The sequence below is a fragment of the Vibrio crassostreae 9ZC13 genome (assembly GCF_000272045.2).
GTDB lineage: Bacteria > Pseudomonadota > Gammaproteobacteria > Enterobacterales > Vibrionaceae > Vibrio > Vibrio crassostreae_C.
Map to the genome: position 1 here is coordinate 573918 of NZ_AJYZ02000041.1, position 103291 is coordinate 677208.

Genomic DNA, 103291 nt, shown 5'->3' on the forward strand with positions numbered 1-103291 from the left:
TCCTCAACAGTCGACATGGGAGATGGTAGCCAACACGCCACTTGAATGTCGCTTGGTCCACCCAATTCCAAACTTTGGTGATGCTGAGTTCTCATCTCGCGCGAGTAAAAAAATCATTTTGGACTTTGAGCTTAAAATGCGCCGTCCAATGGGTGCGACGCGCAATGTAAGCTTGATCTCTATGCCGCCACCTTGGCGTCCGGGTGAAAGTGCTGATCGTATGACAACCATTAAGTTCTTCCAGCAATTTGACGGCTATGTCGGCGGTCAAACAGCTTGGGGCATCTTGAGTGAGTTGGAGAAAGGGCGTTATCCGACATTCAGCTACCAAGAGTGGCAGAGCCGAGATCAACGTATCGAAGTGTCGTTGTCGTCGGTGTTGTTCCAAGAAAAATACAATGTGTTCAGTGACTGTGTTGCTAACCTGCTGCCTTACAGCTTTGAAGATATCTCTTTCACTATTTTGCATTACGACCGCAACAGCGACCAGCTGAACAAGTCGTCGCGCAAAAGGCTGAGCCAGATTGCCGATTACGTTCGCTATAACCAAGACATCGACCTTGTGCTGGTGGCAACGTACACCGACTCTGTCGACAGCAAAGGGATTAGCCAAAACCTTTCAGAGCGCAGAGCAGAATCGTTAAGAGAGTACTTCAAATCTCTAGGCCTGCCAGAAGATCGTATCCAAGTGCAAGGCTATGGCAAGCGTCGTCCGATTGCGGACAATAACTCGCCAATTGGTAAAGATAAGAACCGACGTGTTGTGATCTCTTTAGGTCGCACACAGGTTTAAGCTAAACAACAGCTTGTTTTGAAATGACAAAGCCCGTCTTGATGACGGGCTTTTTTATGTTTTAAATTTGGAGTCGTTGTTTTAACGGAACTTGTTTAATTCAAGCGGAAGCGGGCGATCATTTCACAGTTGGTCGCGGTATCGATCTTTTCCACCATAGAGGCAATTTTAGGGTTTGGGTGGCGTTTCATGAAATCGATCAGCGCTTTCTTACAGCAACCAATAGAATCGATAAAGCTTGAACATTGAGTATTAGGGCACTGAGGGATCAGTGTGAGTACCTTTTCGGAAGCCAGTTGAAGATACTTGAGCTCGTATTCAGTGTCGCCAGCCCAACGCCAGAATTGAGCAAGATTGTGGCAAGAAATCACCGAGATCAGTAAGCGTTCATCGGCTTGAATATCGGTGCGTTCTGTAATTTCTTCACTTAAGTTCAAAGCCTGCTGATAATGAAGAATACTTCGTACAGGATCGTCGAGCTGCAATGCAGTATCGGCAAGTAACGTGTGTTTTTCCCATTCGCTAATCATTGTATTACCTCACTAATCAATAGGTGGTTAATTTAAATGATAATCATTATCATGTAAAGTTTCATCAATGAGATTGTTAAGAATAATTGGTAAAGAATATCGATTATGGTGAGAGTGATAAAAAAGAAGCGAGCATAGTGCTCGCTTCGTTTTTCATTTCTTCAGGCGTTCAAACCCAACTTCTCAAAGAGGTTAAGGAATTAACCTTCTAGACCTGCGCTTGCTTGTTTGTTCTGAATCAGCTCAATCATGTAGCCATCAGGATCTTTAACGAACGCAATGTGTGTAGAGCCGCCTTTAACCGGACCCGCTTCTCGCGTTACGTTGCCGCCAGCTGCTTTAATCGCATCACACGTTGTGTAGATGTCATCAACACCGATAGCAACGTGACCAAAAGCAGAGCCAAGATCGTATTCCGTGGTGCCCCAGTTGTAAGTCAGCTCAATCACTGCGCCTTGAGATTCGTCGCCAAAGCCAACGAAAGCCAGTGTGTATTCGTACTCTTTGTTTTCGTTCTTACGTAATAGCTGCATGCCCATTACATTGGTGTAGAACTCGATAGACTTGTCTAGATCACCCACGCGTAGCATGGTGTGTAAAATACGACCGTTTGACATGATTTGCTCCTAGCGTTAACTATGTTTACGTTTTTTGTAATTCTGTTTTATGCCGCCAGAAAAGTGCGGCACGGTTTAGCTTCTTAGCTTCTTAGCTTCTTAGCTTCTTAGCTTCTTAGCTTCTTAGCTTCTTAGCTTTGGGCTAACAGCTTATGAGCTTAGACGTCTGTTTTTTCCTTGAACTCACACAAATCCTCAATGATACAGCTGCCACAGCGTGGTTTACGTGCGACACAGGTGTAACGTCCATGAAGAATGAGCCAATGGTGGACATCCAGTTTGAATTCTTTTGGGATAACTTTAAGTAGTTTTGCTTCGACATCGTCGACGGTTTTACCCATCGCTAGCTTAGTGCGGTTTGATACACGATAGATGTGAGTATCAACGGCAATGGTTGGCCAACCGAATGCGGTATTTAACACTACGTTTGCTGTTTTACGACCGACACCTGGAAGGGCTTCTAATGCAGCGCGATCTTCCGGTACTTCACCATTATGTAGGTCAAGCAGCATACGACACGTTTTGATGGTGTTTTCTGCTTTTGAGTTAAATAGGCCGATGGTCTTGATATACTCTTTTAAGCCATCAACACCTAGGTCGAAAATTGCTTGCGGAGTGTTGGCTAAAGGGTACAGCTTATCCGTCGCCTTGTTCACGCTGACATCGGTTGCTTGTGCAGACAATAGAACGGCAATCAGCAGCTCGAATGGGCTGTTCCAGTTAAGCTCAGTCTCTGGCTTTGGATTGTTTTCTCTTAAACGCTCAAGTATTTCTACTCGTTTTACATTGTTCATAGCGACATTACTTTCAAATAGTTAGGGCATGAAGCTTGGATTGCTTCTGCTTTATCATCGGTTACGCGCTCTTATGAGCGTCATTATTATATGTACTGTTTAGATCTGATTTCCCCCGCTGAGTGGTTGAGCTAACTCAGCGAGGTTTAAGCTAATTTAACTTATTAGGCATTGGTAACGCGAGCGCGTTCAATGACTGGTTTTTCTTGTTTTGGTTGTCTAGATTTTGCTTGGTTATCGATGATATTTTTCAAAGCAATTAAGAAACCAACACCAATGAAGGCACCCGGTGGAAGCAGGGCTAACAAGAAGCTGTTATCAAATTGGAATATCTGGATTCGTAACACCGAAGCCCAGTCACCAAGCAGCAGGTCTGCGCCATCAAATAGGGTCCCGTTACCAATAATCTCACGCATCGCACCTAACACGACCAATACTGATGTCATGCCTAGACCCATCCAGAAACCATCTTGAGCCGCTGGTAGCACTTCATTTTTTGAAGCGAAGGCTTCCGCACGACCAATGATGATGCAGTTGGTTACGATCAGCGGGATGAAGATACCCAAAGAGAGGTAAAGCCCATAGGCGTAAGCGTTCATCAGCAATTGAACACAGGTTACTAGCGAGGCAATGATCATTACGAATACTGGGATACGTACTTCTTTTGGCACATGATTACGAACCAAAGAAACAGAAACGTTTGAGCCGACCAGTACAAGCAAGGTAGCAATGCCTAGCCCAAGTGCGTTAGTGACTGTTGACGATACAGCCAGCAGCGGACATAACCCAAGAAGTTGCACTAGGGCAGGGTTATTGGCCCACATGCCATTTTTGATCAATGTTTTATGATCACTCATTATTCACCACCACAATTTAGAGGTTGAGCAAGCAATGCTTGGTTGTTTTGGTTAACGTACTGGACCGCTTGTTTGACTGACTTCACGACTGCTCTTGGCGTGATAGTAGCGCCAGTAAACTGGTCAAAATCACCACCGTCTTTACGAACCTTCCAACGGTCTAGATTAGAATCCGTCACTTGCTTACCTGCAAACGAAAGAATCCAATCACTCACACGCAGATCAATCTTATCACCCAAGCCCGGAGTCTCTTGGTGAGAAAGCACGCGAGTACCTAAAATAGTACCGTCAGTTTTCATTCCAACAATGACTTTAATCGCGCCATTGTAGCCGTCTGGTGCAATCGCTTCGATCGCAATCGCGCTTGGCTCACCATTAAGCTTAGCAATGTAAGCCGGCATCGCTTGCTCAGTACCAAGCTCTTCTGCTTGAACCAAAGTACAAGACGAAAACAGCTCGTTGTCGTGCTGATCGTGTGGGATCACTTGGTTAAGAACAGACAGTAACTGAGCCTGTTCTTGTTGTTTGATCTGATCTTTGGTCAGGTAGTGAGTTACCGCGACCAAACCCGTCGAAGCACACGCAAAAATCGCGAGTACAAGGCCGTTTTTCTTAATTGCATTTAGCATGGTATCCGCTCCCTTAGTGACCGTATGTGCGAGGTTTGGTGTAGTAGTCAATCAGTGGAACACACATGTTGGCTAACAATACAGCAAACGCCACGCCATCAGGGAAACCACCCCAACTGCGGATGATAAAGACTAAACCGCCGATCAGAGCGCCAAACACTAAGCGACCTTTGACTGTCGTGGATGCTGAAACTGGGTCGGTTGCAATAAAGAATGCACCAAGCATAGTCGCGCCAGACAGAAGGTGAATGGTTGGAGAAGCGGTTTCACCAGGAGTGAGCACTAAGAACACTAAGCTAAACAGAGTAAGACTGCCGATGAAAGCCACAGGGATATACCATTGAATAACACGTTGCTTAATCAGCACTAAACCGCCGATTAGGTAAGCAAGGTTTACCCACTCCCAGCCTACGCCAGCTAACCAACTAAATTGAGGTTGAGATAGTGCTTCTGAGGCAGTATTGCCTGCCGTTAATGCCGTTTTGAATGCATCAAGCGGCGTCGCCATTGTGGTGCCATCAATGCCAAGGCGTGCTTGTTGCAGAGACAAACCTTCGTTATTGAAGCCAGTAAAGATCATCAAGAATGAGTCAATAAAGCTTGTTGCTTCTGCTGTCAGGCTCGCGGGAGCATTCCAACTGGTCATTTGAACTGGGAATGAAATCAGCAAAACAACGTAAGCGACCATCGCAGGGTTAAATGGGTTCTGCCCTAGGCCGCCGTATAAGTGTTTCGCGATAATAATAGCGAAGAACATACCAATGACGAGGATCCACCACGGAGAGTGTGGGGGAATCGCGACACTCAGTAGCCAAGCGGTTACAACAGCACTGTAATCACGCAGTGCCATTACTGGCGGGCGTTTTCTCAATAGCATGACGGCTGCTTCAAAGGTTACAGCAAGTGCAATAGCAAATACTAACTGGATGAGGGTACCCCATCCAAAGAAGTAGGTTTGAGCTAGTAGACCTGGCAATGCACAAATAGCCACCCATTTCATTAGATCTGGGGTGCTTCTACGGCTATGCGCGTGCGGTGAGCTGGCGATAAAGAAGGCCACTACTCTTTCTCCTCATTGTTCTTTTTATCTAGCTCTTGCTGCGCCTTTCTTGCTTTAGCACGAGCAATTGCGGCAGCAACCGCTGCTTTTTTAGGATCGACTGGTTCTTGTTGAGTCTCAGTCTTAATGTCGGTCACAGGCTTAAGTGTTTCTTCTGTCTCGGACTGTTTCGCTTGCTGTGTTTTCTTCGCTTTAGCGCGAGCTATTGCACCGACTGCATCTTTCTTGGTATCGCCAGAGCTTTCAACCGGAGCTTCACTTTCGGTTAGAGTAGCTGACTCCGCTTGTTGAGCTTTCTTGGCTTTAGCGCGAGCGATGGCTGCAGCAACAGCGGCTTTCTTAGGGTCGCCAGAGCTTTCAACCGGAGCTTCACTTGCGGTTTGAGTAGCTGATTCTTCTTGTTGAGCTTTCTTCGCTTTAGCTCGAGCAATAGCAGCAGCGACGGCGTCTTTCTTAGCATCGCCAGAGCTTTCAGCCGGAGCTTCACTTGCGGTTTGAGTAGCTGATTCTGCTTGTTGAGCTTTCTTCGCTTTAGCTCGAGCGATAGCAGCAGCAACGGCGTCTTTCTTCGCGTCGCCAGAGCTTTCAGCTGGAGCTTCACTTTCGGTTTGAGTAGCTGACTCCGCTTGTTGTGCTTTCTTGGCTTTAGCGCGAGCAATAGCGGCAGCAACGGCGTCTTTCTTCGTATCGCCTGAGCTTTCTGCAGGAGTATCGGCTGCTGCTTGTTGTGCCTTGCGCTCTCTCGCTTGACGCTTGCGCTCTTCACGCAGTTTAGACATTTCAGAGTTGTCTGGTTCAGCGCCTTCCGCTTTTTGAGCTGCAGCTTGTTTCGCTTTTGCCTTCGCAATAGCGGCAGCAACCGCAGGTTTCACTGCTGGTTCTTCATTCGGAGCCTGATCCGCAGCGGCTTTTTGTGCTTTAACACGAGCAATCGCAGCAGCAATAGCATCATCACCGCCGGATGTTTTCATATCTTTACGGCGGTTATCTGCGGCTTTTTTAAAGCGGTTTTCACGTTCGGCTTTATCACGCTCCATACGAGCGTTCTTCTCTTCAAAACGAATCTTGGCGCGTTCTGCAGCAGCGGCTTCATCTTTTCGAGTTTTGATTTCAGCTTTTGCTTGGCGATAGTACTGAACAAGAGGGATTTCGCTTGGGCAGACAAATGCACATGCACCACATTCAATACAGTCTTTAATATTTAGCTCTTCACACTTATCCAACTCGTTGGCTTTGGCGTGCCATTGCAGTTGTTGAGGAAGTAGAGACGCAGGGCAAGCTTCAGCACATGCGCTGCAACGGATACATTCCATCTCGTAAGTGCTTGGTGAGATCTCACGACGCGTTGGCGCCAAAATACAGTTCGACGTTTTGGTGATTGGCACATTGGCATGCGGCAAGGTAAAGCCCATCATCGGGCCGCCCAAAATTAAACGCGGCAGTTTTTTATCTGCTTTGTAGCCAAACTCTTCAAGTAACTCATGTACTGGTGTGCCTAATAGCGCCCAAACGTTACGAGGTTGCTTAAAGGTTTTACCGGTTAATGTCACAACGCGGTTAACCACAGGTTCGCCGTCAATTACCGCTCGCTTAATCGAGTAAAGAGAGCCGACGTTCTGAACCAAAACACCAATGTCTGCAGGAATGCCGCCAGCTGGAACCTCTTTGTTGGTGAGGATCTTGATAAGTTGCTTCTCACCACCAGAAGGGTATTTGGTTGGGATAACGCGAATGACGATATCTTTGTCTTTCGCTGCAATCTCAAGTGCTTTTATCGCATCTGGTTTGTTGTCTTCAATGCCGATAACCGTCAGCTTTGGTTGAAGAATGTGTTCAACCACTTCGATGCCTTTTAATACTTCGTCGGCATGTTCTTGAAGCAACTTGTCATCAGAGGTGATGTAAGGTTCACATTCCGCAGCGTTGACGATCAAAATGTCGGTACGACCTAAGCCTGATTGAAGCTTCTTAGCCGTAGGGAAACCTGCGCCGCCCATGCCTGAAATACCAGCTTGGCGAATCACATCAAGCAGTTCGTCAGAAGTCTTTGTCGAAAAATCTTCAACTGGATTTTTTTCAATCCAAGTGTCTAGGCCATCAGGTTTAATAACCACGCATATTTCGCTCAAGCCTGAAGGGTGAGCGGTAGTTCGCGGTTCGATAGCGGTAATCACACCCGATGTTGGTGCGTGTACTGGCAAAGTAAAACCTGTGTCTAAGGCCGTAAGTTGCTGACCTTTTAACACAGTGTTGCCAGCAGCAACCAATAGGTTCCCCGGCTTACCGATGTGCTGTTTCACAGGAAGAACGATTTCTTCTGGAAGCCTTGCATGGACGATATCAGTAGTATTCGACTGTTTCTTGTTTTCAGCAGGGTGCACGCCACCAGGGAAGTTCCAAATAGAGCCCGTGCGAATTTGTTCAATTAAAGAGATCATACTAACCCTATGCTTTAGGCTCTGACGCAGTCGCATCAGTCGCTTGGTTAGTGATATCAGTAACAGGGATGATGTTCATCTGCCATTTCCAATTTTCAGTCGTTGTTGCCACTGGAATCATTTCAATACAGTCAGTAGGGCACGGTGCGACACATAGATCACAACCTGTACATTCATCTTTAATTACTGTGTGCAGTGCCTTGGTGCCACCAACAATGGCGTCAACAGGGCAGGCTTGAATACACTTGGTACAGCCGATACACATATCTTCGTGAATGAAGGCAACGGTTTTTACTTTGTTATCTAAGTCATGAGCGGAGTCTTCAACTTCTACGCCCATTAAATCTGCTAGCTTCTCAATGGTTGCTTGGCCGCCCGGAGGACATTTGTTGATCTTGTCTCCGTTAGCGATCGCCTCTGCGTATGGGCGACAGCCAGGGTAGCCACACTGGCCACATTGAGTTTGCGGTAAAATGGTGTCGATTTGATCGACGATAGGATCAGCTTCAACTTTAAAACGGATAGAAGCAAAGCCCAAAATAGCGCCAAAAACAGCGGCTAAAACGGCTAGCGCAATGATCGCAATTAAAATGGTACTCATGTTTATTTCACCAACCCAGTAAAGCCCATGAATGCCAGAGACATTAGGCCTGCTGTGATCATCGCAATCGATGCGCCTTTGAATGGCATTGGAACATCAGCAACCGCAATACGTTCACGCATTGCAGCAAATAAGATCAATACAAGAGAGAAACCCACCGCTGCGCCGAAACCATAGATGATCGACTGAATGAAGTTGTGGTTTTCATTGATGTTCAGAAGTGCCACACCTAATACAGCGCAGTTGGTGGTGATAAGAGGCAGGAAGATACCCAACAGGCGATATAGAGTTGGGCTGGTTTTGTGAACGACCATTTCCGTAAATTGAACAACTACCGCGATAACCAAGATGAAACTCATGGTACGCAGGTATTCAATACCCAGGGGGGTAAGGATGTAGGTTTCTACTAGGTATGCAGATACCGACGCTAACGTCAGAACGAAAGTCGTCGCGAGGCCCATGCCAATCGCAGTCTCCAGTTTCTTGGAGACTCCCATGAAAGGACATAGCCCTAAAAACTTCACTAGCACAAAGTTATTGACCAGCACAGTGCCAACCAACAACAAAAGGTATTCGGTCATAATGGATTAATTCTTGAGATTCCGATCCCGATATTATCCTGCTTTGCTTACCTAATAACAACCAAGGATCACTAGGGATTTAGACACTTGGTGAAAAAAACATCAGGTAATCGATTGATTATTAAAGTTACCGTAAGTATAGACGGCCAATTTTTACTTCGTGAGACAAGTTTGTAGGAGTAGTTGAATTGGATCTTTCATAAGATCATTCTTGAATTGAGCTCGATTTGCTTCCTAAGAATAGGGTCATATTTGTGGATTTTGGTGCTCAGAACTATCAAAAGAGAAGGAAAGCTGCGAGTCGAATACGTTCCCAAACCGCTAAAACGCAAAAAGCCGCATCGAGTGATGCGGCTTCTTTAAATTTGGCCCCCTTGTCGAGACTTGAACGCGGGCGGCTAGGTTTGTGACATTAACTTGGAACAAGTTAGTCGCAGTTATATACGAAAAAAGCCCAATCTTTCGATTGAGCTTTTTTCTGAATTTGGCTCCCCTTGCAAGACTTGAACTTGCGACATACGGATTAACAGTCCGCCGTTCTACCAACTGAACTAAAGGGGAATTGCTTGTTAGCGACGCGAATTCTAATAATAGTCCGAATTTCTGTCAATAAAAAATAGCAGAAAAAAATAATATAAAAAACTTTACTTTCTTGGACGCCTTACCGGATTTAGCTTTTCTTCAGTTATCCACCAAAATTGTGGATAAGTGTGTGCGTGATACTTTAATAACAATAATTGGGATAAATCTGAGAATGTAAAAATCCAAGATAAGATAATGTATTTAAAGGATTTTCATCAAAATATCACGATTGTATAACTTTTGGCGATTATAAAACATACAGTAAAACAAGTGCTATTTTTAGATTTTTTGGGGAAAAGTAGTGGATGAAAAATTGAGCAATTTAGCTGAAGAGATCTTGCAAGGGCACGGATAATACCAAGTTCTAAAAATAAAAGCTATCACTGATATCTAATCTTAAGATGCATTTCTCTAGATAATAGTTGCAACGACATAGCTCCTAGAGTGACAATGACCTGATTAAATACACAGTATGGAAATGGCGACCTATGAGTAAACTCTTTGACTTGGTATCGGACTATAGCCCGTCCGGTGACCAGCCGACAGCGATAACCAGATTACTAGATGGATTAGATTCTGGTTTGGCACATCAAACTCTATTAGGGGTAACGGGCTCTGGTAAAACCTTTACTCTTGCCAACGTCATTTCTCAATCTCAAAGACCAGCAATCTTGTTAGCGCCTAACAAAACGTTGGCAGCTCAACTTTATGGCGAGATGAAATCCTTCTTTCCGAATAACTCCGTTGAGTACTTTGTTTCTTACTACGATTATTACCAACCGGAAGCCTACGTTCCAACCACGGATACCTTTATCGAGAAAGATGCGTCGATAAATGCTCATATTGAGCAAATGAGACTTTCAGCTACCAAAGCTTTGTTAGAAAGAAAAGATGCCATTATTGTTGCTTCTGTATCGGCTATCTACGGTCTTGGTGATCCTAAGTCTTATTTGAAGATGATGCTGCACTTGAGTCGTGGTGAGGTGATGGATCAGCGAGACATCCTACGCCGCTTGGCTGAGCTGCAATATTCAAGAAACGATGTCGCATTTGAACGTGGTCAGTTCCGTGTTCGTGGTGAGGTGATTGATATCTTCCCAGCAGAATCTGACCAAGATGCGGTTCGAATTGAAATGTTCGATGACGAAGTGGACTGCATTAGTATTTTTGATCCTCTGACTGGTGCGGTGAAACAAAGAGACTTACCGCGTTTTACCGTTTATCCAAAAACTCACTATGTCACCCCAAGAGAGAAGATCCTTGAGGCGATTGAGAAAATTAAAGATGAGTTGCGCGATAGGGCTCAATACCTAAAAGACAACAACAAACTGTTAGAAGAACAGCGTATTTCTCAAAGAACTCAGTTTGATATCGAGATGATGACGGAGTTGGGTTTCTGTTCCGGTATCGAAAACTATTCACGATACTTGAGCGGCCGTGCGGAAGGGGAAGCGCCTCCAACGTTATTTGATTACCTGCCTGATGATGGTTTGCTGATCATCGATGAGTCACACGTAACTGTGCCGCAAATTGGCGCCATGTATAAAGGCGACCGCTCTCGTAAAGAGACTTTGGTTGAGTTTGGCTTTAGGTTGCCTTCTGCGTTGGATAACCGTCCGATGAAATTTGAAGAGTTCGAATCGATCGCGCCACAAACCATTTTTGTGTCGGCCACGCCGGGTAATTATGAGATTGAGAAATCAGATGGTGAGATTGCTGATCAAGTGGTGCGTCCTACTGGTCTGTTAGACCCAATCATCGAAGTAAGACCTGTCGCGACTCAGGTGGATGACTTGCTGTCTGAAATCAGAATCCGTTCAGTGAAAGAAGAGCGTGTGCTTGTCACGACGCTAACTAAACGAATGGCAGAAGACTTAACCGAATACCTTAGTGAGCATGGTGTTAAGGTTCGTTACTTGCATTCAGATATCGATACCGTTGAGCGTGTAGAGATCATTCGAGACCTACGTTTGGGCGAGTTCGACGTGTTAGTGGGCATTAACTTACTTCGTGAAGGTTTGGATATGCCGGAAGTATCGCTGGTGGCGATTCTTGATGCAGATAAAGAGGGCTTCTTGCGTTCTGAGCGTTCTCTGATCCAAACCATTGGTCGTGCAGCTCGTAACTTGGAAGGTAGAGCTATCTTGTATGGTGATTCAATCACCAAGTCGATGAGAAAAGCAATTGATGAGACTGATCGCCGTAGAGAAAAACAACAAGCTTACAACGAAGAGCAAGGTATTACGCCACAAGCGCTTAAACGTAATATCAAAGATATTATGGAGTTGGGTGATCTAACCAAGTCGAAGCAGCAGCGCCAATCGAAGCAAGTTCCTCTATCTAAGGTTGCAGAGCCTTCTGAAAGTTATGCAGTACTTACACCGCAACAGCTTGATAAAGAGATCAGCAAGCTAGAAACTGCGATGTATCAGCATGCTCAGAACCTAGAATTTGAATTGGCCGCACAGAAGCGTGATGAAATTGAGCAGCTAAGAAAGCAGTTTATTACCAACAGCTAATCTCACTTTTCATTCGAAGAATTGTTCCCCTCAATACAAGAATTGAGAGTGTTTCAGGCAAAAAAACAGCCAGTAGTAAATGTTCTACTGGCTTACGTTTGTGAACACTCGGTCCACTAACAACGTCAGTTGGCTAGGTGACCCGAAGGTCATTTATACAGTTGCATCGTTCGTGCCAGATAGATAAAACATTGATTATTTGAAGTAAGTAAAAAAACACACTACAAATATTGTGGCTAATTTGCATAATGCAAAGCGGAATGCGACTATAATAAGAAATGCAAATTATAAATGGCTAGGATATGCAATCAAAAACGCTAGATAACAAATCGAAGTATTTGTTGATGGTCGAGGATACCGCTTCGGTAGCAGCTTTATATCGCTCGTATCTTACACCGCTCGAAATTGATATTAACATTGTCGGCACTGGCCGCGATGCAATCGAGAGTTTGAATCATCGAATCCCAGACCTTATTTTATTAGATCTACGTCTGCCTGACATGACGGGTATGGACGTGCTATTTGCTGTAAAACAAAAATACCCTGAAGTTCCGGTTATCTTCATGACGGCTCACGGTTCTATCGATACCGCCGTAGAAGCCATGCGTCATGGTTCTCAAGATTTCCTTATCAAGCCGTGTGAAGCCGACCGACTCCGTATTACGGTGAACAACGCGATCCGCAAAGCCACCAAACTTAAAAATAGCTCGGAACACCCGGGAAACCAAAATTACCAAGGTTTTATTGGTAGCAGCCAAACCATGCAGCAGGTTTACCGAACTATCGACTCTGCAGCATCGAGTAAGGCGAGCATTTTCATTACAGGTGAAAGTGGTACCGGTAAAGAGGTGTGTGCAGAAGCTATTCATGCGGCGAGTAAGCGTGGTGACAAGCCTTTCATCGCGATTAACTGTGCGGCTATCCCTAAAGATCTGATTGAAAGTGAGCTATTTGGCCACGTTAAAGGCGCCTTTACCGGTGCTGCAACCGATCGCCAAGGTGCCGCTGAACTCGCTGATGGCGGTACACTATTCCTTGATGAATTGTGCGAAATGGACTTAGAGCTACAAACTAAGCTGCTGCGCTTTATCCAAACCGGTACTTTCCAAAAAGTGGGCTCTTCGAAGATGAAGAGTGTCGACGTTCGTTTTGTGTGTGCGACCAACCGTGACCCTTGGAAAGAAGTACAAGAAGGTCGCTTTAGAGAAGATTTATACTATCGTTTATACGTGATTCCACTGCACTTACCGCCGTTGCGTGAGCGTGGTGAAGATGTCATCGAGATTGCGTACTCGCTGCTAGGCTACATGTCGGTCGAGGAGGGGAAGGCGTTTGTGCGTTTTGCTCAAGAAGTGCTTGATCGCTTTAATCAATATGAGTGGCCGGGTAACGTTCGTCAGCTACAAAACGTATTACGGAACGTGGTGGTATTGAATAACGGCAAAGAGATTACTCTCAACATGCTTCCACCACCATTGAACCAACCGATTGAAAACAGCCTGCGCTTGAAAGAAAAGCAGAACGAAGACATCACGGTAAAAGATATTTTCCCATTGTGGATCACTGAGAAGACGGCTATCGAACAGGCCATAAAAGCGTGTGACGGCAACATTCCCCGCGCGGCCGGTTTCTTAGATGTCAGTCCATCGACGATATACCGTAAGTTGCAAACGTGGAATGCGAAGCAGTAATCACCAAACAATAAGAAAATCATAATGACGAAAGTATTAAATCAGCAAAAAGTTGATGAGCTCGCCGGTGAAATAGGACAAGAGAATGTACCAGTTTTGCTGGAAATCTTCTTAGGTGAGTTGAAAGGCTACTACGAACATCTAGAGATAAATAAAGCGTCGGATACCTCTAAGTACTTGGCTGATATAAGCCATGCACTTAAGAGCAGCGCAGCAAGTTTTGGCGCAGACTCTTTGTGTAGTTTTGCGATTAGCTTAGACGCAAAAGTGAAGCAAGCATTGCCTGTAACCGAGATTGATTTCCAAGATATGCAAGAGCTACTGTTATCAACGTACACTGAATATCAGCAATTGATGACGGATCTCTAAAGCGGCTAGTTATTAAACAGACTAAAAAAGGAGCATGATGCTCCTTTTTTGTTTTTACTGGTCTCTATCGTCTAGCCTAAGCTACAAGCATTAAGCCAGTTGATCCCTAATCGCTTGTTGGAGTTTTAAACGGTCGTGTCGCCAATCTCGGTTAGGAGAGGCAAGATCAGTGGTCACACAATTCCATTGCCCTTCCAATTCAGGGTGTGGTTCATTGCCCAGTACAATGTCTATCTTTCTTGCCTTACAGGTACGTTCACACCACTCCAATTGTTCTTGAAGCGTCATTTTTCCTGCAGGGCCGTGTTCTGGCGAAAGGTTTTCAACAAAGATAACTTTTGCCTTGGTATTTTCCGCGATTGCTTTGCCAATTTCTGGCAGTAGCAGCGGGGGCATCACACTGGTTAAAAAGCTTCCTGGTCCAAGGACAATGCAGTCTGCTTGCTCAACGGCAGCAACGGCTTCTTTGGTTGCTGGCACTTCTGGAGACAAGTCCATCATGCGCAGCTTTTCCGTCATGTCATCAACGTTGGTTTCGCCGGTAACCCAGCGGCCGTCCATTGATAGAGCCGTGAGGTCTGAAGGATGCTCAGTCATCGGCACGATATTGACATCGACCTTGAGCATATTTCGAATTAGGTTAATTGCTTCCAATGGGCGAACGGAAAGGTTGTCTAGCGCCGTTAGCATTAGGTTACCCAAGTTATGACCGTCTAGCTCACCTTGACCACGAAAGCGGTATTCGAACATCATCGAACTGATTGAAGGCTCTGTGATTAATTGGTTGATACAGTTGCGTGTATCTCCCCATGCGATGCCACCTTGGCAATCTCTAATACGTCCGGTGGAACCGCCGTTATCTGTCGTTGCAACAATGCCAGTTGCGTTGTTACCAAAGTCTTTTAATGCAGCTAACATGCGACCTAAGCCATGGCCACCGCCGATTGCTACGACTTTCTTTGAAGAGTAAATATTCATTTATTGTTCTTGTTAGGTTATTACCAACTATAATTTAGGTTAAATGCTTCTCGCTATATACTCAACAAGAGTTATTTTGAGCGTTTGATACGTTTTTTTTGCCGATGTGACCCGTTTTTTACCATCAGAGCTAGATTCACGTACAAATATTAAGTATTTTATTACTCAGCTACTGCGCGTGTGAATATAACGCTCAGTTGCCATAACTCCGAGCTCTCGCATGCTAAGTCGCACAGTGGTATTTGCTGTACCGATACGCATCAAGAGCCAGTGACATGTTGTCACAAGGGCTTAATTGGAAATGATTATGCCTCCCGTGTTTGGAAAGGTGTTCCGTGGCGCAACAATTCGAAGATAGATTCCATCGCAAGTTTTATTACTTGCGCTTGTCGGTTACAGACGTCTGTAACTTTAAATGTACTTACTGCTTACCAGATGGTTACAAACCGTCAGGGCAAAAAAACTCGTCTTTTTTAAGTGTTCCCGAGATCAAACGCGTTGTTAAAGCGTTTGCAGATTGTGGTACCTCAAAGATCCGCATTACAGGCGGAGAGCCGAGTCTGCGTAAAGACTTTCCCGAAATCATACATACCGTTGCTTCTACTCCAGGCATCGAAAAAGTAGCCACCACAACGAATGGCTACCGCATGGAGAAACAAGTAGGGCAATGGCGTGATGCTGGTTTAACCCATATAAACGTGAGCGTGGATAGTTTAGATTCGCGCATGTTCCATCAGATCACTGGTGAGAATAAGTTTACTGAGGTTATGCGAGGCATTGATAAAGCGTTTGAGGTTGGCTTTGAACAAGTCAAAGTCAACGTCGTATTAATGAAAGACCTCAATAGTCAGGAATTACCAGCCTTCCTTAATTGGATCAAAGACAAACCTATTCAATTACGTTTTATCGAGCTGATGAAAACCGGCGAGATGGACGAGTTGTTCGATAAACACCATGTGTCTGGCGTTGCGATCCGCAACCAGCTTATTGCTAATGGTTGGCTGTTAAAAGTCAAAGCTGTTAACGATGGCCCAGCACAAGTGTTTGTCCACCCAGACTACAAGGGTGAAATTGGTTTGATCATGCCTTACGAGAAAGATTTTTGTGAGAGTTGTAACCGACTGCGTGTTTCTGCGACCGGTAAACTTCACTTATGTCTGTTTGGCGACCATGGTGTTGAACTGAGAGATCTGATTCAAGAAGATCAACAAGAGCAAGAACTCATTGATCGAATTCAGGCTCAGCTTCAAACCAAGTCCGTTAGCCACTTCTTACACGATGGCAACAGCGGCATGACTCCAAACTTGGCGTCAATCGGCGGTTAACCCGCTACACACTCTAAAGCATTTTATCGCTCAGCTTCTTCAGGCTGGGCGAATCAGTCTAATGAAAAATTTATATAGGTGAACAAATGGGTCACGCAGAAAGCAAATTCCAAGCAGCAAACATCGCAGTACTAACGGTTTCAGATACTCGTACAGAAGAAAACGACACTTCAGGCGGTTACCTAGCAGAGCATGCTAAAGAAGCTGGCCACAATGTGGTTGATAAGCAAATCGTTATCGATGACATGTACAAGATCCGTGCGATCGTATCTAAATGGATCGCTGATGAAAGCGTACAAGCTATCATGATCACGGGTGGTACTGGTTTCACTTCTCGTGACAGCACGCCTGAAGCGCTTAAGCCACTGTTCGACAAAGAAGTAGAAGGCTTTGGTGAGCTATTCCGTCAAGTATCTTACGAAGAGATCGGTACTTCGACAATTCAATCTCGTGCGATTGCGGGTTTTGCTAACCACACGGTTATCTTTGCGATGCCAGGTTCTACAGGCGCTTGCCGCACCGGTTGGACTAAGATCATCAAGCAACAGATGGATGCTAGCCACCGTCCTTGTAACTTCATGCCACACCTTTCTGTATAAGGCGGTTTGAGTATGAGCAAATTTACACACATTAACGCGTCTGGCGAAGCAAACATGGTCGATGTATCGGCTAAAGCGGAAACAGTACGTGAAGCGAGAGCGGAAGCCTTCGTTCAAATGTCGGCAGAAACGCTAGAGCTGATTGTCTCTGGTAGCCACCATAAAGGTGATGTTTTCGCAACGGCACGTATTGCGGGTATTCAAGCGGCGAAGAAGACGTGGGATCTGATTCCCCTGTGTCACCCTCTGCTATTAACTAAAGTAGAAGTGCAGCTTGAAGCTATTGAGTCTGAAAACAAGGTTCGCATCGAATCTGTTTGTAAGCTTGCGGGTAAGACGGGCGTAGAGATGGAAGCGCTAACGGCTGCTTCTGTGGCTGCGTTAACGATTTACGATATGTGTAAAGCTGTTCAGAAAGACATTGTTATCGAAAACGTGCGCCTGCTAGAGAAGACAGGTGGTAAATCTGGTCACTTTAAGGTGGAGTCATGATTACAGTACTTTTCTTTGCTCAAACTCGTGAACTTGTTGGTGTGGACAGCGTTGAAGTTGATGCACAATTTAAGACGATTGAAGCGATTCGTAGTCATCTTGTGACACAAGAAGGCAAATGGGATATCGCATTGGAAGAGGGGAAGCTTCTGGCTGCACTTAACCAATCAATCGTACCTCTGACAGCTGAAGTGAAAGACGGCGACGAAGTGGCTTTCTTCCCACCAGTGACTGGAGGCTAAGCATGGATCCAAGAGTATTAGTGACAGCTGAGGACTTCTCGGTAGGCGACGAATACGACTACTTGGCTCAAGGTACAGCTGCCGGAGCGATTGTGACGTTCGTTGGTAAAGTTCGCGACATGAACCTTGGCGACAATGTGATTGGTTTGTCTCTGGAGCACTATCCGGGTATGACAGAAAAATCACTGAGCGAGATCTGTGACCAAGCTGAGGCTCGCTGGCCTATTCAGAAGATGCGTGTTATCCACCGTGTAGGTGACTTAGATATCGGCGACCAGATTGTTTACGTTGGTGTATCCAGTGCACACCGTGGTGCTGCATTTGAAGCCTGTGAATTCGTTATGGACTTCCTGAAAACCAAGGCTCCCTTTTGGAAAAAGGAACGCACGACCGAAACGACGCGTTGGGTTGATTCTCGTGATTCAGACACGAAAGCAGCGGAACGCTGGGAGAAGTAATTTCTCTTAAAGTGATGTTGCTTCAGCATTTACTCATTTGTATATGAGACAGTCAAAAACCGACCACTTAGGTCGGTTTTTTTGTACCTGCTATAAATCTATTTATAGATAATCATTGATTTGACAAATGATAATTCATTGTGGTTGCATATAAATTCAGCGCGTAATTTTGTCTTAATTGGTGCATTGGATAACCCGGTTTGGTGCAGAGCATTATGCTGTCTTGTATAAAGTGATTATCCTCACAAATAGTGTAGACGGTTTAGGTGATATGTGATGTGCAATTAGATTTCATGTGGCATTAATGTTAATTTGCGCTCAGTGTTCTAGCATAAGATGCTAAAAAAAAGTATCAACACAGATACATCAACACTAAAGGCTGTTTTTTAATTAATCCCTCTACGCAAGTCACTACTGATTTGGGGTTTTTTAGATATTTACACTGATACCTTAAGTATTTCGGAGAATTATCCGATTTTTTGCGACTTGTTTGTGGCAAATTACTTCAATGGTTGATAGTGTGTGCCTCAATCTTTGTAAGGTTTTAGATTTTTATGCTTAAATTTTGAGCTAAATAAATCTAAATCACTGCCGTTCAGTGAACCAAGCAAAGAAGTCATGGATGCAATACATAAAACTTGGAGTTTATTAAATGTACAAGAATAAAATCACTCAGGCCCTTCTTCTAGGTGCTGGTTTGGCAGTGGCTGCCTCTTCTACTCTTTCTATCGCTGCTGAAGTTCCAGCAGGCACAGAACTGGCAAAAGTTCAGGAACTTGTTCGCGGTAACGGTACTGAAGTTGCAACTATCGACCCACACAAATCTCAAGGTGTACCAGAATCTCACGTAATTCGTGATCTTCTAGAAGGTCTAGTGAACCAAGACGGCGACGGCAACACTATCCCTGGTGTTGCGGAAAGCTGGGAAACGACAGACAACAAAACATTCACTTTCCACCTACGCAAAGACGCAAAATGGTCTAACGGCGATCCTGTAACAGCTCAAGATTTTGTATACAGCTGGCAACGTGCAGTTGATCCTGCAACGGCTTCTCCATACGCTTGGTACATGGAATACACCAAGATGGCGAATGCGAAAGATATCGTAGCGGGTAAGAAAGACAAGAGTGAACTAGGCGTTAAAGCAGTGGATGCAAACACTCTAGTTGTTGAATTAGAAACAGCGGTACCATACTTCGTAATGATGATGGGCCACACAACAATGAAGCCAGTACACCAGGCAACTGTTGAAAAATACGGTGACCAGTGGACTAAGCCAGAGCACTTTGTTGGCAACGGTGCATTCTCTGTTGATAAATGGGTTGTTAACGAGCGTCTAGTACTCAAGCGTAACGAACAGTACTGGGACAACGATAAAACAGTTCTTAACAAAGTAACGTTCCTACCAATCGAAAACCAAGTAGCGGAAATGAACCGTTTCCTATCTGGTGAAATCGATTTCACAAACGAACTTCCAACTGAGCACTTCAAGCGTCTTCAAAAAGAGTACGCAGAAGATGTATCTGTAGCGGGTAACCTATGTACTTACTACTACATCTTCAATACGAAGAAAGCACCATTTGATGATGTTCGTGTTCGTCAAGCAATCTCTTACGCGATCGACCGTGATATCGTAACAGGTGCAATCCTAGCGCAAGGTCAAAAACCTGCTTACTTCCTAACGCCTGAAATCACTGCTGGCTTCAACCCTGAGCTACCTGCTTACGGTAAGATGTCTCAAAAAGAGCGTAACGCAGAAGCAGAGCGTCTTCTTGCAGAGGCGGGCTACGGTAAAGACAACCCACTTAAATTCAACCTACTTTACAACACTTCAGAGAACCACAAGAAGATTGCTGTAGCACTAGGTTCAATGTGGAAGAAAACACTAGGTCTTTCAGTAACACTTGAAAACCAAGAGTGGAAAACATACCTATCTTCTAAAGACTCTGGTGACTTCGAAGTTGCACGTGCCGGTTGGTGTGGTGACTACAACGAAGCGTCTTCTTTCCTAACACTAATGAAGAGTAACAACACTACTGGTGGTGTTCACTACGATAGCGCGGCTTACGATCAAATCATCGACAAAGCACTTAACTCTACTTCAGAAGAAGAGCGCGAAGCACTTTACCTAGAAGCTGAGAAGTTGATGGCTAACGATATGCCAATCGCTCCTATCTACCAATACGTGAAATCTCGTCTACTTAACCCGCATGTCGGTGGCTTCCCAATCAACAACGCGGAAGACAAGATCTTCTCGAAAGACCTATACATCAAAGCTCAATAATCAGCTTCGATTCAAAAGTTAATATAAATATAACGATACAGGCACTACATGCGCAGGGCGCGCATGTAGCGTCTTTCTAATTTTAATTGTCACAGACTGAAAGAGTGAGTTTATGCTTAAATTCATTATGAAACGGATATTTGAAGCGATTCCAACCATGTTGGTGTTGATCACTATATCTTTCTTTCTTATGCGTTTCGCACCGGGTAACCCGTTTTCAAGCGAGCGTCCATTACCGCCAGAAGTTATGGCTAACATCGAAGCTAAATACGGCTTGGATAAACCAGTATTTGAACAATACACCACGTATTTGACAAATATCTTACAAGGTGACTTCGGTCCCTCTTTTAAATACCAAGATTACACAGTAAATGAGCTGATCGCGGTTGCACTTCCAGTATCTGCGAAGGTAGGTTTCGTTGCCTTTATCTTCACACTATTGATGGGGGTCACCGTCGGGACGATTGCCGCCTTGAAGCACAATACCTGGGTCGACTACACCATAATGTCGACCGCCATGCTCGGGGTGGTGATGCCATCCTTCGTGTTGGCACCGGCGCTTATTTACCTTTTCTCCCTGCACTGGAACATATTCCCAGCAGGTGGTTGGCATGGCGGTACATTTATGTACATCGTGCTGCCTGTTATCGCGATGTCTCTTCTTTACGTAGCAACCTTTGCTCGTATTACTCGCGGTAGCATGATTGAAACGCTAAACAGTAACTTTATCCGAACTGCGCGTGCAAAAGGTCTAAGCTACCGTTATATCATTCTAAAACATGCACTTAAGCCAGCAATGCTACCTGTTGTTTCTTACATGGGACCTGCGTTCGTAGGTATCATCACAGGTTCAGTTGTTGTTGAAACCATCTTCGGCCTACCAGGTATCGGTAAGCTGTTTGTTAACGCCGCGTTTAACCGTGACTACTCGCTAGTAATGGGTGTAACCATCTTGATTGGTTTCCTATTCATCTTGTTCAACGCAATCGTTGATATTTTGCTAGCGCTTATTGACCCGAAAATTCGCTACTAACAGGGACGCATGGTTATGTTGAAGAAAAAAGAAAATTTAGAAGCGATCGAAAAGTTCTCTGAGAGCTTAGAGATTGAAGGTCGTAGTTTGTGGCAGGACGCGCGCATTCGTTTCATGCGAAACAAAGCTGCGATGGTGAGTCTGTTCATTCTTACGCTTATGGTACTGGCAGTTATCTTCTTACCAATGCTGGCTCAGTACACTTATGATGATACTGACTGGTACGCAATGCACGTTGGTCCGAATGCGGATCACTGGTTTGGTACCGATAGCTTAGGCCGTGATTTGTACGTTCGTACTCTTGTCGGTGGCCGCATCTCATTGATGGTTGGTGTGATGGGTGCCTTCGTAGCGGTACTGATTGGTACGCTTTACGGTGCAGCTTCAGGCTTCATCGGCGGTCGTACTGACCGAGTGATGATGCGTATCCTAGAGATCTTGTACGCAGTACCATTCATGTTCCTAGTAATCGTACTGGTAACGTTCTTTGGTCGTAACATCGTCCTAATCTTCGTTGCTATTGGTGCGATTGCTTGGCTAGATATGGCGCGTATTGTACGTGGTCAAACGTTGAGCCTACGTAGTAAAGAGTTCATTGAAGCTGCACACGTATGTGGTGTAAGCAAATGGAAGATCATTACACGTCACATCGTACCGAACGTACTGGGTATCGTAGCGGTTTATTCTACGCTGCTTATTCCAAGCATGATCCTTACAGAATCATTCTTATCTTTCCTTGGTCTTGGTGTTCAAGAGCCTATGACAAGCTGGGGCGCATTGCTTCAAGAAGGTTCGCAAACAATGGAAGTTGCAATCTGGCAATTGACATTCCCTGCGGCATTCATGGTAGTTACGCTGTTCTGCTTTAACTACGTAGGTGATGGTCTGCGCGACGCGCTTGATCCAAAAGACAGATAACGAAATAGCAATTAAAAGCTATAAAAGATTAAGGAAGCAATAATGAGCTTATTAGATGTCAAAGATCTGCGCGTCGAATTTACCACGCAAGATGGTATCGTAACCGCAGTAAACGACTTGAACTTCTCACTTAACCAAGGCGAAACGCTAGGTATTGTTGGTGAGTCGGGTTCAGGTAAATCACAAACGGTATTTGCACTGATGGGGCTGCTGGCTAAGAACGGCATCATCTCAGGCAGTGCAAAGTTTGAAGGCAATGAAATTCTCAACCTGCCTGAAAAAGCACTGAACAAGGTTCGTGCTGAACAGATCGCAATGATCTTCCAAGATCCAATGACGTCACTGAACCCTTACATGAAAGTAAGTGATCAGTTGATGGAAGTACTTATGCTGCACAAAGGCATGGGTAAAGCAGAGGCGTTTGAAGAATCAGTACGCATGCTTGAAGCGGTTAAAATCCCTGAAGCACGTAAGCGTATCACCATGTACCCGCACGAATTTTCTGGCGGTATGCGTCAGCGTGTGATGATCGCAATGGCACTGCTGTGTCGTCCTAAATTACTTATCGCTGATGAACCAACAACGGCACTGGATGTAACCATTCAAGCGCAAATCATGGAATTGCTGAACGAACTTAAAGATGAGTTCAATACGGCAATCATCATGATCACCCATGACTTGGGTGTTGTTGCTGGCTCATGTGACAAAGTACTTGTGATGTACGCGGGTCGTACAATGGAGTACGGCACGGTTGATGAAATCTTCTACGAGCCAAGCCACCCATATGCGGAAGGCCTGCTTAAAGCGATTCCTCGTTTGGATACCGAAGGTGAAATTCTACCGACGATTCCAGGTAACCCACCTAACTTACTTCGCCTACCAACAGGTTGTCCTTACCAAGACCGTTGTCACCGTGTAATGGACCGTTGTAAGCAAGAAGCACCGATTTTGCAGCCATTTGCTAAAGACCGTCAGCGTGCTTGTTTTTCAGATTGGGAGACTTGGACAAAATGAGTAAAGAATTACTATTAGATATTAAAGACCTGAAAGTTCACTTTAGCATTGCAGCTAAGTCTGCTTGGCCTTGGGCAAAACCATCAAACCTTAAAGCGGTTGATGGGGTTGATGTTCACCTTTACGAAGGAGAGACTCTGGGTGTAGTAGGTGAGTCTGGTTGTGGTAAGTCGACTTTTGCCCGTGCGATTATCGGCTTGGTTGAAGCGACTGAAGGTCAAGTGATGTGGTTAGGTCAAGACCTAACTAAGATGCAGGAAGTGAAGCGTCGTGAGACTCGTAAAGAGATTCAGATGATCTTCCAAGACCCGCTAGCATCGCTTAACCCACGTATGTCAGTAGGCGATATTATTGCTGAGCCTCTAGAGACTTTCTTCCCTGAACTTTCTAAACAAGAAGTGAAGGACAGAGTTAAAGAGATGATGGCAAAGGTTGGTCTACTACCCAACGTAATCAACCGTTACCCTCATGAATTCTCTGGTGGTCAGTGTCAGCGTATTGGTATTGCACGTGCGCTTATCTTGAAACCTAAGATGATCATCTGTGATGAACCTGTTTCTGCACTGGATGTATCTATCCAAGCTCAAGTAGTTAACCTTCTGAAGGAGCTACAAAAAGAGCTAGGTTTGTCTTTGGTATTCATCGCGCACGATTTGTCGGTTGTTAAACACATCTCTGATCGCGTATTGGTGATGTACCTAGGTAATGCGGTAGAACTTGGCGAATCAGATGCATTGTTCTCTGATCCTAAGCACCCATACACCAAAGCGTTGATGTCTGCAGTTCCAATTCCAGACCCACGCTTAGAGCGCAGCAAAACCATTCAGATGTTGGAAGGTGATCTCCCATCGCCAATCAATCCGCCATCAGGTTGTGTGTTCCGTACTCGTTGCCCACAAGCAACAGAGGCGTGTGCGCAAACTAAGCCAACGATTCAAGGCGATGACGTTCACGCAGTATCTTGCTTGCACGTACAAGTCTAGAGCCTATTTAAAACGGTTCAGCCTGTGACAGGCTTAAGCGCGACTAGTTATTAGAGTCGCGCTTTTTTTGTCTTAGGCTTATTGGTTCGCTCAACAAGCTTCATCAAAATATTCGAACAACTAAGCCAACTTCTTCTAGTTTTGAAAAAGTTGGCTTTTTTTATACTAGAGAAAAGTTTCGATGACAGAGGTTTGGATATGGGTAAGTTAGTTGAAGGTGTTTGGCACGATGTGTGGTACGACACCAAAGAAAGCGGTGGTAAGTTTGTTCGTGAAGATGCGGGCTTTCGTCACTGGATAGAGAACAAACCGGGCGCGCAGTTTGAGCCTGAAAGCGGCCGTTATCACTTATACGTATCATTGGCTTGCCCTTGGGCGCACCGAACCCTTATCTTCCGTGAGCTGAAAGACCTAACCGATCACATTGACGTGACGGTTGTTTGCCCAGACATGATGAGTGAAGGTTGGCAAATGGGGTTACCTGAGCCTCTATTCGGTCATACCCGAATGCATCAAATTTACACTCAAGCCAAACCGGATTACTCGGGCAGAGTAACGGTGCCTGTGTTGTGGGATAAGAAAACCAACACAATTGTGAGCAACGAGTCGTCTGAAATCATCCGCATGTTCAATTCAGAATTTAATGAGTTAACAGGCAACACCGATGATTACTACCCGTGGGAGTTGTCCAAGAAGATTGATGAGTGGAATGATTATATCTACCCAAACATCAACAACGGCGTTTATCGTACTGGCTTTGCGACAACACAAGAAGCCTACGAAGAAGCTTATGACGCCTTGTTTGAAGCCCTAGACAAAGTAGACGCTCACCTTAGCGAACATCGCTATTTAGCGGGTAACGAGATTACAGAAGCGGATTGGCGCTTGTTCACGACCTTGGTTCGATTCGATGCTGTGTATGTGGGTCACTTCAAGTGTAACAAGCAACGAATTGCGGATTACAAACATATCCAAGGTTATCTAAAAGAGCTCTATCAAATAGAGGGTATTAAAGAGACGACGGATTTCTACCACATCAAGCGCCACTACTATTACAGCCATACGGGCATCAACCCGACTCAAGTGGTGCCTAAAGGGCCTGATCTGGATTTAGATTCGCCTCACGGACGTGGTTAGAATCATTAATTAATCCGCTTTTCTTCAGGCGTAAAAAAACCCTAGATAAACATCTAGGGTTTTTGCTTTCTGAAAAAGAAAATTAGTTAACTACTTTTTCTTCAGCTTGCGCAGCTTGGTCTGCTTGGATAGCCGTTAGAGCTACTGTGTAAACGATATCGTCTACTAGAGCGCCACGAGACAAGTCATTTACTGGCTTGCGCATACCTTGAAGCATTGGACCGATAGATACTAGATCTGCTGAACGCTGTACAGCTTTGTAAGTCGTGTTACCCGTGTTTAAGTCTGGGAATACGAATACTGTCGCTTTACCTGCAACTGGAGAGTTAGGCGCTTTAGAAGCGGCTACGTTTTCCATGATTGCTGCATCGTACTGTAGAGGACCGTCGATCACTAGATCAGGACGCTTCTCTTGAGCAAGTTTCGTTGCTTCACGTACTTTATCTACGTCTGCACCCTTACCAGATTCACCAGTAGAGTAAGAGATCATAGCAACGCGTGGGTCGATACCGAATGCCGCAGCAGAATCTGCAGATTGGATAGCGATTTCAGCAAGCTGTTCAGCTGTTGGATCTGGGTTGATCGCACAGTCACCGTATACAAGAACTTGATCAGGCAGAAGCATGAAGAAGATCGAAGATACGATAGAAGCATCAGGAGCAGTCTTGATGATCTGGAACGGAGGAACGATAGTGTTCGCCGTTGTGTGAACAGCACCAGAAACTAGGCCGTCAACTTCGCCAGCTTCAAGCATCATAGTACCTAGGAATACTGAATCTTCTAGCTTCTCACGAGCAACAACTTCAGTCATACCTTTAGCGCCACGAAGTTCTACTAGACGAGCTACGTAGTTTTCGCGAACTGATGCAGAATCGATGATCTCAACGCCAGCGCCAAGCTCAACACCTTGCTGCGCTGCAACGCGACGGATTTCTTCAGGGTTACCTAGAAGTACACACGTTGCGATACCGCGCTCAGCACAGATAGCCGCAGCTTTAACTGTACGTGGCTCATCACCTTCAGGAAGAACGATGCGCTTAGCCGCTTTACGAGCAAATTCAGTTAGCTGGTAACGGAATGCTGGTGGGCTTAGACGACGGATGCCTTGAGTACCTTCAGATAGAGAATCAATCCAAGGGCCATCAATGTGGCTTGCAACGTGATCGTTAACGAACTCGATACGCTCTTTATCGTCTGCAGGAACTTCTAGGTTGAAGCTCTGTAGGTTTAGAGATGTCTGCCAAGTGTTACCTTGAGCCTTGAAGATCGGTAGACCTGAAGCGAATGCTGGTGCACAAAGGTTAGCAATGCTTTCTGGAATGTCGTAACCGCCAGTAAGCAGGATTGCGCCAATCTCAACACCGTTTTTCGCAGCAAGAGCCGCAGCAACGATAACGTCAGGACGGTCTGCAGAAGTTACTAGCAGTGAGCCTGGTTTGAAGTGCTCAATCATGTGCGGTAGAGAACGTGCACAGAAAGTGATGCTCTTAATACGACGAGTTGAGATTTCACCTTCGTTAACGATTTCAGCGTTAAGGTGCTTAGCCATATCAACCGCACGAGTTGCGATTAGATCGATGCTCCATGGCACGCAGCCAAGAACACGGATAGGGCTAGAGTTGAAGATTTGCATTACTTCAAGGTTCGCTTGCTGAGCGCTGTCTGCATCATCAAAGATTTCAGATAGGTCAGGGCGAGTACGGCCAGCCTCATCAACAGGAGCGTTAAGCTTGTTGATGATTACGCCTTTGATGTTTTTGTTCTTAGTACCGCCGAAGTTAGAACATGCTACTTCTATACGCTCTTTAAGCTGCGTAGGGTTGTCAGTACCAGGAGTCGCAACGAATACGATCTCCGCGCCAAGTGTTTTTGCGATTTCCGCGTTCACTTGGTTAGCAAATGGGTGCTTACGAGTAGGTACTAGACCTTCGATTAGCGTAACTTCTGCGTCTTTGTTGATCTTGTTGTATTGCTCAACAACAGACTCAAGAAGCTCGTCCATTTTTTCGCTACCGATCAAAGCTTCAGCTTTAGTCATTGCGATTGGCTCACCAATCTTAATGTCGCTGTTTGCGCTGATGATAGTAGACGTTAGATCTGGTTGGTTACCACCGCTGCGAGGCTGAGCGATTGGCTTGTAGAAAGAAACACTTACGCCCTTACGCTCCATAGCGCGAAGAACACCCATGCTAACACTAGTAAGACCAACACCAGCGCTTGTAGGGATAAGCATAATAGTACGTGACATTGACGAACACCTTTGACTATTGGAAATAAAAAAAGCTCAACTGCTATTCCCACCGATATTTAAATTGGGGTAGGAATAGAAGTTGAGCCCCATTTTCTTGATATGAAAAACTGACTAGCTTCGAATGAAGCTAGTCAGGAAAATCAATTAAAGACCTGCTAGTTTCGCAGTGTCTTCAGCAATTACTAGCTCTTCGTTAGTAGAGATAACCATTGCAGGGATACGGCTGTTAGCTGTAGTGATAGTACCTTCGCCGCCGAAACGAGCTTTAAGGTTAGCTTCACCGTCAACTTCGATACCGAAGATGCCTAGGCGGTTAAGAACCATTTCACGGATTGGGCCTGAGTTCTCGCCGATGCCGCCAGTGAAAGTGATTGCGTCTAGACGACCTTCTAGAGTTGCAGTGTAACCAGCTACGTACTTAGCTAGACGGTGACAGAACACGTCCATTGCACGAGTTGCTTCTTCTTTCTCACCGTAGTTGTCTTCAACGAAACGACAGTCAGAAGTCACTTCAGTTAGACCAGCAAGACCAGACTCTTTAGTTAGCATGTTGTTGATTTCTTCAACAGAGTAACCAAGTGCGTCGTGTAGGTGGAAGATGATTGCAGGGTCTAGGTCACCACAACGAGTACCCATTACAAGACCTTCAAGAGGAGTAAGACCCATAGAAGTGTCTACAGATTTACCGTTCTTGATTGCACATACAGAAGCGCCGTTACCTAGGTGACAGTTGATGATGTTAACTTCTTCAACTGGCTTGTTTAGTAGGCCTGCAACTTCACGAGTGATGAATAGGTGAGAAGTACCGTGCATGCCGTAACGACGGATGCCGTGCTCTTTGTACAGGTTGTACGGTAGAGCGTATAGGTAAGACTCAGAAGGCATTGTTTGGTGGAACGCAGTGTCAAAAACAGCAACGTTTTTAAGGCCTGGGAAGTTTTGTTGAGCCGCTTCGATACCGATAAGGTGAGCAGGGTTGTGAAGAGGTGCGAAAGTCGCAGCGTCTTGAATACCCTTAAGAACTTCATCAGTGATAAGTGCAGAAGAAGTGAACTGCTCGCCACCGTGTACGATACGGTGACCGATAGCGCCAAGGTTAGCTTTAAGCTCAGGCTTAGAAGCAAGAATAGTTTCTACCATGAAAGATAGTGCTTCTACGTGAGCTGCGCCCGCGCCTAGTTGTGCTTCATGCTTGCCATCAAGTTTCCACTTCATACGAGCTTCTGGAAGACCTAGACACTCAGCAAGACCAGTTAGGTGCTCTGCACCTGTTTCTGCATCAACAACAGCGAATTTAAGAGAAGAACTACCACAGTTTAAAACTAAAACTAGCTTAGACATTAATGACTACCTGTTTATTTTTCTGATCGAAATCAGTTAAGGATGAAAATTAATCTCAAGAATAGTCGAAGCACATAGGCTTGCGTACTAACCTTGGTCAAAAAAACGTTAATTTCCGTATAAAGTGAAAGCGCTCTTTATCAAAAAGAGGCTTGTGCATTCCTTGCAGAAGTCTTCTCAAAGTTGCTTAAATTGTAAATAAGGGCAACAATGAGATTGAGGTCTGCAAATAATAGCGATATTGTGCAAATATAACAAAAAAATTTGAAAGAATATTATTTTTCGTCAAATTTTTGTGTTTTTAGTTGATGATTTCAACTTTTTTTTAATGGGAGACTCATATGAGCAATAGAGTTGGTTTAGCTAGTAGTTTAAAAGATGGCCAAAAGTACATGGATCTCTGGCCCGTCCGAAAAGAGTTAAACGCGATCTTCCCAGAACAACGCATTATTAAAGCGACCCGCTTTGGCGTGAAAGTGATGCCTGCGATTGCCGCTATCAGTGTTCTTACACAAATGGTCTTTAATAATTACCAAGCGATGCCACAGGCTGTGGTTATGGCTTTGTTTGCGATCAGCTTGCCGCTTCAAGGTATGTGGTGGTTGGGCAATCGCTCAAATACACAACTTCCGCCGGCGCTAGTATCGTGGTACCGCGAACTGCATGAAAAGATCACTGAAACGGGTTTTGCGTTAGAGCCTATGAAGCCGCGCCCTCGCTATAAAGAATTGGCAATCATTTTAAATCGTGCCTTTCGTCAGTTAGATAAATCCTCAATGGAGCGTTGGTTCTAAAGAATCCCAGCTCTCCCTCTTGTCTGAGAACAACTATTCATCTTCTATAGCTTGTTCTCAGATTTGCTCCTCTTTTTGTTACCTCGCTTACTTTCCGTTTAGCTTACCTGTCCTTATTCACTTGGTTTCTTACCTTCCTCCGAAGTCAATATAACCTTTCTCACATAACTCGAGCCTTGTTGTATTTTTGTTAAATATCACTTCAAGTTATCAATGGTTACTGGTAATAATGTCAATAGTGATTTTGATGTTGTTCTCTTTGAGCGAGTAATGACGGGTAGAGCTTGATTCAGGGAGCGATAATGAGTTCTGTAAGAAAGGTATTGGCAGCGGTTTTAAGTTGCTTGATGTTGCTATGGACTGGCAATGTAATGGCAAACATTGCCAAAGTGTCGGTTTCACAAGTTGTTGACCATCCAGATCTGAATGCGACACGTTTAGGGCTTCTTGAAGGATTGAGAGCCAATGGTTATGAACCCGGTAAGAACTTAGAATTCTCCTATGAAATGGCGAATGGTAACCCGGCTCAGGCAGCCAAGATTGCCAGAGAGCTCGTCAGTGAAAATCCACATGTACTTGTTGGTATCGCGACACCGACTTCACAAGCCTTAGTGTCGGCGACTCGCTCGATTCCTATCGTGTTTACCGCGGTTACGGATCCTATCGGCGCTAGGCTCGTTAAACAATTAGAAAAGCCGGGGCGTAATGTCACGGGGCTTTCTGACTTATCTCCGATCACTCAGCATGTGTCATTAATCAAAGAACTGCTTCCTGAAGCTAATTCAATCGGTGTAGTTTACAACCCAGCAGAAGCAAATGCCGTTGCGTTAGTTGGGTTATTGAGAAAGGCAACTCGAGATTTCGGTTATACACTTCACACCGAAAAAGCGCTGACTGTTGACGATGTCGAAGCAAAAGCAGAATCCATTGCTAAGAAGTCCGATGTTATCTATGCCTTGACCGATAATACGGTTGCAAGCGGCATGGAGGGTCTTATCAAAGCGGCTAACCATGCAGATACGCCAGTCGTCGCAGGCGCCACATCTTATGTCGGAAAGGGAGCGATTGCTGGTTTAGGTCTAGATTATTATGATGTTGGGGTTCAGACCGCGGATTATGTCGCAGCCATTCTGGAAGGACAGAAGCCCGGGAAGTTGAGTGTCAAAACTGCGCAGAGTTCTCAGCTGGTGGTCAACCTAGATGCTGCTCGTGAGCTTGGCGTGACAGTGCCTCAATCTGTGATTGAGCGTGCGGTCATTAGCCGGTGAATTGAGTTTGGTGTTAGGTGAGCTAATAGGCCATAAGTCATATTATTAACAGCATTGAAATGGGCTCAGATAACAAACTCACCTGCTCTATATGTTGGCGCTTCTCTATTTTATTCATTTGTAAGCGGTTATTTGACCGTTAGGTGTGTCGTTAATATCAATTTACATTATTTTACGTCGAGCGAATTGCCGATTAATGTAATAATATTAATGGGGAAAATGAAAATAGCTGAACGCTAAGAGCACATTATATGAAAGTAAATAGGCACTTTAGCCTAACCTTTGTTTTCGGGTTTCCCGCTGTGATCGCCGCGATGTTACTTGGCCTAATAGGAAAGAATCATTTTGACGCGGTAGAAAAAGATATCAGTAGTGAGTTTCATCGTATTGAAGATGTGTTCAAAAGAACCACAAAAGTGGCAACAGCCCTAGACTACAGCTTCTCCAACTATTATAAATCAGGAAACCCTCTCTTTCTTGATCACAACAAACATGTTGTGGATGGTCTTTGCCAAATCTGGCCTATTGATGTATTGCTACTTGCCGACGGTAAAACCTCAGACATTCCCTCTGTCGATATCGACTATATGCTAATTGGTCAAGAGTCTCTTTGTTCTGAAAGCAGTGATAGTTATAAGAGCGCGTCAGAAAAAATAGCGTTAGCTCCTATTCTTTCATTTTTATCCCAGCTTGATGAATACCATGCCGGCGTGCACTTTATTGATACGAGCGGCTATGTGATCTCTTCACCTGAAGGTTTTGCCAAAGGGCTGAGCAAAGAGTTACTCTCGACCATAAAGAGTCGTCCTTATTGGCAGAAAACAGCCAACAACCCTGACCAACTCACCCTTTCAGGTCCTGGTTATCGTTTTGATTCCCTTGACCGTATAATCAGTATGACGATCCCTGTATTCCATAAAGGTGTTCACCAAGGGATGCTGTCGGTGGATATTAATGCTGACAAGCTGCTCGCAAACTCGAATGAGCACCTTGCAGGTCGGATCGATATCATTGATACCACTTTAGCGACTCCGGTAGATTCTGCGGCTTTTTATCACGAGATCAAACTGGATGGTGTCTCGTCTCACCATGCGATGTATTACGAATTAGACATCGCGAAAGAGGTTGAGCACTTTTTCGTCTATGAGAAAGACAGCCTTATTGTTGCCATCATTGTGTATCTGTTCTCTGTAACTATCTTTTTCTACGTTAATTCCAATATTGAACGTGGCTACTTCAAAGATCTCGCAGCCAAAGACCCTATGACAGGGTTATTGAATCGTCGTGGCTTAGAAGCGTTCTGGCGCAGCGTAGAGCACGATCAACTGTTTGCTTTAACCGTCTTCGATATCGATGATTTCAAGTCAATTAACGACACCTACGGCCACGATAAGGGTGACGATGTGATCCGTTATATGTCGCGTCAGATCAGCAACAGTATTCGAAGCAGTGACGTTGCAGCACGGTTTGGCGGTGAAGAGTTTGTCGTTTACATGAAAGGCGAAGATTGTGAAACTCTGATGAGAACATTAGAGCGCGTGAAGAATGCGATTTGTACCACTTCAGCCGACATTATTCCAAATGGGTTTACGGTGTCTGGCGGTGTCTGCATTGTTGAAACTGAGCAAAGTAAACTTAACTTCGATGAGATATTTAAGTACGCCGATGAAAAGCTGTACGTGGCTAAGACGACGGGCAAAGACCGTCTTAAATTTTAACCACGTTATTGAATCGATGCTTTGTATGAAAATGAAAGAGGGAAGAGCCAACGTGTCTACCAAGCGAAGCTTATTTGCACCCGTAAACACGTTTGTATCGTTAGGGGCTTAGCCCTAAACTAATCTTAAACAGGTTGGCGGCGTTCTTCTTGATAACGCTGAAGGCGTTCTACAATCGGCGGCGCCTTCTTGAAAGTACGAATTTCTTTAAACAGTTCGTTTGCTTCAGGGTAGCCTTTACTTAGATAAACAAACCACTGCTTCACTCTATTGGGGTAGTACATGCCTTTGTCCCCTTTGATTTGAAACTCTGAATAGCGCAGCAAAAGTTCAATGACTTTATCCCACGGCATTTTTTGGTGGTTGTGCTTAACGACGTTGCCAAGGTTTGGAATATTGAAAGCACCACGGCAGACCATCAATGAATCGACGCCTGTTGCTTCTATGCAATCTTGACCATCTTGATAGTTCCAGATCTCACCATTAGCAATCAACGGCAGAGACGTTTTTTCTCTTATTTGATTGATGAAGTCCCATTTGATTTCGCTGGCTTTATAGCCGCCAACTTTGGTTCTTGCATGCACGGTGAGTTCGTCAGCTTTGGCTTGCTCGATGGCATCGACGATTTCAAAGCACTCTTCCGGATGCTCCCAACCTAATCGAATCTTTGCGGACACAGGAATGTGTGCAGGTACTGCTTCTCGACAGGCGTTCACCACTTGATAGATGAGCTCTGGTTCTTTTAGCAGTGACGCACCACCATTACTTTTGTTGACCGCCTTTGCTGGGCAACCAAAATTAAGGTCAATCCCTTTAGCGCCTAAGCTAGCAGCTTGAAAAGCATTCTCGGCCATCCAATTTGGGTGTTGACCTAAAAGCTGGAGATGGATTGGCACACCAGCCATGGTCTGAGAGCCTTGATGTAGCTCAGGGCAAATACGGTGGAACACATGCGGGGGAAGAAGTTGATCCACGACGCGCACAAACTCTGTCACACAGAGATCGTAATCATTAATCTCTGTGAGAATTTCACGCATTAGGTGGTCTAGAACGCCCTCCATAGGGCCAAGTATTACGCGCATGCTGCTTTACCGAAACTGAGTGAACCGAAAAATTCGAGGCGTGATTGTACGGTGTGCTTACAGGATTGTCACTATGAGTGTGGTTTGCCTGTCTTAATGTTGGTTTCGTCTCTTAATAGCGACATCTTGGGGAGGATGGCGTTATAATATCGAAAATGCCCAATATCCAGAGCTTTCATGACATATCAATTATTAAGCCTACCAGAATCAATCACAGACATTACTCCGCAGTTTATGGAAGGTGCAATCCTTGCCTCTAACTTGGCTACCAAACCACTCGATCCAGAAGAGTGGCTGGTTATCGTTGCGCCTGAAGCGGGTAAAGAGCTGGTAAAAACGGTGACAGAACAGATTAATCGCCAGCACAACCTGATTCAGCGTAATGAATACCTATTAACAGACGTACTGGCTGAAGGTGACTTTAACGAACAGTTCGCTGATTTTTCTGAAGGCTTCATGATGGTTTGGCCAACAGTGGAAGAGCAGTGGCAGAGCGTGACAGTCGCGGATGGTACTCTGCGCATGTTGCAAGCGCTCTTAACCACCTTGATGCTTGCGATTGATGAAGAGCAAACTCAACAACAAATGATCGCTGCAGGGCTTACTAACCCACCATCGCTTGCCGATTTAGTGGGTCAAGTCGATCTGATGATCTCAGAAGTGGCAATGGCAGCGGATGAAGCTATGTTGGGCAATAAGTCCCAGAGCGTGAACCCGTTTAAAGACATTGGTCGAAACGACCTTTGCCCTTGTGAAAGCGGCAAGAAGTTTAAACAATGCTGCGGTAAAAACAGCTAGTCACGGCTTGTTGAGCAACTTAGCTTGAGTGAGTAACAGACTTTCTTAAGTGATAAAAAAGTTTAAGTAATAAAAAAGTCGACCTTTGGGTCGACTTTTTCGTTTCTGGACATGATGAGTTAATTGTTAGTCATTCTTTGATTTAACGAATTGAGAAATAACCACAAAACCGAAAGCAACCAAGTTACCTGCAAAGATAATTACTAGCCACTGAGGCATAGAAAGATCGAAGAACTGCCACACAACCTTGCTGCAATCGCCGTAAGCCTCAAACATCCACGGAGCCCATTGGTTTAAAGGCGCCCAGCTAGGGAAGGTTACGAATAAGTCGCAGGTTGCGAAAGGGGACGGATTGAACTGGTAATCGACGTGCTCTAAAGCAAGCATCAAACCTTTGTATGCGCCAAATCCCCAGCTAGCAAGGCCTAACCAGCGTGATATTGGGTTATTCGGGGCAATCGCACCAATCATGGCGGCAACACCGATAGCGAGCATAGCAACGCGCTCATAGATACACATTACGCAAGGGCCAAGCATCATCACGTGTTGGAAGAAGAGAGCGCATGCCTCAAAAAAGACAATAAAAGCCAGCAGTAAAAGCCAAGATAAACGTCCCTTAGAGAAGTCTTTAAGCATTGCAAAAAAGTTCACGAATTTAATCCCGTCTATAAAATAAAAAAGCCCTGATTACTCAGAGCTTTTTATCTTGGATAAGTTTCCTAATCAACTAATATTTTTGATTAGCTAGGGCGTGTTGACCTTTCGCGATTAAATTTTGTTCGAGATAAAAGCGTTTTAATCGCGGCGAGGGGGAAGTAGCCTAGTCATTCTAAGCAAATCCCCCTCAACAAAGAGTAAAACGCTTTTAGCCGAACCCTTCGGGCAGCGTTTGCTGGTCATTTCTACTACGTTATCGGCTTCTCATGTAGGCTAGCTACACATCAAAGCCTCTGCCTTGTATAAATACCCAGCAACTCGCTGCAAAAATCAGCTCGAAAGGTCAACACGCCCTCGATACACTTATTGTGGTTTGCGACACAGTGTTTAGCTTAGTGACCACCAGAGATAACTGGAGCGACGACTTCACCAGTGCGTTGAATGATCCAACCAGCATCGTAGAACCATGCTGTCATTGGCTCTACGATGAACACAATGCTTGCTAGGCCAACCAGTGCCAATACGATGGTGTATGGCAGCGCCATGATAACCATGCGACCGTAAGACAATCGAATTAACGGAGCAAGTGCTGATGTTAATAGGAATAGGAATGCAGCTTGGCCATTTGGTGTAGCAACAGAAGGTAGGTTAGTACCAGTGTTGATAGCAACAGCAAGTAGGTCAAACTGGTCACGAGTGATAATGCCTTCAACCAGTGCAGTTTTCACTTCGTTGATGTAAACCGTACCTACGAATACGTTATCTGAAACCATCGACAAGATACCGTTGGCAACATAGAAGAGTGCGAGCTGTGCGCCTTTATCTTCAACGTGAAGTACAGCATCGATTACTGGCTTAAATAGAGCTTGGTCGATGATTACAGCAACAACCGCGAAAAAGACGGCAAGAAGTGCGGTAAATGGCAGTGCTTCTTCAAAGGCTTTACCCATTGAGTGCTCTTCGATAACGCCAGTAAATGCCGTTGCCAAGATGATCACTGAAAGGCCAATCAAACCTACTTCAGCGACGTGAAGCGCAAGGCCAACAATCAGCCAAACTGCGATTGCACTCTGAACCCATAGTTTTGCTACGTCTTGCTTTGTACGGTTTGCACGTTCTTTGTTGTCAAACTCAACTAAGATTTGGCGAACATTCGTTGGCAGTTCTGCACCGTAACCAAACACTTTGAATTTTTCGACAAGTGCGCAAGTTAGAATACCGCAGAAGAAAACAGGCAGTGTTACTGGCAGCATACGGATGATAAATTCACCGAACTCCCAACCCGCTTGCTTAGCAATTACTAAGTTTTGTGGTTCACCTACCATGGTCATTACGCCACCCAGTGCAGTACCAACACCGGCGTGCATAAGTAGTGAGCGTAGGAAAGCACGGTAGTTTTCTAGGTCATCACGAGTTAGCTCAGAGATCTCTTCATCATGAGTATGATCGTGCGCAGATGTTGTGCCTTTGCCCGATGCAACTTTGTGGTAGATAGAGTAGAAGCCGACCGCAACGCTAATAACTACGGCGATTACTGTTAGTGCATCTAGGAATGCTGATAAGAAAGCGGCAGCAACACAGAAGGCAACGGAGAGTAAAATTTTAGATTGGATGCCAAGCAAGATCTTCGTGAAAATGAACAGAAGTAGTTCTTTCATGAAGTAGATACCAGCAACCATGAATACAAGTAAGAGTAATACTGGAAGGTTTGCTTGTAGCTCGTGATAAACCATTTCTGGTTTGGTCATGCCAATGGCGACGGCTTGAATTGCCAATAAGCCACCCGGTTGAAGAGGGTAGCACTTTAGAGCCATAGCTAGAGTGAAAATAAACTCAACCACCAACAGCCAGCCCGCAACAAATGGGTCAACTAGGAAGAAAACAAACGGGTTGATGATTAAAAAGGAAATGATGGCAAGTTTATACCAATCAGGAGCTTTACCAAGGAAGTTCTTGATAAAAGCGTTTCCGAGAGACATCGGCATGTTAATACTCTTTTATGTTGATTATGAATAGACAAGCAATACAACATTTTGAGAATCGAGCTATAGAAATTGTTAAAAACTATGACTAACAGTGACTTAGAAAAACTACATTCCATGTAATGTTCTGTGGTCTTGCCAAGTCACTCCCTTAGAAACTCAAGCACTGCTTATTTTTGAGCGCAACTTTACTCTTAGATAACATTTAGTCAACAGGAAAAGCCCTGTAGCCCTAAAAATACCTCTTTTTTGTTGAGAAACGCGATCAAAGTAGCGCAAGCATACCACTTAAAATGTGATAAAAACCGACTAGAATCAATATTTCAGCGAAATGATTGAAAATTACAGAATAACGACGGCTTATATATGATTATTACAACTTAATATTGCAAATTAATAGCTTTAAAAATATGACCAATCCCATTGATTTTAAAGAAAAATTGTTGTGTTAACAGTTTGTTTAAATGGTGGTTTAGAGTCGCTTGCTTTACAAACCTGAGGTGCAAACGTGTGCTGAACTTTAGAGTTATAACTCTAACGGTGTTTAGGGGGAGTAAAATTTTTGAGGGTGTTTCCGCTAGGTGTGAACTAGTGGTATGATGAGTAAATTAGAACAGAATAATTAAATTGGATTGAAGTGTAGATGGTCATTAAGGCGAAGAGCCCGGCAGGATTTGCAGAGAAGTATATCATTGAAAGTATTTGGAATGGCCGTTTCCCTCCAGGTTCTATCTTGCCCGCAGAGCGTGAGCTTTCTGAGCTGATTGGTGTTACACGTACTACGCTTCGTGAAGTACTACAACGTCTTGCTCGTGATGGTTGGTTGACAATCCAACATGGCAAACCAACTAAAGTTAACCAGTTTATGGAAACCTCAGGTCTTCATATCCTTGATACGCTAATGACGTTGGACGTTGATAACGCAAGCAAAATGGTAGAAGACCTGCTTGCTGCTCGTACTAATATCAGCCCGATCTTTATGCGTTATGCATTCAAAGCAAACAAAGAAGCTTCAGAGCGTACTATCAGTAACGTGATTGAATCTTGTGAAGCGCTACTTGCGGCACCAACTTGGGATGAGTTCCTAGAATCGTCGCCATACGCTGACAAGATCAAACAAGCGGTAAAAGAAGATTCAGAAAAAGATGAAGCGAAACGTCAGACGATCTTAATCGCGAAGACTTTCAACTTCTATGATTACATGCTTTTCCAACGTTTGGCATTCCACTCAGGCAACCAGATTTACGGCCTGATCTTTAACGGTGTGCGTAAACTTTATGACCGTATCGGTAGCTACTACTTCTCTAACCCAGAAGCACGACGTTTAGCGATGGACTTTTATAAAGAGTTGTTCATTATCTGTGAAAGTGGCGAGCGCGAAACTTTGCCATTAGTGATTCGTAACTACGGTATCGCAAGTGCACAAGTTTGGAATGAAATGAAAACGACATTGCCGACGAACTTCACTGAAGACGACAGCTAAGGCATAGGTTTACTATTGTTGTTCCTGTTTAGTCAGTGACGTAAAGAAAACGAAAAAGCGGCGAGATAATTCAATTATCTCGCCGCTTTTTATTTATCTGTCGTTACTAGAAAATTATCAGTGGGTCAGTTACTTACCTATGACGAGTAATTTATCTATGTGTAGCAACTTAAAATTTATCTAGGAGTAGTAACTTAACCCGCAAACTCTTCTGAGTCTGGACGGTTGGTAAATTGCACACCGTTTAGAAAATCGCAAAGTAGTTGGTCTTCACACACTTTGTAGTTTTTGTTTTCTGGCTTGCGGAAGTAAGCGCCGATTTCGTACTTGCTCAAGCTAATGCCAACCACTTCTAGTACGTCCAAAACATCTTCTGCTTTCATGTTTAATGCGATACGAAGCTTCATGAAGATCATGTTGTTCGTCAGTGCAACTTCAGGTTTAGGTTGCTCGCCTTCTTTTTTGCCACGCTTAAGGTTGATGAAACCATTTAGGAATACCGCCAACTCTTTATCTTTCATCTTAGAGCATGACTTGTCGTTGTCATCTTTTAGCCAGTTAATCACTTGGTCATGAGCAACAGTCACATCAGCTTGTTCGATAGCTTTGATGATTTGTGCATTTTTAAGGTTTAGTGCGTGTTGAATACGACGCAAGATTTCGTTGTTAGTCACTGGGGATTCCTAAAAAGGGTTTTAGAGTAAAGAGGTGTTGGTTTAGCCTATTTTTGTCGACGAACCAATTTCTACTCTACATAGCATAGTTGACGGCGACTCTAACAGAGAACGCTAATTTTCGGTAGATATAAAAAATCCCCAATGCTGATTAACTCTTTCAAGTCAAAAATGCATTAGGGATTTAGTGATGGGTGCTTGTTATCTGACTGGAGTCAGAATTACATTACACGCATACCAGGTTGAGCACCTTCGTGTGGCTCAAGGATCCATAGGTCGCTGCCGCCAGGGCCCGCTGCTAGGATCATGCCTTCAGACATACCAAACTTCATCTTACGAGGTTTTAGGTTTGCTACCATTACAGTTAGCTTGCCTTCTAGCTCTTCAGGTTTGTATGCTGATTTGATACCAGAGAATACTTGGCGAGTCTCACCACCGATGTCTAGTTGGAACTTCAGTAGTTTGTTCGCTTTTGGTACTTCTTCACAAGAGATGATACGAGCGATACGCATGTCTACTGCTGCAAAGGCATCGAACTCAATCTCGTCTGCGATTGGCTCTTTGTCTAGCTCAGTTTGGCTTGCTTGCTCTTTTTCAGCTTCTGCTTTTTCTTTCGCTGCTGCTTCAGCGGCTGCATCTTCTTTAGAAGACTCAACCATTGCTTCCACTTTCTTAGGGTCAATGCGGTTGAATAGCGCTTTGAACTTAGTGATCTCGTGATCAGTTAGCGGAGTAGCAATCGCTTCCCACGTTAGCTCTTCGTTTAGGAAAGCTTCAGTGCGAGCTGCAAGCTCTGGCATCACTGGTTTCAGGTAAGCCATCAGTACGCGGAATAGGTTAATACCTACAGAAGAAACTTGTTGAAGCTCAGCTTCTTTGCCTTCTTCTTTTGCAAGAACCCAAGGTGCTTTTTCGTCGATGTACTGGTTAGCTTTATCCGCTAGTGCAGTGATTTCACGGATAGCACGGCTGAATTCACGAGTTTCGTATAGCTCACCGATACGCTCAGCAGCAGCAACGAATTCGTTGTATAGCTCAGGCTCTGCAAATTCAGCAGCTAGCTTGCCTTCAAAACGCTTAGTAATGAAGCCAGCGTTACGAGAAGCTAGGTTAACAATCTTGTTTACTACGTCAGCGTTTACACGTTGAGTGAAGTCTTCAAGGTTAAGATCTAAGTCATCGATGCGGCTGTTTAGTTTCGCAGCGTAGTAGTAACGTAGACACTCAGGGTCTAGGTGGTTTAGGTACGTGCTTGCTTTGATGAATGTGCCTTTCGACTTAGACATCTTCGCACCGTTCACTGTTACGTAGCCGTGTACGAATACGTTGTTTGGCTTACGGAAACCTGCGCCGTCTAGCATTGCTGGCCAGAATAGGCTGTGGAAGTAAACAATGTCTTTACCGATGAAGTGGTAAAGCTCAGTTGTGCTGTCTTTCTTCCAGTATTCATCGAAGTTTAGATCGTCACGTTTGTCACATAGGTTCTTGAAAGAAGCCATGTAGCCAACAGGTGCGTCTAGCCATACGTAGAAGAACTTGTCTTTTTCGCCTGGGATTTCAAAGCCGAAGTAAGGTGCATCACGTGAGATATCCCACTGTTGCAGACCAGACTCAAACCATTCCTGCATTTTGTTTGCAGTTTCATTCTGTAGAGAGCCAGAACGAGTCCACTCTTTAAGCATGCTTTCGAACTGAGGTAGGTCGAAGAAGAAGTGCTCAGAGTCTTTCATTACTGGAGTTGCGCCAGAAACCGCTGATTTAGGGTTAATTAGCTCAGTTGGGCTGTATGTCTCACCACAGTTATCACAGTTATCACCATACTGGTCTTCTGACTTACACTTAGGGCAAGTACCTTTTACGAAGCGGTCTGGTAGGAACATCTCTTTCTCAGGATCGAAAAGCTGAGAAATAGTGCGGCTAGAAATGAAGCCGTTCTTTTTAAGTTCTAAGTAGATGTGAGAAGCCAGTTCACGGTTCTCTTCGCTGTGTGTGCTGTGGTAGTTATCAAAGCTGATATCAAAGCCAGCGAAGTCTTTTTGGTGCTCTTCACTAACAGCAGCGATCATCTCTTCTGGCGTGATACCCATCTGTTGAGCTTTAAGCATAATTGGCGTGCCGTGAGCATCGTCAGCACAGATGAAGTTTACAGTGTTGCCACGTAGACGCTGGTATCGAACCCAGATATCAGCTTGGATATGCTCAAGCATATGGCCAAGGTGAATAGAGCCGTTAGCGTACGGAAGCGCACAAGTTACCAAAAGTTGTCTTGGATCAGTTGCCATACTTAATAATTCGCTTTTTTGATAGGTATAAATTTGAGAGGTAATACTACTTTATAACGTGTGATACGCCAAGGTATCAGACTAAGGATTCCCCTAGTTTTTTAGGGGTTCAGTCTTCATCTCGTGGGTGATAGCATAAATAAAAAAAGGAGTCCCAATGCGTAACTTTACTTCTAAGCAAGATTTCTGTTCATGGTTGAATGAGTTCGAGTCACCAATCCTCATCCCAGAGTGGGCGCTACACCAAAATATTGTATCGGTTGATCCGCGTGGATCATTTGTTATCACCTTACCTTTTGCCGCTAATCAGCTTGCGGTTGAATTGGAACAGTGGATTCACTCTCAGATTGAACAACAGCTTGTTAGCGCTTTTCAGTTTGAAGTGAAGGTGAAGCCGTCTGCGTTAGAAACCACGGTTGCGACACCATTGAAGGGGGTGAAGAACATCATCGCCGTGACATCTGCAAAGGGTGGGGTGGGTAAATCGACCACTTCAGTCAACCTTGCTTTGGCTTTATCTAAGTCTGGTTCAAAAGTGGGTTTGTTGGATGCGGATATCTATGGTCCTTCTGTACCTATGATGCTTGGCCAATTAGATGCGAAACCAGAAGTCCAGAATAACAAGTGGATGATGCCAATCGAAGCGCACGGTATTTTCACTCACTCTATCGGTTATCTTGTGTCGAAAGATGACGCTGCGATTTGGCGCGGTCCAATGGCGGCCAAGGCTTTAGGTCAGCTTGTTAACGAAACCGTATGGCCAGAGTTGGATTATCTAGTTATTGATATGCCACCGGGCACGGGCGATATTCAGCTGACGTTATCGCAACAGATCCCAGTGACCGGGGCTGTAGTGGTGACCACTCCTCAAGATTTGGCGCTAGCGGATGCACGTAAAGGCGTAGCGATGTTTGATAAGGTGAGTGTGCCAGTCGCAGGCTTAGTTGAAAACATGAGCTATCATATTTGTAGTCACTGTGGTGAGAAAGAGCATATCTTTGGTGTTGGTGGTGCCGAAGCTATGTCAGAAGAGTTTTACCTCGATATTTTGGCACAGATCCCTCTTCATATTGATGTGCGAGAAGATATCGATGCAGGTTGCCCGACGGTGATTCGTCGTCCAGATAGTGAACATACACGTCACTACTTAGAGCTTGCAGAGAATGTGGCTGCGAAGATGTTCTGGACCGGCAAGGCGAGACCAGAAGCGATTAACTTCTCTATGGTTGAATAACGAATCTATGGTTGAATAGCGCAAGTTAATCACAAAGTCGTTTAAATATAGTTTGGATTAGATAAACAGCGGTGGATTTAAGTCAATATCCATTGGGCTTGTGCAAATAGTTGTAGGCAAGTTATTTGAAAGCAAACGATTGCATTCATTAAATGCATTGATATCATCAATTTGACTGCAATTAGCTAAAATGGCGACTAGAATCTATGTGCTTTAGCCCCTATAATCAGGCGGTTTATCTCTTCCCACCACCAAACCATATCGGGTGCAAAATTAATGTCTGATAATAATCAATGTGTCATCGTAGGTATCGCTGGCGCTTCAGCTTCAGGAAAAAGTCTGATTGCTAGTACAATTTATAATGAATTGCGCGAAAAAGTAGGCGACCATCAAATTGGTGTTATCACGGAAGATTGCTATTACAGCGACCAAAGCCACTTGAGTATGGAAGAGCGTGTTAAAACTAACTACGATCACCCAAATGCACTAGATCATGATCTTTTATGTGAACATCTACAGCAGCTAATGAGTGGCAACGCCGTAGAAGTTCCTGAATACAGCTACACAGAGCACACACGTACTTCTGAAACGACTACACTTACTCCAAAGAAAGTGATCATTTTAGAGGGTATTCTGCTTCTAACAGACCCGCGTCTTCGTAAACTAATGCACGCAAGTGTGTTTATGGATACACCATTAGACATCTGTCTATTACGCCGTGTTAAGCGTGATGTAGAAGAGCGTGGTCGTACAATGGACACTGTACTTAAGCAATACCAAGAAACAGTACGTCCAATGTTCATGCAGTTTATCGAGCCTTCAAAACAACATGCAGACATCATCGTTCCTCGTGGTGGTAAAAATCGTATTGCGATTGATGTGCTAAAAGCGCACATTGCGAAGTTGTTGAAGTCTTAATCGAATAAAATTTTGCCTAAGTGACTCACTTAGCTTTATTTTTTACCGAATCAGTGGCACTTTTATAGTGCCACTTTCTTTTGGAATCTAAGCAAGGAATATGCGGATGAAGAAACTACTCATTTTCATAGCTGTACCAGTGTTTGTTGTCGTTGCAGCAATTCTGGCACTAGTGCTGTTAGTGAATCCCAACCAATTTAAGCCATTAATTGTCGAACAAGCCCAAAAACACACAGGCCTAGAGCTAGTGATCGAGGGTGATATCAGCTGGCAATTCTTCCCATCCATTGGCTTTGAACTTGGTCAAACTGAATTACGCAACCCTGAAGGTTTTACGCAACCTAACCTATTTAAGGTTGATACCGTTGGCGTTGACGTTTCGGTTACTCCGCTATTTAGCAACCAACTAGAGATCGGCAACATTACTCTAGATGGTGCAGAATTCTATTTAGAAACGCTTAAAGATGGACGCAAGAACATTGATACACTAACGCAAGCGTCAGCGCCTCAAGAATCTGAGCCTGCAGCAGGCACAAGTTCTGAATCAGCGCTTGCCCCTCAAGAGCAAACTACCACAGACGCATCGGGTTGGACGATCAACCTTGCAGGCGTAACTGTATCAAACGCATTGTTTGAAATGGACGACAAGCAAGCGGGTTCATTCACTAAGCTATACGATGTGTCTTTGAATCTTTCTGAGTTTGCCGTTGATACATGGACAACCGCGACATTTGCGGCTTCTGGTGAGAACAATCAACAGAAGTTCTCTGCACAAGGCAGTGCAGAATTCAAATTAGCTGAAGGCTTTGCAAGTTACGCACTTCGTAATATCGACTTAAACGCTAAGTTCAATGATCCAGCGACGTCGATTGAGTCAGCAAAAATTGGCTTGAATACGTTTGAGTTCGATAAGGTAAACCAACTGACTTACGCTGTAATCGGTAATGCAGCTGGCCTTGACCTTGATCTTAAAGGTGGCGGTGAACTTACTGTTGATAGCGCGATTTCAAAAGTAACGCTGAACAAGTTAACGTTAGACTCAACATTCAAAGGCGACACGCTTCCTCAGTCTCCAATGAAAGTCGACATGCTGTCTGACTTAAGCTTCGATCTTAACAAGAGCCACCTGAGCTTTGTGTTAGAGAAGCTACAAGCTAACGCTATTGCATTAGACGGTAAAGCAGACGTAATCCTATCTGAAATACCAAAGGTTCGTTTCTCTCTTCATAGCCTGAATATTGATTTAGATGAATTCTTAGGCTTAGGCAATACAACAGAAACAGCGAGCACAGCGCCTTCTGGTTCTGCTGGTGGTTCAACGTCAAGTTCTGGTAGTTCAGATCCAGCTAAAGAAGTGGAACCTGATCTGTCGGCTCTGAAAACGTTAGACGTGAAAGGTGACATCACGATTGATAAGTTCAAGGCGAACAACGCGAAGATGCAGAATGTTAAAACCGCATTTTCGGTTAACCGTGGTATCGCAGAGCTAACCTCATTCACCTCGAATCTTTACCAAGGTTCTATTTCTGCTACTGCAAAGTTAGACGCTCGTAAAACACCGGCGACTTACACGGCTAAGAAGAAAATCAAAGGCGTGAAAGTACAGCCGTTACTGGTTGATGTTGCAGATAACGATATGCTGGAAGGTACCGGTAATATTGATGTCAACGTGAAAGGTAAGAGTCTGACTCCGACGGGTATCAAGAAGAACCTAGTCGGTACTATCGTGATTAACTTTGAAGATGGTGCAGTTAACGGCATCAACGTAGCTCAACTGATTCGAGAAAACTACGCTAAGATCAAGGGCGAGAAAGTTGAAAGCACAAATGAAGCTCAAAAAACGGACTTCAGTGCAATGAAAGCGACGCTGAAAGTGGATAAAGGTTGGGTTTCAACTAACGACTTATCAGCACAGTCGCCACTGTTACGTGTGACAGGTCAAGGTAAAGCAAACTTCATCAATGAAACGGTCGACTTCCTTGTGCGTACATCAATTGTGGGTTCACTTGAAGGTCAGGGCGGTAAGAGCATCGACGACCTGAAAGATGTGACTATCCCAATTAAGGTAACAGGTCAGTGGGCAGCCCCGAAATTTGCACTTGTTTTTGATGATGTATTGAAACAGAAAGCACAGAAAGAAATTGATCGTGGTTTAGAAAAGTTAGACGAAAAGTACGGTGACAAGATCAAAGATGAGAAAACAAGAGACGCAGTAAACGGTCTACTAAAAGGTTTGTTTAACTAGTCTTCATCTCATTTAAAAATGAACAAAGCGCCACTCCTGTTGTAGGAATGGCGCTTTTTATTTTTGGCTCGATAATACTCAAGAGAGATTCCCTATGACACTCGTCCCTCGCTCTAGGGAATGACGATAGGCCGTCGTCCTTTGTTCAAGAGCGTAACGGCCTAGTGGTCGTCATCCTCGAGAGGGAAGAATGACCGAGTCGGGGATCTCTGGTTGAAGGTGATTACCAGTCAACGCCTTGTAGCGCTTTAACACCAGATTCAAAAGCGTGTTTCACATTGCGAACTTCAGATACTGTATCTGCTATCTCAGTAAGAGTACGGTGCGCGCCACGACCTGTAATGATGACAGACTGCATCTTCGGGCGGTTATTCAACGCCTCAACCACTTCATCGAGTTCGATGTAACCGTAGCTAACCATGTAAGTCAGTTCATCAAACAGAATCACATCGATCGACTCATCAGCCAGCATGCGTTGGCACTCTTTCCATACACGCTGCGCAGCTTCAATATCTTGCGCTTTGTTCTGAGTTTCCCAAGTAAAGCCTGTGCCCATGACTTGGAACTCGACATCAAGCTTTTGCAGAACGTTTTTTTCGCCGTTATCCCAGGTACCTTTAACAAACTGAGCAACGGCGCATTTCTTACCATGACCAACTGCACGTGTAATCGTACCAAAACCGGATGTTGATTTACCTTTACCGTTACCCGTGATGACCAGCAATAGGCCTTTTACTTCTTGTGCTGCAGCGACACGTGCATCGACTTGTTCTTTTACTTTCTGTTGTCTTGCTTTGTGGCGTTGTTCTTTGTTGTCTTCAGTCGACATAACAAATCCTTTTAAGTTGTGATTGCGTCTATCATAGCCTAACTTAACGATAGCAAAAACCATCGGAAGAACAGGTGATTAGGGATGAAAAAGATACTCGTAGTTTGTATGGGGAATATTTGCCGCTCGCCAACAGGTGAAGCGGTGCTAAGGAAGAAAGCGCAACAGCTGGATATTGATGTTGTGGTCGACTCTGCGGGGACGATTGGTTTTCATCAAGGCAACCCGCCAGACTCGCGATCCAAATCTGCAGGAGAGAAGCGAGGCTACAGCTTTAAGGGGATTACTTCTCGTAAAGTGGTTGATAATGACTTCGAAGAATTTGACCTGATACTCGCGGCAGATAGAGCCAATTTAGACGACTTAATGAGCCAGTGTCCAGCTCACTTCCAATACAAGCTTGCGTTATTTTTAAGCTTTGGAGAGTCACAATATCAAGAGATCCCCGATCCGTATTATGGTGAGGGAAATGGTTTTGAATTGGTGTTGGATTTAATCGAAGAGTCTAGCGAAGCGATACTGCGTTCGATGTAGTGTAGGAACAATGTACGTCGTTTTGTTATCAGCGTAAGGGCTGACCGATAGGTATAAAAAAGGCCGACATTGAATGTCGGCCTCTCTAAATCTAACTTAAAGCTACAGCTAAGATTACTTAGACATTACTTTGTAGATTGGGTCTTCTGCAACGTTCGCTTCAACTAAGCTACCTGCTTTGTGCAGCATAGCAACACAGTCTTGGCTTAGGTGGCGAAGGTGAAGTGTTTTACCTAGCGCCGCGTAACGGTCAGCAATCGTGTCGATCGCTTCAATTGCAGAGTGGTCAGTCACGCGTGAGTTTGCGAAATCAACGATTACATCTTGTGGATCGTTGTATGCGTCAAACAACTCTAGGAAGTTAGCCGTTGAACCAAAGAAGATTGGGCCGTTAACTTTGTACTCTTTTGAGCCTTCAGCGTTTACTGATGTATCTGCGTAGATGTGTTTAGCATGTTGCCAAGCAAACATTAGCGCAGAAGCGACAACACCAACACCTACTGCCACAGCAAGATCAGTCAGTACTGTTACTACGGTAACAAGAACGATAACGAAGAAGTCTTGTTTAGGAACGCGACGCGCAAGCTTGAAGGTTGCCCATTCAAATGTGCCGATAACAACCATGAACATTACGCCCACAAGTGCTGCTAGAGGAATCATTTCAATCAGTGCAGAACCGAACAGGATGAACATCAGTAGTGCAACTGCGGCGACGATACCTGAAAGACGACCACGACCACCTGAGTTTACGTTGATCATCGATTGACCGATCATCGCACAACCACCCATCGCACCGAATACAGAACACGTTACGTTAGCCATACCTTGACCAACACATTCACGGTTAGATTGACCACGAGTGTTTGTCATTTCGTCTAGTACTGTCAGTGTCAGCAGAGATTCAATCAGGCCGATAGCCGCAAGGATAATTGCGTACGGTAGGATGATCTGTAGTGTCTCAAAAGAAAACGGAACAGCAGGAATAGAGAACGTTGGTAGAGAACCCGCTAGCGTTGCAGCTTCGTCACCAGACATTGTACGTAGGAAGTCGACAACAGTGCGAGTTTCAAGGTCAAGACCGACAACCAAAGCCGTTACTGTAACAATAGCAACCAGTGAAGATGGTACCGCTGTTGTTAGCTTAGGTAGGAAGTGGATGATAGCCATTGTAAGGGCTACTAAACCCAGCATGAGTGTCATTTGACCGCTTGGTAGCCAAGTTAATGCACCTGTTACGTCTGGCGCTTTAAATTGACCAAGTTGAGCTAGGAAGATAACAATGGCCAAACCGTTCACGAAACCAATCATTACTGGGTGTGGAACGATACGGATAAATTTACCTAGTTTAAATACACCTGCTGCAATTTGCAGAAGGCCAGCCAGCATAACGGCTGCGAATAGGTATTGAACACCATGGGTTGCCACTAGGCTCACCATTACAACGGCCATTGCGCCGGTTGCGCCAGAAATCATACCTGGACGGCCGCCAAAGACAGAAGTGATTAAACCTACGATGAATGCTGCATAAAGACCAACCATTGGGTCAACGCCAGCAACAAAGGCGAATGCTACAGCTTCAGGTACCAGAGCCAGGGCTACTGTAAGACCTGAAAGCACGTCATTCTTTACAGAGTGCTTTGAAAATTGTGGGAATTCGAACATGTTTGCTCAGCTATGCTTAAGATGGATTTACCGACACGGGTGTATTGCGTAGCCAAACAGTGATGGAAAAGAGCGGCAATAGCGAAGTGTCGAAAAGATAAGTGCGCGAATGCTACCCAAAAATGTGATTAAGTTCAAGGTTGAACCTAACTTTGAGTAATATATCTGTTAATTTTTATTCGATTAGTAGATATGAAAAAGGCTGCTTTAATAAGCAGCCTTTGATTCTATTTACTCGCGATTACCTATCAGTAATCACTAGTAGTTTGGCTTAGTCATCGCCGCGCCAGCTTTGTTCGACGCTGCCTGACTGCCTGCACCTTTCGATACAAAACGTTCAGTGCGGAACGGAGCTGCAATCACTTCAATCTCTTTGATCTCTTGAGGACCAGGAGCTTTAGTCATTGGTGAACCGGCTTGCTTCTTAGCAACAGCTGCCTTTGGTGCCGCTTTAGGAGCTTCTGCTTTAACAACAGGTGCTTCTTCAACTTTTGCACTTTCAGCTTTAGGCGCTTCAGCTTCAACAACTGGTGTTGCTTCTGCTTGCACAGCTTCTGCTACAACAGGCGCTTCAACTTTCGTCGCTTCTGCAATCACTGGAGCTTCAACTTTCGCGGTTTCAACAACCACTGGTGCTTCTTCAACGACTGCAGGAGCTTCAACTACAGCAGGAGTCTCAGCTACTTGAGCTTCAACAGCAGCATCTTCACGACGGATGATAACTTTACCCATTGCAAGCTCTGGACATGCGAAGCCGCCAGTCATTGCTACGTTGCTTTGTGGTGCCGTCTCTAGAGCAACATTCTGCTCTTGAACAGATGTTTGAGCTTCAGCTGCTACTTGAACTTCAGCCACTTCAGGCTTTGCCTGCTTGTGGTGAGGTTTTGGAATGAAGCGAGGCATCACTTTACCCATAGCCATCTCTGGAGAAGCTACACCACCTTTACGTAGGCGGAATGGGTTAGGGCGACGATCACGACCGCGACGACGACGTTGACCACTTGCACGTAGGTGACGTGGAGAACGACGGTTACGACGTTGTTTCGGCTCTTCCTGTTCAGTTTGCTCTGCATTCGCTTGAGTTGCTTCTACTTGTTCCGCAACTTTTTGCTCTTGAGCTACTGACTGTTCTTTTGAAACAGATAGTTCTTTAGCAGCAACCTGCTCTTTTGAAGCGTTATCTTCAACTTGAGCTTGTTGGTCTTTAACACGAACTTGCTTGTTCAGTTTACGACGCTGACGACGCTCTTTAATCTTAGCTGCTTTCGCTTCAGGTTTAGCCTTAGGCGCTTCCGGTTTACCAGCTTGTGCTTCTGCTGCTAGCTGTAGACCTTCTTCTGCTAATTTAGATGGTGCTTGCTCTTCGCGTTGCTTCTGCTCATCACGTGGCTTGTTGCGACGGTCTTGCTTAGGCTTGCGAGGCTGACGAGTTTGCTGTGGAGCTGCTTCTTTTTGCTCTTCAGGCTTCTCATCACGAGCTGGCTTACGGCGGCGTTTGTTGTCACGGTTTTCGTTACGATTGTCACCACGTTCACCACGGTCGTTACGCTGTTCGCCACGCTCACCACGTTGGTTACGACGACGGTTATCGTTACGATCACGGCGTTGACGGTTGCCGTTGTTACGATTGTTTTTAGGTTTTTCTTCTTCTTTCTTCTCTTCTTCTTTTTTCTCTTCTTGAGTTGAAGAGCCAAATAAGAAGCTACCGATAGCTTTGAAGAAACGACCAATTAGGCCTGGTTCTTGAGTCGCTGCTGGTTCAGCTTTCTTCTCTTCTACAGCTTTAGGTGCTGGAGCAGGAGTTGGTGCTGATTGAGCAGGAGCTGCGAAGCCTTTCAGAGCAGGTTCTTCGATCTTCTTAGGACGAATAGTCTGTTCAGCAGGCTCTTTGCTTTCCGCTTCTTTTAGAGCTTCTAGCTTGTTAGGCAGCAAGTAAGATAGTAGATCGAACTCTTCACCTTCACGAACACGGATAACCTCAAAATGCGGCGTTTCCATGTCTGAGTTAGGAACAACAGTGATCTTAACTTCTTGGTTCTTCTCGATGTGGTTTACTGAGCGACGTTTTTCGTTCAGAAGGTAAGAAGCGATTGGAACAGGCACAACAGCAAGTACTTGTGCTGTGTTGTCTTTTAGAGCTTCTTCTTCAATCAAACGTAGAACAGAAAGTGCTAGAGATTCGTTATCACGAACAACACCAGTACCTGTACAACGAGGACAAATGTGGTGGCTTGCTTCTGCTAGTGATGGGCTCAAACGTTGACGAGACATCTCTAGAAGACCAAAGCGAGAAATACGACCAATCTGAACACGTGCGCGATCTAAACGAACGGCATCACGTAGACGGCTTTCTACTTCGCGTTGGTGGCGAACCGGGGTCATATCGATAAAGTCGATTACAACAAGACCACCTAGGTCACGTAGACGTAATTGACGTGCAATTTCATCGGCAGCTTCTAGGTTAGTGTTAAGTGCTGTTTCTTCAATATCGCCGCCCTTTGTTGCACGAGCAGAGTTGATATCGATAGAAGTCAGTGCTTCTGTTGGGTCGATTACGATAGAACCACCAGATGGAAGACGAACTTCACGTTGGAAAGCAGATTCGATCTGGCTTTCAATCTGGTAATGGCTGAATAGTGGCACTTCACCATCGTATTTCTTAACGCGATTCATGAAATCTGGGCGTATTAATTGAATGTGCGCTTGTGCACGTTCAAAAATAGTATTGCTGTCGATTAGAATCTCGCCAATATCACGACGTAGGTAGTCACGAATTGCGCGAACAATAACGTTACTCTCTTGGTGAATTAGGAAAGGAGCTGCATTTGAATCAGAAGCTTGCTTGATAGCGCCCCAATGGTTCAATAGAACATTCAGGTCCCACTCTAGCTCTTCTGCGCTTTTGCCAACACCCGCTGTACGCACGATTAAGCCCATACCTTGAGGAAGCTCAAGAGTGCTTAATGCTGCTTTCAGTTGAGTGCGTTCATCACCTTCGATACGACGAGAAATACCGCCAGCACGAGGGTTATTAGGCATAAGAACTAAGTAACTACCAGCCAAAGAGATGAAAGTTGTCAGTGCAGCACCTTTGCTACCACGTTCTTCTTTCTCTACTTGTACGATTACTTCTTGACCTTCTTTTAGCACTTCTTTAATGCTAGGACGGCCTTGGTATGTATAACCTTCAGGGAAGTATTCGCGGGCAATTTCTTTAAGAGGGAGGAAACCGTGACGTTCTGCGCCGTAATCAACGAATGCCGCTTCTAGGCTTGGTTCAATACGGGTAATACGTCCTTTGTAGATATTCGCTTTCTTTGACTCGTGACCTGGACTTTCGATATCTAGATCGAACAGTCGTTGGCCATCAACCAAAGCGACACGCAACTCTTCTTTTTGAGTTGCGTTAATTAACATTCTTTTCATTTAGAAATTCTCATTGTCTTTTCTTATTTTCATCATTGTTCTTATCGCTTTATTTCGTTTCTCATGGTGCCAGATCCCATGGCTTTATCGGTGCAGCCTCCCGGCTGGAGAGGGATGCTCTGGGGCACGTCAGTCATCATAGGGATTTAGCCTATGATCCGCGATGTGGCGGTGAATACTCAACATGAGTGTACGTGAGTAGAGCGATAAGGAACTCAGTTGACCGTGTCTTACGCCGATTGCAGCACTGTCTAATCTGAGTTATCTACTCATTTACTTGCTTATGAATGGTTAGCTGTTTAAATAATAGTCAAACCATTGATAGCAGCTGTGAACTATAGCAGCGGTCGGTAAACACAGCAATCTGCTTTGTCGGAATGCTGTAAAAAAAACAGTTTTTGTTTGGGTTTTGATAGCTCTAACTCACTGTCTATAAATAATTTATCAATTGATATTTTAATTTGCAGGAATCTTGATGCTTTTTTGTTCGAAGAATCAAAGAAATATAGAACTTCAATGACCATTTTGGGATAGATCGGTAAGGATTAGGGATAAATAAGTTCGGAATAGGGCTAAGAAAATCTCAATTATCAAAAGTGACAGTGATACAATAGCGCAATGAGCGAAATTAGAACCCAAGTCCAATTCGTCGACATTGACGAAGATATGGCTGGTCAGCGTATTGATAACTTCTTACGCAACCAATTAAAAAACATCCCGAAAAGCATGATTTACCGAATCGTGCGTAAAGGCGAAGTCCGCGTAAATAAAAAACGCATCAAGGCTGAGTACAAACTAAAAGCTGGCGATTTAGTTCGTATCCCTCCGGTTACTATTGAAGAGAAAACAGAAGAGAACGTGCCGAGCACGAAACTCAACAAGGTTTCAGAATTAGAACAGTGCATCATTTATGAAGATGATCACATGCTAATTCTTAACAAACCGTCTGGCACTGCTGTTCATGGTGGTAGCGGATTAAAATTTGGCGCGATTGAAGCATTACGTGCTCTTCGCCCTGATGCTCGTTTTCTTGAATTAGTGCACCGTATCGATAGAGATACGTCTGGCATTTTGCTTGTTGCTAAGAAGCGCTCGGCGCTAAGACACCTTCAAGCACAGTTCCGTGAAAAAACGGTTCAAAAATACTACTTCGCTTTAGTTATGGGCGAATGGAAGAACAGCTGCAAAGTCGTCAACGCACCTTTGTTGAAAAATGAAGTGAACAGCATTGTTCGAGTTAACCCGAATGGTAAAGCTTCTGAAACCCGTTTTAAGGTTTTAGAAAAATTCCAAGAGGCGACGTTGATTCAAGCAAGCCCAATTACAGGCCGAACACACCAAATTCGTGTGCACGCTCAGTATACTGGTCACCCAATTGCTTGGGATGATCGCTACGGTGATCGTCGTTTTGATGCTTACACGGGTAAGGTTGGTCTTGATCGTCTGTTCCTACATGCAGCAAACATCAAGTTCACACACCCAGGTAGTGAAGAGAAGATGGATATCTCGGCGCCAATGGAAAGAAGGCTAGAGAAAGCCCTAACTGGTTTACGTAAGCTTTAAGAAGATACGAGATACGAAGGTATAGAGTGCCTCTAAATTTGTTCTTCAGTATCCATAAATGAGAAAGGTTGACGAATATCGTCAACCTTTTTTGTTTTCATCTGTTGTAGAAGATCCCCAAGTCGCTCGTTCCTCGCCCTTGAGGATGACGACTTTTTAAAATCACGCTCTATATCATTAGTTGGTTAGATAAAATTGCGTGTTCCGCCATTCCCTAGACTGACGAAGGAAGGAGTAGGGAATCTCTAACAAAGAGAGCGTATCCGTTATAGTACACCCATTCCTTGCGCTTCTAACATATCGACTAGATCGATCAGCGGTAAGCCGATCAAAGTATTTGGATCTTTACCTTCCATCTGTTTAAACAACGCGATGCCTAACCCTTCACACATAAAACTGCCCGCGCAGTAATAAGGTTGTTCTTTCTCGACATAACTCATGATCTGTTGTTTAGTTAAATCGCGGAAATGCACAACAAAGGTGTCGAGACGCGTGTCAGCTTCATTGGTCTCGTTGTTCCAAACCGAAAGCCCAGTATAAAAAGTAATGCTCTTGCCGCTTTGACGAGATAACTGCTCGATCGCTTTTTCTCGAGTGTGAGGCTTACCTATGATCTCTCCATCAATCACACAAACCTGATCAGAACCGATGACTAAGCTAGGTTGCTCCACAACACAAGACTTAGCTTTGGTCTCAGCAAGGCGCATCACCAACTGTTGTGGTGTCTCTTCTGGAAGCGGCGTTTCATCGCAGTCTGGCTTGGCTGTAATGAAGCTTAACTGTAGTTTTTTGAGGATCTCTTGCCTAAATGGTGATGTAGAGGCTAAAACTAGTTGGTAATTTCTCATTTTAATTTACAATTCAAGGAAGCATTTATCTCAGGATAACGTAACTTGTCCTGCTATTCATAATGCTCTGAATAGGAAAGGCAGGAAAGTACATTTTTTTTGCCATTTCCTTTGACTAAACACGATTTGGAAGATAAGATTCGCGCCCTATGCAAAAGGAAAAAATACCGCGTACAGTTGATCCGGCAAGAACGGCTCAAAAACGACTCGATATGGATGGTATCATTCAGGTCAGTCTTTTGAAGCGTTTAACTGAAGCAACTGAAGGCGTAAAACGTGACGCGCAAGTCTCAATGTCATTTGGGCTTGATGAACAACGATTAGTCGTTATCTCTGGTAAAGCTAACGTCGAAGTCGATTTAGAGTGTCAACGTTGTAATGAGGTTTTCGCACATGAGTGCGATGTCCAATTTACTTATACTCCTGTTTACAGTGAGAAAAGTGAAGAGGAAGCACCGGAAGAGTACGATTTGGTAGATCTGAACGAGTACGGTGAGTTAGACCTGATTCAATTAGTTGAAGACGAGTTCATCCTTGGATTGCCACAAATAGCAATGCACGACGATGCGAAATGTAGCGTTAACTCAAATAACTTGGTGTTTGGTGAACTTCCTGAAGAAATTGAGGAAGACAAAAAGCCGAATCCATTTGATGTTTTAAAAAGCTTAAAGAAGTAATTGCTTCTTTAAGAATTTACATAGGAGTAGGGTCAATGGCCGTACAAAAGAGCAAGAAATCACGTTCAATGCGTGGCATGCGTCGTTCACACGATGCGCTAACTACAGCTGCACTTTCTGTGGACGCAACTTCAGGTGAAACTCACCTACGTCACAACGTGACTGCCGAAGGTTTCTACCGCGGCAAAAAGGTTATCAACAAGTAAGGTTGACCTTTGCAAAATCTAACCGTTGCGCTTGATGCAATGGGCGGGGACTTCGGTCCTCGTGTAACAGTGCCTGCCGCCGTGCAGGCACTGTCGTATTTCCCAGAGCTAAAAGTCATTCTAATAGGTGATCGAAACGCGATCACATCTCAATTATCTTCATTAGGTCGAATGCCTGATTCTCGTTTGAGTATCCAGCATTGTGATCGAGTCATTTCCAATTCTGAAAAACCTTCACTAGCCTTACGTAATAGTCAGGGTAGCTCTATGCGTGCCGCTATCGATCTGGTTGCCGAATCACAGGCTGATGCTTGTGTGAGTGGTGGTAACACTGGCGCACTGATGGCTTTATCCCGTTTCAGACTCAAGCTTCTTCCCGGTATTGATAGGCCTGCATTGGTTTCAGCTTTGCCTACTGCATCCGGAAATCGCACATGGATGCTTGATTTAGGGGCGAACGTTTCTAGTGACGCAGATTCACTCTTTCAGTTTGCTGTCATGGGCAGTGCATTAGCAGAACAACATTTAGGTCGCGCACCACGTGTCGCTATCTTGAATATCGGTGCAGAAGAAATTAAAGGCAATGACCTTGTAAAACGATGCGCTGAAATGTTGTCTAATACCCAGTCTGTGAACTTCATAGGCTATATTGAAGGTAATCAATTACTTCAAGATGCTGCTGATGTCGTCGTATGTGATGGTTTTGTGGGCAATGTCTGCTTAAAAACGTGCGAAGGTACGGCTCAGCTCTTTATTGATAAGCTAAAAACGCGCATGATGGCTTCAACAATAAAGGGTTGGATAGCCAGAATGCTGTTTTCTGAGCTATTTACTGAATTAAAAACCTTGAACCCCGACCAGTATAACGGCGCAAGTTTGTTAGGATTGCGCGGCATTGTCATTAAAAGTCATGGAAGTGCTGATGTGTCTGCAGTCGTCAACGCGATTGGTGAAGCAGTACACGAGGTCAAACGACAAGTCCCCAGCCGCATTAGCGATCGTTTGGAAGCGGTTTTACTCGAGAGGCATTATTAGTCTTCATGTATAGCAAAATTTTAGGTACTGGCAGCTACTTGCCATCTCAGGTGCGTACTAACGCAGACTTAGAGAAAATGGTAGAGACTAGCGATGAGTGGATCGTTGCTAGAACGGGTATTAAAGAGCGTCGTATTTCAGCGGAAAACGAAACCGTTGCTGATATGGCGTTTTACGCTGCTGAAAATGCCATTGAAATGGCAGGTATCGACAAAGAAGAGATTGATTTAATCATCGTTGCGACAACCAGCAGTAGCCACACATTCCCGTCTTCGGCATGTCAGGTACAAGGCAAGCTTGGTATCAAAGGCTGCCCTGCGTTTGATTTGGCTGCAGCGTGTTCTGGTTTTGTCTACGCACTGTCTGTTGCTGATCAACACATCAAGACTGGCATGTGTAAGAACGTTTTGGTAATTGGTGCGGATGCACTGTCAAAAACCTGTGATCCGACTGACCGCTCTACTATCATCCTATTTGGTGATGCAGCAGGCGCGGTGGTTGTAGGCGCAAGCGAAGAGCCAGGTATTTTGTCTACTCATATTTACTCTGACGGTAAATACGGTGAGCTTCTAAGCTTAGAAGTACCAGAGCGTGGCGGTGATGCAGACAAATGGCTGCACATGGCGGGCAACGAAGTATTTAAAGTGGCGGTAACTCAGCTTTCTAAGCTAGTTAAAGACACATTAGCGGCGAACAATATGGATAAGTCAGAGCTTGATTGGTTAGTTCCACACCAAGCGAATTACCGTATTATCTCGGCAACCGCTAAAAAGCTGACGATGTCGCTTGACCAAGTTGTGATTACTCTTGATAAGCATGGCAATACGTCGGCAGCTACCGTACCAACGGCCCTTGATGAGGCTGTTCGCGACGGGCGAATTAAACGTGGTCAAACGCTTCTACTTGAAGCATTTGGCGGCGGCTTCACTTGGGGTTCTGCGTTAGTTAAATTCTAACCCCAAGCGATAATCAACAAACAAGGCACATAACTTATGTGCCTTATTCAATTTTTTGCTTTGCTTAAAGGAAAATTACAATGAGCAAATTTGCTATCGTATTCCCAGGCCAAGGCTCTCAAGCTATCGGTATGCTTGCTGACCTAGGCGAACAGTATGATGTTGTTAAAAAGACATTTGCTGAAGCTTCAGAAGCACTTGGTTACGATCTATGGGCATTGGTTCAAGATGGTCCTGTAGAAAATCTAAATGAAACTTTTCGCACTCAACCGGCTCTATTAACAGCGTCTGTTGCAATTTGGCGTGTATGGCAAGAGCTTGGCCTAGAGCAACCTGTAAATCTAGCAGGTCACAGCCTAGGTGAATATTCTGCACTTGTATGTGCCGGCGTTATCGACTTTAAAGAAGCGATCAAGCTGGTTGAACTACGTGGTCAACTGATGCAAGAAGCGGTTCCTGCAGGTGTTGGTGCAATGTACGCAATCATCGGTCTAGACGATGAAGCGATTGCTAAAGCGTGTGAAGAAGCTGCGCAAGACGAAGTTGTGTCTCCAGTTAACTTTAACTCTCCTGGCCAAGTTGTTATCGCGGGTAACAAAGCGGCAGTAGAGCGTGCTGGTGCACTTTGTAAAGAAGCGGGCGCTAAGCGTGCACTTCCGCTACCTGTTTCTGTGCCGTCTCACTGTGCACTGATGAAGCCAGCAGCAGACAAGCTAGCGGTGGCTCTAGAAGCTCTAGAGTTCAACACGCCAGCATTGCCTGTTATCAATAACGTTGATGTTATCGCTGAAACAGATCCTGCAAAAATTAAAGACGCACTTGTTCGTCAGCTGTACAGCCCAGTTCGTTGGACTGAAGGCGTACAAGCGATGAATGAGCAAGGCGTTGAGAAGCTACTTGAATTAGGCCCTGGTAAAGTTCTTACTGGTCTAACAAAACGAATCGTAAAAACTATGACAGCTGCTGCAGTTAATGACACTGCATCACTAGAAGCTGCTAAGTAAATAACCACTTAATAGAGAAGTTATGATGAATTTAGAAGGCAAAGTTGCACTAGTTACAGGCGCAAGCCGTGGCATCGGTCGTGCAATCGCTGAACTTTTAGTTGAGCGTGGTGCTAAAGTTATCGGTACTGCGACATCTGAAGGCGGCGCAGCTGCAATCAGCGAGTACCTTGGTGAGAACGGTAAAGGTCTTGCTCTTAATGTAACGGATACTGACTCAATTGCTGCTACACTGAAAACCATCAACGATGAATTCGGTGCGATTGACATTCTAGTTAACAACGCAGGTATCACTCGTGATAACCTACTGATGCGTATGAAAGACGACGAATGGAATGACATCATCGATACTAACCTAACGCCTATCTTCCGCATGTCTAAAGCTGTATTGCGTGGCATGATGAAGAAACGTCAAGGCCGTATCGTAAACGTTGGTTCTGTAGTAGGTACTATGGGTAACGCTGGTCAAGCTAACTACGCAGCTGCAAAAGCAGGCGTAATTGGTTTTACTAAATCAATGGCTCGTGAAGTTGCGTCTCGTGGCGTTACAGTGAACACTGTAGCTCCTGGTTTCATCGAAACTGACATGACTAAAGCGCTAAATGATGACCAACGTGCAGCAACTTTGGCGAATGTACCAGCAGGTCGACTAGGTGACCCTCGCGAAATCGCTGAAGCTGTGGTATTTTTGGCGTCACCTGCGGCAGCTTATATCACAGGTGAAACACTTCACGTCAATGGCGGTATGTACATGGTGTAAATTATGTGCAACATTTGTGCATGATTTAAGTCAAGATCATACGTAATTTCGGTTAAAATCGTGAAAATTGTGGTTTGACCAGAAAAGTTGACCTTGCAACTTTCAATAGATTGAATAAACTACGGAAAACATCGCATAAAGCGAACTCTGTAAAGGAAAAGAAAAAATGAGCAACCTCGAAGAACGCGTAAAGAAAATCATTGTTGAACAGCTAGGTGTAGACGAAGCTGAAGTTAAAAACGAAGCTTCTTTCGTTGATGACCTAGGTGCAGATTCTCTAGACACAGTAGAGCTAGTAATGGCTCTAGAAGAAGAATTTGACACTGAAATCCCAGATGAAGAAGCTGAGAAAATTACTACTGTTCAAGCAGCTATCGATTACGTAACTAGCGCTCAGTAATAATCTCTCCCAGGCGGTCACCTCGACCGCCTGTGTTTTATCTAACTCATCTATCCTCATCTTAAATCACCTCAATCCCCGGAGTGTAAAATCGTGTCCAAGCGTCGTGTAGTTGTCACTGGCATGGGTATGTTGTCACCGGTAGGCAACACTGTAGAATCTTCTTGGAAAGCCCTGCTAGCTGGTCAAAGTGGTATCGTTAATATCGATCATTTTGATGCAACCAATTTCTCAACTCGTTTTGCAGGTCTAGTTAAAGACTTTAACTGCGAAGAGTATATGACTAAAAAAGATGCTCGTAAGATGGACTTGTTCATCCAGTACGGCGTCGCAGCAGGTATTCAAGCTTTAGATGATTCAGCCCTAACTATTACTGAAGAAAACGCTCCACGTGTGGGTGTTGCTATCGGTTCTGGTATTGGTGGTCTTGGTTTGATCGAAGCCGGTCACCAAGCTCTAACTGAAAAAGGCCCTCGTAAGATCAGCCCGTTCTTCGTACCGTCGACGATCGTGAATATGATTGCTGGTCACATGTCTATCATGCGTGGCCTACGCGGTCCAAACATCGCGATTTCTACTGCATGTACGACTGGCCTACATAACATTGGTCACGCGGCTCGTATGATTGCATACGGCGATGCAGACGCAATGCTAGCGGGTGGTGCTGAAAAAGCATCAACTCCACTAGGTATGGGCGGTTTTGGTGCGGCTAAAGCACTTTCTACTCGTAACGATGAGCCTCAAAAAGCTTCTCGTCCATGGGACAAAGGCCGTGATGGCTTCGTTCTTGGCGACGGTGCAGGCATGATGGTTCTTGAAGAGTACGAACATGCGAAAGCTCGTGGCGCTAAGATTTACTGTGAGCTAGTTGGCTTCGGTATGTCGGGTGACGCTTACCACATGACATCTCCAAGTGAAGATGGCTCAGGTGGCGCACTAGCAATGGAAGCGGCTATGCGTGATGCTGGCATTACTGGTGAACAAATCGGTTATGTAAACGCACACGGTACTTCGACTCCTGCTGGTGACGTAGCGGAAGTTAAGGGCATCAAGCGTGCTCTTGGCGAAGCAGGCAGCAAGCAAGTATTGGTTTCTTCTACGAAATCAATGACAGGCCACCTTCTAGGTGCTGCTGGTTCTGCTGAAGCTATCATCACGGCTATGTCTCTGGTTGACCAAATTGTTCCACCAACAATCAACCTAGATGATCCTGAAGAAGGCTTAGATATTGACTTAGTACCTCACACTGCGCGTGAAGTTAGCAACATGGAATATGCTGCATGTAACTCATTCGGTTTCGGTGGTACAAACGGCTGTTTGATCTTCAAAAAGATTTAATCATCTTATTAAAGACGTAAACACTCGTAGATAGTCACAATTAGACTTGTTTTTAAACGGCTTGATGCTTTAGCATTGAGCCGTTTCTTTTTATGGGGAAAAACATGTTTTGGGTTGATGGAGAAAGCCAGCAAACTATCGATATTTTGGATCGCTCGTTTCAGTACGGAGACGGCTGTTTTACGACAATGCTCGTGAGTGATGGTGAGATACAACATCTTCACGATCATCAGCACCGTGTCGACGAGTGCCTTAAAGCGCTACGCATTTCTGCTCTTGATTGGGATGTTGTTAGTCTTTGGCTCGATACTGCGCTTCAACACATCCAACATAACGCTCTTCATGGCACAAAGAGCCTTGATGGTTCAAAGAAGCTCCATAACGCCAACAAGCCTCATAATCAAAAAGCAGGGATCAAGCTGCACGTTAGTCGTGGAGCGGGTGGGCGTGGCTACAGTACCAAGAATATCGCCAAGCCGACAATCACCATCAGTACCTTTGATTACCCAAGCCATTATTCAGCGTGGCAAGACTCCGGTGTTGAACTCGGTATCTGCCATCAAGCGCTAGGTTTGAGCCCACTACTGGCTGGCCATAAGCACAATAATCGCCTTGAGCAGATTTTGATGAAAGATGAAATGGATCAAGCTAATGAAGTGGATGGCGTGGTTCTTGATATATCGGGCAATGTGATTGAAACCACCATGGCCAATCTGTTCTGGCGCAAAGGTCAGTCGATATACACACCTCAACTCACTCAAAGTGGTGTCGCGGGGGTTATGCGTAAGCAAGTGTTAACCGCGCTGAATCAGGCTGAACTTTCCGTTACAATTAGTGACTACTGCTTATCTCAACTCATGCAAGCTGATGAGGTTTTCATGACAAACTCCATTTTAGGGGTTGCCCCAGTTACCCGTATTAGTGATACCCAATTTAACATTGGAACCATTACTCGTAGCCTTCAAGGACAACTAAACTCGTGATCAAAAAGTTATTTATTTTTATTATCTTGTGCTTAATTACAGCCGGTGCTGCTGGTTTTTATGTTTACAACCAAGCGCAAGATAACCTGAAACAAGTTATTCAATTAGAAAAACCACAAGTCGTGACTGTTGCTTCAGGTAGCAGCTTTAACCACGTTCTAGCCCAGTTGATTAACGAGGGGCTGTTTGAGGCTTCTCCTTACGAGAAATTAATCCGTAAGTTACATCCTGAGCTTGTAGACGTAAAAGCGGGTACTTTCCTGCTTGAACCGGGTTTAACCTTAGAGCAAGCGCTACAGGTGCTTGTAGAAGGGAAAGAACACCAGTTTACTATTACCTTTGTTGAAGGCAGTCGTTTTGACGAATGGCTTGTTCAGCTAAAAGACAACGAATTCATTCAACAGACATTGGATGGCGTTTCTGAAAAAGAGATCGCTGAAAAGTTGGGTATTGAAAACGAAAAGCTAGAAGGTCTCTTCTTAGCAGAAACGTATCACTACACCTACGGCACCACTGATTTAGATTTGTTGAAGCGCGCGCATCGAGACCTAATGAGCGTGGTGAATGAAGAGTGGGAAAATCGAGCGGATAAGCTGCCTCTTAAATCGCCATACGAAGCGTTAATTCTTGCATCTATCATTGAGAAAGAGACCGCTGTTGCGTCAGAACGTAAGCGTGTTTCTTCTGTGTTTGTTAACCGTCTAAACAAGCGTATGCGTTTGCAAACTGACCCAACGGTTATCTATGGCATGGGTGACAGCTACGATGGCAACATCCGTAAGAAAGACTTACGCACGCCAACGCCTTACAACACCTATACAATGAGTGGCTTGCCACCGACACCTATCGCTATGGCAGGCAAAGCGTCTATCAACGCGGCGTTGAATCCAGAGAAGAGCAACTACTTGTATTTCGTTGCGAGTGGAACAGGTGGGCACGTATTTTCAAAGAGTTTGACTGAGCATAACCGTGCAGTGCGAGCTTACTTAAAGCAATTAAGAAAAAACAGATAAAGAAATAATTATGAATCAGTCGAAATTTATCGTGGTTGAAGGCCTTGAAGGCGCTGGCAAAAGCACAGCAATCAATGCCATCGTTGAGACATTAAAAGCATCGGGTGTTGAAGATATTGTTAATACTCGCGAGCCGGGTGGTACTGTCTTAGCTGAAAAGATGCGTTCATTGGTTAAAGAAGAGCACGAAGGCGAGAAGCTTCAAGACATGACTGAATTGCTGTTGATGTATGCAGCACGTGTTCAATTAGTCGAGAACGTCATCAAGCCGGCACTCGCCAATGGTCAATGGGTATTGGGTGATCGTCATGATATGTCTTCACAGGCATACCAAGGTGGTGGTCGCCAGATCGCGCGCACGACTATGGAATCACTGAAAGCAACCACGCTAGGCGGCTTTAAACCCGATCTAACGCTATATTTGGACCTAGACCCTAGAGTAGGACTAGAGCGTGCCAGAGGCCGTGGTGAGCTTGATAGAATTGAAAAGATGGATATCTCATTTTTTGACCGAACGCGTGAGCGCTATCTAGAAATCGCAGGGCAAGACGATTCTGTACTCGTGATTAATGCACAGCAAGAAATTGAGCAAGTAGCCGCTGATATTAAAGTCGCGCTAAGTGCTTGGCTCAATAAACAGTAGGTAGTCATGGCTGAAGTTTATTCTTGGCTCACACCGGTATGGAGTGAGTGGAAAAAAAGTCTCGATGCGGAGCGTTTTCCTAACTCTGTGATTGTTAATGCACCGGAAGGGCTCGGCGTTGATGCTTTGATTAGCCAACTTACCGACGCATTGATGTGCACGAACTATGAAAGCGAGTCGTGCGGGTTTTGCCACAGCTGTGAGTTAATGAAGTCGGGCAGTCATCCTGATTTTCATGTGATCTCACCCGAGAAAGAAGGTAAGTCGATCACGGTTGATCAAGTGCGTGCCAGTAACCGCTGGGCTCAAGAGTCTTCTCAGTTAGGTGGTTTGCGCGTTATTTTGCTTAACCCTGCTGAAGCAATGAACGAATCGGCTTCCAACGCACTATTGAAAACTCTGGAAGAGCCATCAAGCAAGTGCATCTTCATTCTGTCTACTCGTAACAGTAATCGCTTAATGCCGACTATTATTAGCCGTTGTCAGCAATTCAATGTGGTTAGTCCGCAGTTAGAGACAGCATCAGCGTGGTTAGATGGTGAAGTGGGCAAAGCGGTACCGCAGTATATTTTAGCACTCAATGACAACGCGCCTTTAAAAGCAAAAGCGATGTTTGAGCAAGGTGGCGTTGAAGCTTCAACAAAAGCGCTCGATGGCTTTGTGAATGTGATAAAAGGCACTCAACCTGACATGCTAAAGTTCTCTACAGAGCTTAGCAAAGACCCTTTGATTCAACTTGGCTGGCTTTGGCATCTATTGTCAGATGTACAGAAGCTGCATTTTGGTTTGGCGAATCAGGCTTTCACTCCGAGTGCGAAAGCACTGTGTGAGGCGATGTCTTATCAAAGTGCTTATGCAGCATCGAATAAACTGCTGACATTGATTGAGCAGTTAAAGCAACACCCTGGGCTCAATACGGAGCTACTCATAATGAATTGGCTGATAGCCACTTGCGAGGAAACATGTTCGTAGATTCCCACTGTCATTTAGACAAACTGGATTACCAAGATTTACACACCAGCGTAGAAGATGTGGTTAACAAGGCGAAGGCTGCTAATGTAGACCAATTGCTTTCTGTCGGTGTGACACTCGATTCGTTTGAAAATATGCTCGAGATGATCTCGCCGTTTGATAACGTTAAAGCCTCTTGTGGCGTTCACCCTCTCGATGTTGAAAGTGATTTCAGCCTAGAGACAATGCGTGAATACGCGAGCAACCCTAAGGTTGTGGCGATTGGAGAGACAGGTTTAGATTATCACTACCAACCAGAGACGGCGGAGCTGCAACAGCTACGATTTAAGCAGCATGTTGAGTTAGCCGTTGAGCTGAATAAACCTTTGATCATTCACACTCGTAACGCACGTGAAGACACATTAGCTATTTTACGTGATGGCGGAGCTGAGAAGTGTGGCGGTGTGATTCACTGCTTTACCGAAGATCAAGCATTCGCAGAAGCAGCAATGGAACTAGGTTTCTATATCTCAATTTCAGGCATTGTGACCTTTAAGCAGGCTACAGAACTTAAAGAAGTTGTTAAAAACCTACCGCTAAACAGGTTGCTGATCGAGACGGATTCTCCATACTTGGCGCCCATTCCATATCGTGGAAAGCAGAATCAGCCTGCATATGTCGTCGAAGTGGCGGCCTACATTGCGCAATTAAAAGGTGTGTCGATGAAAGAGGTTGCCGAACAAACGACCAAAAATTACCAAAAACTTTTTTTGCGATAAAAATCTAAGTAAACAAATAAAAGGGAGCAAAAGCTCCCTTTTTGTGTTTTTGATCACCAAAAATACGTTTTTTTTTAATGTTTACGAATTATGTTGAACTTGAGAGCGCTAATTATAACATTTGTAATTTTGTTACTAAAAATAACATTCGCTCCTATTTTATTTACCCAGTAAAATAATAGGGCTCTTGAAAAATACTTATATATTTCAATGCATTAAACACTTGTAAAGCATTGCATTTCTAGATTTGACATGTGATCCAAGACGTGTTTTGAAACTAAATTTCGTAAGTGACTAGAAAGTTAGTTCCCCATCAATATATATTTAGCGGCAGAAAATATAATGCAATACATGGTTACATTTTCGCAGGGTGCTAACATATAGGCTACGGGGGTGTGCCGTTAGAACCCAATATAATTATTTTATCTTTATCAGGAGCATAAACATGTTTAAGAACCTTTTTGCTAGCCTGCAGAAAGTTGGTAAGTCTCTGATGCTTCCAGTATCAGTTTTACCAGTTGCGGGTATTTTGCTAGGTGTCGGTGCAGCAGATCTTCCTTTCATTCCAGAAATCGTTTCAAACTTAATGGAACAAGCTGGTGGTTCAGTATTCGGTCAAATGGCACTACTGTTCGCAGTAGGTGTTGCACTTGGCTTTACTAACAACGATGGTGTAGCGGGTCTAGCTGCTATCGTTGGTTATGGCATCATGACTGCTACACTTGGCGTAATGGCTGGTGTAATGGGCGTTGATAAAATCGATACTGGTGTACTAGGTGGTATCCTAGTCGGTGGTGTTGCTGCTTGGGCATTCAACCGTTTCTTCCGTATTCAACTACCAGAGTACCTTGGCTTCTTCGCTGGTAAGCGTGCTGTGCCAATCATCACAGGTTTCTCTGCGATTGGTCTAGCAATCCTACTATCTGTAGTATGGCCACCAGTTGGCGGCGCTATCTCTGCGTTCTCTGATTGGGCTGCTCACCAAAACCCACAAGTGGCGTTTGGTATCTACGGTATCGTTGAGCGTTCTCTAATTCCATTTGGTCTTCACCACGTTTGGAACGTACCTTTCTTCTTTGAAGCTGGTACTTGTGTAAACGCTGCTGGCGAAACTCAAAACGGTGTTCTTACTTGTTACTTAGTTGCTGATGACGCATCTCGTGCAGCGGGCAATGGCTTCGGTCAGCTAGCTGGTGGTTACATGTTCAAGATGTTCGGTCTACCTGCTGCTGCAATCGCGATTGCACACTCAGCTAAGCCTGAAAACCGCGCTAAAGTAATGGGCATCATGGCTTCTGCTGCGTTGACTTCATTCCTAACGGGTATCACTGAACCAATCGAATTCTCTTTCCTATTCGTTGCTCCAGTACTGTACGCAATCCACGCTCTACTAGCTGGTTCTGCATACGTTCTTGCGAACACTCTAGGTTTTGTACACGGTACATCTTTCTCACACGGTCTAATCGACTTCCTAGTTCTATCTGGCAACGCGTCTAAGATGGGCCTAATGGTTGTATGTGGTATTGCTTACGCTGCAATTTACTACATCGTATTCCGCACTGTGATTAAAGCTCTAGACCTTAAAACTCCAGGCCGTGAAGACGAGACTGAAGAAGAGTCAGTTGCGACTGGTTCTGAACTTGCTGGTGAGCTAGTTGCTGCATTCGGTGGCAAAGCGAACATCACTGGTCTTGACGCTTGTATTACTCGTCTACGTGTTGCAGTAGCTGATACAGCTCTTGTTGACCAAGACAAGCTGAAGAAACTAGGCGCTGCAGGTGTTGTAGTAGTAGCGGGTGGCGTACAAGCTATCTTCGGTACTAAGTCTGACAACCTTAAGACAGACATGGATGAGTGGATCCGTAACAACGGTTAATTCTCTGATTCAATAAATTGAAAGGAGGCCGAAAGGCCTCCTTTTTTGTTTTCTGCTCTATGAAAGATCTATTGTGCTTAATCTCCATTAACTCAGGTACTTATCATTCAACTCGATCATTTGATGGTCGTTCCCAAATTTTTCGTGTCTTTTATCTTTTACCCAGCGATGACACCTTTTGCTGAGATTCCAGTAGACTTCCGTTTTTTAAGTACAGTCTGAGAATATTATGAAACATCGTTACTTGATCGGCCTTATGTGCTGCAGCGGAGCTTCGTTTGCTCAAGCTTCTGAAGCTCCAGCTTTGGAAGTGGGACTCGCCATTGACCAAGACCTGAGTGTCGTTGTGGAATTTGATCAGAAATACCGTGCTACGATTGGCAATGACGGCGCTGCCTTTGATTACATTTTGAAGCGTGGTCAGTTCGAGACTGAAGCTCCGTTGAGCTGGTACGTCGGTGCTGGTGCTTGGGCTGAATGGAATGACGACTTTGGCTTACGCTTGCCGTTAGGCGTGAAAGTGAATTTCTACGAAGGTTGGAATGCTTACGCTCAAGTTCACCCTGAACTCGATATGTATAAAGGTGTTGAGTTGCAAGTGGGCGGCGCTTTAGGTGTTACCTATAAGTTCTAACCTGAACTAAAACCGTTTTAATAATGAAAAAACCAGCATTTAGCTGGTTTTTTAGTTTGGGCCGATCTTATATTTTTGCTTCATTGAGCCGCTTAGAAAGTAAAACTCAGTCCGACATTGGCTTGGAATTGGTTCATCCAGTCGGTATCAAAGCGAATGATGCACTCTTGCCCGTTATTTGGGATATTACAAACACCGGAGGTATCGTTGTCGACAACCGTGCCTAACCAACGTACTTGTGTGTTCAACGCTAGTCGGTCACTAAATTTGTACTCTAAGCCACCAAAGATAGAAGTTGAGAATCCATACTTATCTTTTGCCCAGTCTACATCGACGTAAGAAGCACCCAGGCCTAGCCCTAGATAACCCGACAACACAGGCGAAGCAGGGTAGTAGATGCTGCTTTGAAGGTGCAGGTATTGGATGGAGGAGCTTAGGTTAAGCGTTTCTAATTCCGAGCTCTGATTGGAGTAGAAGAAGCCGATGCGTCCTTTTTCAAGTGGCGCTTCAATGGCAAAGGTGTAATTTTCAGAGCCTTTCATGTCATAGGTTTTACCGTCCTGGTCTTCGACACTGCCACCGCCGGTATAACCTACCATAGGTGTAATGATGATCTCCGGCGAAGCATACGCGCTTGAAACGGAGAGAAGCGTAATCAGTGCCATCATATTTGCTTTGTTATTCATGAGTATATCCTTATCCATACACTTACTAATTGTGATGGTTACATCAATATTGTGCGACTAATTTCGACGATTCTTGAAGATACTTCACACACCTGATAGTACTTAAATAGAGACTCGACAAATTAATAATAAACCAGAGGTGTCTATGGACCATAATCTGAAAAATGCCCTACAAATTACCGTGTTTATCTACATGATCATTCTTTCATTTGGCTTTATTGCGATTGGTAGTTAATACCATCTATTGCGAGGCTGAGTTTTGATACTCAGGGAATAATGAATAGTGGGATTATAACCAATATTGATACAGCAATAGACTTGGATTATTACGCTAAGTTTATTGCTGGAAAAACAGCACTGGTCGCTCAAGGTGGCGGACAGAGAAGTATTTTTACTTCTGGAGTGCTGGATGCCTTTCTTCTCTCAAATTTTGACCCCTTCGACGAATTTTTTGGTACCTCAGCAGGTGCTCTCAACTTATGTGCTTATCTGTGCCGTGATAAAGGCCTTGGACGTTCTTTTGTTCTCGACCTCACAACCTCACCAGAGTTCTTCAATCTCTTTTCCTATATACGACACAGAAAGAACCTAGGATTAGAATGGGCGCTAGAACAAATCATGGCTTACCCATATAAGCTCGATCTGGATTTAGGGCGACAAACGCTAGGCGATCGCCACTTCTATGCGGCTGTAACGGATTCCAAAGACTTACGAGACCACTACTTCCCATTATTGGGCGAAGATTGGTACAAGGTGATGATTGCGACCTGTGCTATTCCTCGCTTGTACAATGACGAAGTCTTTATTGGTGACAGTGCTTATGTGGACGGTGGTGTATCGGCGTGTATCCCAGTTCAGGAAGCGTGGCGAAGACAAGCTCGTTCTATTGTGGTGATTCGTACTGAGCCAGTGGTGGAGGAAGGTAATACCCATTTGGTTGAAGCACCAGTTAAGGGATCTTCAGTCAAAGCGCCTAAACCTATATCTGCAGAAGAACTGGAGTGGTTCCGCGAATCTTTCGACAGTGTTCAAGGCCATTGGCAACAGAAAGTGGAACAGTGGAAAACCGACTGGACCTCTTTCTTCCAACAACAAATTATGCGCTCAAAAGAGCAGAAGCGTGACCGTGGGCATTTAGACCTGCTGAACGGTGGTCGCTGGCTATTTGGTGCAGATGATATTTATCGCTTAAGTCATTTAATCGGAGATAAGTTTGATTCAGGGTTGGCTGACATGCTGATGGTGCATTATCAGACCTACTCATTGACTCAGGATTTTTTGAATTCGCCACCAGACGACGCGTTTGTGGTTCAGATAGCACCTAGTCAAACGCTTAAATCGAGCTCATTAATGAGTCATAAAGATGATTTACTGCATGATTACGAATTGGGTTTAGAAGCCGGTTACCGATTTGTGGAGACCTATACCTCAACGGAAAACGCTCGCAACTCGCATATGCCACAGTTAGCCACCATTGCTGCGGGTAACTAATTCCCGAAGTTGATGAGCTAGCATGCTGTGAGCTCGTTATGCTGTTTAAGCAGATTTTAGTGAGTCGTGTTCTGAAATGAAAAAGGGTTATTGAACTTGGTTCGATAACCCTTTTAAGTTTTTGAGATTAGGCGAATCGTTTCGCCTTAAGGTCAAATATTAGGTGACAGGCAAGATTCTCATACAGTTGGTTGACCCTGCTACATCCATAATGTCGCCTTGAGTGACGATCACTAGGTCACCAAACTTAAGGTGTCCTTTCTCTTTCAAGCAAGTGAGTGTAGATAGTGCAATGTCAAAGCTGTCTTCGGCTTCTGTCTCGAAGTAGATTGGTGTCACACCTCGGTATAAGGTACAGCGATTAAGCGTTCCTTCGTTACGAGACAGCGCGTAGATCGGCATGTCGGCACTCAGGCGAGACATCATCAATGCGGTGCGGCCTGACTCGGTGAGAGTGACAACGCCTTTAATGCCTTCCATATGGTTTGCAGAGTAGATGGTCGCCATCGAAACGGTTTCTTCGGCAGTAACAAAGGTGCGGTCAATACGGTAATTGGATTGGTTATTAATGCCTGCCATTTTTTCCGCACCAATACAGACTTCAGCCATCGATTTTACGGTCTCGACTGGGTAGTCACCAGCTGCAGTTTCACCAGACAGCATCACAGCATCGGTGCCATCGAGTACGGCGTTGGCAACATCCATAACTTCGGCACGGGTTGGCATTGGCGCAGAAATCATTGATTCCATCATCTGAGTTGCGGTGATGACAGTTCGGTTAAGCGCTCTAGCACGGCGTATAAGCTGTTTTTGTACTCCGACTAACTCAGGGTCGCCAATTTCCACTCCGAGGTCACCACGAGCCACCATGACCACATCTGAGGCCATTATGATGTCATCCATGTTCTCAACTGTAGCTACTGTCTCTGCTCGCTCCACTTTTGCGACGAGGTGAGCTTCTAAGCCGGCTTCTCGTGCAAGCTGACGAGCATAGTGCATGTCTTCACCATTACGAGGGAAAGACACCGCTAGGTAATCCACTTTGATTTGTGCGGCGGTGACGATGTCGCGCTTGTCTTTTTCTGTTAGCGCTTCTGCGGAAAGGCCACCCCCTTTTTTGTTGATGCCTTTGTTATTTGAGAGTGGGCCGCCAATGATGACTTCGGTATGAACGCGACAGCCTTCCACTTTGGTTACTTTGAGTTGAACACGACCATCGTCAAGCAACAGTATATCGCCGGCGGATACGTCGTTAGGCAGTTCTTTGTAATCAAGGCCAACGGCTTCTTGATTGCCTTCACCTAAACCTAGGCTGCTATCGAGAGTGAACAGGTCGCCTACGGCAAGTTGGATTTTGCCATCTTTGAATGTCGACACACGAATCTTGGGACCTTGTAAGTCTCCGAGAATGGCGATTTGAGTACCGTGTCTTTTTGCTATTGCTCTGACTTTTTCTGCGCGTTGTATATGGTCGTCGCTGGTGCCGTGAGAGAAGTTCATACGAACAATATTGGCACCGGCTTTGATGATCTCTTCAAGCACGTTACCTTTATCAGTAGAAGGGCCTAGCGTTGTGACGATTTTCGTTTTTCTTAATTCGGCTGTCATGAATACTCCTAGAGTGAGGCCAAGTAATCTTTTAAAAGACTGAATTAAGTATATGCATTAATTGATAATTTATTGGGAGCTAGGAGGATATTTCTTGATTTGCCTTTAATTATTGAATTCAGGGCTCAAATGCGATGTTTTATTCTGAAAATTAAGTCGCAAATTATCGATGTGGGTGTTAATTTTCCTCGAACTATTTGACTCGATACACAAAGATTCATGTATATACGTGATACTGGTCACGGCGATATACCAAGTGACTTCACAATTACTTCGCAAAGTAAAAAAATTACCTCGTTGATGATTTCTGGAGCGTAAAATGTACATGGCTCAACCGGGCCATATTGATCATATCAAACAGGTCAATGCTGGTCGTGTATATAAACTAATTGACCTTAAAGGTCCTATTTCTCGTATCGATCTGTCCAAGCAAAGTGAGTTGGCTCCGGCGAGTATTACTAAAATTACCCGTGAACTCATTGAAGCTCACCTTATTCACGAAACGACGGTTCAAGAAGCCACGACTCGTGGGCGTCCTGCTGTCGGTCTGCAAACCAATAACGAAGGTTGGCAATTTTTGTCGATGCGTCTTGGTCGCGGATACTTGACGATCGCGCTCCATGAATTGGGCGGCGACGTGCTTATCGATACCAAGATTGATATCCATGAACGTGATCAAGACGATGTGCTTGCGCGTCTTCTCCATGAAATCGATGAGTTCTTCCAAACCTATGCCGAGCAACTCGACAGGGTGACGAGTATCGCTATCACACTGCCAGGTCTGGTGAATTCAGAGCAAGGTATTGTGTTGCAGATGCCGCACTATAACGTTGAAAACTTAGCGTTGGGGCCGGAGATCTACAAAGAAACCGGTTTGCCAGTTTTTATTGCCAATGATACCCGAGCGTGGGCATTAGCAGAAAAGCTGTTTGGTAACTCACAAGACAACGACAACTCTGTTCTTATCTCGATTCACCACGGTTTAGGTGCCGGGATCATTCTTGATGGTCGCGTTCTGCAAGGACGTCACGGTAACATCGGTGAGTTGGGGCATATCCAGATCGACAAGGAAGGCAAGCTTTGCCACTGTGGTAATCGAGGCTGTTTAGAAACGGTGGCGAGTTCTCAGGCAATCCGTGAGCAAGTCAAAGAGCGATTGGTAAATGGTGAAGAATCAACGCTAACGGTGTTTGAAGACGTCACTATTGAACAGATCTGTGCTGCCGCTGCTAATGGGGATCCGCTGGCTGTCGAAGTGATTGAACAGTTAGGCCGTTATCTAGGTTCTGCGATTGCGATTGTGATTAACCTGTTCAACCCAGAGAAAATCTTGGTGGGTGGTGTTATCAATCAGGCGAAGAGCGTGTTATACCCGGCGATTCAAAAGTGTATCGAAGAGCAGAGTCTATCGGTTTACCATAAAGACTTAGAGCTGGTGGAATCTCGTTTTTATAAGCAGGCAACCATGCCAGGTGCTGCGCTCATCAAGCAGGCCTTATACGATGGCCAACTGTTAATGAAAGTTATTGAAGGTTAACCCCTTTTTCTCGTCTTGTAGCCTTACCTTGAACCTTTCCATGTACTTAAGCTTTGTATAACATCATTTGTTGTACTTAGTTTAAGCATTCTGTGCATTGGCGCTTTGCTTTAACCTATTGAAGTAGGCTATTGTAGCCACAGTTATTATTTGTCACTAAGGTGTTGTATGTCTGGCGTTTTAAATTCGGTTGATCAGAGAACCAAACTGGTCGGTGAAAACCGTCTGGAACTCTTGTTATTCAGCTTAAATAGTCGTCAACTATTTGCGATTAACGTATTTAAAGTGAAAGAAGTCCTCAAAGTGCCAGTACTCACTCGCTTACCGGGCTCTCATCATCATATTACGGGTGTTGCGTCTTTACGTGGTGAATCGGTGCCTGTTATTGATTTGCGTAGTGCCATTGGCTTTCCGCCATCTCGTGCGGAGTCTCAAGAGAGCAACCTGATTATTACGGAATACAACCGAACCGTACAAGGTTTCTTGGTTGGGCAAGTTCGTAATATCGTGAACACGACATGGACAGAAATCCAGCCGCCGCCAAAGACAACAGGCCGTGCAAACTACCTAACCGCTATTACGCATATTCAAGAAGAAGAGCAGCACAAGATCGTCGAGATCATCGATGTTGAGAAAGTGTTGGCTGAGATCATTGATTACGATGTCTCGATCTCTGAAGGCGTTTTAGATGAACAATTAGCTCAGGAGATGATAGGACGCAATGTGCTTATCGTTGATGACTCTTCAACAGCGCGTAACCAGATCAAAGGCACCTTGTCGCAGTTGGGTTTGAACATTATTGAGTGTTGTGATGGCTTAGAAGCACTGACCTTACTTAAGGGCTGGTGTGATGAAGGCAAAGACATCAATCAAGAAATATTGTTGATGATCACCGATGCTGAAATGCCTGAAATGGACGGCTACAAGCTGACACACGAAGTACGTACTGACCCAAGAATGCATGACCTATTCATCACGCTAAATACTTCATTAAGTGGAAGTTTTAATGAAGCTATGGTTGAGAAAGTAGGGTGTAACCGCTTTATTTCTAAGTTCCAGCCAGACCTCTTGGTTGAAGTGACTCAAGAGCGAATGCGTCAGATTTTGTAATTAATGCTGCTGTACGGTTTGTTTTGAGTGACCGTATAGACAACGTTTGCTAATATTCACGCAGCATATTTTTCTTAACGAAATATGCTCAACTACTAGCGTAACTTTTCACACACAATCTAAGGTAGTTCCTCTTAATGATATGGTTAACGTCTAAAGTCGTCATGACTTTGAGCTTATTACTGTATAGGGAATTTAAGAAAAGACGTACGGAAGCTGAAGTTGAGTCATAACTCAACAACTGGAATTGAAGGGAAGCGGATGCTTCCCTTTTTCGTTTTTCTTTCTCTCGTTTCTTTAGCCAATGACCGGTTGAGACCAGTTGGTACTTCGCTAATGAAAATCCCGAGATTTGGTTTTCAAGCCAACAATTTCATCGGTAATATCGATAAGTTTTCCCGCGATAACATGCACGACTTCACCTTCTTTTTCTAATATCCCTTGTACTTTTAACGCCTTGGCTGTGAGATAAGCTTGCTGTTGAGCGCGTGCGGTTGCTCCCCATACCACGACATTAATATTACCAGAGCTATCTTCTAGCGTGACAAAGGTGACACCTGCCGCGGTGCCGGGAGATTGTTTTCCTGTGACTAATCCGACAACGGTGACCATAGATTTGTGTCTTTGCTGTATTAAATCTTTCATGTGTGTGAATCGACCTAGTCGTCCCGCTTCTTCGAGCAAAGTGATGGGGTGCTTGTTCAATGAAATTCCGACACTGGTGAAGTCTTCGAGTAGATCTTGCATCTCATTGGGCTTGTGCAGTACATGTTCGTCATGCCCTGCCTCAGCATCGTCATAGGCTTGGCTAAACAGAGGTAAATCCGACGCCGAGTCCATGATCGCCCAGCGAGTCTGGAAGCGGTCACCAGAAACGTTATGTAGCGCATTGGCTGATGCCAGTAGCTCGATATCTTTCTTATTCATCGATAACTGTTTGACCTGACTAGGGTGGCGATAACCGGATTGTGGGCGATTGGCGAGCACGCTTTGAATTCCATGCTCGCTGAATCCTTTGATTTGTCGCAGCCCTAAGCGAATCGCTAGACCATTCTGATGAGGGGCAACCGTGTGGTCGTTTTGAGAAGCGTTCACACATACCGGAAGTATCACCACATTGTGTCGTTGTGCGTCTTGTACCAACTGTGAAGGGCTATAAAACCCCATCGGTTGGCTATTCAACAGAGAAGCGTAGAAGCACTCTGGGTAGTAGCATTTCAACCAAGCGGAGCAATACGCTAACACCGCAAACGAAGCGGAGTGGCTTTCAGGAAAACCGTACTCGCCAAAGCCGCATATCTGTTTAAAGATCTGCTCAGCAAACTCTGTCTCATAGCCGCGCTTTTGCATTCCTTCGATGAGTTTGTTTTTAAACTTAAAGACGTTGCCATTTTTCTTCCAAGCGGCCATTGCCCGTCTGAGTTGATCTGCTTCTCCGCCTGTGAACCCTGCAGCGACCATCGCGAGTTTGATCACTTGCTCTTGGAATATCGGTACACCTAAGGTGCGCGACAGTACTGATTCCACGTCTTTAGATGGATAACTGATTGGCTCAATGCCATCTCGACGCTTGAGAAACGGATGCACCATATCACCCTGAATAGGGCCTGGGCGTACGATAGCGATTTGAATCACCAAGTCGTAATAAGTCTTCGGTTTAAGCCTTGGCAGCATGCTCATTTGTGCGCGTGACTCAATTTGGAATATCCCGACTGTGTCTGCTCGCTGAATCATGCCGTAAACCTGAGGATCGTCCTTAAGGCGAGTGATCTCAGCAATGGTCAGTGATCGCCCGTGAATACGTTTGATCAGGTCGAAACATTTACGAATCGCAGAGAGCATACCCAACGCGAGCACATCAACTTTCAGCAAGCCTAAGGTTTCTAGATCATCCTTATCCCATTGGATAATGGTTCGATCGTGCATCGCTGCATTTTCGACGGGAACCAGCTCATACAAAGGCCCTGAGGATATGACAAAGCCACCGACATGTTGAGATAAGTGACGTGGGAAGCCGATAATCTCATTCACCAAGTGGATAAACTGCTGCCCCTTCAAAGAATCAGGTTGTAGCCCTAATTGAGTGAGCTGAGCCTGCCAACCTAAGCTTTTGTCCCTGCGATTGGTGTTCTTGATGAAGTAGTCGAGCTGAGTTTCTTGTAGCCCTAATGCTTTCCCCACATCTCTCACCGCACTTTTGAAGCGATAAGAGATGACTGTTGCAGCAAGTGCAGCCCGTTCTCTACCGTATTTTTTATAGATGTATTGGATGACTTCTTCACGACGTTCGTGTTCAAAATCGACATCAATATCAGGCGGCTCATCGCGCTCTTTACTGATGAAACGCTCAAACAGCACCGAGATCTGTCTTGGGTCGACAGAGGTGATTTCTAAGCAGTAACAGACCACGGAATTGGCCGCTGAACCTCGACCTTGGTAAAGAATGCCTTGGCTTTTGGCAAACATCACGATGTCGTGAATGGTGAGAAAAAAGAAAGGGTAGTCAAGCTCGTCAATTAATCCCAATTCTTTATCTATGATTTGTTGGATGTCGTCAGGTACACCTTGTGGGAAGCGAGCTCGTTTTCCTTTTTCGACCAACATGCGCAGATAACTCATGGGTGTCTCCCCTTGAGGAATCAGCTCACTGGGATATTCGTATCGCAAGCTATTTAAATCAAATTCACACAGCTCAGCGATACGGTTGCTCTCTTCTAGCCACTCCGCTTTGAAGATATGAGAGAGCTTATTGATACTCCGTAAACAGCGCTCGGCATTAGCGAGTAAGTGACTGCCCACTTCGGTAATGGGCTTTTGGTACTTTATCGCAGTGAGTGAGTGCTGTAAGGGTAAGCGGTTAGCATTGTGCATTAGCACGCCACCACAAGCTGTTATCGGCAGTTGATGATGTTGTGACAGCTCAACGCAGTAATCTGTGTACTGCTGGTCGGTTTGCTTTAGGTGTCTTTGTAAGCCGATCCAAAGCCGACCTGAATGGTGCTGAGATAGCCATTGCCCCCAGTGCGCGTCTTCATTTTTCTGTTGAGGAAGCCAAAGAATAAAGCAGTGCTTAGCCGACATGATATCCCACTCAGAGAGCTGATAATGTCCCTTGCTGCTACGACGTCTCGCGTTGGTAATAATACGGCACAGCTCGGCGTAGGCTTGTCTGTTTGGGCATATCAAGACCACTTGGCACTCTTCATTTAGCCAAAACATGCTCCCGACAATTTGCTTGAGTGATAGTTTATGTTGCTTGATCGCAGAGTGAACCTTAACGATGCCCGCGACTGAGCACTCATCAGTAACCGCGAGTGCTTTGTAACGCAAGAAATCGGCCTGTAAAACAAGCTCCTCTGCGTGTGAGGCCCCCTCAAGGAAGGAGTAATTGCTTTGGCAAAATAGCTCTGAGTATTGCTGAGACATAACGTAATCTCACTTAACCATTGCGAGTGAACATGATTGAAAAGGGACGCTGAAATTGAATAAGTAGAACGGAGGAGCTAACAAAGTTTCTTGCTGACTTACGTTCTTACCGACTAGCTAAATAAGCCGTGCAAAAACCACTGTTTATCTGGCGTTCTAAATATCCAGAGCCACCGACCGTTTTCGCTGTGAGCAATAAAGTAGTCACGAATGACCTTCTCTCCGTCCCACCAGCCAGACACAATGCGCTCTGGGCCTTGAGATAAGGTGACGCTTTCGGTTAAGGCTTCGGGCTCTGGCAGTAAAATACTGGGCCTGAGCCGCTGTTGAACGACGCTGAGAGCTGTGGTTTGTTGCTCGCTCCTTGAGGGCGCTTGCCTTTTTGTCACAGACTTACTCAGTGTTGGGAGCGAATACTGATTGGCCTTTTCTGGCCTTGGGTCGTGCTGTATTTTTGGTGTTTGAATACAGGCTTGTCCAAGCTTTGCTTGCAGTAGTGAGAGCAAATCTAACGCGGCAAGTGTTCCGGTATTACCATCAAAAAGATCATGGTAGGCCATTTGGGGTTCTCCATGACGAACCAAGCTGAGGGTCAGTCCTTGAACCGGTGCGGTGAGCTTGAGTGACTCTAAGGTGAGATGAGTAAGGTTCGCCCATTTTTCAGCAAGGTAATCACCTTGTGCCGAATAAAAAGAGACAGGGTGATCGTCTTTATCTCTTAGGTGTAAAGTCAGAGTTAACTCGAAAGCCACTCGATCGCGTAGCTTCAAAAAACATTCGAGTTGATTCAGTAATTTCAGCAACGGCTTTTCGATAAATAGGATGTTTTCAATATCAAACAATAGCTCCAAATATTGCTGGAAATTCTCTGGTGGATGATAGAAATCAATCGGGTGCTTGAACTGGCCGTTAAGGCGACCGACATAATTCACCAAGTCGATATCAAAGCGGCGTGCGACTTCTTGCAAAGGCAGCTTTAATAAGTCTTCAACGGTATTGATACCGACACGGTTCAGGCGTTCCACTTGCTTGGTCGGTAGCTCACTGGAAATTAATGCTTGTTGATTGACCCAAGTTTTCATCTGCTCAATATTGTTTGTTGCTTGGTTGATCGCTTGCTTACCCAAAAGGATCGCAGAAAGCGGCGAATAACCCGTAGCGAAGCTGAACTGGATATTGAGCGTTTCTAAGTGGCTTTTGAGCTCATGCCAGTAGTTATCTAGCCCGTCGTAAAGTGACAGCATGTTAGAGGCTTTAATCAACAAACCATTAGGTGGCAATAACGCCATGTCGGAAGTGACCAGATACGCCCATTGAGCGATCTCTTTAAGCTTACTTTTCTCCAGTTCAATACTGTAAGGGTGGACGTGTAAGTTGTGGCACAAAGCTGCTGCAGACCCTAAGCCCATACCAAGCGAAATTCCCGATTGCAGCGCAGCTGGGTTTGCTTGCAGTACATGGTGATCTTTTTCATCCACGATGATAATAGGTTGTTCGCGTGAGTCTTCGCTCGAACCCAATTCATTAGAGTTAAACAAGGTATCCAACTGCAGAGATGGAAAGTGCAGATAAAGCCACAACATACGTTAGCCTTGCTTCGCAATAGGAAAAGCCAGCACAGTGTTACCAGACAAAGCGCGGTCTGAATTGTCTTCATAAACGACTTTCTCTGTGAGTAACGGCCAGTAGTGTGTCATGTCTAGAATAAAGCTGCCATACGACCAGCTGCCTTTTCTCTTAGTCACTTCAACCTTTAATCCCTGCGCGTGAGAAGAGAGTTTCATGCTTAAGGAAACGGGCAGGGATAATTGATTATGGCTGGTGGCTTTAAAGTGAAACTGCAGGCACTTACCGGTTTCACTGGCTGCTTGTAGGCGCTTTGTTTGGTGTATTTCTAGATCGGCTCCCCATAGCAATACAGAGTGACAAGCGCCGCTTTTGAGGCACTGCTCAGCTGCCCACAACGCATCGAGATCGCGTTGAGGCTGGATAACGAGAATGTTTTCTAATTCAATGCCTTGGCTGTTAAAAAACTCAGCACAGATCTTCCCTGGCGGGTTAATGAATATGGCCAGTTTTTGCGAGTTTTGTTGAGATAAATAGGGCGTCAGTAGGCGAAGCTCGCCGATCCCTTGTTGTGATTCAACTTCAATAACGCCGTGCGTCGGGAAGCCGCCATCAAGCTGTTTATCCAGTTGAGGATAGCCTGTTGAAGTGGTGCTTCCTTGCGTTGTTGATTGTAACCCTTTCCAGATTAGCTGGCGGTCTTGTAAGTTTTTTATTAGTTCATGCATAATTAAATACCTGTATATTTATACAGTATATTTAACAATGAAAAAGATGCAAAGAGAAATGATGAAAATTAGCGGCAGTAATAGTTGATTGATTTAGATACAAAAAAAGCCGCTATGGAAGCGACTTTTTACTATTGGTCAATGATATCAGTTACTTAGGTTGAGCATCGATACATTGGCCATTAATGTCTGTCACACTTGGGTTCATTAAGTGTAGGTACAGTGGGATGATGTCGAGTGGCGTTTTCAGCTTGTTCGCATCTTCACCTGGGTACGCTTTTGCACGCATACGTGTTTGAGTACCACCTGGGTTGATCGCATTAACACGGATGTTTGTGTCTTCAAGCTCATCCGCTAAGATCTGCATCATCCCTTCGGTAGCAAACTTAGAAATCGCGTAAGTGCCCCAGAATGCACGGCCAGAGTGACCAACGGTAGAAGAGGTGAATACGATACGACCTGCTTCTGCTTTTTTAAGTGCAGGTAGCAGAGCTTGAGTCATCAAGAACTCAGACTTCACATTGATCTGCATAACATCATCAAAGGTTTCTTCATCAATCTGCTCAAACGGGCTCAGAGTGCCAAGAACGCCAGCATTATGAAGTAGGCCGTCTAAACGACCGAACTGTGATTGAATGGTTTCAGCCATATCAACGTAGTTCTGCTTTGTCGCACCTTTTAAATCCAATGGGATAATTGCAGGCTGCGGGTAACCAGCGCTTTCGATTTCATCGTAAATGAATTCTAGGTTTTTAACATTGCGGCCTAACAGAATGACAGTTGCGCCATGTTGAGCGAAGCTTAGTGCAGCTTGGCGACCAATGCCAGCACCGGCACCTGTAACCAAAATTACTTTATCTTTGAGGGCATCTGTAGAGATTGGGTAATCCACTGTGCTTATCCTTCTTTCTTTTATTATGTTCGTCATTCCATTGATGTTTAATCACACAGATAACCGCAGGAATGATGAGAAATTCTTGGTAATCGTGACAAGATGGTTACAATACACTAATTCATACAATAGGGGATATGACATTGGAATTTTTGTTGGACTACGGCTTGTTTTTAGCCAAGATTGCGACCGTTGTAATCGCCATCATCGCAATTTTAGTGATTGCTAAATCTGTGGGTGGGAAATCAAGCGCGATTAAAGGTGAGCTGGAAATCACGAACCTATCTGAGCATCATAAACAGACGATTGAACAATTAGAGCACCATCTACACGATGATGCTTTCATCAAAGCCCGTGATAAAGCTGAAAAGAAAGCGGAAAAAGAGAAAGTAAAATCACGTGGCAAAGAAGTGAAGAAAGCAGCGAAAGAGGGTGAGCTTGATAGCAAGCGTGAACCACATCTATTCGTTCTTGATTTTAACGGCAGCATTGATGCGAAAGAAGTGGCTTCATTACGTGAAGAGGTAACGGCGGTTCTGGCTGTGGCTCGTGAAGGTGATGAAGTATTGCTTAAACTGGAATCTGGCGGTGGCATGGTTCACGGCTATGGTCTGGCGTCTTCTCAACTTGACCGTATCAAAGCGGCAGGTCTGCCTCTGACTATCTCGGTAGACAAAGTCGCAGCAAGTGGCGGCTACATGATGGCATGTATCGCAGACAAGATTGTATCTGCACCGTTTGCTATTGTTGGTTCTATTGGTGTTATCGCTCAACTGCCAAACTTCAACAAACTGCTTAAAAAGCACGACATTGAGTTCGAACAGTTAACGGCGGGTGAGTACAAACGTACATTAACTATGTTTGGTGAGAACAGCGATAAAGCACGCGAGAAGTTTAAAGAAGAGCTAGAAGAGACGCATGGCCTGTTCAAAGACTTCATTCGTGACCATCGTCCTGCGTTAGATCTTGAAAAAGTAGCAACGGGTGAGCATTGGTTTGGTACACAAGCACATGAACTTGGGCTGGTGGATGAGATCAGCACTTCTGATGATTTAGTCGTAGCGGCATGTAAGGACAAAACGGTTCTAGCGATTCACTACGTACAGAAGAAAAAGCTTTCAGACAAACTAGCGGGCGTGGCAGGTAAATCTGCAGACAGTGTGCTGATGAAGCTGATTGAACGTGGTCAAAAGCCGATTGTTTAAGCTTATTGAGTTCTAGTTCTAGTTCTAGTTCTAGTTCTAGTTCTAGGCTTGGTGCCTTACGTTCATTTACAGACGTTTGAGCCTTAAAAAGAAAGCGCATAAGTCATCAGACTTATGCGTTTTTTTATTGCTCCACTTCCGAGCGGGTGACCACTATGTTGTAGGGGGAGCGGAGTTTTATACCAAACACTGACTTACTGTGATTGATATTAAATCTTGGCTCCATAATCATTACGTTTTGGACAAGTAGTCAGAATCTCTCTATGACCCGTATCTTTGAGCTCTTCCAAAATCACATCAAAGCCCCACAAGCGATAGAGATGCTTCATCACTTCGTCGTAGCCTTTATCAAGCGGGATGCGGTCGTGAGGCACATATTGCAGTGTCATTGAGCGGTCACCACGAACATCGACATTAAACACCTGAATGTTTGGTTCAAGGTTACTTAGGTTGTATTGCGCCGCAAGCTTCTCACGAATCAGGCGATAGCCCGGATCATCATGAATAGCACTCACCTCAATGGTATTTTTACGGTCGTCGTCGAGTACAGAGAACAGCTTAAAGTCTCGAATGATTTTTGGAGAAAGGTATTGGCTGATGAAACTTTCATCTTTGAAGTTGTGCATCGCAAAGTGCACCGCTTCTAACCAATCACTTCCGGCTAACTCAGGGAACCACTCTCTATCTTCATCGGTTGGCTCTTCACAGATGCGTCGGATGTCTCTAAACATCGCAAAGCCAAGCGCATAAGGGTTTATCCCGCTGAAATAAGGACTGTTGTAGGCAGGTTGTGCGACGACACTGGTATGGCTGTGTAGGAATTCTAAGATGAACTTATCACTCACCAAGCCTTCGTCGTAAAGGTGGTTAAGAATGGTGTAATGCCAGAAGGTTGCCCATCCTTCGTTCATCACTTGAGTTTGTTTTTGAGGGTAGAAGTATTGGCTCACTTTGCGAACGATGCGAACACACTCTCGTTGCCAAGGTTCAAGCAGTGGTGCGTTCTTCTCGATAAAGTAGAGAATGTTTTCTTGAGGCTCGCTAGGAAAGCGGATCTTGGTCTCTTCTTCCTTACTTTTATTTTGAGGAACGGTTCGCCATAGCTCATTCACTTGAGATTGCAGATAAGCTTCGCGTTCTTCTTGTCTTGCTGTCTCTTCTGCAATGGAAATCTTCTCAGGGCGTTTGTATCGGTCTACGCCGTAATTCATCAGTGCGTGACAAGAATCAAGGAGCTGCTCGACTTCAGCAACACCATATTTCTCTTCACAACCACTGATGTACTTCTTAGCAAACAACAAGTAATCGATGATGGAACTGGCATCGGTCCATGTTTGGAACAGGTAGTTGCCTTTAAAGAAAGAGTTGTGGCCATAACAAGCGTGAGCCATTACCAGCGCCTGCATTGTGACCGTGTTCTCTTCCATCAGGTAAGCGATACAAGGATCGGAGTTGATTACGATTTCGTATGCCAAGCCCATTTGGCCATGCTTGTAGTTTTGCTCGGTTTGAATGAATTTCTTACCAAAAGACCAGTGGTTGTAATTGATAGGCATACCAATGCTCGAGTAGGCATCCATCATCTGTTCTGAAGTAATCACTTCAATCTGGTTTGGGTAAGTATCTAAACGGTAATGCTGCGCAACACGTTTGATTTCTACGTGGTATTTCTCCAAGAGGTTGAACGTCCAATCTGGACCATCAGGCAGCATCTTGTCGTTTTTCTTTTTTGCAGCTTTGTTTTTCTCTGCAACGTTTGATTTCGCTGTCATGGCAAACTCCCTTACGCTGTCTCTTTTTGGAACAGTTCTCTAAACACAGGAAAAATATCATCCACCGTTTTAATGTTTTTCATGGCGAAGTTGTCAAAGCTACTCTCGAGTTTTTCGTATTCGTGCCAAAGTGTTTGATGAGAGCGGCGTGTTATTTCGATGTAAGAGTAATATTGGCAAGTTGGCAGAAGCGTATTGACCAGTAACTCTTTACAGCGAGGAGAGTCATCAGCCCAGTTATCGCCATCAGAGGCTTGTGCTGCATAGATGTTCCACTCATTAGCAGGGTAGCGGTCTGCGACAATTTCCTTCATCAGTTTCAGTGCGCTTGAAACAATGGTGCCACCCGTTTCTTGTGAGTAGAAAAACTCATGTTCGTCGACCTCTTTAGCCTGAGTATGGTGACGAATAAACACAACATCGACGTTTTCGTAGGTGCGATTTAAGAACAGATACAGAAGAACATAAAAGCGCTTCGCAATATCTTTTGTGGCCTGATCCATAGAGCCCGATACATCCATTAGACAGAACATCACGGCTTGGCTAGATGGAATAGGGCGCTTCTCGTAGTTTTTAAAACGTAAGTCGAAGGTGTCAATGAACGGCACGCTTTCAATCTTTTTACGTAACTCGGCAATCTCTTCTTTGAGGCGACCTTCCTCAAAAGGTTGTGCCGGCTCCGTCATTTTAACTTGGTCAAGCTGTTCCATCAGTAGGTTAAGCTCGCGCTTTTTACCTGCTGTCATCGCGGTTCTACGAGCTAGAGATTGCTGTAGTGAACGAACGATAGCGATGTTGGATGGAATCCCCGCGCTTTGGTAACCAGAGCGGTGAGTTTTCCATTCGGTGATTTTGTTGACCTGATTTTTCTCTAGATTAGGTAGAGCTAAATCTTCAAAGAGAATATCAAGATACTCATCTTTTGAAATTTGGAAGGTAAATTCATCTTGGCCTTCGCCATCAGGGCTTGCGTCGCCTTGGCCTGAGCCACCACCTTGACCACCACCTTTAGGGCGTTCGATTTTATCGCCAGTGATGAACTGATCATTACCTGGGTGAACGCGCTCTCTTACGCCGCCTTGACCTTGGTGAAAGTTCGGCTCTTTGATGTCTTTATGGGGAATAGTGACGTCTTCACCTGTTTCTGTATTGGTGATTGAGCGTCGGTTAACTGCATCGGCCACAGATTCTTTGATTTGCTCTTTATGGCGTCGTAAGAAACGCTGTCTATTCACAGCACTCTTATTTTTGCCATTGAGCCTCCGATCGATAAATTGTGCCATAAGAACTCCCTCTCAGCTGATGTCGCGATCCTACTTTTTATTCGGGTATAAGAGTTATTGATTTACTAAGGTATAAAAGTTATTGGTTTATACGAGCTGCTCAGTTGAGCAGCTCAATACCGTTTAGTTATGAGGATTTACGAACTCTTAGGTACCACTCAGATAGCAGTCTCACTTGCTTCTCGGTGTAGCCTTTTTCCATCATACGAGCAACGAAGTCGTCATGTTTTTTCTGATCATCCGTTGAGGTCTTAGCATTGAACGAAATAACAGGAAGTAGCTCTTCTGTGTTAGAGAACATTTTCTTCTCAATCACAGTGCGCAGTTTCTCGTAGCTCGTCCACACTGGGTTTTGACCGTTATTGTTGGCTTTGGCACGAAGCACAAAGTTCACAATCTCATTTCGGAAGTCTTTAGGGTTACTGATACCGGCTGTCTTCTCGATTTTCTCTAGTTCACCATTCAGAGAAGCACGGTCAAATAGTTGGCCTGTTTCTGGGTCGCGGTACTCTTGGTCTTGAATCCAGAAATCTGCGTAGGTGACATAGCGGTCGAAGATATTCTGACCGTACTCAGAGTAAGACTCTAGATAAGCGGTTTGAATTTCTTTACCGATGAACTCTACGTAGCGTGGCACTAGGTATCCTTTCAAGAACTCTAGGTACTTCTCGGCGGTCTCTTGAGGGAACTGCTCCCGTTCGATTTGCTGCTCAATAACGTAGAACAGGTGCACTGGGTTCGCGGCCACTTCGGCTTGGTCGAAGTTAAACACACGAGACAGGATCTTAAAGGCGAAACGCGTTGATAGCCCAGACATGCCTTCGTCAACGCCAGCATAATCTCGGTACTCTTGGTAGCTCTTCGCTTTTGGATCGGTGTCTTTTAGAGTCTCACCATCGTAAACACGCATCTTAGAGAATAGAGATGAGTTTTCAGGCTCTTTTAGTCTCGAAAGAATGCTGAATTGCGATAGCAGATCGAGTGTGCTTGGTGAGCAAGGCGCTTGGGATAGCTCACTGTGCTCAAGCAGTTTCTTGTAGATCTTAACTTCTTCAGACACACGCAGACAGTAAGGGACTTTTACAATGTACACACGGTCGAGGAATGCTTCGTTGTTTTTGTTGTTACGGAAGGTCTGCCACTCAGATTCGTTCGAGTGAGCGAGAATCATACCGTCAAATGGCAGTGCAGAAAGCCCTTCGGTACCGTTGAAGTTACCTTCTTGTGTTGCCGTAAGTAGAGGGTGTAATACTTTGATTGGTGCTTTGAACATCTCCACGAATTCCATCACACCTTGGTTGGCTTTACAAAGCGCACCAGAGTAGCTGTAGGCATCAGGATCATCTTGAGAGAAGTGTTCAAGTTTACGAATATCAACTTTACCAACCAGAGACGAGATATCTTGGTTGTTTTCATCACCTGGCTCCGTTTTCGCGATCGCAACTTGATCGAGAATAGAAGGGCGCAGTTTGATGACTTTGAATTTGGAAATATCACCGCCAAAATCGTGCAGACGTTTCGCTGCCCACGGAGACATAATTGAGCGAAGATAGCGTTTCTCAATGCCATATTCGTTCTTCAATAAGTCGCCGTCTTCGTTAACGTCGAATAGACAGAATGGGTGATCGTTTACTGGGCTTCGTTCACCGTCAGCAGACAATACATAGATTGGTAGTTTCTGCATCAGGGCTTTGAGTTTTTCAGCGAGAGAAGATTTACCACCGCCCACAGGGCCAAGTAGGTAAAGGATTTGTTTACGTTCTTCTAAACCTTGCGCAGCATGTTTTAAGTAAGAAACAATCTGTTCAATCGCATCTTCCATACCGTAGAAATCTTTAAATTCGCTGTAGCGTGAGATGACACGGTTCGAGAAAATACGACTCAGTTGAGGGTCTTGAGCAGTGTCAATAACCTCTGGTTCGCCAATGGCTAGTAATAAGCGCTCGGCAGCATTAGCGTAAGCACTTTTATCGTCTTTACACAGCCCTAAGAACTCCTGCAATGTCAGCTCTTCTTCCTTGGCTGCTTCATAACGTGATTGATAGTGGTCAAAGATACTCATAGTCACATTCCCCTTGTTAACCAGTCAAAACTGACGAGCGATTGAAAAATAGGCTCTCCCTACATTTTAAGGTTAGACCCGCTTCCACAATTTTGCTTAACAATTATGTATTTATTTACAATTTTGCGTGTGAAAAACGTGGCGAGCGCAATAGGCAACTTGAGGCGCGTAGAATCAAATTATTTTACATTCGAGGGGATCTGGCCGTTTGTTTTGAGATTTTAGGTCGCTTAACAATACTCACAATGGATTTATGTGCATTAGATGTATAACTGGGCTCTATTGATTTTTGGAATGGAGTACCATATAATGCGCAAAGTTATCAAAAATTGCTCAATAAATAGGTAGATGTAGTGAAGAATAATGGGTTCAAAATAGTGGCTATCTGTATGTTACGCCAAATGTTCGAGTAACTGGTGGCGTTCGTTATACCAACCTTGAAGGTGATATAGAGAATAGCCCAATACTTGAAAGTGGTATCAACATGGCCGCGAACGTTGGTGTTGCTTACGTTTTCTAGTTGCTTTGGTTTTTCTCTTTGTGTGCGAACATTAAAAAAAGGGTTACTCATGATGAGTAACCCTTTTTCTTGAAACTTTTTAAAAGTTATCGCTGATCTATTAACGAATTAAGCGCTAAAGATTTGAGATAGCTCTGTCGCACATAGGTGGTACTGACGAGGGCAGTTGCGCCATGTTGTTAGCATGCGACGGTACTTCTCTAGCATTGGCATCTGGCTATTGAAGTGGTGATCGGCTTTGTCGAATTGAGGGTAAAGACCTTCAGAATCAACAAGGAAACGCACGTAGTGTACGATCTGCGCTTCAGAAGCGATATCAAAACCTAAGAACTGCAGGCGACGTTGGTCTACTTCAGCACTCTCTTGCTCTGCAAGCATTTTGTTCGACTCTTGCATTGCATGGTACATCTCCATGATGTCGATAATTTCGCGACATTCTGCTTCAGTCAAACAACCAAACTCTTTGTTAAGCTCACGCATTTGGAGTTCGTAACCACGTTCTACAATCGTTTGTAGACGTTGGTATTTAGCGGAGTTCTCAGGATCCATTTGAGACATTAGGTAGTATTGATTTGATAGAATTAGACGCTGAGCATTGGTCATTTCCATGGGAGGAGCCTCACTAAAAAACTAAATGTTGTATTCTTTTGTTGCAGTAAGAGTAACAGCATTCCTACGAGTGGAAACATGATCTCAACACGGATTTAATATGATTTTTTGAATTGATAAACAAAAGTTGTAAAGAAAAGTGAAAGGATTGTTTGGCTCGAAAAGAAAACGCCCCAATCGAAATTGAGGCGCTTGAAATCACTATGAACGTCAGTCTAGATTAGTATTTTACGTTTGAATGGTACTGGCTAAGAACAGCAACAATCTCGTCCATTTTCTCTTTGCTTGGCGGGTTTGTACCTTCAAGAGGGTAGTCAAAACCAAGTGCTTCCCACTTATGTGCACCAAGCTTATGGTATGGAAGCAGTTCTACTTTCTCGATGTTATCCATGTCTTTGATGAATTCGCCTAGCAGATGAGCATCTTCAGGTGTGTCCGTGTAGCCAGGGACAATCACATAACGAATCCACGTCTTCTTACCGATTTTGTGTAAGTAGCGTGCGAAATCCAGAGTACGTCTGTTTGATACACCAATGAAATCGTGGTGAATCTCATCTCGCATGTGCTTAAGATCCAACATAACTAGATCAGAGGCTTCTAGGACTTCATCAACCACTTCAGTGTGCTTACGAATGTAGCCATTAGTATCAAGACAAGTGTGGATGCCTTCAGCTTGAGCTGCGCGGAAAAAGTCACGAACAAACTCAGGTTGTAGCATCGCTTCACCACCAGAACAGGTGATACCACCGCCCGATGCTTTCATGAAATGACGGTATGATTTTGCTTCGTTGATGATCTCTTCGACCGTTACTTCCTTTCCGTCATGAAGATCCCATGTATCACGGTTATGACAGTACATACAACGCATTAAGCAGCCTTGAAGAAACACAATAAAGCGGATACCAGGGCCATCGACAGTACCACAAGATTCGAATGAGTGAATGCGACCAGTTGTAGACATGAGCTATTCTCGTAGAGGAATTTATACCGTTTATTTTATTACAAAAACGGTACATAAAATAGGGTCAAATGGTAACGAGACCTTTAAAAATAAAGGCAACCACCTGTGAAGATGATTGCCTTTATTAAACTTGAAAAGTAAAGGACGAAAGCCCTTACTGGTGGCTAGAAGAAAGCAAACATTGTGATACCGCCAGTGGTGTACACTGACTCTTTCGCTTCTTCGTAATCCGGTGTTTTTGCGGTTAGCGCTAAAGAGGCACCAACGTATCGGTTATACCAAGCGACACCCAATACAGCAGTTGCTTGAATGTTCTCTAAAGTCACATCGTAGATCGCTGGATCTTCGTTGTTTTTATTAGCGTACTCATCAACACCTGAGCGATCGCCTTCGATAGTCAGGTCGTTGAATCGGTAGCGACCTTCGAGGCCTGCATAGGTAAACCAACCAGCGTTTGATGCGCCGATCATGCCCGGTTTGAATGGGTTTTCTGTGGTGATGTTAGCTGCACCAAAGTTACCGCCTAAGTCTGTACCCCAACGAAACATGAAGCCCGTTGAAATGTCACTTCTAAAGTTACCGACGTTGATTTCAGAAACGTTAGAGATTTCGTAGTCAGTATTCGCAAGAGCTTGATTACGCATTAGGTTGAAATGGCTTAGGTAACCAACGCTTCCCGCCCATTCATCATCGACTTGGTATTCCCAACCCATCGGCTCATCCGACTTAGTGATTGAGTGAACCAGCTTTTGAGCATCTTCAGACAGTGCACGTTCGCCCGTAGTACCAAACGTGATATTAAAACGCTGGGCTTGCTGTGGGTTTAAGCTGATGTAATTGAATTCAGTGTGAAGGTAACCTGCGTATGGGCGATCATTAGGCGATGGCGTTTCTAACTCAATGTCAGAAGGCGTATACATCTTGTGGCCAATGGTGATTTCCCACTTGTCTAGAGAGCTTGCGCCCCAGTAGGAAAGACTCAATGGTTTTACCCAGTTATATGGCGTAATACTTGATGATGTGTAACCCAGAAATAAGCCGTTGGTATAGTCTTGGTCGACACCAAAAATACCATCATTATCTAAAGCAAAAGTTAACGTAGAACGCTCAGAGGCTAAAGATGAGAAAGAGAGAAGAATCAGGGGTAAACAACGCAGGTATTTCATGGAGCAGTTACTCTTAAATTATGAACCGCGATATTACCGTAATTTGACAGAATTTGTGGAAAAAAAGTGAATGGCAGGGTGCTTTTTTGCTCAACCTAACATTTCGCGGGATAGGGGAGTGTAGTGCGATTTATTTCAGATATAAAAAAGCCCCGCACATTGGCGAGGCTAATATTATTTACTGTCTATTGAGCGTGAGCTTATAGAGACTCAGTAAATGTACGTGCGATTACGTCAGCTTGTTGCTCTGCAGTTAGAGAGTTAAAGCGAACAGCGTAACCAGATACACGGATTGTTAGCTGAGGGTATTTCTCAGGGTGCTTAACTGCGTCTTCAAGAGTTTCGCGGTTAAGAACGTTAACGTTAAGGTGTTGACCACCTTCAATGCCAGCTTCGTGGTGGAAGTAACCATCCATTAGGCCTGCAAGGTTAGCACGTTGGCTGTCTTGTTCTTTACCTAGTGCGTTTGGCACGATAGAGAACGTGTAAGAGATACCATCTTGTGCGTCAGCAAACGGTAGTTTACCTACAGACGTTAGTGAAGCTACAGCGCCTTTCTCATCACGACCGTGCATTGGGTTTGCACCAGGAGCGAAAGGAGCGCCAGCACGACGACCGTCTGGAGTGTTACCTGTTTTCTTACCGTAAACCACGTTAGACGTGATAGTAAGAACTGACTGTGTAGGGATAGAGTTACGGTAAGTCTTAAGCTTACGGATCTTGTTCATGAACGTAGAAACTAGTTCACAAGCAATATCATCTACACGAGAGTCGTTGTTACCGTATTTAGGGTAATCGCCTTCGATTTCGAAGTCAGTTGCGATACCGTCTTCGTCACGGATTGGCTTCACTTTAGCAAACTTAATTGCAGACAGTGAGTCAGCTGCAACAGATAGACCAGCGATACCACAAGCCATAGTACGACGAACATCACGGTCATGAAGAGCCATTAGAGACGCTTCGTAGCTGTACTTGTCGTGCATGTAGTGAATGCTGTTTAGTGCAGTCACGTATTGCTTAGCTAACCAGTCCATGAATGTGTCTAGGCGACCCATTACGTCATCGTAGTTAAGAACTTCGTCAGTGATCTTGTCTGAAACAGGACCAACTTGCATCTTAAGTTTCTCGTCCACACCGCCGTTGATTGCGTAAAGCATTGTTTTCGCAAGGTTAGCACGAGCACCGAAGAACTGCATTTGCTTACCAACGATCATTGGAGATACACAACAAGCGATAGCGTAATCATCAGACTCTAGGTCAGGACGCATTAGGTCATCATTTTCGTACTGGATAGAAGAAGTATCGATAGATACCTTCGCACAGAAACGCTTGAAGCCGTCAGGTAGTTGCTCAGACCAAAGAACAGTGATGTTTGGCTCTGGAGAAGGACCCATAGTGTATAGAGAGTTTAGGAAACGGAAGTTCGAACGCGTTACTAGCGTACGACCGTCGATACCCATACCACCCATAGACTCTGTTGCCCAGATTGGGTCGCCAGAGAACAGCTCATCGTACTCAGGAGTACGTAGGAAACGAACCATACGCAGTTTCATTACGAAGTGGTCGATCATTTCTTGTGCTTGTTCTTCAGTGATCTTGCCAGCAGCGATATCACGCTCGATGTAGATGTCTAGGAAAGTCGAAGTACGACCTAGAGACATTGCAGCACCGTTTTGAGATTTAACAGCAGCTAGGTAGCCGAAGTAAGTCCACTGGATAGCTTCTTGAGCTGTTTGAGCTGGCTCAGAGATATCGAAACCGTATTTCTCAGCCATTTGCTTGATTTGACCTAGAGCACGATGTTGCTCAGAGATCTCTTCACGCAGTTGCATTGTTTCTGCTAGGTTTTCACCGTTTTCGAATTGCTCTTGAAGAGAAGCAAATTGAGCTTGCTTGTCTTTCATTAGGAAATCAATACCGTAAAGTGCAACACGACGGTAGTCACCAATGATACGACCACGGCCGTAAGCATCAGGAAGACCAGTCAGAACACCAGACTTACGACATTTTAGGATATCAGGAGTGTAGATATCGAAAACGCCAGCATTGTGTGTTTTGCGGTATTCTGAGTAGATTTTTGAAACCATTGGGTCAAGAGTTTCACCGTATGCTTTACAAGAACCTTCAACCATACGCACACCACCGTTAGGGATGATTGCACGTTTTAGTGGCTTCTCAGTTTGTAGACCAACGATAGTCTCAAGATCTTTCTCAATGTAACCTGCATCGTGAGCAGTAATGGTAGAGATAACAGAAGTATCGAAATCTACAGGTGCTTTAGTTGCGTTTTCCTGTTTGATACCTTCCATTACCGAAGACCAAAGCTTGTTAGTTGCTTCAGTACCCTCAGAAACTAGGAAAGACTCGTCGCCTTCATACGGCGTGTAGTTCTTTTGAATGAAATCACGAACGTTTACTTCGCTTTGCCACTCACCTGCAGCAAAATCTTCCCAAGCTTTAGCAAATTGCTCTGCCATGACATACCTACCTTTTTAGTAGAAAAAATACGTACATTAACACTGTTGAGCCAGCGCCCCTCGTAAGGGTAGTACACTCTTATTAATAACAATATATATGAGCATATAAGCGTCATATGGTTATATATATTGTCACTACCTTTTATATGTTGTCTTTACTCTATGAATTCAAGACTACGCTAAAAAATTTCTGCAAACCTTAAACTAAATCAATAAATGCCAAAAAAAGTTGAAAAAATTTGAGTGGCAGGGGTTGCCACCCAAACTTTTTTTTAATCCTAATACTACTTTTGTGTAGTAAGGACCATTATAGCCAAGCTTTTAGGCCATATTGACTTTCTAGCATACCAACTGCAAGCATTGCTACTAGACAGATAACTAAAACGCCAACTGGGATAACAATCTTATCTACAAATGATAGACGCTTCGCACGCTCTTTATCACCAATTAGACCGTTATTATCTAGAAGCATAGTCAGTGCCCATGCTAATACTGGGTTAACAACCGCTGAACCGAAGATACAGATACCAGCTGCTTGAGAGTCTTTTGAATCTTTAACCATCTGCATACCCGCTTCAAGTAGAGGTAGAGATACACCTACAAGTAGCGCAACACGCATCACTGGTGGCCATACTGCTACGTCCATTGGGAAGCCAAGAATCGCAACAATAATACATAGAGAGCCAAGCAAGATTGCGCCGCCAGGGATTGGACGTTTCGCGATAGCCGCTGGGATCATGTAAGTACCCCAAGATGAAGTGATGTTACCCCCACCAACTGCTGTACCTACCATTTGACGAACTGAACACATAGTCATTGTGTCGTCTACGTCCATCAGTACTTTTTCAGACTTTTTAGGGTAGTTCAGTTCTTGGAAGATACGGTGACCTAGGAAGTCAGGTGACCACATTGCTACTGCTAGGATTGCAAATGGTAGAGAAGCGATGAAGTGCTCAACGTTTGGTAAACCAAGCATCCAACCTTCTTCAGTAGAACCCCACCAGTAGATTGGGTTTAGGTTTGGAATGCCTGTTTCAGTTACGAATTTGATATCGAAACCAGCACCAAGTACTAGAGCAATAGCTAGACCAGTGAAAGCACAAACAGGGATTGCTAACCAACGCTTGTTCACTTTAGCAAGGAATGCATATAGACCGATGGTAACGGCTAGAACAATCAAACCGATGTAACCCATGCTACCAGCAGCGACAGTGTCAGACTGAAGACCAACAGCCCAAGCTTGAATTGAGTTGATTTGGCTCATTGTACCGGTTAGACCCAAGAAGATGAGCAAGCCACCCGCCGTACCTTCAGAGGTAAGGTTAACAAGTTTAGACCCACCTTTTAGGAAGCTTAGGATAAGACCGAAGACACCGATAAGGATTGCCAATGCAAGAGGGTGAGCACCAGCAAGAGCGATGGTACCAATAAGAGGAATCATTGGGCCGTGGTTACCGGCAAGGTTAGCTTTAGGGTTAAAGAAACCAGAAGCAAGGATACAGAACAGCAGTGCAGGGATAAGCATTTCTACACGAGCGACTTCAATCGCAAAGTCTTTACCAAGGTTTACGTGATCCCAAGCTTGAGTTAGGCCTTCAGCCCAAGACATCATTACTGCAGAGTACATCGCGATGATACCAATGGTACCAGCCAGTGCAGGAACAAGGTCTTCTAGTTCAAAGCGGAAGTCACGGCCAGGAAGGTTTAGGCCAAAGCGGCGAGGCTTCATGATTTGAAGTTCGTGATCTAGATAATCTGAGCGGTTCTCAAATTCAGAAGCAGGGCGGTGTAGCTCTTTATAGCTTTTCTCTTCTACTTCAGAGTTCGCATTGTTCACAACGTCTGACATAGATTCCTCATATTTTATGTTAGTAATTCTAAAATTGAATTCTATAAGTTCGCGTAATTGCGTTATTTCTTAGTTATAACTCATTAACATCATGTTGCACGGTTTTGATGTGCTTTATGCAGCTAAGTTAAAAGAAATGTTTGGCATTTTTAATGCCTTATTCTTTGCTGAGGAGTCTAACAAGCTTACCCTTTAGGGTGATTGATCTTGATCACTTTATGAGTATATGTGAAAGAAAGCTACAAAACGCAGCGATTCATTAACTTCCCATTGATGAATCGTGTAATTAGTTTTCACAAATTGACGTTTACCTATCTTCTTCGAGCCTTTGTCGTCATGGCTTGAGTTCAATACTCAATTCTTACTGAGTTATTTCACTATTACTTGCTTCCCAACTGTTCCGAGTGAAATGCTTACAATGTAATAACCTTAAAATAATTGTGCCTTACGGTGTGTATGTATATTTTGCAGATCTCGGCGTATCTAAGTTCACAAAACTTGTTTTTCTTGTGAGACATCCAGCTACGAGAATCTCATTTTGATTAACTTTATTTAAACAATGTAAGGGGTGTAATTGCAGCTTATTGATAGAACTCATTCATTAAATTGAGGCGAAAACGCTACCTTTTGCATAATAAGTCAGAGTGAATCGCTATTTATTCCAATTTATCAGGTTAATAATTTGTTGCATGTTGTTTCGTGTGGTGCTAGTTTGTATCGCATGAAAAGGTCGGAGTACCTTGCATTTTCACAAACTTGGGAGAGAAAGCGCATGAAAGATGTACCAGCGCTGGACATAAAGGATCTACACAAAACGTTTGGTCAAAATGAAGTTTTAAAGGGAATTTCACTTTCTGCGCATAAAGGCGATGTTGTATCGATTATCGGATCTTCAGGGTCGGGTAAAAGTACTTTCCTTAGATGTATCAACCTTTTAGAGACACCAACTGCAGGCGAGATTTGGGTTAATGGCGAATTAATTCAAATGAAAAACAACCGCCAAGGCGTATCTGTTCCTGCCAACGAAAAACAAGTACAGCGAATCCGTTCTCGCTTAGCGATGGTTTTTCAAGGCTTCAATCTTTGGTCTCACCTGACCGTTCTCGAAAATGTTATCGAAGCGCCTGTTCACGTCTTAGGTGTACCTAAAGCACAAGCGATTGAAAATGCAGAGCTACTACTTAAAAAAGTAGGCTTGTATGAGCGCAAAGATTACTACCCAGGTCATTTATCCGGTGGACAACAACAACGAGCGGCAATTGCTCGAGCGTTAGCGGTTGATCCGGAAGTGATGCTGTTTGATGAGCCAACATCAGCACTTGACCCTGAGTTAGTAGGGGAAGTACTTGGTGTAATGCGAGATCTAGCAGAAGAAGGAAGAACCATGCTTGTGGTAACACATGAAATGGCTTTTGCTCGTGACGTATCAAACCATGTGATGTTCCTGCACCAAGGTCTAGTGGAAGAACAGGGCGATCCAGCTAAACTGTTTACGGAACCTGAATCTGAACGTTTACAACAATTTATCTCATCGATTTACTAATCAGAATTGAAACGCCGTTGCCAACGGTAAACAGCGACGGTGTGAACAACAAAACACAACAAGTAAGTTAATAAGCAACAACAAACACAATATTAAAACTAGCAAAACATAAAAACCTAAATCACAGGAGTAGGGATATGAAAAAGTGGTTATTAGTCGCGGCACTTGCTGCAACTGCTGCAACGGGCGTAGCTCAAGCAAAAGAATGGAAAACAGTACGCTTTGGTATTGAAGGTGCTTACCCTCCATTTAGCTGGACAGAAGCTGACGGGTCACTGAAAGGCTTCGATGTCGATATGGCTAACGCACTTTGTACTGAAATGCAGGTGCAGTGTAAGATCGTTGCACAAGACTGGGATGGTATCATTCCTTCTCTACTTGCTCGTAAATATGATGCGATCATCGCGGCAATGTCTATCACGGAAGAGCGTAAGAAAAAAATCGACTTCACTGGTAAATACGCACTTATCCCAAACAAGTTCATCGCTAAGAAAGGTGCAGGCCTTAACTTTGATGATCTAAGCGGTCAAAAGATTGCAGTTCAACGTGCAACAACTCACGATAAATACCTAACAGACAACTACGGCGATACAGTAGAGATCGTTCGTTACGGTTCATTCGACGAAGCTTACCTTGATCTAGCAAACGGTCGTGTTGCTGCTGTACTAGGTGATGCATCTGCTCTAGAAGAAGGCGTGCTGAACAAAGCTGGTGGTGAAGACTACGAGTTTGTTGGCCCATCACTAACTGATCCTAAGTGGTTCGGCGAAGGTTTTGGTATTGCTCTACGTAAGCAAGACAAAGATCTGACTAAGCAATTAGATGCGGCAATCCTTTCACTACGTGAAAAAGGCATCTACCAAGATATCGCGGCTAAATACTTCAACTACGACGTATACGGTCAGTAATCTTTAGCGTCAATTCTTAAGGGAGAGGTTCTCCTCTCCCTGTCTTACCAACTTTTTCGCAGTTCTGTTGGAATCCATTATGTTTGATTTACAAGGATATGAAGCGTCGATCCTGAAAGGGGCGGTGCTCACAATCGAAGTTGCCTTGCTGTCGCTAATTTTAGCTATGGTTCTTGGTATGCTAGGTGCCTTAGCAAAACTCGCGCCTTATCGCTGGGCTCGTGCTATTGCAACCCTCTACACAACCGTCATTCGAGGCATTCCCGATCTCGTACTGATGATGCTGATTTTCTTTGGTGGACAAATCCTTTTAAACAACAGTTTGTATTCCATCAACGAGTGGCTCAACGAGTGGTTTGCATCCAGTGATCCTAACCACGAATGGACCTCTTACCTACCTGATTATATTGATGTCAGCCCATTTGTTGCTGGTGTCTTAACCATAGGTTTTATTTTCGGTGCCTATATGGCAGAAACGTTCCGTGGTGCGATCATGGCTGTCGACAGCGGTGAGATGGAAGCGGCAAAAGCTTATGGTATGAGCCCTGTAAAGGCGTTTCACCGCATACTGCTACCGCAGATGATTCGTCACGCATTACCGGGTTTTGGGAATAACTGGCTGGTATTACTTAAAACCACTGCGCTGGTTTCGATTATTGGCCTAGAAGATATGGTACGTGTTAGTGCACTGGCGGCGGGTTCAACCAAAATGCCATTCACTTTCTACATGACTGTGGCGATTATCTTCTTATTCTTCACCAGTGTTTCAACGGGCTTACTTAAGCTGGTTGAACGTAAATTCAGTATCCACGCGAGGTAGTTATGGACTTTTCATTGATAATTGAAAGCCTGCCGATTTACCTTGGTGGTTTATGGACAACGGCTTGGATGGTTTGCGTTGCTTTGATCATTGGCTTATTCGTCGCCATACCATTAGCTATCGCTCGTAACAGCCCAAATATGCTGATTAACGCTCCTGCTTGGTCGTTCATCTATTTCTTCCGTGGTACGCCATTATTGGTGCAGTTGTACCTGATTTACTACGGAATGGATCAGTTCTTCCCTGTAAAAGATACACTATGGGAAAATGCATGGTTTTGTGCTTTGGTGGCATTCATCCTTAACACATCGGCATACACAGCTGAAATCATTCGCGGTGCGATTAACGGCTTACCAAAAGGTGAAGTTGAAGCAGCAAAAGCGTATGGCATGAGCACACCTAAGACATACCGACGTATCATTCTGCCAAGTGCATTACGTCGTGCATTACCGGCTTACAGTAACGAAGTTATCTTTATGCTTCACGGCTCAGCCGTTGCAGGTATTGTGACGATTATGGATCTAACGGGTGCAGCTCGTTTGGTTAACTCTCGCTACTATGCTCCGTTTGAATCTTTCCTAACAGCAGGTCTGTTTTACATGGGGTTGACGTTTATCATCATTGCGATTTTCAAATTCGCAGAGAAACGTTTCTTAGCTTACTTAAGACCACTTAGCTAATTACACATCATAATTAACAAAACGGCGCTTCTATAGCGCCGTTTTTTATGAGCAGATTCTGTTGCTGTTGATTACTTAAACGTTGACCAAATTGGCGCGTGGTCAGACGGCTTTTCGATGCCACGCAGTTCGTAATCGATGCCTGCTTCAGTACACTTATCAGCAAGCTTCTGAGTCGCAAGTACTACATCAATTCGTAGGCCGCGGTTGTCCACGAAACCTTTCGAGCGGTAGTCAAACCACGAGTATTGGTCGTTTACTTCAGGGTGCAGTAAGCGGAAGCTATCCACAAAACCCCAATCCATCAGTGTTTTCAACCATTCTCGCTCTTCTGGTTGGAAAGAGCACTTACCTGTTTTCAACCAACGTTTCGCATTAGGTTCACCGATGCCGATGTCTGCGTCGATAGGGCTGATATTAATGTCGCCCATCACAATGACTTGTTCGTCTTTGTTGTGGTAGTCATTTAGGTAAGTCATCAAGTCTTTGTAGAACTGGCGTTTGTACGGGTATTTTGTTTCATGCTTGATGTTATCCCCTTGAGGGAAGTAGCCATTTAGCACGGTAACCTTTTCACCATTTTCATCTTCAAACGTCGCCATGATCATGCGTTTTTGATGGTCTTCATTATCTGTTGGGAAACCCTTCTGCACAGAAATAGGCTCTTGCTTACACAACATTGCCACACCGTAGTGGGCTTTTTGACCGTGGAAGTAAACCTTATAGCCCATTGCTTCAACATCAGCAATTGGGAAGGCTTCATCGTGCACTTTTATCTCTTGCAGACCAATCACGTCGGGTTGGTGTTTGTCGATAATAGCTTGCAGTTGGTGAAGGCGGGCTCTAAGACCGTTGATGTTGAAGCTAATTACTTTCATTTGTTTTTATACCTCTCGTAAACCTTTGTCACTGCTTGTTTTTAAAGGTTTTTGATTTGGTGGATTTCATGGTTCATCGTATTTAACCATGCTTAATAATTTCTGTCGCCACTTTGTAGAGACAAAATGGCGACATTAAATGATGTGAATACTTACAGTTACGTAGAATCTATTGAGTCTTAAGTAAATCCAAAAAGAACGCGTATTCAAGTGCGTCTTCTTTTAATCGTTTAAATCGGCCAGAAGCGCCACCGTGACCGGCTTCCATATCGGTTTTGAACAGCAATACGTTGTTGTCTGTTTTCATTTCACGCAGCTTCGCAACCCATTTCATTGGCTCAAAGTACTGCACCTGTGAGTCATGCAGGCCTGTCGTTACCAACATGTTCGGGTAGTTTTGTACCTTAATGTTGTCGTACGGTGAGTACCCCAGCATGTAATCGTAGTAGGCTTTATCGTTCGGGTTACCCCATTCGTCATACTCATTGGTGGTTAGAGGGATCGATTCATCGAGCATGGTTGTCACAATGTCTACAAACGGAACATGTGCACCAATACCACGGTACAGTTCTGGTGCTTGGTTGATGATTGCTCCCATCAATAGACCGCCAGCAGACCCCCCAACGGCGAACACTTTATCTTTCGCGCCGTAGCCTTCTTCAACAAGCTCTTTGGTTACATCAATAAAGTCGTTGAACGTGTTTTGTTTGGTCAGTTTTTTGCCATCTTCATACCAAGGGCGACCAAGCATTTCTGAACCGCGGACATGTGCGATGGCATAAACAAAACCTCTATCCAGTAGGCTTAGGCGAGTTGAGCTGAAGGTAGGTTCAATCGTAGAGCCGTAAGACCCATAGCCGTATTGGTAGATTGGGTTAGTGCCGTCTTTCTTAAATAAGTCTTTACGATAAACCAAAGAGACAGGAACTTGCTTACCATCGAGAGCCGTAATCATGATTCGCTCTGATTGGTAGTTATCCGCTTCGAAATCACCTAATACGGGTGTTTGCTTCATGAGTTCGGATTCACCTGTACTTAGGTCGAAATCATAGTAAGTACCTGGCGTGGTTAAGCTGCTGTAATAGATACGAACTTTTGCGTTATCTAATTCATAGTTACTCGTTAGGTAAGCGGCAAATGCGGTGTCGTTAAATTCAAGTGGAAACTCGTGGCCTGTTGAGAGTTGGCGAACTTTCACTGTAGACAAGCCATCCGCGCGTTGCTCGTAGACAAGATGGTCATCAAACAACTCGAAATCTACAAGCTGAGTATTATCGTCTGCTGGGATGACATCGACCCATTTTGAGCGATCATGCATCTCTTCGGTTGTGACTTTCATTAAACGGAAGTTGACCGCTTGGTAGTTGGTGTAGATGTAATACCAATCACCTAGCTTAGCGATGCTGTACTCTATGCCGGTCTCTTTTGGGTAGAAAGCCTCAGCTGTAGCCTTTGGGTTGTTGGCATCGATGACTGAGACACCGCTGGTTTCTGTGCTCGAATGCCAAATGTAGACCTGTTCTCCATCTTTGCTTTTACTCAAAGAGGTGTAGTAAGCGCTATCGGCTTCTTCGTAGATTAACTGATCGCTTGCCTGAGCTGTGCCTAACACGTGGCGGTAAACTTGATAACCCAGCAATGTTTGTGGATTTTTTTTGATGTAGTAGAAGGCTTGGTTGTCGTTTTGCCACGCGATAGCACTTGAAGCGCCTTCAATTTCATCTTTTAGGTATTCACCTGTTGTGAGGTCTTTGATCTTGATGGTGTAAATGCGACGGCTTAGCGTATCTTCGCCATAGGCCAACAAGTTTTCGTCTGGGCTGATCGTTAAGCCACCAATACTGAAGAATTCATGCTCTTTTGCTAGCTCGTTTACATCTAAGATGACTTGCTTGTCTGTGCCTAAACAGTTTTTTTCACGCAGGTGAACTGGGTATTCGTTGTCGCCTGTGACCTTATTCGAGTAGTAGTAACTGCCTTTGCGAACCGGTACCGAATTGTCGTCTTTCGCGATTCGGCCTTTAATCTCTTCAAATAGTTGTTTTTGTGCTGCTTCTGTATGTTTCAACACCGTATCTGCGTACTGATTCTCTTGCTCAAGTTGTTGCAAAATCTCTAGATCTTGGCGTGCATCATCGCGCATCCAATAGTAATCATCGATTCGGGTTTCACCATGAATCGTCATTGCGTGAGGGACTTTCTTAGCAACGGGTGCTTGGGTTTGCTGAGCGACGAGCTGTGATTGAGAGTAGTGGTTCATGGTTGAGATTCCTTGATTGCTGCATCCGGCGACAAGCGCTATTGATACGGCTAATGTGGTTAAAGCGATACGCATCTGTATATCCTTAGTGTGTACCTTACTCGTTTTAATGCCAGCATCCTTTGTTGTGAGAGTTCAGGTACGTTGGTGTTCTTCCAGTGATATTATTTATAATTGGATTCTGGATATGCACCTTCATCGTAAGTGTCTGTTATTGTTTTCAAAAAATCAAAGCAATGTTAAATGAAATTACTGATACGTGAGAGTGGAAGGAATAAATGTGCAACAAAAAGGGACACACTTTTCAGTATGTCCCTTTCCTTTGTTTAGCAAGATTCGAGTTTTACGTTAAATAGCCAATGGCATTTCGTTTGAGTGGTCAGGTTTACGATTAACCCAACGTAAACCAAGCATAGCGATGAATGACATAGCAATCATCAGGCAACCGAGTGGCAGTTGGTCTTGAGCTGGGAAGAACGATGCCAATAGTGTTGCGATGCCAGCACCTAGGTTTTGCATACCACCTAAAATCGCACCTCCAGTACCAGCGTGGTACGGGAATGGCGAAAGTGCCCCTGTTGTTGCTGCTGGGAATAATATGCCAGCGCCCAAGAAGTAAATTGTGGCACCGCCAATCAAAGTTAATGCTGTTGTTTGACCAAACAGACCCGGTATCAATACCACTGTTGAGCCTACCAATATCGCAACCAGACCAACATTCAATGCACGGCGCTCAGAGCGACGTTGTGCGATGTAACTAGATAAGCCTGCACCGACTAAGTAACCTGGAATAGGCAAAACAAACAGCAAGCTTACTGTGGTTGCCGGTAAGCCAAGTACGCCACCAAGCAACACACCTGCCGCTGCTTCAAATACGGCTAAAACC

General features: G+C 44.6%; 86 protein-coding genes, 1 tRNA gene, 2 pseudogenes and 1 riboswitch (1 of these 90 running past the window's edge). Of the genes and pseudogenes, 50 read left to right on the forward strand and 39 right to left on the reverse strand.

Annotated features, from left to right (window positions below; translation table 11 throughout):
• Positions 1 to 793: the 3' portion of a flagellar protein MotY gene (gene motY / locus A136_RS17065; RefSeq protein ID WP_017063457.1), read on the forward strand. The gene continues 89 nt to the left of window position 1, outside the view; the window shows 793 of its 882 coding nt (coding positions 90–882); its start codon lies off the left edge, out of view; it ends in the stop codon at positions 791 to 793.
• A gap of 95 nt (positions 794 to 888) precedes the next feature.
• On the opposite strand, the gene A136_RS17070 is transcribed toward motY, so the two are convergent.
• From A136_RS17070 to A136_RS17115, 10 genes are all read right to left on the reverse strand, one after another.
• Positions 889 to 1323: a DUF2753 domain-containing protein gene (locus tag A136_RS17070; protein ID WP_004734047.1), complete on the reverse strand. Its 435-nt coding sequence runs from the start codon at positions 1321 to 1323 to the stop codon at positions 889 to 891.
• Positions 1324 to 1523: 200 nt separating this feature from the next.
• Positions 1524 to 1940 carry a lactoylglutathione lyase gene (gene gloA, locus A136_RS17075; RefSeq protein WP_004734046.1) on the reverse strand — a complete coding sequence of 139 codons (417 nt, stop codon included), beginning with the start codon at positions 1938 to 1940 and terminating at the stop codon, positions 1524 to 1526.
• Between the two features lie 158 nt (positions 1941 to 2098).
• Positions 2099 to 2734, reverse strand: a complete 636-nt coding sequence (gene nth, locus A136_RS17080) for an endonuclease III (protein WP_017063458.1) — start codon at positions 2732 to 2734, stop codon at positions 2099 to 2101.
• Positions 2735 to 2898: 164 nt separating this feature from the next.
• On the reverse strand, positions 2899 to 3591 hold the full coding sequence (locus A136_RS17085; protein WP_012603531.1) for an electron transport complex subunit E: 693 nt from the start codon (positions 3589 to 3591) through the stop codon (positions 2899 to 2901).
• Positions 3591 to 4220 carry an electron transport complex subunit RsxG gene (gene rsxG / locus A136_RS17090; RefSeq protein WP_017061171.1) on the reverse strand — a complete coding sequence of 210 codons (630 nt, stop codon included), beginning with the start codon at positions 4218 to 4220 and terminating at the stop codon, positions 3591 to 3593. Before rsxG ends, A136_RS17085 begins: the two co-directional genes overlap by 1 nt.
• Positions 4221 to 4233: 13 nt before the next feature.
• Complete coding sequence (rsxD, locus tag A136_RS17095; protein ID WP_017063459.1) at positions 4234 to 5280, reverse strand: electron transport complex subunit RsxD; 1047 nt, start codon at positions 5278 to 5280, stop codon at positions 4234 to 4236.
• A complete protein-coding gene (rsxC, locus tag A136_RS17100) occupies positions 5280 to 7718 on the reverse strand; it encodes an electron transport complex subunit RsxC (protein ID WP_017063460.1) in 2439 nt (812 codons plus the stop codon). Before rsxC ends, rsxD begins: the two co-directional genes overlap by 1 nt.
• Before the next feature lie 7 nt (positions 7719 to 7725).
• Positions 7726 to 8319: an electron transport complex subunit RsxB gene (gene rsxB / locus A136_RS17105; RefSeq protein ID WP_004734040.1), complete on the reverse strand. Its 594-nt coding sequence runs from the start codon at positions 8317 to 8319 to the stop codon at positions 7726 to 7728.
• Positions 8320 to 8321: 2 nt separating this feature from the next.
• A complete protein-coding gene (gene rsxA / locus A136_RS17110) occupies positions 8322 to 8900 on the reverse strand; it encodes an electron transport complex subunit RsxA (protein ID WP_004734039.1) in 579 nt (192 codons plus the stop codon).
• A gap of 485 nt (positions 8901 to 9385) precedes the next feature.
• Positions 9386 to 9461, reverse strand: a tRNA-Asn gene (locus tag A136_RS17115).
• A 509-nt stretch (positions 9462 to 9970) separates the two neighbouring features.
• Here A136_RS17115 and uvrB point away from each other — a divergent pair.
• The 3 genes from uvrB to luxU all read left to right on the forward strand — a co-directional run bounded on the left by uvrB (position 9971) and on the right by luxU (position 14061).
• Complete coding sequence (gene uvrB, locus A136_RS17120; RefSeq protein WP_017063461.1) at positions 9971 to 12001, forward strand: excinuclease ABC subunit UvrB; 2031 nt, start codon at positions 9971 to 9973, stop codon at positions 11999 to 12001.
• Between the two features lie 302 nt (positions 12002 to 12303).
• A complete protein-coding gene (gene luxO, locus A136_RS17125) occupies positions 12304 to 13692 on the forward strand; it encodes a quorum-sensing sigma-54 dependent transcriptional regulator LuxO (RefSeq protein WP_004734031.1) in 1389 nt (462 codons plus the stop codon).
• A 24-nt stretch (positions 13693 to 13716) separates the two neighbouring features.
• Complete coding sequence (luxU, locus tag A136_RS17130; RefSeq protein ID WP_017063462.1) at positions 13717 to 14061, forward strand: quorum-sensing phosphorelay protein LuxU; 345 nt, start codon at positions 13717 to 13719, stop codon at positions 14059 to 14061.
• Positions 14062 to 14151: 90 nt separating this feature from the next.
• Here luxU and A136_RS17135 read toward each other — a convergent pair whose 3' ends face one another.
• Entirely contained in the window at positions 14152 to 15039 is an 888-nt protein-coding gene (locus tag A136_RS17135) for a YvcK family protein (RefSeq protein ID WP_017063463.1), read from the reverse strand.
• Positions 15040 to 15233: 194 nt separating this feature from the next.
• Positions 15234 to 15386, forward strand: a riboswitch (molybdenum cofactor riboswitch).
• Between A136_RS17135 and moaA the strand changes: the two genes are divergently transcribed.
• The 11 genes from moaA (at position 15375) to A136_RS17190 (ending at position 25524) form a co-directional block, all read left to right on the forward strand.
• Entirely contained in the window at positions 15375 to 16364 is a 990-nt protein-coding gene (gene moaA / locus A136_RS17140; protein WP_009848642.1) for a GTP 3',8-cyclase MoaA, read from the forward strand. (Overlaps the previous riboswitch by 12 nt.)
• Before the next feature lie 86 nt (positions 16365 to 16450).
• Complete coding sequence (gene moaB / locus A136_RS17145) at positions 16451 to 16963, forward strand: molybdenum cofactor biosynthesis protein B (protein ID WP_004734027.1); 513 nt, start codon at positions 16451 to 16453, stop codon at positions 16961 to 16963.
• Positions 16964 to 16975: 12 nt separating this feature from the next.
• On the forward strand, positions 16976 to 17455 hold the full coding sequence (gene moaC, locus A136_RS17150) for a cyclic pyranopterin monophosphate synthase MoaC (protein ID WP_017063464.1): 480 nt from the start codon (positions 16976 to 16978) through the stop codon (positions 17453 to 17455).
• On the forward strand, positions 17452 to 17697 hold the full coding sequence (moaD, locus tag A136_RS17155; protein ID WP_017063465.1) for a molybdopterin synthase sulfur carrier subunit: 246 nt from the start codon (positions 17452 to 17454) through the stop codon (positions 17695 to 17697). The genes moaC and moaD overlap by 4 nt, the downstream gene beginning before the upstream one ends.
• A 2-nt stretch (positions 17698 to 17699) precedes the next feature.
• Positions 17700 to 18155, forward strand: a complete 456-nt coding sequence (moaE, locus tag A136_RS17160; protein WP_017062176.1) for a molybdopterin synthase catalytic subunit MoaE — start codon at positions 17700 to 17702, stop codon at positions 18153 to 18155.
• Between the two features lie 652 nt (positions 18156 to 18807).
• Positions 18808 to 20439 carry an ABC transporter substrate-binding protein gene (locus tag A136_RS17165; protein ID WP_017063466.1) on the forward strand — a complete coding sequence of 544 codons (1632 nt, stop codon included), beginning with the start codon at positions 18808 to 18810 and terminating at the stop codon, positions 20437 to 20439.
• A 112-nt stretch (positions 20440 to 20551) separates the two neighbouring features.
• Positions 20552 to 21472, forward strand: a complete 921-nt coding sequence (gene oppB, locus A136_RS17170; protein WP_017062174.1) for an oligopeptide ABC transporter permease OppB — start codon at positions 20552 to 20554, stop codon at positions 21470 to 21472.
• A gap of 15 nt (positions 21473 to 21487) precedes the next feature.
• Complete coding sequence (gene oppC, locus A136_RS17175) at positions 21488 to 22390, forward strand: oligopeptide ABC transporter permease OppC (protein WP_017062173.1); 903 nt, start codon at positions 21488 to 21490, stop codon at positions 22388 to 22390.
• 42 nt (positions 22391 to 22432) lie between these two features.
• Complete coding sequence (locus A136_RS17180; RefSeq protein WP_012603544.1) at positions 22433 to 23404, forward strand: ABC transporter ATP-binding protein; 972 nt, start codon at positions 22433 to 22435, stop codon at positions 23402 to 23404.
• A complete protein-coding gene (oppF, locus tag A136_RS17185; protein WP_017062172.1) occupies positions 23401 to 24387 on the forward strand; it encodes a murein tripeptide/oligopeptide ABC transporter ATP binding protein OppF in 987 nt (328 codons plus the stop codon). Before A136_RS17180 ends, oppF begins: the two co-directional genes overlap by 4 nt.
• Positions 24388 to 24585: 198 nt before the next feature.
• Entirely contained in the window at positions 24586 to 25524 is a 939-nt protein-coding gene (locus tag A136_RS17190; RefSeq protein ID WP_029235136.1) for a glutathione S-transferase family protein, read from the forward strand.
• Positions 25525 to 25606: 82 nt separating this feature from the next.
• Here the strand turns inward: A136_RS17190 and pta are convergent, their stop codons facing one another.
• Together pta and A136_RS17200 are read right to left on the reverse strand one after the other, a co-directional pair.
• On the reverse strand, positions 25607 to 27772 hold the full coding sequence (gene pta, locus A136_RS17195; RefSeq protein ID WP_017062170.1) for a phosphate acetyltransferase: 2166 nt from the start codon (positions 27770 to 27772) through the stop codon (positions 25607 to 25609).
• Positions 27773 to 27919: 147 nt separating this feature from the next.
• Positions 27920 to 29116, reverse strand: a complete 1197-nt coding sequence (locus A136_RS17200) for an acetate kinase (protein ID WP_017063468.1) — start codon at positions 29114 to 29116, stop codon at positions 27920 to 27922.
• A 341-nt stretch (positions 29117 to 29457) separates the two neighbouring features.
• On the opposite strand from A136_RS17200, the gene yfbV reads away from it, so the two are divergent.
• The 3 genes from yfbV (at position 29458) to A136_RS17215 (ending at position 32896) form a co-directional block, all read left to right on the forward strand.
• Complete coding sequence (yfbV, locus tag A136_RS17205) at positions 29458 to 29910, forward strand: terminus macrodomain insulation protein YfbV (RefSeq protein WP_017062168.1); 453 nt, start codon at positions 29458 to 29460, stop codon at positions 29908 to 29910.
• Positions 29911 to 30212: 302 nt separating this feature from the next.
• Positions 30213 to 31178 carry an ABC transporter substrate-binding protein gene (locus A136_RS17210; protein WP_017063469.1) on the forward strand — a complete coding sequence of 322 codons (966 nt, stop codon included), beginning with the start codon at positions 30213 to 30215 and terminating at the stop codon, positions 31176 to 31178.
• A 251-nt stretch (positions 31179 to 31429) separates the two neighbouring features.
• Positions 31430 to 32896 carry a GGDEF domain-containing protein gene (locus A136_RS17215; protein WP_017063470.1) on the forward strand — a complete coding sequence of 489 codons (1467 nt, stop codon included), beginning with the start codon at positions 31430 to 31432 and terminating at the stop codon, positions 32894 to 32896.
• A 125-nt stretch (positions 32897 to 33021) separates the two neighbouring features.
• Here A136_RS17215 and dusC read toward each other — a convergent pair whose 3' ends face one another.
• Positions 33022 to 33978, reverse strand: a complete 957-nt coding sequence (gene dusC, locus A136_RS17220) for a tRNA dihydrouridine(16) synthase DusC (RefSeq protein ID WP_017069187.1) — start codon at positions 33976 to 33978, stop codon at positions 33022 to 33024.
• Between the two features lie 177 nt (positions 33979 to 34155).
• On the opposite strand from dusC, the gene A136_RS17225 reads away from it, so the two are divergent.
• Positions 34156 to 34776 (forward strand): YecA family protein, encoded by a 621-nt coding sequence (locus A136_RS17225; protein ID WP_017063471.1) that lies wholly within the window; start codon positions 34156 to 34158, stop codon positions 34774 to 34776.
• A gap of 126 nt (positions 34777 to 34902) precedes the next feature.
• Here the strand turns inward: A136_RS17225 and dsbB are convergent, their stop codons facing one another.
• Together dsbB and nhaB are read right to left on the reverse strand one after the other, a co-directional pair.
• Entirely contained in the window at positions 34903 to 35427 is a 525-nt protein-coding gene (gene dsbB / locus A136_RS17230; RefSeq protein ID WP_017063472.1) for a disulfide bond formation protein DsbB, read from the reverse strand.
• A 398-nt stretch (positions 35428 to 35825) separates the two neighbouring features.
• Positions 35826 to 37418 (reverse strand): Na(+)/H(+) antiporter NhaB, encoded by a 1593-nt coding sequence (gene nhaB, locus A136_RS17235; protein WP_017063473.1) that lies wholly within the window; start codon positions 37416 to 37418, stop codon positions 35826 to 35828.
• 640 nt (positions 37419 to 38058) lie between these two features.
• Here nhaB and fadR point away from each other — a divergent pair.
• Positions 38059 to 38898 (forward strand): fatty acid metabolism transcriptional regulator FadR, encoded by an 840-nt coding sequence (gene fadR / locus A136_RS17240; protein WP_017062161.1) that lies wholly within the window; start codon positions 38059 to 38061, stop codon positions 38896 to 38898.
• Positions 38899 to 39092: 194 nt separating this feature from the next.
• Here the strand turns inward: fadR and A136_RS17245 are convergent, their stop codons facing one another.
• Positions 39093 to 39572, reverse strand: coding sequence for a DUF1456 family protein (locus tag A136_RS17245; protein ID WP_010437231.1), 480 nt, complete (start codon positions 39570 to 39572; stop codon positions 39093 to 39095).
• A 221-nt stretch (positions 39573 to 39793) separates the two neighbouring features.
• The gene (metG, locus tag A136_RS17250; RefSeq protein ID WP_017062160.1) at positions 39794 to 41854 is read right to left on the reverse strand and encodes a methionine--tRNA ligase; all 2061 of its coding nucleotides are present in this window, start codon (positions 41852 to 41854) and stop codon (positions 39794 to 39796) included.
• Between the two features lie 157 nt (positions 41855 to 42011).
• Between metG and apbC the strand changes: the two genes are divergently transcribed.
• From apbC to A136_RS17265, 3 genes are all read left to right on the forward strand, one after another.
• Positions 42012 to 43088, forward strand: coding sequence for an iron-sulfur cluster carrier protein ApbC (gene apbC, locus A136_RS17255; RefSeq protein WP_017063474.1), 1077 nt, complete (start codon positions 42012 to 42014; stop codon positions 43086 to 43088).
• A 276-nt stretch (positions 43089 to 43364) separates the two neighbouring features.
• The gene (gene udk, locus A136_RS17260; RefSeq protein WP_004734002.1) at positions 43365 to 44006 is read left to right on the forward strand and encodes a uridine kinase; all 642 of its coding nucleotides are present in this window, start codon (positions 43365 to 43367) and stop codon (positions 44004 to 44006) included.
• Positions 44007 to 44112: 106 nt separating this feature from the next.
• Positions 44113 to 46251, forward strand: coding sequence for an AsmA family protein (locus A136_RS17265; RefSeq protein WP_017063475.1), 2139 nt, complete (start codon positions 44113 to 44115; stop codon positions 46249 to 46251).
• Positions 46252 to 46474: 223 nt separating this feature from the next.
• On the opposite strand, the gene cobO is transcribed toward A136_RS17265, so the two are convergent.
• Entirely contained in the window at positions 46475 to 47080 is a 606-nt protein-coding gene (gene cobO, locus A136_RS17270) for a cob(I)yrinic acid a,c-diamide adenosyltransferase (RefSeq protein ID WP_017062158.1), read from the reverse strand.
• Between the two features lie 84 nt (positions 47081 to 47164).
• Here cobO and A136_RS17275 point away from each other — a divergent pair, with 84 nt between their 5' ends.
• Positions 47165 to 47614, forward strand: a complete 450-nt coding sequence (locus A136_RS17275) for a low molecular weight protein-tyrosine-phosphatase (RefSeq protein ID WP_029235137.1) — start codon at positions 47165 to 47167, stop codon at positions 47612 to 47614.
• A gap of 114 nt (positions 47615 to 47728) precedes the next feature.
• Here A136_RS17275 and A136_RS17280 read toward each other — a convergent pair whose 3' ends face one another.
• Together A136_RS17280 and rne are read right to left on the reverse strand one after the other, a co-directional pair.
• A complete protein-coding gene (locus A136_RS17280; protein WP_017063477.1) occupies positions 47729 to 49276 on the reverse strand; it encodes a SulP family inorganic anion transporter in 1548 nt (515 codons plus the stop codon).
• A 258-nt stretch (positions 49277 to 49534) separates the two neighbouring features.
• A complete protein-coding gene (gene rne / locus A136_RS17285) occupies positions 49535 to 52702 on the reverse strand; it encodes a ribonuclease E (RefSeq protein WP_017063478.1) in 3168 nt (1055 codons plus the stop codon).
• 618 nt (positions 52703 to 53320) lie between these two features.
• On the opposite strand from rne, the gene rluC reads away from it, so the two are divergent.
• A complete protein-coding gene (rluC, locus tag A136_RS17290) occupies positions 53321 to 54265 on the forward strand; it encodes a 23S rRNA pseudouridine(955/2504/2580) synthase RluC (RefSeq protein ID WP_017054981.1) in 945 nt (314 codons plus the stop codon).
• Positions 54266 to 54531: 266 nt separating this feature from the next.
• On the opposite strand, the gene A136_RS17295 is transcribed toward rluC, so the two are convergent.
• Positions 54532 to 55113, reverse strand: coding sequence for a Maf family protein (locus A136_RS17295; protein WP_017062154.1), 582 nt, complete (start codon positions 55111 to 55113; stop codon positions 54532 to 54534).
• 149 nt (positions 55114 to 55262) lie between these two features.
• Between A136_RS17295 and yceD the strand changes: the two genes are divergently transcribed.
• The 15 genes from yceD to A136_RS17370 all read left to right on the forward strand — a co-directional run bounded on the left by yceD (position 55263) and on the right by A136_RS17370 (position 68368).
• Complete coding sequence (gene yceD, locus A136_RS17300; RefSeq protein WP_017062153.1) at positions 55263 to 55790, forward strand: 23S rRNA accumulation protein YceD; 528 nt, start codon at positions 55263 to 55265, stop codon at positions 55788 to 55790.
• A gap of 35 nt (positions 55791 to 55825) precedes the next feature.
• The gene (gene rpmF / locus A136_RS17305; RefSeq protein ID WP_004737376.1) at positions 55826 to 55996 is read left to right on the forward strand and encodes a 50S ribosomal protein L32; all 171 of its coding nucleotides are present in this window, start codon (positions 55826 to 55828) and stop codon (positions 55994 to 55996) included.
• Positions 55997 to 56005: 9 nt separating this feature from the next.
• Entirely contained in the window at positions 56006 to 57031 is a 1026-nt protein-coding gene (gene plsX, locus A136_RS17310; protein ID WP_017062152.1) for a phosphate acyltransferase PlsX, read from the forward strand.
• Between the two features lie 5 nt (positions 57032 to 57036).
• Positions 57037 to 57987 carry a beta-ketoacyl-ACP synthase III gene (locus A136_RS17315; RefSeq protein WP_017054985.1) on the forward strand — a complete coding sequence of 317 codons (951 nt, stop codon included), beginning with the start codon at positions 57037 to 57039 and terminating at the stop codon, positions 57985 to 57987.
• A gap of 80 nt (positions 57988 to 58067) precedes the next feature.
• Entirely contained in the window at positions 58068 to 58991 is a 924-nt protein-coding gene (gene fabD / locus A136_RS17320; RefSeq protein WP_017063479.1) for an ACP S-malonyltransferase, read from the forward strand.
• 25 nt (positions 58992 to 59016) lie between these two features.
• The gene (gene fabG / locus A136_RS17325; RefSeq protein WP_029235138.1) at positions 59017 to 59751 is read left to right on the forward strand and encodes a 3-oxoacyl-ACP reductase FabG; all 735 of its coding nucleotides are present in this window, start codon (positions 59017 to 59019) and stop codon (positions 59749 to 59751) included.
• Between the two features lie 166 nt (positions 59752 to 59917).
• Positions 59918 to 60151, forward strand: coding sequence for an acyl carrier protein (gene acpP, locus A136_RS17330; protein ID WP_004737381.1), 234 nt, complete (start codon positions 59918 to 59920; stop codon positions 60149 to 60151).
• Positions 60152 to 60244: 93 nt separating this feature from the next.
• The gene (gene fabF, locus A136_RS17335; protein ID WP_010437291.1) at positions 60245 to 61489 is read left to right on the forward strand and encodes a beta-ketoacyl-ACP synthase II; all 1245 of its coding nucleotides are present in this window, start codon (positions 60245 to 60247) and stop codon (positions 61487 to 61489) included.
• A 104-nt stretch (positions 61490 to 61593) separates the two neighbouring features.
• Positions 61594 to 62472, forward strand: a complete 879-nt coding sequence (gene pabC, locus A136_RS17340) for an aminodeoxychorismate lyase (RefSeq protein WP_017062150.1) — start codon at positions 61594 to 61596, stop codon at positions 62470 to 62472.
• Positions 62469 to 63485 carry an endolytic transglycosylase MltG gene (gene mltG, locus A136_RS17345; protein ID WP_017063481.1) on the forward strand — a complete coding sequence of 339 codons (1017 nt, stop codon included), beginning with the start codon at positions 62469 to 62471 and terminating at the stop codon, positions 63483 to 63485. The genes pabC and mltG overlap by 4 nt, the downstream gene beginning before the upstream one ends.
• Positions 63486 to 63495: 10 nt before the next feature.
• Positions 63496 to 64128, forward strand: coding sequence for a dTMP kinase (tmk, locus tag A136_RS17350; RefSeq protein WP_017063482.1), 633 nt, complete (start codon positions 63496 to 63498; stop codon positions 64126 to 64128).
• A 6-nt stretch (positions 64129 to 64134) separates the two neighbouring features.
• Positions 64135 to 65100 carry a DNA polymerase III subunit delta' gene (locus A136_RS17355; RefSeq protein ID WP_017062147.1) on the forward strand — a complete coding sequence of 322 codons (966 nt, stop codon included), beginning with the start codon at positions 64135 to 64137 and terminating at the stop codon, positions 65098 to 65100.
• The gene (locus A136_RS17360) at positions 65091 to 65858 is read left to right on the forward strand and encodes a TatD family hydrolase (protein ID WP_017063483.1); all 768 of its coding nucleotides are present in this window, start codon (positions 65091 to 65093) and stop codon (positions 65856 to 65858) included. The genes A136_RS17355 and A136_RS17360 overlap by 10 nt, the downstream gene beginning before the upstream one ends.
• Before the next feature lie 445 nt (positions 65859 to 66303).
• Entirely contained in the window at positions 66304 to 67734 is a 1431-nt protein-coding gene (gene ptsG / locus A136_RS17365) for a PTS glucose transporter subunit IIBC (protein ID WP_017062145.1), read from the forward strand.
• Between the two features lie 229 nt (positions 67735 to 67963).
• Entirely contained in the window at positions 67964 to 68368 is a 405-nt protein-coding gene (locus A136_RS17370; RefSeq protein ID WP_017062144.1) for a hypothetical protein, read from the forward strand.
• A gap of 92 nt (positions 68369 to 68460) precedes the next feature.
• On the opposite strand, the gene A136_RS17375 is transcribed toward A136_RS17370, so the two are convergent.
• Positions 68461 to 69054: an outer membrane beta-barrel protein gene (locus tag A136_RS17375; protein ID WP_017063484.1), complete on the reverse strand. Its 594-nt coding sequence runs from the start codon at positions 69052 to 69054 to the stop codon at positions 68461 to 68463.
• Positions 69055 to 69199: 145 nt separating this feature from the next.
• On the opposite strand from A136_RS17375, the gene A136_RS22655 reads away from it, so the two are divergent.
• Together A136_RS22655 and A136_RS17380 are read left to right on the forward strand one after the other, a co-directional pair.
• Positions 69200 to 69289, forward strand: a complete 90-nt coding sequence (locus A136_RS22655; protein WP_100214626.1) for a YnhF family membrane protein — start codon at positions 69200 to 69202, stop codon at positions 69287 to 69289.
• Positions 69290 to 69330: 41 nt separating this feature from the next.
• Entirely contained in the window at positions 69331 to 70545 is a 1215-nt protein-coding gene (locus A136_RS17380; RefSeq protein WP_017063485.1) for a patatin-like phospholipase family protein, read from the forward strand.
• 159 nt (positions 70546 to 70704) lie between these two features.
• Here A136_RS17380 and pyk read toward each other — a convergent pair whose 3' ends face one another.
• Complete coding sequence (gene pyk / locus A136_RS17385) at positions 70705 to 72153, reverse strand: pyruvate kinase (RefSeq protein WP_017062141.1); 1449 nt, start codon at positions 72151 to 72153, stop codon at positions 70705 to 70707.
• A gap of 319 nt (positions 72154 to 72472) precedes the next feature.
• On the opposite strand from pyk, the gene mlc reads away from it, so the two are divergent.
• Together mlc and A136_RS17395 are read left to right on the forward strand one after the other, a co-directional pair.
• Positions 72473 to 73690, forward strand: coding sequence for a sugar metabolism global transcriptional regulator Mlc (gene mlc / locus A136_RS17390; protein ID WP_017062140.1), 1218 nt, complete (start codon positions 72473 to 72475; stop codon positions 73688 to 73690).
• Positions 73691 to 73858: 168 nt separating this feature from the next.
• Entirely contained in the window at positions 73859 to 74800 is a 942-nt protein-coding gene (locus tag A136_RS17395; RefSeq protein ID WP_017062139.1) for a chemotaxis protein CheV, read from the forward strand.
• 333 nt (positions 74801 to 75133) lie between these two features.
• On the opposite strand, the gene A136_RS17400 is transcribed toward A136_RS17395, so the two are convergent.
• From A136_RS17400 to A136_RS17415, 4 genes are all read right to left on the reverse strand, one after another.
• Positions 75134 to 78226, reverse strand: a complete 3093-nt coding sequence (locus tag A136_RS17400; protein ID WP_017063486.1) for an error-prone DNA polymerase — start codon at positions 78224 to 78226, stop codon at positions 75134 to 75136.
• A 113-nt stretch (positions 78227 to 78339) separates the two neighbouring features.
• Positions 78340 to 79809 carry a Y-family DNA polymerase gene (locus tag A136_RS17405; RefSeq protein ID WP_017063487.1) on the reverse strand — a complete coding sequence of 490 codons (1470 nt, stop codon included), beginning with the start codon at positions 79807 to 79809 and terminating at the stop codon, positions 78340 to 78342.
• Positions 79810 to 79812: 3 nt separating this feature from the next.
• Complete coding sequence (gene imuA, locus A136_RS17410) at positions 79813 to 80520, reverse strand: translesion DNA synthesis-associated protein ImuA (protein ID WP_017063488.1); 708 nt, start codon at positions 80518 to 80520, stop codon at positions 79813 to 79815.
• 151 nt (positions 80521 to 80671) lie between these two features.
• Entirely contained in the window at positions 80672 to 81412 is a 741-nt protein-coding gene (locus A136_RS17415) for a YciK family oxidoreductase (protein ID WP_017062135.1), read from the reverse strand.
• Positions 81413 to 81555: 143 nt separating this feature from the next.
• Between A136_RS17415 and sohB the strand changes: the two genes are divergently transcribed.
• Positions 81556 to 82617, forward strand: coding sequence for a protease SohB (gene sohB, locus A136_RS17420; RefSeq protein ID WP_009849001.1), 1062 nt, complete (start codon positions 81556 to 81558; stop codon positions 82615 to 82617).
• Positions 82618 to 82826: 209 nt separating this feature from the next.
• On the opposite strand, the gene A136_RS17425 is transcribed toward sohB, so the two are convergent.
• From A136_RS17425 to A136_RS17435, 3 genes are all read right to left on the reverse strand, one after another.
• Complete coding sequence (locus A136_RS17425; RefSeq protein WP_017062134.1) at positions 82827 to 84389, reverse strand: SpoVR family protein; 1563 nt, start codon at positions 84387 to 84389, stop codon at positions 82827 to 82829.
• Between the two features lie 11 nt (positions 84390 to 84400).
• Positions 84401 to 85672, reverse strand: coding sequence for a YeaH/YhbH family protein (locus tag A136_RS17430; RefSeq protein WP_017062133.1), 1272 nt, complete (start codon positions 85670 to 85672; stop codon positions 84401 to 84403).
• Between the two features lie 127 nt (positions 85673 to 85799).
• Positions 85800 to 87734, reverse strand: a complete 1935-nt coding sequence (locus A136_RS17435) for a PrkA family serine protein kinase (RefSeq protein WP_017062132.1) — start codon at positions 87732 to 87734, stop codon at positions 85800 to 85802.
• Between the two features lie 379 nt (positions 87735 to 88113).
• On the opposite strand from A136_RS17435, the pseudogene A136_RS22385 reads away from it, so the two are divergent.
• Positions 88114 to 88254: pseudogene (locus tag A136_RS22385) on the forward strand (MipA/OmpV family protein); the annotation flags it as partial.
• A gap of 108 nt (positions 88255 to 88362) precedes the next feature.
• Here the strand turns inward: A136_RS22385 and A136_RS17445 are convergent.
• The 5 genes from A136_RS17445 to A136_RS17465 all read right to left on the reverse strand — a co-directional run bounded on the left by A136_RS17445 (position 88363) and on the right by A136_RS17465 (position 95316).
• Positions 88363 to 88863, reverse strand: a complete 501-nt coding sequence (locus tag A136_RS17445) for a YfbU family protein (protein ID WP_017063490.1) — start codon at positions 88861 to 88863, stop codon at positions 88363 to 88365.
• Positions 88864 to 89083: 220 nt separating this feature from the next.
• The gene (pflA, locus tag A136_RS17450) at positions 89084 to 89824 is read right to left on the reverse strand and encodes a pyruvate formate lyase 1-activating protein (protein ID WP_010437353.1); all 741 of its coding nucleotides are present in this window, start codon (positions 89822 to 89824) and stop codon (positions 89084 to 89086) included.
• Positions 89825 to 89988: 164 nt separating this feature from the next.
• Positions 89989 to 90990: a lipid A deacylase LpxR family protein gene (locus A136_RS17455; RefSeq protein ID WP_017063491.1), complete on the reverse strand. Its 1002-nt coding sequence runs from the start codon at positions 90988 to 90990 to the stop codon at positions 89989 to 89991.
• Positions 90991 to 91190: 200 nt separating this feature from the next.
• Positions 91191 to 93467 carry a formate C-acetyltransferase gene (gene pflB / locus A136_RS17460; protein ID WP_017063492.1) on the reverse strand — a complete coding sequence of 759 codons (2277 nt, stop codon included), beginning with the start codon at positions 93465 to 93467 and terminating at the stop codon, positions 91191 to 91193.
• 307 nt (positions 93468 to 93774) lie between these two features.
• Complete coding sequence (locus tag A136_RS17465) at positions 93775 to 95316, reverse strand: DUF3360 family protein (protein WP_008220142.1); 1542 nt, start codon at positions 95314 to 95316, stop codon at positions 93775 to 93777.
• A gap of 772 nt (positions 95317 to 96088) precedes the next feature.
• On the opposite strand from A136_RS17465, the gene A136_RS17470 reads away from it, so the two are divergent.
• From A136_RS17470 to A136_RS17485, 4 genes are all read left to right on the forward strand, one after another.
• The gene (locus A136_RS17470) at positions 96089 to 96859 is read left to right on the forward strand and encodes an ABC transporter ATP-binding protein (protein ID WP_004736532.1); all 771 of its coding nucleotides are present in this window, start codon (positions 96089 to 96091) and stop codon (positions 96857 to 96859) included.
• Between the two features lie 137 nt (positions 96860 to 96996).
• The gene (locus A136_RS17475; protein WP_010437364.1) at positions 96997 to 97767 is read left to right on the forward strand and encodes an ABC transporter substrate-binding protein; all 771 of its coding nucleotides are present in this window, start codon (positions 96997 to 96999) and stop codon (positions 97765 to 97767) included.
• A 79-nt stretch (positions 97768 to 97846) separates the two neighbouring features.
• Positions 97847 to 98587 carry an ABC transporter permease gene (locus A136_RS17480; RefSeq protein ID WP_017063493.1) on the forward strand — a complete coding sequence of 247 codons (741 nt, stop codon included), beginning with the start codon at positions 97847 to 97849 and terminating at the stop codon, positions 98585 to 98587.
• 2 nt (positions 98588 to 98589) lie between these two features.
• A complete protein-coding gene (locus A136_RS17485) occupies positions 98590 to 99267 on the forward strand; it encodes an ABC transporter permease (RefSeq protein WP_017063494.1) in 678 nt (225 codons plus the stop codon).
• 71 nt (positions 99268 to 99338) lie between these two features.
• Here A136_RS17485 and xthA read toward each other — a convergent pair whose 3' ends face one another.
• The 3 genes and pseudogenes from xthA to A136_RS17500 form a co-directional block, all read right to left on the reverse strand.
• The gene (xthA, locus tag A136_RS17490; RefSeq protein WP_010437369.1) at positions 99339 to 100145 is read right to left on the reverse strand and encodes an exodeoxyribonuclease III; all 807 of its coding nucleotides are present in this window, start codon (positions 100143 to 100145) and stop codon (positions 99339 to 99341) included.
• 169 nt (positions 100146 to 100314) lie between these two features.
• Entirely contained in the window at positions 100315 to 102405 is a 2091-nt protein-coding gene (locus tag A136_RS17495; protein WP_017063495.1) for a S9 family peptidase, read from the reverse strand.
• A 348-nt stretch (positions 102406 to 102753) separates the two neighbouring features.
• A pseudogene (locus tag A136_RS17500) lies at positions 102754 to 103291 on the reverse strand (multidrug efflux MFS transporter EmrD); the annotation flags it as partial.

What these genes read in the sequence shown, in the direction of transcription:
- A136_RS17070 (WP_004734047.1), bottom strand. Translation starts at nt 1,323, where the DNA reads ATGATTAGCGAATGGGAAAAACACACGTTACTTGCCGATACTGCATTG.
- gloA (WP_004734046.1), bottom strand. Translation starts at nt 1,940, where the DNA reads ATGTCAAACGGTCGTATTTTACACACCATGCTACGCGTGGGTGATCTA.
- nth (WP_017063458.1), bottom strand. Translation starts at nt 2,734, where the DNA reads ATGAACAATGTAAAACGAGTAGAAATACTTGAGCGTTTAAGAGAAAAC.
- A136_RS17085 (WP_012603531.1), bottom strand. Translation starts at nt 3,591, where the DNA reads ATGAGTGATCATAAAACATTGATCAAAAATGGCATGTGGGCCAATAAC.
- rsxG (WP_017061171.1), bottom strand. Translation starts at nt 4,220, where the DNA reads ATGCTAAATGCAATTAAGAAAAACGGCCTTGTACTCGCGATTTTTGCG.
- rsxC (WP_017063460.1), bottom strand. Translation starts at nt 7,718, where the DNA reads ATGATCTCTTTAATTGAACAAATTCGCACGGGCTCTATTTGGAACTTC.
- rsxB (WP_004734040.1), bottom strand. Translation starts at nt 8,319, where the DNA reads ATGAGTACCATTTTAATTGCGATCATTGCGCTAGCCGTTTTAGCCGCT.
- rsxA (WP_004734039.1), bottom strand. Translation starts at nt 8,900, where the DNA reads ATGACCGAATACCTTTTGTTGTTGGTTGGCACTGTGCTGGTCAATAAC.
- uvrB (WP_017063461.1), top strand. Translation starts at nt 9,971, where the DNA reads ATGAGTAAACTCTTTGACTTGGTATCGGACTATAGCCCGTCCGGTGAC.
- luxO (WP_004734031.1), top strand. Translation starts at nt 12,304, where the DNA reads ATGCAATCAAAAACGCTAGATAACAAATCGAAGTATTTGTTGATGGTC.
- luxU (WP_017063462.1), top strand. Translation starts at nt 13,717, where the DNA reads ATGACGAAAGTATTAAATCAGCAAAAAGTTGATGAGCTCGCCGGTGAA.
- A136_RS17135 (WP_017063463.1), bottom strand. Translation starts at nt 15,039, where the DNA reads ATGAATATTTACTCTTCAAAGAAAGTCGTAGCAATCGGCGGTGGCCAT.
- moaB (WP_004734027.1), top strand. Translation starts at nt 16,451, where the DNA reads ATGGGTCACGCAGAAAGCAAATTCCAAGCAGCAAACATCGCAGTACTA.
- moaC (WP_017063464.1), top strand. Translation starts at nt 16,976, where the DNA reads ATGAGCAAATTTACACACATTAACGCGTCTGGCGAAGCAAACATGGTC.
- moaD (WP_017063465.1), top strand. Translation starts at nt 17,452, where the DNA reads ATGATTACAGTACTTTTCTTTGCTCAAACTCGTGAACTTGTTGGTGTG.
- moaE (WP_017062176.1), top strand. Translation starts at nt 17,700, where the DNA reads ATGGATCCAAGAGTATTAGTGACAGCTGAGGACTTCTCGGTAGGCGAC.
- A136_RS17165 (WP_017063466.1), top strand. Translation starts at nt 18,808, where the DNA reads ATGTACAAGAATAAAATCACTCAGGCCCTTCTTCTAGGTGCTGGTTTG.
- oppB (WP_017062174.1), top strand. Translation starts at nt 20,552, where the DNA reads ATGCTTAAATTCATTATGAAACGGATATTTGAAGCGATTCCAACCATG.
- oppC (WP_017062173.1), top strand. Translation starts at nt 21,488, where the DNA reads ATGTTGAAGAAAAAAGAAAATTTAGAAGCGATCGAAAAGTTCTCTGAG.
- A136_RS17180 (WP_012603544.1), top strand. Translation starts at nt 22,433, where the DNA reads ATGAGCTTATTAGATGTCAAAGATCTGCGCGTCGAATTTACCACGCAA.
- oppF (WP_017062172.1), top strand. Translation starts at nt 23,401, where the DNA reads ATGAGTAAAGAATTACTATTAGATATTAAAGACCTGAAAGTTCACTTT.
- A136_RS17190 (WP_029235136.1), top strand. Translation starts at nt 24,586, where the DNA reads ATGGGTAAGTTAGTTGAAGGTGTTTGGCACGATGTGTGGTACGACACC.
- pta (WP_017062170.1), bottom strand. Translation starts at nt 27,772, where the DNA reads ATGTCACGTACTATTATGCTTATCCCTACAAGCGCTGGTGTTGGTCTT.
- A136_RS17200 (WP_017063468.1), bottom strand. Translation starts at nt 29,116, where the DNA reads ATGTCTAAGCTAGTTTTAGTTTTAAACTGTGGTAGTTCTTCTCTTAAA.
- yfbV (WP_017062168.1), top strand. Translation starts at nt 29,458, where the DNA reads ATGAGCAATAGAGTTGGTTTAGCTAGTAGTTTAAAAGATGGCCAAAAG.
- A136_RS17210 (WP_017063469.1), top strand. Translation starts at nt 30,213, where the DNA reads ATGAGTTCTGTAAGAAAGGTATTGGCAGCGGTTTTAAGTTGCTTGATG.
- A136_RS17215 (WP_017063470.1), top strand. Translation starts at nt 31,430, where the DNA reads ATGAAAGTAAATAGGCACTTTAGCCTAACCTTTGTTTTCGGGTTTCCC.
- dusC (WP_017069187.1), bottom strand. Translation starts at nt 33,978, where the DNA reads ATGCGCGTAATACTTGGCCCTATGGAGGGCGTTCTAGACCACCTAATG.
- A136_RS17225 (WP_017063471.1), top strand. Translation starts at nt 34,156, where the DNA reads ATGACATATCAATTATTAAGCCTACCAGAATCAATCACAGACATTACT.
- nhaB (WP_017063473.1), bottom strand. Translation starts at nt 37,418, where the DNA reads ATGCCGATGTCTCTCGGAAACGCTTTTATCAAGAACTTCCTTGGTAAA.
- fadR (WP_017062161.1), top strand. Translation starts at nt 38,059, where the DNA reads ATGGTCATTAAGGCGAAGAGCCCGGCAGGATTTGCAGAGAAGTATATC.
- metG (WP_017062160.1), bottom strand. Translation starts at nt 41,854, where the DNA reads ATGGCAACTGATCCAAGACAACTTTTGGTAACTTGTGCGCTTCCGTAC.
- apbC (WP_017063474.1), top strand. Translation starts at nt 42,012, where the DNA reads ATGCGTAACTTTACTTCTAAGCAAGATTTCTGTTCATGGTTGAATGAG.
- udk (WP_004734002.1), top strand. Translation starts at nt 43,365, where the DNA reads ATGTCTGATAATAATCAATGTGTCATCGTAGGTATCGCTGGCGCTTCA.
- A136_RS17265 (WP_017063475.1), top strand. Translation starts at nt 44,113, where the DNA reads ATGAAGAAACTACTCATTTTCATAGCTGTACCAGTGTTTGTTGTCGTT.
- cobO (WP_017062158.1), bottom strand. Translation starts at nt 47,080, where the DNA reads ATGTCGACTGAAGACAACAAAGAACAACGCCACAAAGCAAGACAACAG.
- A136_RS17275 (WP_029235137.1), top strand. Translation starts at nt 47,165, where the DNA reads ATGAAAAAGATACTCGTAGTTTGTATGGGGAATATTTGCCGCTCGCCA.
- A136_RS17280 (WP_017063477.1), bottom strand. Translation starts at nt 49,276, where the DNA reads ATGTTCGAATTCCCACAATTTTCAAAGCACTCTGTAAAGAATGACGTG.
- rne (WP_017063478.1), bottom strand. Translation starts at nt 52,702, where the DNA reads ATGAAAAGAATGTTAATTAACGCAACTCAAAAAGAAGAGTTGCGTGTC.
- rluC (WP_017054981.1), top strand. Translation starts at nt 53,321, where the DNA reads ATGAGCGAAATTAGAACCCAAGTCCAATTCGTCGACATTGACGAAGAT.
- A136_RS17295 (WP_017062154.1), bottom strand. Translation starts at nt 55,113, where the DNA reads ATGAGAAATTACCAACTAGTTTTAGCCTCTACATCACCATTTAGGCAA.
- yceD (WP_017062153.1), top strand. Translation starts at nt 55,263, where the DNA reads ATGCAAAAGGAAAAAATACCGCGTACAGTTGATCCGGCAAGAACGGCT.
- rpmF (WP_004737376.1), top strand. Translation starts at nt 55,826, where the DNA reads ATGGCCGTACAAAAGAGCAAGAAATCACGTTCAATGCGTGGCATGCGT.
- A136_RS17315 (WP_017054985.1), top strand. Translation starts at nt 57,037, where the DNA reads ATGTATAGCAAAATTTTAGGTACTGGCAGCTACTTGCCATCTCAGGTG.
- fabD (WP_017063479.1), top strand. Translation starts at nt 58,068, where the DNA reads ATGAGCAAATTTGCTATCGTATTCCCAGGCCAAGGCTCTCAAGCTATC.
- fabG (WP_029235138.1), top strand. Translation starts at nt 59,017, where the DNA reads ATGAATTTAGAAGGCAAAGTTGCACTAGTTACAGGCGCAAGCCGTGGC.
- acpP (WP_004737381.1), top strand. Translation starts at nt 59,918, where the DNA reads ATGAGCAACCTCGAAGAACGCGTAAAGAAAATCATTGTTGAACAGCTA.
- pabC (WP_017062150.1), top strand. Translation starts at nt 61,594, where the DNA reads ATGTTTTGGGTTGATGGAGAAAGCCAGCAAACTATCGATATTTTGGAT.
- tmk (WP_017063482.1), top strand. Translation starts at nt 63,496, where the DNA reads ATGAATCAGTCGAAATTTATCGTGGTTGAAGGCCTTGAAGGCGCTGGC.
- A136_RS17355 (WP_017062147.1), top strand. Translation starts at nt 64,135, where the DNA reads ATGGCTGAAGTTTATTCTTGGCTCACACCGGTATGGAGTGAGTGGAAA.
- A136_RS17360 (WP_017063483.1), top strand. Translation starts at nt 65,091, where the DNA reads ATGTTCGTAGATTCCCACTGTCATTTAGACAAACTGGATTACCAAGAT.
- ptsG (WP_017062145.1), top strand. Translation starts at nt 66,304, where the DNA reads ATGTTTAAGAACCTTTTTGCTAGCCTGCAGAAAGTTGGTAAGTCTCTG.
- A136_RS17370 (WP_017062144.1), top strand. Translation starts at nt 67,964, where the DNA reads ATGAAACATCGTTACTTGATCGGCCTTATGTGCTGCAGCGGAGCTTCG.
- A136_RS17375 (WP_017063484.1), bottom strand. Translation starts at nt 69,054, where the DNA reads ATGAATAACAAAGCAAATATGATGGCACTGATTACGCTTCTCTCCGTT.
- A136_RS22655 (WP_100214626.1), top strand. Translation starts at nt 69,200, where the DNA reads ATGGACCATAATCTGAAAAATGCCCTACAAATTACCGTGTTTATCTAC.
- A136_RS17380 (WP_017063485.1), top strand. Translation starts at nt 69,331, where the DNA reads ATGAATAGTGGGATTATAACCAATATTGATACAGCAATAGACTTGGAT.
- pyk (WP_017062141.1), bottom strand. Translation starts at nt 72,153, where the DNA reads ATGACAGCCGAATTAAGAAAAACGAAAATCGTCACAACGCTAGGCCCT.
- mlc (WP_017062140.1), top strand. Translation starts at nt 72,473, where the DNA reads ATGTACATGGCTCAACCGGGCCATATTGATCATATCAAACAGGTCAAT.
- A136_RS17395 (WP_017062139.1), top strand. Translation starts at nt 73,859, where the DNA reads ATGTCTGGCGTTTTAAATTCGGTTGATCAGAGAACCAAACTGGTCGGT.
- A136_RS17400 (WP_017063486.1), bottom strand. Translation starts at nt 78,226, where the DNA reads ATGTCTCAGCAATACTCAGAGCTATTTTGCCAAAGCAATTACTCCTTC.
- A136_RS17405 (WP_017063487.1), bottom strand. Translation starts at nt 79,809, where the DNA reads ATGTTGTGGCTTTATCTGCACTTTCCATCTCTGCAGTTGGATACCTTG.
- imuA (WP_017063488.1), bottom strand. Translation starts at nt 80,520, where the DNA reads ATGCATGAACTAATAAAAAACTTACAAGACCGCCAGCTAATCTGGAAA.
- A136_RS17425 (WP_017062134.1), bottom strand. Translation starts at nt 84,389, where the DNA reads ATGACAGCGAAATCAAACGTTGCAGAGAAAAACAAAGCTGCAAAAAAG.
- A136_RS17430 (WP_017062133.1), bottom strand. Translation starts at nt 85,672, where the DNA reads ATGGCACAATTTATCGATCGGAGGCTCAATGGCAAAAATAAGAGTGCT.
- A136_RS17435 (WP_017062132.1), bottom strand. Translation starts at nt 87,734, where the DNA reads ATGAGTATCTTTGACCACTATCAATCACGTTATGAAGCAGCCAAGGAA.
- A136_RS17445 (WP_017063490.1), bottom strand. Translation starts at nt 88,863, where the DNA reads ATGGAAATGACCAATGCTCAGCGTCTAATTCTATCAAATCAATACTAC.
- pflA (WP_010437353.1), bottom strand. Translation starts at nt 89,824, where the DNA reads ATGTCTACAACTGGTCGCATTCACTCATTCGAATCTTGTGGTACTGTC.
- A136_RS17455 (WP_017063491.1), bottom strand. Translation starts at nt 90,990, where the DNA reads ATGAAATACCTGCGTTGTTTACCCCTGATTCTTCTCTCTTTCTCATCT.
- pflB (WP_017063492.1), bottom strand. Translation starts at nt 93,467, where the DNA reads ATGGCAGAGCAATTTGCTAAAGCTTGGGAAGATTTTGCTGCAGGTGAG.
- A136_RS17465 (WP_008220142.1), bottom strand. Translation starts at nt 95,316, where the DNA reads ATGTCAGACGTTGTGAACAATGCGAACTCTGAAGTAGAAGAGAAAAGC.
- A136_RS17470 (WP_004736532.1), top strand. Translation starts at nt 96,089, where the DNA reads ATGAAAGATGTACCAGCGCTGGACATAAAGGATCTACACAAAACGTTT.
- A136_RS17475 (WP_010437364.1), top strand. Translation starts at nt 96,997, where the DNA reads ATGAAAAAGTGGTTATTAGTCGCGGCACTTGCTGCAACTGCTGCAACG.
- A136_RS17480 (WP_017063493.1), top strand. Translation starts at nt 97,847, where the DNA reads ATGTTTGATTTACAAGGATATGAAGCGTCGATCCTGAAAGGGGCGGTG.
- A136_RS17485 (WP_017063494.1), top strand. Translation starts at nt 98,590, where the DNA reads ATGGACTTTTCATTGATAATTGAAAGCCTGCCGATTTACCTTGGTGGT.
- xthA (WP_010437369.1), bottom strand. Translation starts at nt 100,145, where the DNA reads ATGAAAGTAATTAGCTTCAACATCAACGGTCTTAGAGCCCGCCTTCAC.
- A136_RS17495 (WP_017063495.1), bottom strand. Translation starts at nt 102,405, where the DNA reads ATGAACCACTACTCTCAATCACAGCTCGTCGCTCAGCAAACCCAAGCA.